Source organism: Plantactinospora sp. KLBMP9567 (assembly GCF_033446045.1).
Lineage (GTDB): Bacteria > Actinomycetota > Actinomycetes > Mycobacteriales > Micromonosporaceae > Plantactinospora.
In genome coordinates this window covers 1-115343 of record NZ_JAWQRR010000037.1, presented here as the reverse complement: position 1 = coordinate 115343, position 115343 = coordinate 1, and the positions used below count along the sequence as shown (strand labels likewise).

At 71.6% G+C, this 115343-nt stretch carries 95 protein-coding genes, 2 tRNA genes, 4 pseudogenes and 1 riboswitch (1 of these 102 running past the window's edge); of the genes and pseudogenes, 33 read left to right on the top strand and 68 right to left on the bottom strand.

Annotation, left to right across the window (positions count from 1 at the left end; genetic code table 11):
- Both R6Y94_RS27070 and R6Y94_RS27065 read left to right on the top strand, forming a co-directional pair.
- Window positions 1-524: the 3' portion of an aminotransferase class I/II-fold pyridoxal phosphate-dependent enzyme gene (locus R6Y94_RS27070; RefSeq protein ID WP_318398670.1), read on the top strand. The gene continues 199 nt to the left of window position 1, outside the view; only the last 524 of its 723 coding nucleotides appear in the window; its start codon lies beyond the left edge, outside the window; the stop codon is at window positions 522-524.
- Window positions 525-540: 16 nt separating this feature from the next.
- Window positions 541-1503 carry an LnmK family bifunctional acyltransferase/decarboxylase gene (locus tag R6Y94_RS27065; RefSeq protein ID WP_318398669.1) on the top strand — a complete coding sequence of 321 codons (963 nt, stop codon included), beginning with the start codon at window positions 541-543 and terminating at the stop codon, window positions 1501-1503.
- A gap of 76 nt (window positions 1504-1579) precedes the next feature.
- Here the strand turns inward: R6Y94_RS27065 and R6Y94_RS27060 are convergent.
- The 7 genes and pseudogenes from R6Y94_RS27060 to R6Y94_RS27030 all read right to left on the bottom strand — a co-directional run.
- Window positions 1580-1759: pseudogene (locus R6Y94_RS27060) on the bottom strand (IS5/IS1182 family transposase); the annotation flags it as partial.
- Window positions 1759-2091, bottom strand: a pseudogene (locus R6Y94_RS27055) (transposase); the annotation flags it as partial. The pseudogenes R6Y94_RS27060 and R6Y94_RS27055, both read right to left, overlap by 1 nt.
- A gap of 338 nt (window positions 2092-2429) precedes the next feature.
- Window positions 2430-3635, bottom strand: coding sequence for an ABC transporter family substrate-binding protein (locus tag R6Y94_RS27050; RefSeq protein ID WP_412102897.1), 1206 nt, complete (start codon window positions 3633-3635; stop codon window positions 2430-2432).
- 37 nt (window positions 3636-3672) lie between these two features.
- A tRNA-Ile gene (locus tag R6Y94_RS27045) sits at window positions 3673-3746 on the bottom strand.
- Between the two features lie 276 nt (window positions 3747-4022).
- Window positions 4023-5507 carry an FAD-dependent oxidoreductase gene (locus R6Y94_RS27040; protein WP_412102893.1) on the bottom strand — a complete coding sequence of 495 codons (1485 nt, stop codon included), beginning with the start codon at window positions 5505-5507 and terminating at the stop codon, window positions 4023-4025.
- Window positions 5504-7645, bottom strand: coding sequence for an MMPL family transporter (locus R6Y94_RS27035; protein WP_318398667.1), 2142 nt, complete (start codon window positions 7643-7645; stop codon window positions 5504-5506). The genes R6Y94_RS27040 and R6Y94_RS27035 overlap by 4 nt, the downstream gene beginning before the upstream one ends.
- 287 nt (window positions 7646-7932) lie before the next feature.
- Window positions 7933-8005, bottom strand: a tRNA-Asn gene (locus R6Y94_RS27030).
- A gap of 260 nt (window positions 8006-8265) precedes the next feature.
- Between R6Y94_RS27030 and R6Y94_RS27025 the strand changes: the two genes are divergently transcribed.
- Entirely contained in the window at window positions 8266-8664 is a 399-nt protein-coding gene (locus tag R6Y94_RS27025) for a hypothetical protein (protein WP_318398666.1), read from the top strand.
- A 145-nt stretch (window positions 8665-8809) separates the two neighbouring features.
- On the opposite strand, the gene R6Y94_RS27020 is transcribed toward R6Y94_RS27025, so the two are convergent.
- The 25 genes from R6Y94_RS27020 to R6Y94_RS26890 form a co-directional block, all read right to left on the bottom strand.
- Window positions 8810-9817 carry a sugar phosphate isomerase/epimerase family protein gene (locus R6Y94_RS27020; RefSeq protein ID WP_203860124.1) on the bottom strand — a complete coding sequence of 336 codons (1008 nt, stop codon included), beginning with the start codon at window positions 9815-9817 and terminating at the stop codon, window positions 8810-8812.
- A gap of 518 nt (window positions 9818-10335) precedes the next feature.
- Window positions 10336-12513, bottom strand: a complete 2178-nt coding sequence (locus R6Y94_RS27015) for a ThuA domain-containing protein (RefSeq protein ID WP_318398665.1) — start codon at window positions 12511-12513, stop codon at window positions 10336-10338.
- 68 nt (window positions 12514-12581) lie between these two features.
- Window positions 12582-15476, bottom strand: coding sequence for a PQQ-dependent sugar dehydrogenase (locus tag R6Y94_RS27010; protein ID WP_318398664.1), 2895 nt, complete (start codon window positions 15474-15476; stop codon window positions 12582-12584).
- Window positions 15477-15935: 459 nt separating this feature from the next.
- On the bottom strand, window positions 15936-16202 hold the full coding sequence (locus tag R6Y94_RS27005) for a hypothetical protein (protein ID WP_318398663.1): 267 nt from the start codon (window positions 16200-16202) through the stop codon (window positions 15936-15938).
- 8 nt (window positions 16203-16210) lie between these two features.
- A complete protein-coding gene (locus R6Y94_RS27000) occupies window positions 16211-20491 on the bottom strand; it encodes a hypothetical protein (RefSeq protein WP_318398662.1) in 4281 nt (1426 codons plus the stop codon).
- 524 nt (window positions 20492-21015) lie between these two features.
- Entirely contained in the window at window positions 21016-22083 is a 1068-nt protein-coding gene (locus R6Y94_RS26995; protein ID WP_318398661.1) for a polyprenyl synthetase family protein, read from the bottom strand.
- Entirely contained in the window at window positions 22080-23564 is a 1485-nt protein-coding gene (locus R6Y94_RS26990; RefSeq protein ID WP_318398660.1) for an alkaline phosphatase family protein, read from the bottom strand. The genes R6Y94_RS26995 and R6Y94_RS26990 overlap by 4 nt, the downstream gene beginning before the upstream one ends.
- Entirely contained in the window at window positions 23557-24798 is a 1242-nt protein-coding gene (gene eboE, locus R6Y94_RS26985) for a metabolite traffic protein EboE (RefSeq protein WP_318398659.1), read from the bottom strand. The genes R6Y94_RS26990 and eboE overlap by 8 nt, the downstream gene beginning before the upstream one ends.
- Complete coding sequence (locus R6Y94_RS26980; RefSeq protein ID WP_318398658.1) at window positions 24798-25700, bottom strand: TatD family hydrolase; 903 nt, start codon at window positions 25698-25700, stop codon at window positions 24798-24800. Before R6Y94_RS26980 ends, eboE begins: the two co-directional genes overlap by 1 nt.
- Complete coding sequence (locus R6Y94_RS26975; protein ID WP_318398657.1) at window positions 25700-26365, bottom strand: EboA domain-containing protein; 666 nt, start codon at window positions 26363-26365, stop codon at window positions 25700-25702. The genes R6Y94_RS26980 and R6Y94_RS26975 overlap by 1 nt, the downstream gene beginning before the upstream one ends.
- Before the next feature lie 81 nt (window positions 26366-26446).
- A complete protein-coding gene (locus tag R6Y94_RS26970; protein ID WP_318398656.1) occupies window positions 26447-27358 on the bottom strand; it encodes a sugar phosphate isomerase/epimerase family protein in 912 nt (303 codons plus the stop codon).
- Between the two features lie 134 nt (window positions 27359-27492).
- Window positions 27493-28380 carry an SCO3242 family prenyltransferase gene (locus tag R6Y94_RS26965; protein ID WP_318398655.1) on the bottom strand — a complete coding sequence of 296 codons (888 nt, stop codon included), beginning with the start codon at window positions 28378-28380 and terminating at the stop codon, window positions 27493-27495.
- On the bottom strand, window positions 28364-29533 hold the full coding sequence (locus tag R6Y94_RS26960) for an inositol-3-phosphate synthase (RefSeq protein WP_318398654.1): 1170 nt from the start codon (window positions 29531-29533) through the stop codon (window positions 28364-28366). Before R6Y94_RS26960 ends, R6Y94_RS26965 begins: the two co-directional genes overlap by 17 nt.
- 875 nt (window positions 29534-30408) lie before the next feature.
- Window positions 30409-31584 (bottom strand): Gfo/Idh/MocA family protein, encoded by a 1176-nt coding sequence (locus R6Y94_RS26955; RefSeq protein WP_412102896.1) that lies wholly within the window; start codon window positions 31582-31584, stop codon window positions 30409-30411.
- A gap of 54 nt (window positions 31585-31638) precedes the next feature.
- Window positions 31639-32721, bottom strand: coding sequence for a substrate-binding domain-containing protein (locus tag R6Y94_RS26950; RefSeq protein ID WP_318398652.1), 1083 nt, complete (start codon window positions 32719-32721; stop codon window positions 31639-31641).
- Between the two features lie 108 nt (window positions 32722-32829).
- The gene (locus R6Y94_RS26945; protein WP_318398651.1) at window positions 32830-33960 is read right to left on the bottom strand and encodes an ABC transporter permease; all 1131 of its coding nucleotides are present in this window, start codon (window positions 33958-33960) and stop codon (window positions 32830-32832) included.
- Window positions 33957-35618, bottom strand: coding sequence for a sugar ABC transporter ATP-binding protein (locus R6Y94_RS26940; protein ID WP_318398650.1), 1662 nt, complete (start codon window positions 35616-35618; stop codon window positions 33957-33959). Before R6Y94_RS26940 ends, R6Y94_RS26945 begins: the two co-directional genes overlap by 4 nt.
- Window positions 35619-35691: 73 nt before the next feature.
- On the bottom strand, window positions 35692-36870 hold the full coding sequence (locus tag R6Y94_RS26935) for an ROK family transcriptional regulator (RefSeq protein WP_318398649.1): 1179 nt from the start codon (window positions 36868-36870) through the stop codon (window positions 35692-35694).
- 180 nt (window positions 36871-37050) lie between these two features.
- Complete coding sequence (locus tag R6Y94_RS26930; RefSeq protein WP_318398648.1) at window positions 37051-37788, bottom strand: YihY/virulence factor BrkB family protein; 738 nt, start codon at window positions 37786-37788, stop codon at window positions 37051-37053.
- Window positions 37789-37929: 141 nt separating this feature from the next.
- Window positions 37930-38739: an ABC transporter permease gene (locus tag R6Y94_RS26925; RefSeq protein WP_318398647.1), complete on the bottom strand. Its 810-nt coding sequence runs from the start codon at window positions 38737-38739 to the stop codon at window positions 37930-37932.
- Between the two features lie 58 nt (window positions 38740-38797).
- Window positions 38798-39601 carry an ABC transporter permease gene (locus tag R6Y94_RS26920; RefSeq protein ID WP_412102895.1) on the bottom strand — a complete coding sequence of 268 codons (804 nt, stop codon included), beginning with the start codon at window positions 39599-39601 and terminating at the stop codon, window positions 38798-38800.
- Window positions 39602-39611: 10 nt separating this feature from the next.
- Entirely contained in the window at window positions 39612-40544 is a 933-nt protein-coding gene (locus R6Y94_RS26915; RefSeq protein ID WP_318398645.1) for an ABC transporter ATP-binding protein, read from the bottom strand.
- Window positions 40545-40755: 211 nt separating this feature from the next.
- Window positions 40756-41292 carry a hypothetical protein gene (locus R6Y94_RS26910; RefSeq protein ID WP_318398644.1) on the bottom strand — a complete coding sequence of 179 codons (537 nt, stop codon included), beginning with the start codon at window positions 41290-41292 and terminating at the stop codon, window positions 40756-40758.
- Window positions 41293-41295: 3 nt separating this feature from the next.
- On the bottom strand, window positions 41296-44160 hold the full coding sequence (dnaG, locus tag R6Y94_RS26905) for a DNA primase (protein ID WP_412102892.1): 2865 nt from the start codon (window positions 44158-44160) through the stop codon (window positions 41296-41298).
- Between the two features lie 79 nt (window positions 44161-44239).
- Window positions 44240-45079, bottom strand: a complete 840-nt coding sequence (locus R6Y94_RS26890; RefSeq protein ID WP_318398643.1) for a siderophore-interacting protein — start codon at window positions 45077-45079, stop codon at window positions 44240-44242.
- 155 nt (window positions 45080-45234) lie between these two features.
- Here R6Y94_RS26890 and R6Y94_RS26885 point away from each other — a divergent pair, with 155 nt between their 5' ends.
- Both R6Y94_RS26885 and R6Y94_RS26880 read left to right on the top strand, forming a co-directional pair.
- Entirely contained in the window at window positions 45235-45459 is a 225-nt protein-coding gene (locus R6Y94_RS26885) for a potassium transporter TrkA (protein WP_107263243.1), read from the top strand.
- 134 nt (window positions 45460-45593) lie between these two features.
- On the top strand, window positions 45594-47081 hold the full coding sequence (locus tag R6Y94_RS26880; protein WP_318398642.1) for a cation:proton antiporter: 1488 nt from the start codon (window positions 45594-45596) through the stop codon (window positions 47079-47081).
- Between the two features lie 34 nt (window positions 47082-47115).
- Here R6Y94_RS26880 and R6Y94_RS26875 read toward each other — a convergent pair whose 3' ends face one another.
- The 3 genes from R6Y94_RS26875 to R6Y94_RS26865 all read right to left on the bottom strand — a co-directional run bounded on the left by R6Y94_RS26875 (window position 47116) and on the right by R6Y94_RS26865 (window position 50035).
- Entirely contained in the window at window positions 47116-48723 is a 1608-nt protein-coding gene (locus tag R6Y94_RS26875; protein ID WP_318398641.1) for an MFS transporter, read from the bottom strand.
- 9 nt (window positions 48724-48732) lie between these two features.
- Window positions 48733-49428: an SDR family oxidoreductase gene (locus R6Y94_RS26870; protein WP_318398640.1), complete on the bottom strand. Its 696-nt coding sequence runs from the start codon at window positions 49426-49428 to the stop codon at window positions 48733-48735.
- A 136-nt stretch (window positions 49429-49564) separates the two neighbouring features.
- Window positions 49565-50035 carry a MarR family winged helix-turn-helix transcriptional regulator gene (locus R6Y94_RS26865; protein ID WP_318398639.1) on the bottom strand — a complete coding sequence of 157 codons (471 nt, stop codon included), beginning with the start codon at window positions 50033-50035 and terminating at the stop codon, window positions 49565-49567.
- 108 nt (window positions 50036-50143) lie between these two features.
- On the opposite strand from R6Y94_RS26865, the gene R6Y94_RS26860 reads away from it, so the two are divergent.
- The 7 genes and pseudogenes from R6Y94_RS26860 to R6Y94_RS45315 all read left to right on the top strand — a co-directional run bounded on the left by R6Y94_RS26860 (window position 50144) and on the right by R6Y94_RS45315 (window position 55693).
- Window positions 50144-50656, top strand: a complete 513-nt coding sequence (locus R6Y94_RS26860; RefSeq protein WP_318398638.1) for an NmrA family NAD(P)-binding protein — start codon at window positions 50144-50146, stop codon at window positions 50654-50656.
- The gene (locus tag R6Y94_RS26855) at window positions 50632-51033 is read left to right on the top strand and encodes an NmrA family NAD(P)-binding protein (RefSeq protein ID WP_318398637.1); all 402 of its coding nucleotides are present in this window, start codon (window positions 50632-50634) and stop codon (window positions 51031-51033) included. Before R6Y94_RS26860 ends, R6Y94_RS26855 begins: the two co-directional genes overlap by 25 nt.
- A 146-nt stretch (window positions 51034-51179) precedes the next feature.
- A complete protein-coding gene (locus tag R6Y94_RS26850; protein ID WP_318398636.1) occupies window positions 51180-52706 on the top strand; it encodes an alkaline phosphatase D family protein in 1527 nt (508 codons plus the stop codon).
- 14 nt (window positions 52707-52720) lie between these two features.
- Window positions 52721-54136 (top strand): hypothetical protein, encoded by a 1416-nt coding sequence (locus R6Y94_RS26845; RefSeq protein ID WP_318398635.1) that lies wholly within the window; start codon window positions 52721-52723, stop codon window positions 54134-54136.
- 455 nt (window positions 54137-54591) lie between these two features.
- A pseudogene (locus R6Y94_RS26840) lies at window positions 54592-55008 on the top strand (DUF5753 domain-containing protein); the annotation flags it as partial.
- Window positions 54926-55213 (top strand): DUF397 domain-containing protein, encoded by a 288-nt coding sequence (locus tag R6Y94_RS26835; RefSeq protein WP_412102891.1) that lies wholly within the window; start codon window positions 54926-54928, stop codon window positions 55211-55213. The pseudogene R6Y94_RS26840 and the gene R6Y94_RS26835, both read left to right, overlap by 83 nt.
- 144 nt (window positions 55214-55357) lie before the next feature.
- Window positions 55358-55693: a translation initiation factor IF-2 N-terminal domain-containing protein gene (locus tag R6Y94_RS45315; protein WP_412102890.1), complete on the top strand. Its 336-nt coding sequence runs from the start codon at window positions 55358-55360 to the stop codon at window positions 55691-55693.
- A 249-nt stretch (window positions 55694-55942) separates the two neighbouring features.
- On the opposite strand, the gene R6Y94_RS26830 is transcribed toward R6Y94_RS45315, so the two are convergent.
- Window positions 55943-57181, bottom strand: a complete 1239-nt coding sequence (locus R6Y94_RS26830; RefSeq protein ID WP_412102889.1) for a deoxyguanosinetriphosphate triphosphohydrolase — start codon at window positions 57179-57181, stop codon at window positions 55943-55945.
- A 34-nt stretch (window positions 57182-57215) separates the two neighbouring features.
- Window positions 57216-57569, bottom strand: coding sequence for a VOC family protein (locus tag R6Y94_RS26825; RefSeq protein ID WP_318398634.1), 354 nt, complete (start codon window positions 57567-57569; stop codon window positions 57216-57218).
- Window positions 57570-58063: 494 nt separating this feature from the next.
- Here R6Y94_RS26825 and R6Y94_RS26820 point away from each other — a divergent pair, with 494 nt between their 5' ends.
- Window positions 58064-58570, top strand: a complete 507-nt coding sequence (locus tag R6Y94_RS26820; protein WP_318398633.1) for a roadblock/LC7 domain-containing protein — start codon at window positions 58064-58066, stop codon at window positions 58568-58570.
- A 51-nt stretch (window positions 58571-58621) separates the two neighbouring features.
- Here the strand turns inward: R6Y94_RS26820 and R6Y94_RS26815 are convergent, their stop codons facing one another.
- Window positions 58622-59041, bottom strand: coding sequence for a helix-turn-helix domain-containing protein (locus R6Y94_RS26815; RefSeq protein ID WP_318398632.1), 420 nt, complete (start codon window positions 59039-59041; stop codon window positions 58622-58624).
- A gap of 118 nt (window positions 59042-59159) precedes the next feature.
- Here R6Y94_RS26815 and R6Y94_RS26810 point away from each other — a divergent pair, with 118 nt between their 5' ends.
- Window positions 59160-59804 carry an NADPH-dependent F420 reductase gene (locus R6Y94_RS26810; protein WP_318398631.1) on the top strand — a complete coding sequence of 215 codons (645 nt, stop codon included), beginning with the start codon at window positions 59160-59162 and terminating at the stop codon, window positions 59802-59804.
- A 225-nt stretch (window positions 59805-60029) separates the two neighbouring features.
- Here the strand turns inward: R6Y94_RS26810 and ppdK are convergent, their stop codons facing one another.
- The gene (gene ppdK, locus R6Y94_RS26805; RefSeq protein WP_318398630.1) at window positions 60030-62765 is read right to left on the bottom strand and encodes a pyruvate, phosphate dikinase; all 2736 of its coding nucleotides are present in this window, start codon (window positions 62763-62765) and stop codon (window positions 60030-60032) included.
- 387 nt (window positions 62766-63152) lie between these two features.
- Here ppdK and R6Y94_RS26800 point away from each other — a divergent pair, with 387 nt between their 5' ends.
- The gene (locus tag R6Y94_RS26800; protein ID WP_318398629.1) at window positions 63153-64850 is read left to right on the top strand and encodes a beta-N-acetylhexosaminidase; all 1698 of its coding nucleotides are present in this window, start codon (window positions 63153-63155) and stop codon (window positions 64848-64850) included.
- Window positions 64851-64936: 86 nt separating this feature from the next.
- Here the strand turns inward: R6Y94_RS26800 and dusB are convergent, their stop codons facing one another.
- The 4 genes from dusB to R6Y94_RS26780 all read right to left on the bottom strand — a co-directional run bounded on the left by dusB (window position 64937) and on the right by R6Y94_RS26780 (window position 68935).
- Window positions 64937-66127 carry a tRNA dihydrouridine synthase DusB gene (gene dusB / locus R6Y94_RS26795; protein ID WP_318398628.1) on the bottom strand — a complete coding sequence of 397 codons (1191 nt, stop codon included), beginning with the start codon at window positions 66125-66127 and terminating at the stop codon, window positions 64937-64939.
- 55 nt (window positions 66128-66182) lie between these two features.
- Window positions 66183-67562 carry a glycine--tRNA ligase gene (locus R6Y94_RS26790; protein WP_318398627.1) on the bottom strand — a complete coding sequence of 460 codons (1380 nt, stop codon included), beginning with the start codon at window positions 67560-67562 and terminating at the stop codon, window positions 66183-66185.
- A gap of 206 nt (window positions 67563-67768) precedes the next feature.
- Window positions 67769-68245, bottom strand: a complete 477-nt coding sequence (locus tag R6Y94_RS26785) for a hypothetical protein (RefSeq protein ID WP_318398709.1) — start codon at window positions 68243-68245, stop codon at window positions 67769-67771.
- A gap of 348 nt (window positions 68246-68593) precedes the next feature.
- Window positions 68594-68935 carry an antibiotic biosynthesis monooxygenase family protein gene (locus R6Y94_RS26780; RefSeq protein ID WP_318398626.1) on the bottom strand — a complete coding sequence of 114 codons (342 nt, stop codon included), beginning with the start codon at window positions 68933-68935 and terminating at the stop codon, window positions 68594-68596.
- On the opposite strand from R6Y94_RS26780, the gene R6Y94_RS26775 reads away from it, so the two are divergent.
- On the top strand, window positions 68870-69289 hold the full coding sequence (locus R6Y94_RS26775) for a DUF6703 family protein (RefSeq protein WP_318398625.1): 420 nt from the start codon (window positions 68870-68872) through the stop codon (window positions 69287-69289). The genes R6Y94_RS26780 and R6Y94_RS26775 overlap by 66 nt on opposite strands.
- 106 nt (window positions 69290-69395) lie before the next feature.
- A complete protein-coding gene (locus tag R6Y94_RS26770) occupies window positions 69396-70394 on the top strand; it encodes a metal ABC transporter substrate-binding protein (protein WP_318398624.1) in 999 nt (332 codons plus the stop codon).
- Here the strand turns inward: R6Y94_RS26770 and R6Y94_RS26765 are convergent.
- Entirely contained in the window at window positions 70391-71587 is a 1197-nt protein-coding gene (locus R6Y94_RS26765) for a transposase (RefSeq protein ID WP_318398623.1), read from the bottom strand. The two genes, R6Y94_RS26770 and R6Y94_RS26765, sit on opposite strands and share 4 nt — an antisense overlap.
- A 122-nt stretch (window positions 71588-71709) precedes the next feature.
- Here R6Y94_RS26765 and R6Y94_RS26760 point away from each other — a divergent pair, with 122 nt between their 5' ends.
- The 5 genes and pseudogenes from R6Y94_RS26760 to R6Y94_RS26740 all read left to right on the top strand — a co-directional run bounded on the left by R6Y94_RS26760 (window position 71710) and on the right by R6Y94_RS26740 (window position 74842).
- Complete coding sequence (locus R6Y94_RS26760; protein WP_318398622.1) at window positions 71710-72477, top strand: metal ABC transporter ATP-binding protein; 768 nt, start codon at window positions 71710-71712, stop codon at window positions 72475-72477.
- Window positions 72474-73340 (top strand): annotated as a pseudogene (locus R6Y94_RS26755) (metal ABC transporter permease); the annotation flags it as partial. The gene R6Y94_RS26760 and the pseudogene R6Y94_RS26755, both read left to right, overlap by 4 nt.
- A 115-nt stretch (window positions 73341-73455) precedes the next feature.
- A complete protein-coding gene (locus R6Y94_RS26750) occupies window positions 73456-73755 on the top strand; it encodes a metalloregulator ArsR/SmtB family transcription factor (protein ID WP_318398621.1) in 300 nt (99 codons plus the stop codon).
- A 44-nt stretch (window positions 73756-73799) separates the two neighbouring features.
- A complete protein-coding gene (locus tag R6Y94_RS26745; protein ID WP_318398620.1) occupies window positions 73800-74207 on the top strand; it encodes a Fur family transcriptional regulator in 408 nt (135 codons plus the stop codon).
- A 20-nt stretch (window positions 74208-74227) separates the two neighbouring features.
- The gene (locus R6Y94_RS26740; protein ID WP_318398619.1) at window positions 74228-74842 is read left to right on the top strand and encodes a hypothetical protein; all 615 of its coding nucleotides are present in this window, start codon (window positions 74228-74230) and stop codon (window positions 74840-74842) included.
- Between the two features lie 40 nt (window positions 74843-74882).
- Here the strand turns inward: R6Y94_RS26740 and R6Y94_RS26735 are convergent, their stop codons facing one another.
- Window positions 74883-75407 carry an SMI1/KNR4 family protein gene (locus R6Y94_RS26735; protein ID WP_318398618.1) on the bottom strand — a complete coding sequence of 175 codons (525 nt, stop codon included), beginning with the start codon at window positions 75405-75407 and terminating at the stop codon, window positions 74883-74885.
- A gap of 34 nt (window positions 75408-75441) precedes the next feature.
- On the bottom strand, window positions 75442-81897 hold the full coding sequence (locus R6Y94_RS26730; RefSeq protein WP_318398617.1) for a DNA/RNA non-specific endonuclease: 6456 nt from the start codon (window positions 81895-81897) through the stop codon (window positions 75442-75444).
- A gap of 321 nt (window positions 81898-82218) precedes the next feature.
- Between R6Y94_RS26730 and R6Y94_RS26725 the strand changes: the two genes are divergently transcribed.
- A complete protein-coding gene (locus R6Y94_RS26725) occupies window positions 82219-83187 on the top strand; it encodes an aldo/keto reductase (RefSeq protein ID WP_318398616.1) in 969 nt (322 codons plus the stop codon).
- 45 nt (window positions 83188-83232) lie between these two features.
- Here the strand turns inward: R6Y94_RS26725 and R6Y94_RS26720 are convergent, their stop codons facing one another.
- A complete protein-coding gene (locus tag R6Y94_RS26720; protein ID WP_318398615.1) occupies window positions 83233-85218 on the bottom strand; it encodes an acyl-CoA dehydrogenase family protein in 1986 nt (661 codons plus the stop codon).
- A 509-nt stretch (window positions 85219-85727) separates the two neighbouring features.
- Between R6Y94_RS26720 and R6Y94_RS26715 the strand changes: the two genes are divergently transcribed.
- Together R6Y94_RS26715 and R6Y94_RS26710 are read left to right on the top strand one after the other, a co-directional pair.
- Window positions 85728-86111: a helix-turn-helix transcriptional regulator gene (locus R6Y94_RS26715; protein WP_318398614.1), complete on the top strand. Its 384-nt coding sequence runs from the start codon at window positions 85728-85730 to the stop codon at window positions 86109-86111.
- An 87-nt stretch (window positions 86112-86198) separates the two neighbouring features.
- Window positions 86199-86387, top strand: a complete 189-nt coding sequence (locus R6Y94_RS26710; protein ID WP_318398613.1) for a DUF397 domain-containing protein — start codon at window positions 86199-86201, stop codon at window positions 86385-86387.
- Between the two features lie 485 nt (window positions 86388-86872).
- Here R6Y94_RS26710 and R6Y94_RS26705 read toward each other — a convergent pair whose 3' ends face one another.
- Window positions 86873-87976, bottom strand: a complete 1104-nt coding sequence (locus R6Y94_RS26705; protein WP_318398612.1) for an aldo/keto reductase — start codon at window positions 87974-87976, stop codon at window positions 86873-86875.
- A 99-nt stretch (window positions 87977-88075) separates the two neighbouring features.
- Between R6Y94_RS26705 and R6Y94_RS26700 the strand changes: the two genes are divergently transcribed.
- Together R6Y94_RS26700 and R6Y94_RS26695 are read left to right on the top strand one after the other, a co-directional pair.
- A complete protein-coding gene (locus tag R6Y94_RS26700) occupies window positions 88076-88687 on the top strand; it encodes a TetR/AcrR family transcriptional regulator (protein ID WP_318398611.1) in 612 nt (203 codons plus the stop codon).
- A gap of 90 nt (window positions 88688-88777) precedes the next feature.
- The gene (locus R6Y94_RS26695; protein ID WP_318398610.1) at window positions 88778-89311 is read left to right on the top strand and encodes a hypothetical protein; all 534 of its coding nucleotides are present in this window, start codon (window positions 88778-88780) and stop codon (window positions 89309-89311) included.
- Between the two features lie 39 nt (window positions 89312-89350).
- On the opposite strand, the gene R6Y94_RS26690 is transcribed toward R6Y94_RS26695, so the two are convergent.
- From R6Y94_RS26690 to R6Y94_RS26660, 7 genes are all read right to left on the bottom strand, one after another.
- Complete coding sequence (locus R6Y94_RS26690) at window positions 89351-90271, bottom strand: serine hydrolase (protein ID WP_318398609.1); 921 nt, start codon at window positions 90269-90271, stop codon at window positions 89351-89353.
- Window positions 90264-90953, bottom strand: coding sequence for a hypothetical protein (locus tag R6Y94_RS26685; protein WP_318398608.1), 690 nt, complete (start codon window positions 90951-90953; stop codon window positions 90264-90266). The genes R6Y94_RS26690 and R6Y94_RS26685 overlap by 8 nt, the downstream gene beginning before the upstream one ends.
- A gap of 144 nt (window positions 90954-91097) precedes the next feature.
- Window positions 91098-93014, bottom strand: a complete 1917-nt coding sequence (locus R6Y94_RS26680; RefSeq protein ID WP_318398607.1) for an EAL domain-containing protein — start codon at window positions 93012-93014, stop codon at window positions 91098-91100.
- Window positions 93011-93592, bottom strand: coding sequence for a sigma-70 family RNA polymerase sigma factor (locus R6Y94_RS26675; RefSeq protein WP_318398606.1), 582 nt, complete (start codon window positions 93590-93592; stop codon window positions 93011-93013). Before R6Y94_RS26675 ends, R6Y94_RS26680 begins: the two co-directional genes overlap by 4 nt.
- A gap of 22 nt (window positions 93593-93614) precedes the next feature.
- Window positions 93615-93896, bottom strand: a complete 282-nt coding sequence (locus R6Y94_RS26670) for a hypothetical protein (RefSeq protein ID WP_318398605.1) — start codon at window positions 93894-93896, stop codon at window positions 93615-93617.
- Window positions 93897-94121: 225 nt separating this feature from the next.
- Complete coding sequence (locus R6Y94_RS26665; RefSeq protein ID WP_318398604.1) at window positions 94122-94628, bottom strand: DUF6328 family protein; 507 nt, start codon at window positions 94626-94628, stop codon at window positions 94122-94124.
- A 143-nt stretch (window positions 94629-94771) separates the two neighbouring features.
- A complete protein-coding gene (locus R6Y94_RS26660; RefSeq protein WP_318398708.1) occupies window positions 94772-95521 on the bottom strand; it encodes an SIS domain-containing protein in 750 nt (249 codons plus the stop codon).
- A gap of 131 nt (window positions 95522-95652) precedes the next feature.
- Window positions 95653-95760, top strand: a riboswitch (TPP riboswitch).
- Between the two features lie 76 nt (window positions 95761-95836).
- Here R6Y94_RS26660 and R6Y94_RS26655 point away from each other — a divergent pair.
- The 3 genes from R6Y94_RS26655 (at window position 95837) to R6Y94_RS26645 (ending at window position 98829) form a co-directional block, all read left to right on the top strand.
- Window positions 95837-96427: an ECF transporter S component gene (locus tag R6Y94_RS26655; RefSeq protein ID WP_318398603.1), complete on the top strand. Its 591-nt coding sequence runs from the start codon at window positions 95837-95839 to the stop codon at window positions 96425-96427.
- Between the two features lie 99 nt (window positions 96428-96526).
- On the top strand, window positions 96527-98032 hold the full coding sequence (locus R6Y94_RS26650) for an ABC transporter ATP-binding protein (protein WP_318398602.1): 1506 nt from the start codon (window positions 96527-96529) through the stop codon (window positions 98030-98032).
- Entirely contained in the window at window positions 98029-98829 is an 801-nt protein-coding gene (locus R6Y94_RS26645) for an energy-coupling factor transporter transmembrane component T (protein ID WP_318398601.1), read from the top strand. The genes R6Y94_RS26650 and R6Y94_RS26645 overlap by 4 nt, the downstream gene beginning before the upstream one ends.
- A 67-nt stretch (window positions 98830-98896) precedes the next feature.
- Here the strand turns inward: R6Y94_RS26645 and R6Y94_RS26640 are convergent, their stop codons facing one another.
- Window positions 98897-100894, bottom strand: a complete 1998-nt coding sequence (locus R6Y94_RS26640; RefSeq protein WP_318398600.1) for a serine/threonine protein kinase — start codon at window positions 100892-100894, stop codon at window positions 98897-98899.
- A 241-nt stretch (window positions 100895-101135) separates the two neighbouring features.
- Between R6Y94_RS26640 and R6Y94_RS26635 the strand changes: the two genes are divergently transcribed.
- Together R6Y94_RS26635 and R6Y94_RS26630 are read left to right on the top strand one after the other, a co-directional pair.
- A complete protein-coding gene (locus tag R6Y94_RS26635; RefSeq protein ID WP_318398599.1) occupies window positions 101136-102872 on the top strand; it encodes a PHP domain-containing protein in 1737 nt (578 codons plus the stop codon).
- On the top strand, window positions 102869-103432 hold the full coding sequence (locus R6Y94_RS26630) for a hypothetical protein (protein ID WP_318398598.1): 564 nt from the start codon (window positions 102869-102871) through the stop codon (window positions 103430-103432). The genes R6Y94_RS26635 and R6Y94_RS26630 overlap by 4 nt, the downstream gene beginning before the upstream one ends.
- Before the next feature lie 179 nt (window positions 103433-103611).
- Here R6Y94_RS26630 and R6Y94_RS26625 read toward each other — a convergent pair whose 3' ends face one another.
- The 3 genes from R6Y94_RS26625 to recO all read right to left on the bottom strand — a co-directional run bounded on the left by R6Y94_RS26625 (window position 103612) and on the right by recO (window position 105820).
- Window positions 103612-103866 (bottom strand): hypothetical protein, encoded by a 255-nt coding sequence (locus R6Y94_RS26625; RefSeq protein WP_318398597.1) that lies wholly within the window; start codon window positions 103864-103866, stop codon window positions 103612-103614.
- A gap of 293 nt (window positions 103867-104159) precedes the next feature.
- On the bottom strand, window positions 104160-104972 hold the full coding sequence (locus R6Y94_RS26620; RefSeq protein WP_318398596.1) for an isoprenyl transferase: 813 nt from the start codon (window positions 104970-104972) through the stop codon (window positions 104160-104162).
- Window positions 104973-104980: 8 nt separating this feature from the next.
- Window positions 104981-105820 (bottom strand): DNA repair protein RecO, encoded by an 840-nt coding sequence (recO, locus tag R6Y94_RS26615; protein ID WP_318398595.1) that lies wholly within the window; start codon window positions 105818-105820, stop codon window positions 104981-104983.
- Window positions 105821-105995: 175 nt separating this feature from the next.
- Here recO and R6Y94_RS26610 point away from each other — a divergent pair, with 175 nt between their 5' ends.
- Window positions 105996-106781: a DUF4097 family beta strand repeat-containing protein gene (locus R6Y94_RS26610; protein ID WP_318398594.1), complete on the top strand. Its 786-nt coding sequence runs from the start codon at window positions 105996-105998 to the stop codon at window positions 106779-106781.
- Here the strand turns inward: R6Y94_RS26610 and R6Y94_RS26605 are convergent.
- From R6Y94_RS26605 to R6Y94_RS26565, 9 genes are all read right to left on the bottom strand, one after another.
- Entirely contained in the window at window positions 106762-107892 is a 1131-nt protein-coding gene (locus R6Y94_RS26605; RefSeq protein WP_318398593.1) for an acyltransferase, read from the bottom strand. The two genes, R6Y94_RS26610 and R6Y94_RS26605, sit on opposite strands and share 20 nt — an antisense overlap.
- A 147-nt stretch (window positions 107893-108039) precedes the next feature.
- Window positions 108040-108696, bottom strand: a complete 657-nt coding sequence (locus R6Y94_RS26600; RefSeq protein ID WP_318398592.1) for an MOSC domain-containing protein — start codon at window positions 108694-108696, stop codon at window positions 108040-108042.
- 72 nt (window positions 108697-108768) lie between these two features.
- Window positions 108769-109608, bottom strand: coding sequence for an NAD(P)-dependent oxidoreductase (locus tag R6Y94_RS26595; RefSeq protein WP_318398591.1), 840 nt, complete (start codon window positions 109606-109608; stop codon window positions 108769-108771).
- Window positions 109609-109673: 65 nt separating this feature from the next.
- A complete protein-coding gene (gene era, locus R6Y94_RS26590) occupies window positions 109674-110630 on the bottom strand; it encodes a GTPase Era (RefSeq protein WP_318398590.1) in 957 nt (318 codons plus the stop codon).
- On the bottom strand, window positions 110627-111022 hold the full coding sequence (locus R6Y94_RS26585) for a cytidine deaminase (RefSeq protein WP_318398589.1): 396 nt from the start codon (window positions 111020-111022) through the stop codon (window positions 110627-110629). Before R6Y94_RS26585 ends, era begins: the two co-directional genes overlap by 4 nt.
- A complete protein-coding gene (locus R6Y94_RS26580; protein ID WP_318398588.1) occupies window positions 111015-112442 on the bottom strand; it encodes a hemolysin family protein in 1428 nt (475 codons plus the stop codon). Before R6Y94_RS26580 ends, R6Y94_RS26585 begins: the two co-directional genes overlap by 8 nt.
- Complete coding sequence (gene ybeY / locus R6Y94_RS26575) at window positions 112442-112909, bottom strand: rRNA maturation RNase YbeY (RefSeq protein WP_101367540.1); 468 nt, start codon at window positions 112907-112909, stop codon at window positions 112442-112444. Before ybeY ends, R6Y94_RS26580 begins: the two co-directional genes overlap by 1 nt.
- A gap of 53 nt (window positions 112910-112962) precedes the next feature.
- Entirely contained in the window at window positions 112963-114024 is a 1062-nt protein-coding gene (locus R6Y94_RS26570) for a PhoH family protein (RefSeq protein WP_318398587.1), read from the bottom strand.
- A gap of 417 nt (window positions 114025-114441) precedes the next feature.
- The coding region (locus tag R6Y94_RS26565; protein ID WP_412102888.1) for a serine hydrolase at window positions 114442-115343 on the bottom strand (902 nt) is incomplete at its 5' end.

The following is a 115343-nucleotide window of genomic DNA, read 5'->3' as shown; positions in this document are numbered from 1 at the left end:
CGGCCGGGGCCGGCTGCCTAGAGCTGTGCGACCGTTACCCGAACCTGGTGGTCCTGCGTACCTTCTCTAAGGCCTACGGGTTGGCGAATCTTCGAGTCGGTTATCTCATCGGCTCCGCCGACACCGTGGCATCGGTGCGCGACGTGTGCCTGCCGTACGCCGTGAGCGGCGTCGCCCAGCGCGCGGCACTCGCCGCCCTCGACCTCAAGGACGTGCTCCTGGCTCGGGTCGAAGAAACGATCGCCGAACGTACGCGGGTCCGGGCCGCCCTGGTTGTCGAGGGCTGGGCGGTCCCCGACAGCCAGGGCAACTTCGTGTGGCTCAGCCTCGGCGAGGATGCGGTCCCGTTCGGCCGGTGGTGCGCGCGGGCGGGCATCGAGCTGCGGGTTTTCGACGGCGAGGGCGTCCGAGTGTCGATCGGTTCGGAATCGGACAACGACGCGTTTCTCGCGGCGGCTCACGAGTGGTGCGTCCGGATTGCCGCAGCTTCCATCACCGGCGCGACAGGGCGCGGTGCGGCCTGACAGGAATGGTGAAGCTTTGTCAGAGAACAAGACGACTCAATCCGTCTTCTTGGCCGGCGGCTACGCCCTGTCCCGGCGGGTGACCGTGTCCCCGGGGATGTGCAGCGGTGGCTCACTGATCTTCGGGCGGATCGGCGACTGGACGTGGGAATCGGTGGCCGCGACATGCCGTACCAACGTGCACTCGGCCCGCACCGCGGGTGGTCGGCCGGCCTACCTGTCCTTCTATTACTACCGAGTGCGTGGCGGAAAGGTCGTCCACCCGCACGGCCTAACCTTCGGGGACGAGCTCGAGGTGACCTCGCAGGTCTTCCAGTTCGGCAGCTCCTCGGCCCTGACGCTGCATCGGCTCGCGCCCGCCGGTCTCGGCCTGAATAACACCTTCCTCGACCCGGCGGAGGTCTACGAGACACCGCATCCGGACTGCATGTACGCGGAGAACCTCAACCGGTGGGTCGCGCGCAGCCTCCCGGATAGCAATCGAGGCCTCACCGAGACCGCGCCTCCCGACTTCGACTTCGTCGATCTGCCGCGGTTACCCAACCAGTTTTCGCCGCGTACCCCTGTTGGCCGCGCGCGCGAGGCCGGCAGCTTCTGCTTCCCGCCGCCGCCGGGATTCACTATTGCCGGGGACGAGCTCACCTTCGAGTATCCACTGGATGTCGCCCGGGACATCAACGGCGCGGGGCTGATTTACTTCGCTTCCTATTTCTCGATCTTCGACACGGCGCTTATGCGCCTGTGGCATACGCTCAACCGTAGCGAGCGGCTGTTCCTCCAGCGGCGGGTAATCGACCAGAAGATGGGCTACTTCGGCAACGCCGACCTGGGCTCGCTATTCACCATCACCATCCGCAGATGGCACAACAGGGCCTACCCGACTTCGGAGATCGCTGACATGGCGCTCCGCGACGCGGCCACCGGCCGACTACTCGCAGTCACAGCCATCGAAATCGAACCGCCGGCGGAATGCCCCTAACGACCTCGTGCACGGTTACTAGTCCTTGAGCATCGATAATCGCTGTTCCGACCATGACTGGTACAACGAGCCTTATTCATCCTCGATAGGTCGGGTTCTCGACGTGGCGCAGGACCAGGATGGCCTGCACGATCGTGGTCGTCCGGGACGGGCCGCAGCGCAGCTTGGTCAGGACTTTCCGGGTCTTGAGGGTGGCGACGGCGCGTTCGCCGCGGGCGCGGATGCGGGCGTGGGCCTTGTTCACGGCCTTCTGCCGGTGGTCAGGCCTTTCGCCGACAGTGAGATCACCATGTCCTCGACCCCGGACAACCTACGTTGAAGTTTACGCACGATCTGCGGCTCGAACGTACCGTCCCGGTCCCGTGGCACCGCGACGTCGACCGGACCGACCTCGGTCAGCACAGTCTTGCCCCGGACACCGTTACGGGAATTCCCGCCGTTCTTACCGGCCGGGTCGCCCTTGTCGTAGCCGAGGTGATCGGTGATCTCGCCTTCGAGCGCTGACTCGAGGACCCGCTTGGTCAGCTGCTGTAGCAGCCCGCCCTCGCCCGTCAACTGCAACCCCGCCGTGCGGGCCTGCTCCACCAACCGGGCGACGAGTTCGGCGTCGACCCCGTCCCACCTCCGGCCGGACCGGTTTCCGCTTCGCCACCAGGCCAGTATCAGCCCCGGCGGTCACGACATCCGTCATCAGGTGCTTCTCCTTGATCAGGAGTTACACCGTTCGTTCCCAGTGTCACTCTTGATCAGTCCGGCCCAGGTCGGGCCGGCCTGATGGACAGGTTTCTCCGGCGGGTGAGACCGCGCCGCGCGGACGCGCGCCCACTGGCCCCATCGGTGCAGCGGTTGGGGCGGGCCCGTGGGCGGGCGGGTCCGGCCTGGCCGGCCCGCGTCCTGACACGTTGCCGTCGCGGCGTCAGCCGGGCTCAGGCCAGCCAGCCGATGTCCTCGTATACCCTGCTCGCGTAGGCAAAGGCGCCGAAGTTGACCAGACCCTTGCGGACCGCCCACAAGTCGGGCCGCTGATAGAGCGGGATGTTGGGCAGGATCTGCCACAGCTTGCCGTCGATCTCATTGGCGATCCGCGCGGCGGCGGCCGGGTCGAGTTCGGAGTTCGCGCTGCGGAACAGGGCGTCAATCTCCTCGGATCCGATCCGCGCGTAGTTCTGCTGGACGTCGAGCTGACCGTCGCCGCGCCGGGTCGGGTTGGCGAAAATCGACTCGTTGATGCTGATCGGGAACGGCCGGCCGCCCCAGGTGAAAACCGCTATGTCGAAGTTGCCCGGCGTGACCTGTTTGCTGAAGAATTCGCCTGCGGGAACGGGGCGCACGGTGACGGCGACGCCCACCTGCCCCAGCATCGTCTTGATCAGGTCGGTCTCCGTCTTGCTCTCGGCGATGCCCGACGATATGACGACGTCAATGGTGAGGGGGCGGCCGTCCTTGGTCCGGGTGCCGCCGGAGAGCCGCCAGCCCGCCTCGTCGAGCAGGGCTCGGGCCTGGTCGGGCCGGTAGGCACCGGCCGGTCCGGCGTTGTCCTCGTACCGGCTGTGGTTGGGCATGTAGATGCGGTTGTTGAGCACCTGCGGGGTGAGGTTCAGCGGCCCCAGCAGTGCCTCCGCGATCGTCTTCCGGTCGATCGCCAGCGCCAGCGCCTGGCGAACCCGGACATCGGCCAGGTGCGGCCGGGAACCGTTGATGGTGACGTGCCGGTAGAACGGCGCCCCGGCGCGCTTGACGTCTACCTTGCCGGCCATCTGCTGGGCGCGACCGTACAGGTTGACGTTCGCGGCGATCTCGAAGAAGTCGGCTTCGCCGTTGTCGACCGCGTCGGCGGTGGCGTTGGCATCGATGCCCTGGTAGACGATCCGGTCGAGCTTCGCTCGGTTACCCCACCACAGGGGGGCACGCTCGAGGGTCACCGTCCGCGCGGTCTCGTCCAGCGCCGCGAACCGGAACGGCCCGGCGGTCGGTCCCGGCACCCGGCCCACCCAGCCGTTGTTGAACGTATCTGGGTCGGAGGTGGTTGACCGCGGGTACAGCGGGGTGAAGACGGCGCGCCAGTCCGTGTAGCGCCGGGCGTACGTCACCACCACCTCACGGTCGCCGGCCCCGCGGGTGACGCTCTCGATGTCCTTGTATCACCGGTTCGCACAATGGTGCGGTCGGTGGGGCGGGCGGGACTCGAACCCGCGACCGAGGGATTATGAGTCCCCTGCTCTAACCTGCTGAGCTACCGCCCCGAAACGGGCGCCGGGATAGTAACCCGGCACGACGTCAGCCGACCACCGACATGCGGCGCCCCACCAGTGAAGATCGAGTTGACCATGCCCGGCCCACCGGATCGCTCGCCGGTTCGGCACCGCCCCGGCGGTTCCGGCACGGCGAGGATACCAACCGGCATCGACATCCCGGTGACGCCGAGCGGTCGGCCGGCTCCGGCACCCACGTGACCCGGGTCGGGGCGGAGGCATCCGCGCCGGAGTCGAGCTCCGGCCCGCACCCGGACGCATGCGAGGTCAACCGCCCAGGTACCGGTTGATCGCACCGGCCGCCCGCCACCCGCTGGCCAGCGCCCCCTGCACGGACGGGCTCCCCCGGTGGTCCCCGGCCACGAAGATCCCCTCCCCCGGCGCCACCGGCTTCCGGAGCCGTCCCTGCGGAGCTGGCGCGGCCGGCAGCGCCTCCGGCACCGAAACGGTGGTCAGATGCTCCCAGTCGTCGACCGGACGGCCGTAGAGCCGGGCCAGTTCGGCCCGGACCACCGGCTCCGGCGGTACCATCGGCCCGGCCACCGAGGTCGCCACCAGGTGCCGCCCGGCCGGGGCGTACGTCGGCGCGGCGCGACTGACCACCACCGTGTTCGCCACCAGCTCCCGCCGGTCCCCGTCGAGCAGCAGGATCGGCTCGTCCAGCGGCGGCTCGGCGGTCGAGTGGTAGTAGGTGGTCAGGGTGTTCATGCGCACCCGGCCCAGCGGCGGCAGCAGGGCGGTCGCGGTGGCCGGGTCGGTGGCGACGAGTACGGCCCGGCAGCGGACCACTCCGGCCGAGGTGCGGACCAGCCCGGTCCGCAGCGACGTGGCGGAGACGCCGAGCGCGATCAGCGACTCCGGCAGCGGGGCGGCCACCGCCTCCGGCAGAGCCCCGATGCCGGCCGCCGGCAGTCCGATCCGGCCCCGGGCGAAGGACCGGACGATCATCGCGAAGACGTGGCTGGACGTGGTCAGCTCCCGCTCGCCGAAGACCCCGGAGAGGAACGGCCGGAGGAGTTCCTCGACGATCCGGTCGGAGAGCCCGGCCCGGCGCAGCGCCGCTCCGGTGCTGGTTTCCGGTGCCGCCAGCAGCCGGTCCACCGGAAGACTCGCACATCGGGCCGCCAGCGCGGCCAGCCGGAGCCGGTCGCTGGCCCGCCCCACACTGCTGATCCGGCGTACGTCCGCCAGCCGCCCGTCGACGACCCGGTCGACGTCCTCACCCGTCGGGGCCTCCCCTGGCCGCCCGATCCCGGCAGAGCTGTTCCTGGACCCGCCGAGCCCGACGGAGGTGCTGCCGGACCGGCCGCCGAGCCCGACGGAGGTGCTCCCGGACCGGCCGCCGAGCCCGACGGAGGCGCTCGCGAGCCGACCAACTCCGGCGGCGTCGGCGAGTCCGGTCAGCACGGTCCGGGCCGCGCCGAGCGGGTCCCGCAGCGGATGCACCATCCGGTGCAGGGTCTCGCCCCGGCGCACCAGTACGCCCTGGGTGAAGTAGCCGAGCCCCAGCGAGGTCAGGTCCACCAGAGCCGACAGCCGCGGATAGCCGGTGTTCACCACCTGGAAGCCGCGGTCGATCAGGTAGCCGTCCACCGCGTCAGTGCCGACCCGGCCACCGAGCCGCTCGGCGGCCTCGACCAGCAGCCAGGGTGTGCCGGCGCGGTGCAGCCGGCGGGCGGCGGCCAGCCCGGCCAGCCCGCCACCGACGACCACCACGTCGGTCTGCGCCGGCAGCCCGGACCCGGCGCTCACTCCGCCTCCGGATGGTTGGGGATCCGGGACAGCCGGGACGGCCACCAGACCGCCGGCCCGATGTCATAGGTCAGCGCCGGCACCAGCAGCGAGCGTACGACGACGGTGTCCAGCAGGACGCCGAGCGCGACCGCCAGCCCCAGCTCGATCAGGACCACCAGCGGCAGTACGGCCAGCGCCGAGAAGGTCGCCGCCAGCACGAACCCGGCCGAGGTGATCACCCCGCCGGTGACCACCAGCCCGCGCAGCACCCCGGACCGGGTGCCCCGGCGCACGGACTCCTCGCGTACCCGGCTCATCAGGAAGATGTTGTAGTCGATGCCGAGCGCCACCAGGAAGACGAACGCGAACAGCGGAAACGACGCGTCGATGCCAGGGAAGCCGAAGGCGTATTGGAAGAGGAACGCGCAGAGCCCGAGAGTGGCCAGAAACGACAGCACCACGGTCAGGATCAGCAGGATCGGCGCGAGCAGGGCCCGGAGCAGCAGGGCCAGGATCACCGCGATCACCCCGAGCACCACCGGGATGATCACGTTCCGGTCCCGGTTGGAGGCGTCGGTGGTGTCCACGCTGATCGCGGTGCGCCCGCCGACCACCGCATCCGCCTCCGGCACCGCGTGTACGGCGACGCGCAGCTCGCGGACCGTCTGCTCCGCCTCGGCGCTGTCGGCCGGCGCCATCAGGGTGGCCTGGAGCTGGACGCGGCCGTCCACCACCTTCGGCGGGCCAGCGGACGCGCCCGGGGCAGCGGACGCGCCCGGGGCAGCGTCCGAACCGGTCGCGTTGGGATCGGCCTCCGGGACGGTACGCACCTCGACCACCCCGGGCACGGAGCGGGCCGCCGCGGTCACCCGGTCGGCCGCGCCGGCCAGGGTGAAGATGGTGACAGGGCTGCCCAACCCGCCGGGATAGTGCCGGTCGATCACCTCCTGGGCGATCACCGAGTCGGTCCGGTTGGTGAACAGCTCGCTCTGGCTGAGCCGGGTGGGACCGAGCTGGGTCAGGCCGAAGCCGAGCGCGATCAGGGCCAGGGTGGTCAGTACCCAGACCAGCCGGGCCCGGCGGGCGACGAAGTGCGCGACCGGTTTCCACAGCCGGCCGACCGAGGCGGCGTGCTCGACGTACGGCGACCGGGGCCAGAACGCCCACCGCCCGCCGAGCAGCAGTAGCGCGGGCAGGAAGGTCAGCATCACCACCAGGGTGGCGCCGATGCCGACCGCCGCGACCGGCCCGAGGGCCTGGTTGGAGCTGAGGCTGGAGAGCAGCAGGCAGAGCAGTCCGGCGATGACCGTACCGCCGGAGGCGAAGATGGCCGGGGCGGCACCCCGCCAGGCGGCACGCATCGCCGCGACGGTGTCGTGGTGCCGGCACAGCTCCTCGCGGTAGCGGGCGATCAGCAGCAGGGCGTAGTCGGTGCCGGCCCCGAAGACCAGCACGGTGAGGATGCCCTGGGCCTGCCCGTTCAGCGTGATCACGTCGCTGCGGGCCAGGAAGTAGACCGCCAGGGCGGCGAGCGCGTACGACAGGCCGGCGGCCAGCAGCGGAATGATCCAGAGCACCGGGCTGCGGTAGACCACCAGCAGGATGACGAGTACCACGGCGAGGGTGACCAGCAGCAACGGCCCGTCGATCGACGAGAAGACCTCGGTCAAATCGCCGAGCAGCCCTGCCGGGCCGCCGACCACCACGACCTCGCCGGCGTCGCCGTGCTCGGCGATCCGGCGCAGTTCACTGACCACCTCGCGGGTCCGGTCGCCCTCGGCGTTGTCCACCGGCACGATCACCTGGAGCGCCTTGCCGTCGGCGCTGGGTATCGGCGGGGGCAGCGGCGGCACCACTCCCGGTACGGTGGCGAACCGGGCCGCGTCGGCGCTCACCCGCTGCCGGTCGGCGTCGGTGACACCACTGTCCCGGGTGTAGACGACCAGCGCCGGAATGGTCTGCCGCTCGACGAATCCGGCGGCGAGCCGCTCCCCTCGGGTGGCCTCGGCGTCCGCCGGCAGGAATGCCGCGTTGTCGTTCGTGGCGACCTCGCTGAGCCTGCCCGGGTAGCGCGTCGACAGCGCACCCACCGCCAGCCAGCCGACCGCGAGCAAGGCGGCGAGCAGCATGGCGGTACGGCGCCGCGATCCAGCCATCTCCCACCCATCCGTTCCGTGCCACGCCCGCACTGCCCGGCCCACCGACCACCACGCCGCCAGGCCACCGCAGCGCCCGGCCCACCGCACTGCCCGACCGCCACGCCGCCAGGCCACCGCAGCGCCCGGCGTACCCCACTGCCAGCCCGGTCATCGCGCCGCCGGTGCGGGGTGCCGGGCAGCACGACGAGCGACCGCCGCCGTGCGCTGACCGGTGCCGGAGGCCGGACGGGCCCCAGATATGACGATGCCCGTCGGCGGGGCCGACGGGCGGGATGTTGGGAAAGCTCCCCCGTTTGGACTCGAACCAAAAACCTGCCGGTTAACAGCCGGCTGCTCTGCCAATTGAGCTACGGGGGATCGCGTTGTCCGGCACTGGATCTCTCCAGCGCCGTGCGACGGGACAAGAGTACAGGACGGGTGGGGGTAGGGGGCTACCGGGTTGTCGCCGGACGCGGTCCGGAACAGATATCTGGACAAAACGACACGGGGGCCACAACCAGGCATGACATCGGTGGAGGATGGGTACGGACCTGGGGACAGACGACGCAGGCGCGACACGGTCGCCCACCGGGGATACCGAGGGCGCTGACCGCGTCAGAACACGGAGAGGAGCCGTCATGCGCGGAAAGCTGTGGTTCGTCGGCGGGCTGGCTGTGGGCTTCGTCCTGGGCGCCCGCGCGGGCCGGGAGAGGTACGAAGAGCTGGTTCTCAAGGGCCGCAAGGTCCTTGACCACCCGACGGTGCAGGAGGCGGCCGGGGTGGCTCAGGCCCAGGCTTCCCGGCTGTACACGGAGGGCAAGGACCGACTCAGCCACACCCGGCTGGCCGAGAAGCTCGCCGTGGGCAACGGCAGCTCGTCCGAGTCGGGCACCGGCGACAGCGGTCGCGCGGACGCGACCGTCGGATCGGGTACGGCGTCCGGATCGGGTACGACGAAGTCCGGATCGGGTACGAAGTCCTCGGCGGCCGCCCCCGCCTCCCGGGCGGCGTCGGGAGCGAACGGCACCAGTTTCTGAGCAGGCACCACCTGTTTCGAGCAGGTAGTCAACCGCGTGCACGGCGCGGGGCCGACCCGGGATCGGGCCGACCTCGCGCCGTTCGCCGTGCCCGGACCGGTCGGCTACCCGCCGATCGGTCCCGGGCCGCCAGCGCCGTGGCGCCTCACTCCTTGCTGCTGAACGCGGCGTCGAAGGCCGCGCTCGGGGCGTCGAAGGCGAGCCGGCGGACGAACTGCAACGCCTCGGGCGCACCGACCAGCCGGTCCATCCCGGCGTCCTCCCACTCGATCGAGATCGGACCGTCGTAGCCGATCGCGTTCAGCGCCCGGAACGAGTCCTCCCACGGCACGTCGCCGTGCCCGGTGGAGACGAAGTCCCAGCCCCGGCGCAGGTCTGCCCAGGGCAGATGGGACGCGAGCCGGCCCCGCCGCCCGTCCCCGGTACGCACCTTCGCGTCCTTGCAGTCGACGTGGTAGATCCGGTCGGCGAAGTCGAAGATGAAGTTCACCGGGTCGAGTTCCTGCCAGACGAAGTGCGACGGGTCCCAGTTCAGCCCGAACGCCGGCCGGTGCCCGATCGCCTCCAGGGTCCGCCGGGTGGTCCAGTAGTCGTACGCGATCTCGCTCGGGTGCACCTCGTGGGCGAAGCGCACGCCCACCTCGTCGAAGACGTCGAGGATCGGGTTCCACCGGTCGGCGAAGTCCTGGTAACCCCGCTCGATCATCGACGGCGGGACCGGCGGGAACATCGCCAGGGTGTGCCAGATCGACGAGCCGGTGAACCCGACGACGGTCTTGACACCGAGCTTCGCCGCCGCCCGGGCGGTGTCCTTGATCTCCTCGGCGGCCCGCTGCCGGACCCCCTCCGGCTCCCCGTCGCCCCAGATCCGGGCCGGCAGGATGTCCTGGTGGCGCTCGTCGATCGGGTGGTCGCAGACCGCCTGCCCGACCAGGTGGTTGGAGATCGTCCAGACCTTGAGGTTGTACTTGGCCAGCGTCTCCCGCTTGCGGTCGACGTACGAGTCGTCGGCGAGCGCCTTGTCGACCTCGAAGTGATCACCCCAACAGGCGATCTCCAGCCCGTCGTAGCCCCACTCCGAGGCGAGCCGGCACACCTCCTCGAACGGTAGGTCGGCCCACTGGCCGGTGAAGAGCGTGATGGGTCGCGCCATGGTCTTTCTCCCTGTTGATCACACGCGGGATTCGCGACTGCGCCGGGAACGGCGCCGGTGGACCGGGGCGAGGGTGACCGTCCGGAACGGTGGCGGGAACTCCCCCGGCGGTGTGGTCGGCAGCACGGAACCGCACCTGGGCCGGGCGGGTTGCGCCTCCCACCCGGTCACCGGCCAGCGCCGGGGATCGCCACGACCACTCTAGGCCGTGCCGGCCGGACCAAGGAAGCCCCGACCCGGCGACCGGGGCCGTCCGGGCCGGGCAGGGCCGAGCCCGAACCGACAAAGCCCGAGCGACCAGAGCCCGAGCCGACAAAGTCCCGAGCGACCAGAGGCCGAGCGTGACAGAGGCCGAGCGTGACAGAGGCCGAGCCGCCGCGCGGGCGGACAGAGCCCGGCGGGCGGACAGAGCCCCGCCTCCCGGACCGGAGGAGTCCGGGAGGACGGGGCGAGACGGCGGGCGGCGGGGTCGCGCTGGGCGGGTGGTGGGGATGCGCGCCGCCCGCTACCCGCTCATCTCAGGGCAACGTCCACTTCTGGTTGGCGGCGCCGGCGATGCAGTCCCACAGGTGTACGTCCTGGCCGTCGGCCGAACTGTTGTTCGACACGTCCAGGCACTTGCCGGAGCCCGGGTTGCGCAGGGTTCCGTCGGACTGGGCGGCCCAGTTCTGTGCCCCGGTGGAGTTGCAGGTCCAGAGCTGGATCTTGGTGCCGTTCGCCGTACCCGAGCCGGAGATGTCGAGGCACTTGCCCAGGGCCCGCAGGGTCTGCCCGTTCCTCGTCCAGGTCTGCCGGGCCGAGCCGGCGACGCAGGTGTTGATCTGTGCCTGCGTACCGTCGGCGGTGCCGCCACCGTCGATCTCCAGGCACTTGCCGGCCAGCCCGACCACCGGCCCGGTTCCGGTGCCGCCGGTGGTCGACCTGACCAGGGTGAACTCGTCGACGTCGTACAGCCCGGTGCCGGAGCCGGCGACGGTGAGGTAGAGGTTCTGGGTGCCGGTCGGCACCCCGGACAGCGCAGTGCTCACCTCGGCGTAGCTCTCCCAGCCGCCGGTGTTGGAGATCGTCGCGGTGCCGTGCACCGGGCCGGTCTGCGAACCGGTCCGGACCTGGAGGGTGCCGCCGGCACCGCCGGAGACGACCCGGGCCCGCAGCGAGGTGACACCGGTCAGGTTCTGCCCGTTGTACGCCGCCCAGTCACCCGGGTCCAGGTACCCGATCGTCGACCCGCCGTTGGCGCCGGCCTTGCCGACCACCTGCACCCCGCTCTGCGCGCTGAACGCCTCGGCCTGGACCGTGGTGTTGGTGCCCGGGTCCGGATCCGGGCCGGGGCCGCCGCCGAGTTCCTTGATCCGGATGTTCCGGAACGAGACGTCGTCGCCGGTGCCGTGGTTCTGGATGCCGATGTGCCCGGCCAGCGACCGTACCGGGTTGGTGTTGGTGAAGTCGTTGATCAGCACACCGTTGAGGTAGATCCGCAGCCGCTCCCCCTCGACCAGCAGCTCGTAGCTGTTCCACTCGCCCGGCGGGTTGAGTGCGGCGTCCCGGGCCGCGATGTCCGCGGACTTGAAGGTGTAGACCGCGCCGGTGGTCCGGTCGGCCGCGTCGGTGGCGTCGATCTGGATCTCGTAGCCGTTGTCCACCGCCGACCACGGGTCGGACGACGGCGGGAAGCCGATGAAGATCCCGGAGTTGTCGTCGCCGGCCATCCGCCAGTCCAGCTTCAGGGAGTACGAGGTGAACTGCTTGGCGCTGTACCAGTACAGCCCCATGCCGCCGACGGAGCTCAGCGTGGCGTCGGAGTTGGTGAAGCTGCCCGGTCCGGCCTGGGACCAGCCGGTGGTGGAGCCGTTGTAGAGGGTGGTGTAGCCGGACTCGGGCCGACAGTCGGCCTTGGTCCGGCCGGCGGCGTACCGGATGCCGCCGAGCAGGTGCGCCCGGAACGCCGGCTCGGCGTACGACGCCTGGGTGTGCCCGCCGCCGGTGTAGAAGGAGCGGCCGCCCTCGTACGTCTTGCACCAGGCGTGCGGGTGGTCCGCCCCCATCCCGCCGCCGGAGTACGACGACTCGTCCAGGGTCGCCAGCACCCGGGCCGTGGAGCGGGCGTTGGTGCGGTAGTTGTACCACTCGTCGGTGCGGGTCCAGGTCTGCGGCAGGTGGGCCGTTGCCGCGTGCCCCCGGTCCACCGCCTTGACGTTGGCCTGCTGGATCGCCGGGTGCGACGCGAAGTACGCCCCGACCAGGTTGCCGTAGAACGGCCAGTCGTACTCGGTGTCGGCCGCGGCGTGCACCCCGACGTAACCCTTGCCGCTGCGGATGTACGACTCGAAGGCGCTCTGCTGGCTGGCGTTGAGGGTGTCGCCGGTGGTGTTCAGGAAGACCACCACCTCGTACTGGGCAAGGTTGGCGGTGGTGAACTGGGCGGCGTCCTCGGTGGCGGTCACGGTGAAGCTGTTGGCCGCGCCGAGTTCCCGGATCGCCTGCGTGCCGGCGGCGATCGAGTCGTGCCGGAACCCGGCGGTCTTGGAGAAGACCAGCACGTCGTAGGGGGCGTCGGCGGCGCTGGCCGGGCCGGCCGGCACGGTGGTGCAGGCCAGCACCGCGAGCGTGGTGGTGGCGATGGCGAGGCTGGGACGGATCGTCTTCGGGTTTCTGCCGCGGAACAGTCGCGTCTTTCTGCTGCGGAACAGTCGCATCGTCGCTCTCCTTCGAGGGCGGTGGGGAGGGGCGCCCGCCGTGCGGGGCGGGCGCCCGTCCGGCTACGTCAGGGCAGGGTCCACTTCTGGTTGGCGGCGCCGGCTATGCAGTCCCAGAGGTGCACGTTCTGCCCGTCTGCGGAGCTGTTGTTGGAGACGTCCAGGCACTTGCCCGAACCAGGGTTGCGCAGCGAGCCGTCGGCCTGCGGGGTCCAGTTCTGGGCGGCGGTGGCGTTGCAGGTCCAGAGCTGGATCTTGGTGCCGTTCGCGGTACCGGCGCCGGAAATATCCAGACACTTGCCCAGGGTACGCAGCGTCTGGCCGTTTCTCGTCCAGGTCTGGTGCGCCGATCCGGTGCAGGTCCAGATCTGCGCCTGGCTGCCGTCGGCGGTACCGCCGGCCTCGATCTCCAGGCACTTCCCGGCCAGCCCGACGATCGGGCCGGTGCCGCCGCCCCCACCCGAGCTGCCGGTGTTGATGGTGAAGGCGTCGACATCGTAGAGGGCACCGGTGCCGGAACCGGCGAAGGTCACGTAGAGCGTGGTGGTGCCGGCCGGCGGGTTGCTGATCGTGCCGGTGACGGTGGTGAAGGTGTCCCAGCCGCCGGTGACCGGCACGGTGGCGCTGCCCAGTACGGTGCCGGTGGCCGAGCCGGCCCGGAGCGCGATGGTGCCGCCGGCACCGGCCGACGAGACCCGGGCGCTGAACGAGGTGGCATTGGCGAGCCGGTACGGCTGGAACGCGATCCAGTCCCCGTTGTTGATGTCGCCGACGGTCTGGCCGCCCTCGGCCGCGGTCTTGGCGAACTTGTTCACCCCGGACGAGTTGTTGTAGTGCTCGGCCTGCCGGTGCTTCGGCACCAGCACGTGCTGGGTGTGCGTGGTCAGCCCGCCCCGGTCGGTGTACTCGGCGTCGAAGATCGGGAAGATGTTCGCCGCGTCGTCGTGTTCACCGTCGACCGGGATGGTGATGGTGCCGGAGCAACCGGTGGCCGAGGTGATCAGGTGCCCGTGGCTGTCGTGCCCGAGCACATAGTTCATCTTGGCCCGGGAGCAGTCGATGGTGCCGTCCTCCGGGTCGGTGATGCTGATCGAGAAGGGCACCGTGTCACCGAAGGCGACGAGTTGCCCGCTGGCCGGGGCGGTGATGGTCACCGTCGGCGCGGTGTTGCCGACCCCGATGGTGACGCTGGCGGTGCCGGTGGCGCCGACCGGATCGCGTACGGTCAGCGTCGCCGTGTACGTGCCGTTCGCGGTGTAGGTCTTCGTCGGGTTCGCCGCCGTCGACGTGCTGCCGTCGCCGAACGCCCAGGAGTAGCTCAGCGCTCCGCCGTCGGGGTCGGAGGAGCCGGCCGAGGAGAAGTTGACGGTCAGCGGTGCGATCCCGGAGGTCGGGTTGGCGCTGGCCACCGCGATCGGGGCCCGGTTGCCGCCGCCGACGTAGTCGAACCGGTAGAGCGCCGAGTTGGCGTCCCCGTTGAAGTAGCCGGTGCCGTAGTCGAGCACGTAGTACGAGCCGTCCGGCCCGAACGCCGAGTCCATCACCTGCTTGCCGACCCACGGAAAGGTGTCGATGGTGCCGGGCGAGCCGTCGGCGTTGACGTGGATCGGCTTGATCCAGCCCCGGCCGAACTCGGTGGCGAAGAACTGGCCGTCGAAGGAGGCCGGGAACTTGGTGGTCGACGGGTTCGACGCGCTGTAGCGGTAGACCGGGCCGCCCATCGGCGACTCTGAGCCGCCGCCGAACTCCGGCGGGGTGCCGGCGTCACCGGCGTACCGGATCCAGGCCGGGCGGGCCGCCGGCAGGGTGCCCTGGCCGGTGTTCCGGAACGAGTTGTTGGTCGGGCCGCCGGTGCAGTTGTACTTCGTCCCGCCCGGCCCGTCCGGGAAGGTCCACTCGTTGTACGTCTCGGTGCTGGTGTTCGTCCCGGTGCAGTACGGCCAGCCGTAGTTGCCGGGCGAGGTGATCCGGTTGAACTCGACCTGCCCGCTCGGGCCCCGGCTGGCGTTGGTGGAGCCGGCGTCCGGGCCGTAGTCGCCGACGTAGACGTGCCCGGTGGCCTTGTCCACGCTCATCCGGAACGGGTTGCGGAAGCCCATCGCGTAGATCTCGGGCCGGGTGTTCGCGGTGCCCGGCGCAAAGAGGTTCCCGCTCGGGATCGAGTACGTCCCGTTGGCGTTCACCTTGATCCGCAGGATCTTGCCCCGCAGGTCGTTGGTGTTGCCGGCCGAGCGCTGCGCGTCGTACGCCGGGTAGCGGTTGGTCCGCTCGTCGATCGGCGCGTAGCCGGCGGACTCGAACGGGTTGGTGTCGTCCCCTGTGGAGAGATAGAGGTTGCCGGCGGCGTCGAAGTCGATGTCGCCGCCGACGTGGCAACACATCCCCCGGTCCGCCGGCACGTCGAGCACGGTCACCTGGCTGGACGTGTTAAGGGTGAAGTCGGCGTTCAGGGTGAACCGGGAGAGCCGGTTGACCCCGGCGAACGGCGCGAACTGCGCGGCCGTGCCGGTGGCCGGTGCGTCACCGGCCGGGGTGGACAGCGGCGGGGCGTAGTAGAGGTAGATCTGCCGGTTGGTGGCGAAGCCGGGGTCGACGCCGACGCCCTGCAACCCCTCCTCGTCGTGGGTGTAGACCGGCAGCGTGCCGAGTACCGCCGTGTTGCCGGCCGCGTCGGTGCGGCGCAGCGTGCCGTTGCGGGCGGTGTGCAGCACCGAGCGGTCCGGCAGCACCGCGATGGTCATCGGCTCGCCCACCTCGGCGACGCCGCGGGCCAGGGTCACCTGCTGGAAGTCGGCGGCGTTGATCGGGTGCGCCACGGCGGGGGCGGCCGGGGCGAGTACCGCCGGGAGGGTGGTCGCGGCCAGCAGCAGCGCCGCGCCGGAGGCCCGCCGCCGCCGTCTCGAAGGGGCTCGACCGGCCCGGAGGGGATGGCGGGGCGGATGTGGATGGTCGGTGGAAGACATGGTCGTGCACTCCCGTCCTGAACAGTTGCGTACAGGCAGGGCGCTCGCCGTCGCGCCAGATGCCGTCGGGTGGATCTCCGCCCGGGGGCCGCCGTTCCCGCCAAGCCGCGACCGTGTACCGCCATGGGCACGCCGGTACGCCGATCGCTGTCGTGGGCTAACCGCGCCGTCGGTTACCTCGACGTAACAACTCTGAGCTGTGCTCGACACAGTAATTTCTATGTGTTGATGTGTCTATACCTTCTGCCACGCCAACATGAACTTTTGTCGTCACGGCGAAAAGGTGCGCCCTCGGTGATCGTCCGGACACGGTCAGCTCCACTATGGATCGACGGCCGGGCGCACGGTCTGGCACCGCTGTCCGGGCCGCCACCGGACCTCCGCCGCCAGGGTGGCGAGCACCGCGGCGGCTTCGGCGGAGACCGGCGCCTCCGAGTATCGATCGATCTCAATGGCGACTCAAGCCGGTGGCTTTCCACCTCCCCTGTACAGCTCGGCGGCGGCCATGACAAGCCGAACGATGGCGATCGCAAGCCCCGCGCTGAAGACGACAAGCCACAGCTGCGGCGTGCCGGGCAACCACGCGATCAGTGCGAGTGTCACCAGCAGGTGAGCCGTCATCACGCCGAGCCGGAGCCGAGCCGGCCGCAGCGGCAGGAGCGCCACTGCGGCCGACGTCGCCGCCGCCGGCAGCAGTATGACCAGATATACCGCCAGAGCAGCCATTCTTCAGCTTAACTACTGTGTGATGGATCGGTGGGATAGTTCCTGCCTACACAGAGATGCGCGCTTGCCGGGTTGTACCCGGCATCCTGCGGCGGGATGCTGGTAGGGCTCATTCCCCACGGGTTCCCAGACCGTCCGGTGTCGGTGTCGCAGTCGCCGAACGGATGCTCGTCGGCCGTGCCAGGCACGTTGCTGAAACGGTCGAAGAAGCCGGTCGCCGCATTGCTCGCGTCGTTCTTCGCGGCTCCGGTCTGCGTCATTGCTCGGCCGTTGCGGTAGAGGTACTGGTCGGGCATCCAGCTGCTGAGCAGGATGTGGCGGCTGTTGACCTGGCGAATCGTTCCGTCCGCACACGTCTCGAAGCCGAGTTCCTGCCAGATGGGCGGAGCCTGGCCGAACATGCTGGCGTTGAGGCCGGGGATGGCCCCACGGTCGAAGAACATCTCCCGTAGGTTCTCCGCCAGCTCCGCGATCGGCCGGGCCACCAGGACGCTGTCCTCCAACCGGTCAACCCAGGCCTGGAAAGCCTCCGACGGACCGTCAACCCCCAGCATGGGCCGATAACCGATGGACCCGCCGGTAACGACCCGGGACAGCACACAGACCGCGTTGACCTCGGTCTCGGCGCCAGCGCTGTTACGCAACTTCGGCGCGATGCCGGCGTACGCGTAGGCCCGGCCGGGCAGGACACCGGTGGACACCGGATCAACACTGGTATAGGCACCGTTGTGGGCGTTCAGGTCACGAACTCGATAGCCCAGGTCGGGCGGCGCGATGCCGTAGCTGGCTTGAACGGCACCGAACAGCTCCCGAACGAATTGCGGCAGATGCGTGTTGCCGGTTCGATGCTCGTATTCGGCCCACTCACTGCCCGGAACAACCTGCCCGCTGCTGTCGGCGACGAATGCTACGGTCGCCTTGGTTTTGATCTTGAAACGATCGTCGTCGTCGAAGTGGCTAGGGCGGTTGGCGCCGGTGGGCCGATCGGTGTACGGCTGGGCGAACCCGATCCACCGACCGATGCTCGCGCCGTCCGGATGGTTCACGGGGTCCCAACCAGCGGTGGAAACCTGTTGCTGCCAGTTCTGGGCGAAGGTTTTGATCGCGGGCTGAAGGCAGTTGCCGGTGCCCGGCGCGGTGCAGGCGGGCAGGCCCAGCAGGTCGCCCGTGCGCTCCATTCCCCAGTCGTACAGTGACCTCGGGTTCTTGAGCGGCCCGGCCATCCAGCTTCCCGGCCAGTTCGTGGTGATGTCCTGATCCTCGTCGAAGACCGCGACGGCCTCCACCGTGTCTTCCCGGTACGTGCCGCTGATCGGCACGAACGCCATCGCGTCGAACGCCACGTCCTGACTGCCGTCGCCATCCGGGGTGACCGAGGTCAGGGTCACCTGGGGTACGCCGTTGAACATGAACGCGCCGAGGGAGACCCACCGGTTACTGGTGCCGGGCTGTTTGATCACCCTGACCCGGTCGCCGTTGGCGGTCTTGACCACGTAGCGGGCGAACTTGGTGTGTGCGCCGTGGTCGGGTAGGGCGACCAGGATCCGCATCGGACCATTTCGCGCGCTGTTCAGCTTCCAGGTCGCGTTGACCTCCAGCCGGCCACCCAGATCCGCGGCGGTTCTGGTGTGGGTGAACCAGAAGTGGCCGCCGAAACCACCGCCGATCTGGTGGGTGTCGATCTTGCCGGGGTACTGGCCGCTGCCGTCGGATTTGAAGGTGAACTGGAAGGTGCCCGCGTTCGTCCACGGCCGGCCACAGTTCGGCCGGACCGAGGGCGTGCCGTCCGGTACGTCGTCCACAATCTGGGCGTTGCTCGGCAGTCCGTCGAGGACGCATCGGGGCGAGTAGGCGGTGCCATCCTCCTGGTAGGCGTAGCCCGGGTCGAATCGGAGCAGTTCGTTGCCACAGGAGTAGGAGCAGTCGGTTTTCCAGGTGCTCGATTGGTGGTACCAACAGCGCAGGTCGAACCGTCCGGCGGAGTCCTTGTGCCCGCATGGCCCGGCTGGTTCACCGACGACGTCTGGCGCGTTCGGGAGGTACCGTTCGTCGGGGTCGCACTGGTTCGTCGAATCGCAGAACTGCGCCACGGGCGGCTTCACCAACGCCCTGTTCAGCCGGCCGATCGTGTCGCCGCCGTTCCACCACGCGGCGCGGTATCCCGACACCAGGGTGTCGGGGGCTTCCAGCACCTCCACCGGATGCCCGGCCCAGCCCATCACCTTCTCCGGGTACGGCCAGTCCTGGGGGTGTGCCGCATCCTGATAGGTGGTCTCGAGGAAAGGATTCCGGTTGGCCGGGTACCTGGGGTTGACGGGGTTGTTCGCCCAACCCACGCCCCAGGGCGAGCCGTTGCCGGCATCAGGGTAGAACCCCGAATTGTACGCCCAGACCGCGTAGAACCAATTCTCGATCTTCGAGGAGTCGCCGTTATTGATCATCATCCCGGCAGCGCGGGTCTGGTTCCACTTGCTGACGAGGATGTCCAGTCCGGCCGCGATGTTGACGGCGAAGTCCAACGCTATCGCGCGTTGGATATGGTACGGATGCGCCTGCTCGCCGGGCTTTTCCCGACCGGCCAGGCGCATCCCGTCGGTCACCTGCATGACCCCGTATCCGCAGTCGGCGTCGGCCCAGTTGATCGTCCAGTCGTCCGCCTCGGTGTCGTTGTAGATGTCGACTCCGAAGTAGTTGCCGATCAGCGGATTCGCCGTCACGCCGGGCACCGCGAAGCGGGCGGCCTGCCACAGGTTCGACTCCTGGGCCGCGATCCCCAGCAGCACCTGCGCGGGTACCCAGCCTCCACCGGTCAAGCCCCGCCAGGGAAACAACCCCTGCGGGGTGTACGCCGCCATGTTCAGGTTCTTCCAGTTCGCCGGGCGCTGTACGTGGAGCGCGTTACGTACGGCCTGGTCGACGGCCCACTCCACCTGGCGTGGCTTGGGCTGCATCACCTGGTTCGCCGGATCGTTGCGCGGCACGGAGCAGTAGCGGTCACTGAGGTCGGCGGGGCTGTGGGGATCTCCAGCCAGAGCGCGGGCGCCCGCCCGATCCCGGGTCCGTACCGCCGGGCTGAGCTGCCGACCGGCGTTCGCACCCTGTGCGCCTCGGGAACCCTCGTCCGGAGTGGTCGAGAACTCGACCGACCGGCGGGTGGCCAGTACGGTGGCGGCGATCGTGACCTGCTCGGCGGCGATGGTGTCCGGGGACGCGGTGCGTGGATCGGGCTGCGCCCGGAGCACCGAGGTGATGGCTAGCCGGCCCTGTGTGGACACCTGGCTCCCCTTGGGGACGTCCAGCAGCGACACGCTCGCCGGCGCCGGGCCGCGTCGGGCCGCAGGTGCCGCACCGGTCACGAAGACCCTGCCGCCTCGGCTGGACGTGACGTCCAGGCTGTTGAGCGGACCGGCCGCGAGCGTGCTGACCGACGCGGCCCGTCCCCTGCCCGCCGTGGGCAGCGCGGCGCGCCGGACACTGGCCTGGTCGCTGGCGTTACGTTCCATGAAGACCACGCCGCCGTCCCGGTCCGCGGCGAGTTTGAACGGTACGCCGCTGGTCGGCGCGAGCACTCGGCGGACGCCCTTGCCGTCGACGCGTACCAGCGCACCGTTGTCCGCGGCGACGATGCCCTGTGCGGTGGGAACGGGCGAGGTCAGTTGGCCGGGAACGGTCACCCTGGCCCGCACCACTGCCGAGCGGGTGTCGACCCGGATCAGTCGGGTACGCCCCAGGTCTTCGTCGCCGCCCTGGGTCAGTACGGCCTCCTCCGTTGCACCGCAGCCAGGGTTGAAGTAGGCGATGCTGGACTGCACCGGAAGTTTGACGGTCTCACCGTTGCGCATGTCGATGACCGCCGTGAAGCCACCCCGGTCGAACAGCTCCGTCTCGTTGGTGAAAGTCCGTGGGGCATACACCACGACCATCTTGCGGCCCGAGTTCGTCACGCAGGCATTGCCGATCCAGGAATCGGCTTCGAGCCCGGGTTCGGAGAGGGTGGCCAACGTCCGCCACCGGTAACCGTCGGATTCATCGGCGGTCAGGACGTGAAAGCCGTCAGCGTCTCCGGCGGTGGTCCACGCCAGGTCCGCGGACTGCTCCCAGCCTGGTCCGAGGAGCTCAGCCCGCCGCTCCGAGGGGATCTCGTCCGTGCCCCTCGGTACGGGCCGCTGTGCGGGTAGGTCGGCGTCGGGTTTGGGCTGCGCCCGAGCGGTGGCGGTGGGCGCCAGCACCACGGCGAGCGCCGCGGCGACGGCCCAGATACCGCGGCGTCCAGAACGACGGGTGCTCATGCGCCATTCCCTGCGGAGAAATTCCTTGCCGAGAAACGGTGTGTGGTCGTGTGTATGCGGTCGTCCCTGGTACTCAACGGCTGCCTCTCCGTCGTCGGATCGGGGCAGTATCGAGCGACCGATCATCGCGCCATCCTCAAAGGCCCATTGCCGCGACATCAGCCCGACCTATGTCCAGCTAGGCGGTACGCCGGCTACGCCTCGTCGCACACCCGGGTCAAAAGGCCAACTCGCAGGCCTTCGGCAACCACAACACCGCTACCGTGCCCCGGATCCAGTACAGCGACCAGCGGTTCCACGCATGCCGGGGCTCCGGCCCCACCGAGCCGACCACCTGACAATGCGGTCCCTGGGTGAACTGACCGGAACCTCGTCGGTTTCCCCGAGGGGTTCGGCCCCTTGACGATGTGGTGGCCCGAGTCCGTCATGTTGAGCGGGCTCGGGCCACTCGGCCGCAACAGGTTTCCCTCGGCACCGATACGGCGCCGATGCCCGGCCGATCCTGTGCCGGTTGGGCGGCTCCGCTATCCGTGCCGTTGCACGGCCTCGGCCGCCAGGGTGGTGAGCACCGTGGCCGCCTCGGCGGAGACCGGTGCCTCGGCCAGCGCTGCCAGCGCGGCGTCGGTGCGTACCTTGATCATCTGCTCGATCCGGTCCAGCGCGCCGGTCGCCACGATGATCGACCGCAGCTCGGCCGCACCGTCCGGATCCAGCTCCGGGTTGCCGAAGAGCGCCTTCAACCGCTGCGCCTGGGCCCGGTCGGCACTCCCCCGGGCCAGCGCCATCATCACCGTCGGCTTGCCCTCGCGCAGGTCATCCAGAATGGACTTGCCGGTCAGCGCCGGGTCGCCGAAGACCCCGAGCACGTCGTCACGGAGCTGGAACGCGTCGCCCAGCGGGTCGCCGAACGCCGCCAGCGCGCCGAGCAGCTCCGGCGAGCCGGCCGCCAGCGCGGCACCGATCTGCAACGGCCGAGTCACCGTGTAGCGGGCCGCCTTCATCCGCACCACCGTCAACGCGCTCGCCACCGACCCGTCCCCCACCCCGGAGACCAGGTCGAGATACTGGCCCGCGATCACCTCGGTACGCATGGTCGCGAAGACGCCGTACCCCTGGTGCACCTCCTCCGGGGTCAGCCCCGACTCGTGGAAGAGCTGGTCCGCCCAGGCCGCGCAGAGGTCACCGCAGAGCAGGGCGGTGCTGCGCCCGTACGAGGCCGGATCGCCGCGCCAGGCGGATCGGGCGTGCAGGTCGGCAAAGAGCCGGTGCACCGAGGGCTCGCCCCGGCGCCGGTCGCTGCCGTCCATGATGTCGTCGTGGATCAGCGCAAAGGCGTGGAACAGCTCCAGCGCGGCGGCGGCGGCCACGATCGGGGTACCGTCCGCACCCCCGGCGGCCCGCCAGCCCCAGTAGCAGAAGAGCGGGCGCAGCCGCTTGCCGCCGGCCAGCACGAACCGGTGCAGGGTGGTGAAGACGCCCCGGGGCGCACCGTCCGGCCAGTCCGGGTCCTGGCGGTCGAGGAAGGCGACGAGCTGGGCGTCGAAGCGCTTCCGAAGCTCGCCCAGATCCACCTCCGGCACGGTCGCCGTCATGGCCGCCCTCCCCCGGCAGCGGCGGCGGAATCCGCACCGCCAGCACTGCCAGCGGCGGGAGCGGCACTGCCAGCAGCGGAATCCGCACCACCAGCGGCGGGAGCGGTGCCGGCGAGGCGGAGCAGCAGGCTCTTGACCTCGGTGGCCTGGTAGCGGTCCCGGGCCGCCGACCGGTCCGAGCAGATCAGCACCGGGGCGTCCGCCGGATCGGCGGGCAGCCGGCCGTGCGAGCCGCGTACCGCCCGCGCGCCCGCGTCCAGCCCCACCACGCTCATCAGGTAGCGCATCCCGAGCTTCTTCCGGGCCAGCGCCACCGCCGCCCGGCGCTTCGCCGCACCCGGCGCGGCCGGGTCGAAGAAGAGCTCCGCCGGGTCGTACCCGGGTTTGCGGTGGATCTCCACCAACCGGGCGAAGTCCGGGGCCCGGGCGTCGTCCAGCCAGTAGTAGTAGCTGAACCAGGCGTCCTGCTCGGCGACCAGTACCAGCTCGCCGGCCCGCTCGTGGTCCAGCCCGTGCCCGGCCTTGCCTGCGGAGTCCAGCACCTCGGCGACCCCGGGTAGCCCGGCGCAGAGCTTCGCCACCGCCGGCACGTCGGCCGGATCCCTCACGTAGACGTGCGCGACCTGGTGGTCGGCGACCGCGAACGCCCGGGACGTCCACGGGTCGAGGTATTCCATCCCGTCCTGGGTGTAGACCCGGAGCAGCCCTTCGGTGCGGAGCAGCCGGTTCACGTCCACCGGCCGACTCACCTCGGTGATGCCGTACTCCGATAGCACCACCACGGTGGCGTTCCGGGCGGCGGCCGCGTCCAGCAGCGGGCCGAGCACCGAGTCGAGTTCGGCCGCGGCGGCCGCCGCCTGCGGGGACGACGGGCCGAAGCGTTGCAGGTCGTAGTCGAGGTGCGGGACGTACACCAGGGTCAGGTCGGGATTCTTCTCGGCCATGATCTGCTCGGCGGCCCGGCAGATCCACCGCGACGACGGCAGCCCTGCCCCCGGCCCCCAGTACGTGAAGAGCGGAAACCCGCCCAGCTTTCCGGTCAGCTCGTCGTGCAGCTCCGGCGGGTCGGTGTAGCAGTCCGGCTCCTTGCGCCCGTCGGCGTAGTAGATCGGCCGGGGCGTCACCGTCCAGTTCACGTCGGCGCCCATCGCGTACCACCAGCAGACGTTCGCCACGGTGTAGTCCGGGCGCTCCCGGCGGGCCGCCTGCCAGACTTTCTCCCCACCCATCAGCGCGTGGTGCTGGCGCCAGAGGAAGACCTCGCCCAGGTCGCGGAAATACCAGCCGTTGCCGACGATGCCGTGCTCGGCCGGCAGCGCCCCGGTGAGCAGCGTCGCCTGTGCCGAGCAGGTCACCGCCGGCAGCACGGTACCGAGTTCGGCCCGGCAGCCGGCGTCGGCCAGGGCGCGCAGCCGGGGCATGTGGGCGAGCAGCCGGGGCGTCAGCCCGACCACGTCGACAACCACCAGTGGACTAGCCATCATGCCTCCTCGGCGCGGATGCGGGGGCGGCCGGGGCCCCGTAGGTCCCGGGCACGTCACCGGAAACCTCGGTCAGCCCGAGCGCGACCAGTTCGTCGCGGGCGAAGGCCAGCTCGGCGGCGATCCCGCCGGCCAGCTCCGCGTCCGATCCCGGGCGCTGCGCGACCGGCAGCACCCCCCAGGTGTACGTCTCGACGTCCAGGTGGTCGCAGCCGGCGACCGGCCCGGCGAACAGCTCCCGCAGCGCGTCCCGGAGCACACCGACGGTGGACTCCAGCGGCGCGGCGGGTACGGCGTGCAGCGGTACGTGGTAGTGCACCCGCCACGGGCCGGGCAGGTTGGCGTCCAGCGCCGCGTCCAGGTCGTCGGCGGCATGCGCCGGGTCGGCCGGATCGGCGGCCCGCCCGCACTGCTGCGCGCGGGTCTGGTGCAGGAAGCGCGGTTCGACGTACCCGCGCAGGGTGTCGGCGGCGGCGACCGGGTCGGCGGCGGCCAGCGCCGCCGAGACCTGCACCTTCACCACCGGCAACCCGGCGGCGCGCAGCCGGCCCAGCGCCTGCGCCGGCTCCTCCCAGGCGCAGGCGAGGTGGGCCAGGTCGAGGCAGATGCCGAGCCGGTCGGTGTCCACCCGGGACAGTGCGGCGACCGCCTGACCCGTCGACTCGACCACGCAGCCCGGCTCCGGCTCGAAGCCGACCCGCACCGCCCGGCCGGTACGCCAGGCGATCTGGGTCAGCCCGCCGGCCAGCTCGTCCAGCACCCGGGCCGCCCGGTCGGCCTGGCGCTGCTCCCAGGGCTCGCGCCAGGCCAGCGGCAGGGTGGAGACCGAGCCCCGCACGGCGTCGTCGGGGAGCAGGTCGACCAGTACGGTGGCCAGGTTCAGGGTGTAGACCAGCCGCTCCCGGGTGGTCCAGTCCGGGTGGTAGACGGCCTGCTTCACCACCGGCGCGTGGAAGGACTGGTAGGGGAACCCGTTCAGGGTCACCACCTCCAGCCCACGCGCCACCAGCTCGGCGCGGAGTTGCCGCCGGGTCTGCGGGTCGGCGGCCAGCCCGGCGGCCACCGGCGCGGCCAGCCAGAGCCCCAACCCGAGTACGTCGGCGGCCAGCCGTTCCCGGATCGGCACCGCGTACGTGTCGAGCTGCCCCAGCACCCCGGCCAGGTCCTCGGCCGGATGCACGTTGGTGCAGTAGCTCAGGTGCACCAGTTGCCCGTCGGCGTGCCGCAGCCGCATCAGCTACCGCCCCGCAGGATCGAGTTCCCCTCGAAGGTGACGGGTGCCCTGTCGGCCGGCCCACCGGCATCGGCCTCGGCCGGCCCGTCGGCGTCGGCCGGCCCGTCCGCGTCGAGTTCCAGCCGGCCGGACTGGCCGTAGAACTCCACCGGGTTGCGCCAGAGCACCCGGTCGACGTCGTCGGCGTCGAACCCGGCGGCCAGCATCGCCTCCCCGGTGGCCCGGGTCAGCAGCGGGTCCGACCGGCCCCAGTCGGCGGCCGAGTTGACCAGCATCCGCTCGGTGCCGTACTTGCGCAGCAGCTCGACCATCCGCGGCGGCGACATCTTGGTCTCCGGATAGATGGAGAAGCCGAGCCAGCAGCCGGTGTCCCGGACCAGCGGCACGGTCACCTCGTTGAGGTGGTCGATCACCACCCGGCCGGGGTCGAGCCCGGACTCGGCGACCACCGCCAGGCTGCGTTCGGTGCCCCGGGCCTTGTCCCGGTGCGGGGTGTGCACCAGCGCCGGCAGTTCGTACTCGACCGCCAGGGCGAGCTGGGTGGCGAAGACCTCGTCCTCCTCCGGCGTCATCGAGTCGTAGCCGACCTCGCCGACCGCCACCACGCCGTCCTTGTCCAGATAGCGGGGCAGCAGGTCGAGCACCTCCCGGCAGCGCGGGTCGTTGGCCTCCTTCGGGTTCAGTGCGATGGTGGCGTGGTGCCGGATGCCGAACTGGCTGGCCCGGAACGGCTCCCAGCCGACGAGCGCGTCGAAGTAGTCGACGAAGGAGGCCGCGCTGGTCCGGGGCTGACCGAGCCAGAACGCCGGCTCCACCAGGGCGCGTACCCCGGCCTCGGCCATCCGCTCGTAGTCGTCGGTGGTCCGGGAAGTCATGTGGATGTGCGGGTCGAAGATCCTCATCACGCCTCCTCCGCGCCCGGCGCGGTCGGGGTCCCCGACCGGTCGAGCGCGCTCAGTCGATCCAGCAACGCGGTCGCGTCGGCCGGCATGTCCCGGCCGGCCGCCCGGCGCTCCTGGGCGAAACCGGCCAGCATGGTGGCCAGCTCGGCGTCGGCCCGCCGGTCGAGCCCGTGCACGGCGACCAGCGGGATCCCGGTGAAGACGCACTTGAGTACCGCCTGCCGCCAGGCGGCCTGGTCGAGCCGGTCCGCGTACGGGCCGAGGGCGGCGGCGACCAGCCGGGTGTCGTTGGTGCGGATCGCGTCGTGCAGCAGCGGGACTCCGGCGTCGCCGACCGGCAGCAGCGGCAGCGCCCGGAGCACCGCCCGCTTCTCGGCCGCGTCGCCGTACCGGTAGCGGGTCTCGACCTGACCGGGCAGCTCGGTCGGGGGCAGCGCGGCCAGCAGCAGCACCCGGGCCGCGTCGTCGGCGGTCCAGTCCGGCAGGTCGGGCAGGGGTGCCCGGCCACACCTGCGGCCGGCCGCCGCGAAGAGCCGGCCGATCGCGGCCGGTTCGGCCCCGACCCGGCGTAACGCCTCGGCCAGCCAGTCCCGGTCGGGCGGCCGCCCGTCGGGTACGGCCAGCAGCGCCGCCCGCAGTCGTTCCAGTTCCGGTTCCGGTTCCATCCGGTCCTCCCCAGTCTTTCCGGTGTGGATGGTGGTCGCGGTCCCCCCGGTGGTGGTACGTCGTTCAGTCCGGTGTGCCGGTCACCGCCCCGCCTCCGGCACGGCGCCGGTCCGTGCCTCGGTGAGCCCGGCCTCGGTGGCGGCGGTGCGGAGGAAGTCGATCGAGTGCGCCGCCACCGAGGGGGCCGCGTGCGAGTGCCGGGGCAGCTCGACGGCGACCAGCCCGGCGTAACCGGCCTCGGCCAGCGCCCGCAGTACGGGCGGAAAGTCGATTTCGCCGGTGCCGAACTCGAGGTGCTCGTGCACGTCCCGGCGCATGTCGTCGATCTGCACGTTGACCAGGTGCGGAGCCACCTGTGCGACGCAGTCGGGCACCGGCTGCGGCTCCAGGCACCGGCAGTGCCCGATGTCGAGGGTGATGCCGAAGCCCGGTGGGGCACCCAGGGCGTCCCGCAGCCGCCACCAGTCGGCGATCCCGGCCACCAGCATGCCCGGCTCCGGCTCGAACCCGAGTGGCATCCCGGCGGCGCCGGCGACCTCGACCAGTTCGGCACAGCCGGCGACCAGCCGGTCCCAGGCGGTTGCCGGGTCGACGCCGGCGGGTCGTACGCCGGACCAGAAGGAGACCGCCTCGGCGCCCAGGTCGGCCCCGATCGCGACGGCCCGGCGGAGGAACTCGACCCGCAGCGCGTTGTCGTCGTGCAGCAGCGTCGGCGCGTGCTTGTGCCAGGGGTCCAGCAGGTAGCGTGCCCCGGTCTCGACCACCACCCCGAGGCCGTGCGCGGCGAGGCTCCGGCCGACGGTCGCCACCCGGGCGGCGAGCTCCGGGCCGAACGGGTCCAGGTGGTCGTGGTCGAGCGTCAGCGCCACGCCCTGGTAGCCGAGGTCGGCGATCACCCGCAGCGCGTCGTCCAGCCGGTGGTTGGCGAAGCCGTTGGTCCCGTACCCGAACCGCAGCCCTGGCAGGACGGAGCCGGCAGCGGCGGCGCTCACGTCGGCGACACCAGTCGGGCGAGCCGGCGCCCGCTGGCCCGGTGCGGCGGCATCTCCTGCGGCGCTCACGTCGGCGACACCAGTCGGGCGAGCCGGCGCCCGCTGGCCCGGTGCGGCGGCATCTCCTGCGGCGCTCACGTCGGCGACACCAGTCGGGCGAGCCGGCGCCCGATCGGGGCGGCGGCGGCCACCGCGACGCCGAGCAGCGCCGCGCCGGCCCGGGCGACCAGCGCGCCCTGTAGGGCGGGCAGGCCGGTGATGCCGGCGCCGACCGCGGCCCGGACCCGGGACGCCTGCGGGTCGGCCGCCACCCGGGCCTGCGCGGTGCCGTACTGGAGGCTGTACCAGCCGGCGAGGGCGGCCGGGACGAGGGTCTGCCAGCCGGGGCGGCGGGCCGGCTCGGCGGTGTCGCCGGCCCGGCGCCGGGCGACCGCGGCGGCGGCCACCGCGGCGGTACCGGCCAGGGTCGCCGCCGGCAGCGCCCGGGTCGCCCCGGAGACCTCCCGCCGGGAGAGTTCGGTGACCGTGTACGTGTGCGCGGCCACCGTCAGCGCGGCCGGCACCGCCCGGACCACCCGGCCCCCGCTGGCGCCGAGCAGCACGTCCAGCCCCCGGCAGGCGGCCATCACCGCCGGCCCGGCCGGAGTGTTCTTGGCCCGCAGGTCGTACGCCCAGACCGCGCCGGCCAGCGGCACCGCCACGGCCAGTGCCCGACGGCCGCCGGCCAGCCCGGCGAGCCCGATCCCGGCGGCGGTGAGCCCGGCCGAGACGCCGAGGGCGAGTCCCGGCGACACCCGTCCACTCGGGATCGGCCGCTCCGGCCGCTCCCGCGCGTCGAGTTCGCGGTCCGCCCAGTCGTTGGCGGCCATCCCGGCCCAGTAGAGCAGCACCGACGCCCCGGCCAGCCCCGGTACCCGACGGTCCAGCGCGTCGGCGGCGGCCGCCCCGGCCACCACGTCCCCGGGTACGGAGAGCGCGGCCGGCGCCCGGACCAGTTCGGCCAGGTCACGCAGTGACGGCATCCGCGCCTCCCGAGGTCGGCTCGGCGTCCAGCTCGCGGACGAAGGCGCGCAGCGTGGCCCACTGCTCGGCGAGGGCATGCGGTACCTCGCCGAGCGGATCCTTGAAGAAGAACGCCAGCTCGGTCAGCGGGCCGGTCCGGCCGGCCCGGTGCGCGGCGGCGGTCAGCCGGGCCAGGTCCAGCACCAGCGGTGCGGCCAGCGAGGAGTCGCACCCGTGCCAGGTGAACTCCATCCGCATCGGGGTGCCGAGGAAGCCGGAGAAGGTGACGAGGTCCCAGGCGGTCTTGAAGTCGCCGATGTCGTCGACGTACTCGATCCGGGTGTTGCCCTGCGGGACGTAGCCCAGGGTCTCGCCGAGTACCCGCTGCTTGCTGGCGGACTTGGCCGCGTTCGCCGCCGGCTCGGCCAGGTTGGCGCCGTCGCCGCCGCCGAGCAGGTTGGTGCCGGACCAGCTCCGTACCCGCAGGTGCCGCATGGCGAACATCGGCGCGAGTACCGACTTCACCAGCGTCTCACCGGTCTTGCCGTCGTGCCCGGCGTACGGCAGGCCGGCCCGCTGCGCGAGTTCGGCCAGCGCGGGCAGCCGGGCACCGGTGGACGGCGTGAAGTCCACATAGGAGCAGCCGGCGGTGAAGGCGGCGTAGGCGTACGCGGAGCTGGCCGGCAGTGGGCTGCCCCCGGCGAGCGCGGCGTCCAGTTCGGCGAGCCCGGCGTACGCCGGGTGCGGGTCGGGGGCCGGCTCGGTGGAGGAGACGTTGACCACCACCACCCGGTCCAGCCGGTGCCGTTCGCGGAATCCGGTCAGGTCGGCGGCGATCGCCTCGACCACGGCCGCCTGCGGGCCACCGGTCGGCGCCGGGCGCAGCTCGGCCTCGACCGTGCCGAGCTCCTCGGCCAGCGCCGCCACCAGCCGGGCCGGCAGCACGCCCGCCTCGGCCAGCGCCTCGGCCTTCTTCACCAACGGGGTGGTGGCGATGTCGTGCCCACCGAAGACCAGGTCGGCCAGGGCCGGCAGGGCGGGGGTACGCAGGGCCGGCAGCTCGGTCACGCAGCCCGTCGGCTCGGCGAGCCCGGCCCGCAGGGCCAACGCCCCGACCGTGCTGGTCACCGCGACCGAACCTCGCCCGCCAACCAGCCAGACACCCGTACGCATCAGTGCTCCTCCCTCCGGTGCCGGCACGGCCCTGGGCCGACCGGGGGTGTACGACGAAACCAGGCCATATGCCTGATCGACCCGCCGAGTCCGCCTATCGGGACATCTTGCCTCTCAGCCGAGAAAAGCGCCCCGCCCGCCCGACCGTCGCGGTGGAACATCCCGTGCGGCAGCGCCGGAGTCGGCGGCAACGACACTGCTCGGGTCCGTGACCGTGCGGGCGGACGGGGCTTGGTAGGCAGGGCCGGTCGGCGTCGCGGTCCTGCCTCCCCCGATCCAGGGCGACCGGGCGGCGGGGGTTGCCGGCTCCGGTCGCGGTTCCCTGTGGAGTTGTGCGCCGCCGGCCGCTGAACCTTTGTCCCCCGGAGCCCCGCGGCGCGCTCACGCACCGCGTCGGACCTTGCGGTCCGCCGCACCGCGCGGGGAGGTGGTGAAGGTTCACTGTGCAGGGCCGGGGCGAAGTCGTCGGGCGATCCGGTCCGGGTCGGGTGGCCCGGACCTGGTCGCGGTTTCGGGTCCGGTCCGGGACGTCGGACCGGGGTGGTACCACCGGTTGGGGGTCAGCCGGCGCGGTTCCGGCGTCCGGTGCGGCCGGGGAATCCCGGTCCGGCCGCACCGGACGGCCGTGTCACCTGTCGCACGACCCGGCCGGAGCGGGCTCCGCCGTGCGCGTGCGCACTCCTTCCGGATCGACCTCCGTCCGGTCGCGGGGCGCAACCGCGACCGGACCCTCGCCGGCCGTTCCGGAAAGCTTCTCGGGTCGGGTTGACCGGCCCGAGCCCGGGCCGGGCCACCCGACGGGTGGGCAACTACCTCCGGCGGTGCCGGCTGCACGCCGGGGCGGCGGGCAGCCGGGGTACGCCGGTGTGCACGGGTTACGCGGTGACCGGGGCGGGCACCGGTTCCACCGCGGTCCAGGACGAGCCCAGCTCCGCCGAGCGCGCCACCGCGTCCAGCACGAGCTGGACCTGGAGCGCGTCGGTGAACGACGGAGTCGGGTCCGATCCGGTGGCGATCGCCGCGAGGAAGTCCCGCAGTTCGTGCGTGAACGAGTGCTCGTACCCGATGATGTGCCCCGGCGGCCACCACGCCGCCATGTACGGGTGGTCGCCCTCGGTCACCAGGATCCGCCGGAAGCCCTGCTCGACCCCCGGCTCGGAGGCGTCGTAGAACTCCAGCTCGTTGAGGCGTTCGAGGTCGAACGCCACCGAGCCGAGCGAGCCGTTGATCTCGACTCGCAGCGCGTTGCGCCGGCCGGTGGCGAACCGGGTCGCCTCGTAGGTGGCGAGCCCCCCGCCGTCGAGCCGGGCCACGAAGACCGCCGCGTCGTCGACGGTGACCTGGCCCATGGCGGCTCCGGCACCGTCGGCCGAGGCGGCCAGCCCGCTTGACTCGGCCGGCAGCGGCCGCTCCTTGACGAAGGTTTCGGTGATCGCGCTGACCCCGGTGATCCGCTGACCGGTGACGAACTGGGTCAGGTCGATGATGTGCGCCCCGATGTCGCCGAGCGCACCGGACCCGGCCTTGTCCTTCTGCAGCCGCCAGACGAGCGGGAACTGCGGGTCGGTGATCCAGTCCTGCAGGTAGACCGCGCGGACGTGCCGGATCACGCCGAGCCGGCCGGAGGCGACCAGCTCCCGCATCAGGCTGACCGCGGGGACGCGGCGGTAGTTGAACCCGCACATCACCCGTACGCCCACCGTCTGGGCCTTGGCCGCCGCGGCGACCATGGCCCGAGCCTCCTCGACCGTGTTGGCCAGCGGCTTTTCGCACAGTACGTGCTTGCCCGCCTCCAGGGCCGCGATGGTGATCTCGGCGTGGCTGTCGCCGGGCGTACAGACGTCGACGATGTCGATGTCGTCCCGGGCGATCATCTCGCGCCAGTCGGTGGTGTGGCCCTCCCAGCCGAGCCGGCCGGCCGCGTCGGCGACCTTGGACTCGTCCCGGCCGCAGATCAGGGCCATCCGGGCACGTACCGGCAGGTCGAAGACGCGGTTCACGGTCCGCCACGCCTGCGAGTGCGCGGCGCCCATGAACGCGTAGCCGACCATGCCGACCCGCAGTTCTTTCTCATTCGTGGACAAGGTGGGTCTCCCCCCGGTGTGTCAGAACCCGAGCTTGCCGTACTGGCTCGCGTTCTCTTTCGTGATCGTCTCGGAGGCCAAGGTGATCTCCTTCGGCACCTGCAGCTCGACCAGGTCGGACATGCCCTTGCCCTGGCCGATGAGCCGGGCCAGCGAGATCGCCGACGAGGCCATCGACGGGCTGTAGGTGACGGTTGCCTTCAGGACGCTGTTGTCGGCCGCGATCGCGTCGATGGCGGCCTTGGAGCCGGCGCCGCCGACCATGATGAACTCGGAGCGGTTGGCCTGCTTGATCGCGGCCAGTACCCCGATGCCCTGGTCGTCGTCGTGGTTCCACAGCGCGTCCATCTTGGGCAACGCCTGGAGGAGCTGCGAGGCTTCGCTCTGGCCGGTGTCGGCGGTGAACTGGGCGGAGCGCCGGTTGGTCACCTTGAAGCCGTAGACGGCGAGTTCGGCGGCGAAGCCGGCGGACCGCTCCTGGGTCAGCTCCAGCGCGTCGATGCCGGCGATCTCGCCGATGATCGGGTTGGCGATCCCCTTGGCCTTCATCTGCTCGCCGATGTAGCGGCCCGCCGCCACGCCCATACCGTAGTTGTCGCCCTTGATCTGGAGCCGGTACGCCAGCGCGTCCGGGAACGCCCGGTCCAGGTTGACCACCGGGATGCCGGCCTTCATCGCCTCCAGCCCGGACGCGTTCAGCTCCTTGCCGTCGTGCGGCAGCATGACGATGACGTTCGGCTTCTGCGAGATCAGCGTGGAGAGCGCGGCCCGCTGGGCGGCGGCGTCGGCACCGGCGGCCACCGTCTTGAACTCCACGTCCGAGAAGACCTTCGCCTGCGCCTCGGCGTTCTTGGTGATGGCGGCGAGCCAGCCGTGGTCGGCGGCCGGGGCGGAGAAGCCGATGACGACCCGCTGGCCCGGCGCGCTGTTCGGGTTGGCCGCGTTGTCCGCCTCCTTGACCTGCTCGTTCCCGCCGGAACCGGAGCCGGTGTCGTTGCTGGTGCAGGCGGTGAGCAGGGCGCCGGCGCCCACCGCCGCCCCGCCGAGCAGCAGCCGGCGGCGGGACAGGTCGCGCACCGGCCGGAGCGGATCGTGCTGGGTCATGACGACCTCCTGGTTATTTCGACTTCGGGTGGGGTGAGGTGGGTGGGGTCCGCCGGCCGGTGGCCGGTCGGCCACCGGCGGCGGGTGCCACCGGATTGCTGCGGTGCGTCAGTTCGTCGAGGTGAGCTTGTTTCTGCCGAGGAGCTGGGTGACCGACTTGAACCGGAACTGCTGGACCAGCACGGCGGCGACGATGATGCCGCCCTTGACCATGTTCTGCGCCTCGGTGGAGAGGCCGTTGATCGCGAACAGGTTGGTGATGGTGGCGAAGATGATCACACCGAGCAGGGAGCCGATGATCGTGCCCCGGCCGCCGCTGAGCAGCGTGCCACCGATGATCGCCGCGGCGATCGCGTCGAGTTCGTAGAGGTTCGCCATCGCCGCCTGTGCGGAGTTGGCCTGCGCGGTGAGCATGATCGCGGCGATTCCGCAGCAGAGGCCGGAGAGCGCGTAGAGCAGCATGCTGTGCCGGCGTACGTTGATGCCGGCCAGCCGGGCCGCCTCCGGGTTGCCGCCGACCGCGACCGTACGCCGGCCGAAGGTGGTGCGGTTGAGCAGTACCCAGCCGGCCGCCACCACCGCGGCGAGGATGTAGACCAGCACCGGGATGCCCAGGAAGTCGGTACTCGCGATGCCGTTGATGGTCGCGTTGTTGGAGACCTGGGTCTGCTTGTCGGAGATCTCGGCGGCGAGACCCCGGGCGGCGACCAGCATGGCCAGGGTGGCGATGAACGGCACCAGCCGGCCGTACGAGATCAGGAAGCCGTTGACCAGCCCGACGCAGACCGCCACCACGATCGCGGTGAAGATCATCCCCCCGGCGCCATAGCTCTGGGTCGCCACCGTGGTGCTCCAGACCCCGGCCAGCGCCACGATCGCGCCGACCGAGAGGTCGATACCACCGCCGATGATCACGAAGGTCATGCCCACCGTCACCACGCCGACCACCGAGGCCAGGGTGAGGATCGAGAAGATGTTCGCCCGCACCCAGGACGGGTCGCCGTACAGGTCGGGGCGGGTGACGATGCCGATGATGATCAGCACCACCAGTACCCCGACCAGGCCCAGGTTGCGCCGGAACGTCTCACCCGCGTCGCCGCTCCACCGGCCGTTTCCGTTCGCGGGCGCACCGGCACCCTGGTGCGCCGGCGCTCCGGCCGGCGCCGGCGACACCGGCGACGGCCGGTCGACGGGCGGCGCCGCCCCCGCCGGCGCGGCGGTCTCGGTACGTTCGGTCACGCTGGCGCCCCCTCCATCAGCGACCCCGCCATCACGAGGTCGAGCACGGTGTCTTCGTCGAGTTCTCCGGCCGGGGCCTCGTGCACCACCCGGCCCTCCCGCATCACCAGGACGCGGTCGGCCAGGCCGAGCACCTCCGGCACCTCGCTGGAGACCAGCAGTACGCCCACTCCCCGGCCGGCCAGCGCCCGGATCACCTGGTAGAGCTCGGCCCGGGCACCGACATCGACGCCCCGGGTCGGCTCGTCCAGCAGCAGCAGTTTCGTGTCGCCGAGCAGCCAGCGGCCGACCACGACCTTCTGCTGGTTGCCGCCGGAGAGCGTCCGGACCGGTCGCCGGACGTCCCGGGGCCGCAGCTCCAGCCGGTCGGCGACCTCGTTCGCCTCGGCCCGCTCCCGCCGCGCGTCCGTGAAGCCCAGCCTGGCCCAGCGGGTGAAGGTGGCCAGCGTGACGTTGCGGTAGATCGGCTCGCCGAGCAGCAGCGCCTGGCTCTTGCGCTCCTCCGGGGCCATCCCCATCCCGGCCCGGACGGCGGCGCCGACACTGCCCGGCCGGACCGGCCGGCCGGCCATCGAGACCGTGCCGGAGGTGGCCCGGCGGGCGCCGAAGATGGTCTCCAGCAGTTCGGAGCGGCCCGAACCGACCAGTCCGGCGATGCCGACGATCTCACCGGCCCGCACGGTCAGCGAGACGTCGGCGAACTCGCCCTCCCGGCCGAGTTCCCGCACCTCGAGCAGCTTCTCCGCGACCGGCCCGGCGGCCGGGCGGTCCGGGAAGACGTACTCGATGGTCCGGCCGGTCATCCGGCTGACCAGGTCGCGGGTCGGGGTGGACCGGGCCGGCAGGTTCGCCGCGGTGGTCCGGCCGTCCTTGAGTACGGTGACCCGGTCGCCGATCTCGCGGATCTCCTCCAGCCGGTGCGAGATGTAGATGACCGCGATGCCCTGCGCGGTCAGCTCCCGGATGATCCGGAACAGGTTGCCGACCTCGTCGTGCGCCAGTACCGCGCTCGGCTCGTCCATAATGATCAGTCGTGCCTCGTGCGAGAGTGCCCGGGCCATGCTGACGATCTGCTTGCCGGCGGACGGCAGCGAGCGGACCATCCGGCGGGGCGGGATCTCCGGGTGCCCGAGCCGGGCCAGGATCTCCCGGGTCTGCCGGGCCATGTAGCCGCGCCGGACGAAGCCGAGCTGGCGGGGCTCGTGCCCGAGAAAGGCGTTCTCGGCCACCGACAGGTCCTCGACCAGGTCGAGTTCCTGGTAGATGGTGGCGATGCCGGCCTTCATCGCGGCCTGCGGGTTGCCGAACGAGACCGGCTCGCCGAGCCACTCCACCTGCCCGGAGTCGGGCTGGTGCGCGCCGGAGAGCACCTTGATCAGCGTCGACTTGCCGGCACCGTTCTGGCCGAGCAGGCAGTGCACCTCGCCGGCCCGTACCTCCAGTTGCACCCCGTCCAGGGCGCGTACCCCGGGGAAGGTCTTCACCACGTCGGTGAGCCGGAGGACGACCTCGCCGGGCACCGTGTCGGCGGGCGGGGTCACCAGCGGCGGCGGGTCGCCGACCGGGCCGGTCCCGTTCGGGCTCTCCACGCTGGCCGGGGCGCTCTCGTCGGCGCCGGTCCGCTCGTCACGACCGGACCGCTCGTCCTGTTCGGTCATGCCGCCTCCTCGCTGCGCTCGTCGCCGTCATGACCTGGTCGACCGAGCCGGCCGAGGCCCTCGCTCCGCCCGGTCATGACGCCTCCGCGAACGCGACGTCGGTGGCGAGCACGGCGGCGCCGGTGACGCCGGCCCGGGGACCGAGTTCGGAGAGCACCACCGGCAGGTTGCCGGTGGCCAGCGGCAGCGAGCGCCGGTAGACCACGCTGCGGATCTCGGCCAGCAGGATGTGGCCGAGCTGGGCCAGCCCGCCGCCGATGACGATCATCGACGGGTTGGCGAAGCTGACCAGGCCGGCCAGTACCCCTCCGACCCGCCGGCCACCGTCGCGGATCAGCCGGATGCAGGTCACGTCCCCCTCGATGGCGCCCTCGGCGACGTCGAGCGCGGTGACCGTACCGGTGGCGGCGAGCCGCTCGGCCAGCGCCGGTGACGCGCCGCTGCGGGCCGCCACGGTGGCCTCCTTGGCCAGCGCGGCGCCGCTGAACAGCGCCTCCAGGCAGCCGACGTTGCCGCACGAGCACATCGGGCCGTGTGAGTCGACCTGGATGTGCCCGATGTCCCCGGCGCAGCCGTCGGTGCCCCGGTAGACCTCGCCGGAGAGGTAGATGCCGCAGCCGATGCCGGTGCCGATCTTGACGAACAGGAAGTCGTCGACCGAGTGCGCCACCCCGCCGTGCCGCTCGCCGATCGCCATGATGTTGACGTCGTTGTCCACCACCGCCGGGCAGCCGTGCTCGCGGGTCAGCAACTCGCGGACGGGGAAGCGGTCCCAGCCGGGCATGATCGGCGGCGAGACCGGTACGCCGTCCCGGAAGCTCACCGGCCCCGGTACGCCGATGCCGACGGCGTGCAGCCGCTCGTACGCCCCGTCGACCTTCGCCTTGTGTAGCAGTTCGTGCACCCGTTGCAGTATCACCTTGGGGCCGGAGCGGATGTCGGTGGTCTCGGCGTACGCGGCGACGGGTTCGAGCCGGCCGTTGACCACCTCGACGTCGATCGAGCTGGCGCCCAGGTCGACGGCGGCGAACCGCAGGTCGGGGCTGAGTTCGACCAGCGTGGAGCGGCGCCCGCCCCGGGAGGCGGCGAGTCCGGCCTCCGCCACGTAACCGAGGCTGACCAGCCGCTCCAGCTCGGCGAGCAGGCGCGGCCGAGGAATCTGCAGCCGGTCCGCCAGTTCGGCCCGGGACACCGCACCCTCGTCGCGCAACAGCCTCAGCAGCCGCAGATGCAGCGCTTCCGGGGTGCGCACAGGGACTCACCTCCGTCAGGCATCCGTTCACGTCGACGCAACGCCAGCGCGTTGTGTTCGACACAGTAGGAGCCTTCCGGAGGGGATGTCTAGAGCTTCATCCAAAATGACGCTAACTTTTGTCCTGATGGACGAAAGTTAGTTGTTGATCAAGGAAAGGACGGAGGAGGTCCCGGGTCCTCAATCGCGATCCCGTTTCCTGAGTTTGCGGTCGTCGCGGAGCGAGACGTACGGCTCCCGGTCCGCCGGCCCACCCATCCGGATCGTCCGCTCCCGCTCCAGCTCCGCGCTCAACTCCGCGCCGAGCAGGATGGCCACGTCCGAGAGCCAGACGAGGAAGACGATCACTCCGGCCAGCGACCCGTACGTCCGGTTGTACGAGGCGAAGAAGCTGACGTAGAGCGCGAAGCCGGCGGAGACGACGGCCCAGAGCAGCACGGCGAAGATGCCACCGGGACTGATCCACCGGAACCGCTGACGCGCGTTCGGCGCCGCCCAGTAGAGCACCGTGAAGATCAGGCTGACCAGCAGCACCAGTACCGGCCACTTGCCGATGTCCCACGCCGTCACTCCGGCCTCGCCGACCCCCAGCCGCCGGCCGACCTGGGCGGAGAGCCGCCCGCTGAACACCAGGAGCACCAGGATCCCGGTGAGCAGGATGTCCCGCGCGGACGGCGCGGGCACGACGTCCCGGATCACGTTCTGCACCCCGCGCACCGCCGCGTCGCCGAGCAGCCCCAGCACCGCCACCAGCACCAGCAGGGCCGGGAAGAGCGACAGCACCCCGTAGTAGGTCAGCGCCGCCGCCCAGTCCGTGACGTTGTCCGCCTGCGCCTCCCGCAGGGTCCGGCGCAGCACCTCGGCCCAGGCGCTGCGGGGCAGCCGGCCCGGCGACGTGGACATCTGTTTGCCAGTCATGCCGCCCTCCTCGCCACGGCGCCGCCGGACGACGCATTCCAGCCGGCGCTACCGGCCAACTACTTAAAGTAGCCATCCGAGACGGCTGCGTCGGTCCAACGGCCAGGGCCGGGCCGGCGAACTCCCCGGGCACGTCCGGCCTCACTTGCAGAGCAGCCGGCCCATCCGGCGGCCGGCGACGACCAGGCCGAGCGCGGTCAGCGCGAGCAGGTAGACGACGTCGAGGAGTTCGCCCCAGCCGCCGCCCTGCACGGTGATGCCCCGGACCAGGTGCACCGCGCGGTAGAGCGGCGTCACCTCGATCACCCAGCGCAGCACCGAGGGGTACGCCTCGGCCGGCACGAACGTCCCGGAGAAGAGGAAGAGGGCGAACTGGGCCGAGCCCATCAGGTCGAAGTCCTGCCAACTGCGCATGAAGGTGGAGAGCGCCATGCCCAGCGCGCCGAACGCGAATCCGACCAGTACGGCGGCCGGAAAGGCGATCAGCGCGCGTATGCCGCTGGTCAGGTCCAGCCCCACCATCACGGCCAGGAACGCCGCCGAGTAGAGAGTGCCCCGCAGCATCGCCCAGCCCAGTTCGCCGAGGGCGATCTCGAACGGCTGCACCGGGGTGGCGAGGATCCCGTCGTACAGCTTCATGTACTTCATCTTCCCGAAGAAATTGAACGTCGTTTCGGCCAGCGCCCCGCTCATCGCCGAGGCGGCCAGCATCGCCGGCGCGACGAAGGCCGCGTACGACACCACTGTGCCGGCGGGCAGCGTCAGGTCGCCGACCAGCTCCCCCACCCCGACGCCGATGGAGAGCAGATAGAGCAACGGCTCGAAGAAGCCCGAGATCAGCACCACCCAGTACGCGGACTTCAACGCCGCGACGTTGCGCTCGGCCACCGAGGCCGCGCGGCGGGGTGCGCCCTCGAAACTGATCAGCCGAGGCAGGACGATGCTGACCACGGAACCCTCTCTCTTCTGGTCGGATCGGGCGGGAACGCGGGCCGGCCGGCGGCGCGGCTCAGACCACCAGCCGGCGGCGGAACGCCGAGTGCGCCAGCCACCAGCCGACGGCGGCCCAGGCGGCGAGGTAGAGCAGGTGACCGGGGACCGACCAGGCCGGCGCGACGCCGAGGGTGGCGGCCCGACACAGGTCCACCCCGTGCCAGAGCGGTGACGCGTACGCCAGCCAGCGCAGCACCACCGGCAGCGACTCGACCGGGAAGAACACTCCGGCGAAGAGGGTCATCGGGATCACCGCGAACCGGAACAGCAGCGCCAGATAGCTGTCGCTGCGCACCGAGGAGCTGTAGGCGAAGACCGGCGCGGCCACCGCCGCCCCGATCAGCGCCACCAGCGGCAGCGTGGCCAGCGCCCACGGCGAGTGCAGCGCGCCGAACGCCGCCGCCACGAGCAGGAACGCGAGGCTGCTGGTGAGCACCCGGAACAGTACGAAGCCGAGCTGCCCGCCGAGGATGTCGGCGACCCGCAGCGGCGTCGCCGCCTGTGCGAAGTAGATCTTGATCCACTCGAAGTTGCCGAGCACCGGCCAGGTCGACTCGCCGATCGCGACCTGGAGCGCGGTCGAGGCGATCAACCCCGGCACGAGGAAGTCCAGGTATGGCACCCCGGCCACCGGGGCGTCGACGTACGCCCCGACGCCCACCCCGAAGCCGACCATGGTGAGCAGCGGCAGCAGGAACGACGAGAAGACGCCGGCCCGCCAGGTGCGGCGGTAGGCGACGAGGTTGTATTCGAGCACGGCCAGCGCGGGGAACCGCCCGACCAGTCCGGACCGGGAGTGGGTGGCCGCCGTGCCTTCCAGAAGCGCCATCTCAGTCCACCAGCGTCCGGCCGGTGAGATGCAGGAAGACGTCCTCCAGGCTGCTGCGCCGGACCAGCACGCTGGCCGGGGTCAGCGCCCGGGCGTGCACCTCGGCCACCGCACTGTCGCCGTCGGTGACGTAGAGCAGGATCCGGTCCGGCAGCACCTCGATCCGCTCGGCGAGCCCGTCCAGCTTGCCCGCGAAGGACTCCTGGGTCTCACCGGCGAAGCGCAGCTCGACCACCTCGCGGGTCGAGTAGCGCTCGATCAGCGCGCGCGGCGAGCCCTCGGCGACGATCCGGCCGCCGTCCATCACCACCAGCCGGTCGCAGAGCTGCTCGGCCTCGTCCATGTAGTGGGTGGTCAGCACCAGCGTGACCCCCTGCTGCTTGAGCCGGAAAAGCCGCTCCCAGACCAGGTGCCGGGCCTGCGGGTCCAGCCCGGTGGTCGGCTCGTCGAGCAACACGATGTCGGGCTCGTTGACCAGCGCGCGGGCGATGGTCAACCGCCGCTTCATGCCGCCGGAGAGCGGCTCCACCTTGCTGCCCGCCCGCTCGGTGAGCTGCACGAAGTCGAGCAGCTCGGCGGCGCGCTCCCGGGCCACCCGGCGCGGGATGCCGAAGTAGCGCGCATAGGTGGTCAGGTTTTCCCGGACGGTCAGCTCGGGGTCGAGGTTGTCCAACTGCGGGCAGACGCCGAGTCGGGCCCGGATCGCCGGCCCGTCCCGCCGGGGATCCATCCCCATGATCTGCAACTCGCCCCCGGTCGGCGGCGAGACACAGCCGACCATCCGCATGGTCGAGCTCTTGCCGGCGCCGTTGGGCCCGAGGAAACCGAACGCCTCCCCCGCCCGCACGTCGACGTCGATCCCATCGACGGCGGTGAAATCCCCGAACCGCTTGACCAGCCCTCGCGCCTGGATGAGAACCCCGTCCTTAGCCACGGGCTCGACCATAACCGCCGGGTCCGACACGTCCTACCGAGTTTCCGCCTCGGCACCGCCCAGGTCAGCCCGGCCACCAGCCCGGGCCCGCCCCGGCTCGGATCACCGACGACAGCCGGCCGCTCGACAGCCAGCCCGCTCGACAACCAACCCGCTCCACGGCCAGCCCGCTCCACGGCCGGTCCGGCGATGGCCGGGACGGGCGGGCGGCTCAGAGGTCCGGGTCGGTACCGGACCGGGCCGCCGCCACCAGCCGGTCGGTCTCGGCCAGCACGGCGGGGTCGTCGACCGGCGTACCGGGGTCGTAGCGGACCGTCCAGGTCAGGCCGTCGACGCCGCGCACCTGCCGGGCGGCGATCCGCAGACCTCCGTCGGGCAGCCGGTGGTGTGCCGTGTACGCCACCGACCGGGTCACCCGGGCCCGCACCTGGTGCGGCACGTCACCCGGATCGAGCAGCAGGTACGTGCGTACCGTCCCGTCGGCCACCACCCGGTAGTCGGCCCGCTCCTCGACCAGCTCGGCCGGGGTGACCGCCAGGTCCCGACCCGACCAGACCGCCTTGTGCACATCGTGCCAGCCCAGCCGGGCGGCCTCGGCCGGCAGCCAGAGCCCGCGGTCGGTGACCACCACGATCTCCTCGCCGTCGGCCACCCGGGCCCAGTCGAGCACCCGCTCGCCGGGCTCCAGCCGGGGACGCTGGTCGGCCGGCAGCTTCCGCCCGCGACGGAACAGGTTGAACGCCTCCACCGGCTACAGCCCCCCCATCGCCTGCTCACGCAGGGCTCGCGCGTGCTGCTCCAGGGAGAGCAGCTCCCCGAAGAGCGCGAAGTACTCGTCCTTGTTGGCGGTCGGATTGACCCGCTGCACCTTCGACTTCAGGTCCCGGATCCGGCTGGTCACCGAGCCCCACTCCAGCCGGGCCAGGGTGATCGAGACGTACCGGGGATCGGGCTCGGTGTCGAGTCGCAGCGGCTCCACTGCCAGCTCGCCGACCAGCGCGGCCGCGGCCAGGTCGCCGCAGGCGTCCCGGACCCGCTCGATCCAGACCGCGCCGGTGGCCGCCGCCGCCGCGCCGCCGGCCGCCCCGATCGCCGCCCGCACCGCCCGGTGTACGGGATGCAGGTAGACCTCCGCCGCGAGCGCGTCGAACATCGGGCCGGCCAGCACCGGCACCTGGAGGGCGAGCTTGAGCGCCTCCCGCTCGACCAGCGACTGCGGGTTGTCCAAGACCGGCTCGACCACCGGCCGCTGCGACGGGGGCGGCCCGGCGCCGTTGCCCCGGCGCGACTGCCCGGTCCCCTGCTGCGCGGCGGCGTTCAGTACCGCCCGCTGCACCGGCTCGATCTCCATGCCGAGGTCGCCGGCCAGCTTGCGGACGTACTCCGGGCGCTTCTCCCGGTCCTTGAGCTTGGCCACCAGCGGCGCCGCCCGGCGCATCGCCTCCACCCGGCCGTCGACGGTGTCCAGGTCGTACCGGTTGAGTACCTGGCGCAGCGCGAAGTCGACCAGCGGCTCGCGGCGGGCGACCAGGTCGCGCACCGCCAGGTCGCCCTTTGCCAGCCGCAGCTCGCAGGGGTCCATGTTGTCCGGGCTGATCGCGATGAAGGTACGCCCGACGAACCGCTGGTCGTCCTCGAAGGCCCGCAGCGCCGCCTTCTGCCCGGCGGCGTCGCCGTCGAAGGTGAAGATGATCTCGCCCGCCACCGCGTCGGTGTCCATCAGCAGCCGGCGGAGCACCGAGATGTGGTCCACGCCGAACGCCGTGCCGCAGGTTGCCACCGCGGTCGGTACCCCGGCCAGGTGGCACGCCATCACGTCGGTGTAGCCCTCGACGATCACCGCCCGCCCCTGCCGGGCGATCTCCCGTTTCGCCTGGGAGATGCCGTAGAGCACGTGCGACTTCTTGTAGATCGGCGTCTCGGGGGTGTTCAGGTATTTCGGGCCGTCGTCGTCGGCGAAGAGCTTGCGGGCGCCGAAACCGATCACGTCGCCGGTCAGGTCCTTGATCGGCCACAACAGCCGGCGCCGGAACCGGTCGATCAGCGAGCCGGAGCGCGCCTCCCGGGCCAGCCCGGCGGTGACCAGTTCCTGGCCGGTGAAGCCCTTCTGCCGCAGGTGCTTGGTGAGCAGGTCCCAGGCGTCCGGTGCGAAGCCGCAGCCGTACGTCTGGGCCGCCGTACGGTCGAAGCCGCGCTGGGCCAGGAACTCCCGGGCCGGCCGGGCCCCGGCGGTGCCGAGCTGACCGGCGTAGAACTCGGCGGCGGCGGCGTGCGCGGCGACCAGGCGCTGCTTCTGCCCCTGCTGCGGCCGGACCGGCGCGGGCCCGGCCTCGATGTAGCGCAGTTGGATGTTGGCCCGGTCGGCGAGGCGTTCGACGGACTCGACGAAGGTCAGGTGCTCGGCGTCCATCAGGAACTTGATGGCGTCGCCGCCGGCCCCACACCCGTGACAGTTGCCGGTGAGAATGTTGTCTTCCAGCACGAACGCATGGGTGCCCTCGACCACCGGGCAGAAGACCTCCTCTACCTCGCCGTGGTCCTCGACCCGCTCGACGGTCCAGCCCCGGCGCTCGTACGCCTTGCGATGGGCGAGGAACCGCTCCCGGTGGGCGGAGATCAGGAAGAAGTCCTCCGGCAGGTCCGAACCCATCAGCGTCAGCCGGTACACCGGCCCGGTGTAGCCCAGCTCGCCGTTCGGCCGGAGGTAGTCCTTGAAGCCGGTGCGGATGTACTCCCGGATCCCGTAGCTGCCAACGCCGATCCGGGTGCAGAGGTCGCGGACGAACTCCAGGTGTGTGCGTGAGGTCGAGTTGAGCGAGATGCAGCCGTCGGCGGCGACGTCCCCGTCCGCCGCGAAGTAGCCGGCCAGCCAGCCGAAGAGGTAGGACAGCGACTCGTCGAGCGGTGGCAGCTCCGTCTTGAAGTACGCCGGCAGGCCGGTCACCGTCAACCCGTTGTCCCGCTGGTAGGTGTGGCTGAGCGGGAACCACTTGAGCAGTTCCGCGTCCTTGCCGCCGTAGAGCAGGGCCACACTGCCGCCGTTGAGTAGAGTCCCGTCGCCGAAGACGACGCCCCGGGCGATCCCGTACGGGGACGGGCGCAGTTCGTGGCCACCGTCACGGGTGGTCAGCGACCGTGGGTAGATGTAGGCCAGCCGGTCACCTGTCCGCAACTGTTCCGTCACCCGCTCCAGGTGCCGCTTGCGGTCTCGCCCCGCCCGGACGAACCAGCGGTGGTTCGCCGTCGCCCGGATCACCTTTTTCTGCCCGTTTCGGCTCAGGTGCACCCGCAGGACGGGCTGCTCGCCGAACGAGTGAAAGGGCGCCTCGACCCACCGCCCCCCGGTGGTCAGCACCGAGTGGCTGCCACCGGCCAGGTCCCTGATCTCCCGTACGCCGGACCGGGTCAGCACCCGAGTGTCGCCGCCAAAACAGAAGTAAACATTTCGGGCGGGGGCCACGGTGAACGACGGAGTCTTCTCGTCGTGGAACGGGCAGAGTCCCTTGAGGTTGCCGCCGCCGGCCGACTTGAGCGTGACGGTCTCGGAGATGATGTCGGCGATCGAGGTGCGCTCCCGTACCAGCGCGATGTCCTCGTCGCGGATCCGCCCGGCCACCGCCTCACCCCCTCCGGCCTACATCCTGCCCTGCCGGGCGGACCTGACCGGCGAAGGGGGTGGCGGTGCGAGGCGCGGTTCAGCCGACCGTTGCCGATTCCTCGGCCTCGACCTGCCGGTTCCAGTCCGGCTTGGCGGAGCGCCAGCTCTCGTCGTCGTCGCCGCGCCGCCAGTAGCCGGAGATGGAGAGCAGGTCCTTCGGCACCCGGAGTTCGCCGCGAAGCATCGGGCGCAGCTCGCGGACGAAGTACGCCTCACCGTGCACGAAGGCGTGCACCTCGCCGGGCGGGAAGGTGGCCGCGCGTACCGCCTCGACCAGGGCTTCACCGACGACCCGGCCGGCACGGTGCACCCAGACGATCTGGGCTTCCGCCTCGGTGGCGAGGTGCTGTTCCTCGGCCGGGCCGTCGACCTCGACGAATACCCGGGCCGGGACGCCCTGCGGCAGCCGCTCCAGCGCGGCACCGATCGCCGGCAGAGCGCTCTCGTCGCCGACCAGCAGGTGCCAGTCGGCCGCCGGGTCCGGGGCGTACCCGCCGCCGGGCCCCCGGAACATCACCCGGTCCCCGGGCCGGGCGCCGGCGGCCCACGGGCCGGCCAGCCCCTCGTCGCCGTGGTAGACGAAGTCCAGGGTCAGCTCCCGGGCCGCCGCGTCCCAGGCGCGCACGGTGTAGGTGCGCAGCCGGGGCCACTGGTCGCGGGGCAGCTCGCGCTTGACCAGGTCGAGGTCGAGCGGCACCGGATAGTCGACCCCGGCCGACGGAAAGATCAACTTCACGTAGTGGTCGGTGTAGGTGTCGGCCGTGAACCCGGCCAGCCCGTCCCCGCCGAGCACCACGCGGATCATGTGCGGCGTGAGCCATGCCGTGCGGAGTACGGTGGCGTACCTGATCCCGGTCCCGTTCGAACTTTCCGCCATTAGTTTAGGCTAGCCTAAGTCACCGAACTCCGGGTGCCCGGGGCCGCCGATCCGCCGATCGGGGACGTAGGCTGGCGGCACGGATCACCCCCTGACCGGCCGGTCGCCGACCATCGGCCCGCCCGCGGGGGCGGCCACTCGTCTGGGGAGAGGTCATGGGGCAGGGCGTACACGTGCAGGAGCTGCCGGGCATCGGCAAGCGGTACGACATCGATCTTGGGCACGGCGGTACCCGCGTCTCGGTGGTGGTACGCCGGGACGGCACCCGCGACCTCTACGTCTTCACCTCCCGCTCCGACGAGCCCACCGCGGTCGTCGAACTCTCCGAGGAGCAGTCCCGCAAGGTCGGCGCCGTACTCGGCGGGACCTTCTTCGCCTGACGTCCTCCGGCCGACCTCCATCCGCCCTTCACCTGATGCCGCCCGGCTGACCTCCGCCCGCCCTTCGCCTGACGCCCTTCGCCTGACGTCACCGGGTTCCCCGCCCGACACGACGCCACCCGATTGGAGACCCCATGCACGCCGATCTGATCGGGTTCGGCGCGATCGTGCTGGTCGCCGGCCTGCTGGCCCGGGCGGGCCGCCGGGTCGGCCTGCCCAGCGTGCCGTTCTTCATGCTGACCGGAATCCTGCTCGGGCCGGCCACCCCCGGCCCGGTGCTGGTCGAGCATCCCGAGGACCTGGCCCTGCTCGCCGCCATCGGCCTGGTGCTGCTGCTGTTCAACCTCGGGGTCGAGTTCCCGGTGCGGCAGGTGTTCGGCAGCGGAAAGCGGCTCTTCATCGCCGCCGGCTGCTCGATCGGACTGAACGTCGGGGTCGGGCTCGCGCTCGGCTTCACCCTCGGCTGGGGCACCCCCGAGGCCTTCGTGATCGCCGGGGCGCTCGGCATCTCGTCCTCGGCGATCGCCACCAAGCTGCTCATCGAGCTGCGCCGGCTGGCCAACGCCGAGACGCCGATCATCCTCGGCATCATCGTGATCGAGGACCTCTTCCTCGCCTTCTACCTGGCCCTGCTCTCCCCGATCCTGGCCGGCGCCTCCTCCCCGGGCGAGATCGCCCTGCACATCGGGATGAGCTTCGGCTACCTGCTGCTGCTGGTCGCGGTGGCGAGGTGGGGCTCCCGGGCGGTCGGCTGGCTGATCGGCAGTCACGAGGACGAACTGCTCGCCATCGGGATGGTCGGGCTGGTGGTGCTGGTCGCCGGGCTGTCGGCCGAGGTCGGCGTCTCCGACGCGATCGGCGCGCTCATGATCGGCCTCGTCGTCGCCCGGACCGCCGTACGGGAACGGGTGGAGCGACTGGTCCTGCCGCTGCGGGACGTCTTCGCCGCCGTCTTCTTCGTCGCCTTCGGGTTGAGCATCGACGTCGGGGCGTTCGGCTCGGTGGCCGTACCGGTGGCGATCGCGGTCGCGGTGACGATCGTGGTGAACGTCAGCGCCGGCCTGATCACCGGCTCGCTCTTCGGGTTCAACCAGCGCGGCGCGGCCAACGTCGGGCTGACCGTGCTGGGCCGGGGCGAGTTCTCGCTGATCCTGGCCACCCTGGCGCTGGGCGCCGGGCTCGACGACCGGATCGGACCGTTCGTCGCGCTGTACGTCCTGATCCTCGCGGTACTCAGCCCGATGTTCGCGGCGCAGTCCCGGTACCTGGCCCGGGTCATCCCGGACCAGCTCCTCCGGTCCCGCTGGCGCTACGTCCGCGAGGAGACCATGAGCACGGCCTGCACCCACCTGGACCGGATCCAGATCACCGAGACCGACGGGGAGATCTGCCGGGAGTGCGCCGACGCCGGTGAGGACTGGGTGCACCTGCGGATGTGCCTGACCTGCGGCGCGGTCGGCTGCTGCGACGACTCGCCGGGCCGGCACGCGACCGCGCACTTCTCCGAGACCGGGCACCCGCTGATCCGCTCGATCGAGCCACGCGAGGACTGGCAGTACTGCTACGTCGACGGCGCGCTGGTCCGCGAGCCGATCGGCCCCCGGGAACCGGTCGAGTCCTGACCCACCCCCGCCGCCGGCTCGGCGGGAGAACGCGTCAGGGGTTGGCCTCGGCCGGCAGCAGGTGACTCACCTGCGGTACCCCCTCGGCGTGTGCCAGCGCCCGCAGCTCGGCGGCCTGGTCTGCCTTGGTCAGCCGGCCGCCGTGCTGGCGCAGGTGCTCGTCCCAGGAGGGCAGCTCGTAGACCTCCACGAAGAGGTCCGCCGACTCGCCCTCCCGGAACAGGCCCCAGCGCGACGCACCGGTACGCTGCCGGGCCGCCCGGACCTCCTCCATCGCGGCAACGAACCGCTCCCGCTGCTCCTCCCGGACCGTGTACGTCAGCACCACCATCACCGGCCCGACGCTCGGGTCCGGCTCGTGCACCAGCTCGAGGTCGGGCCAGTGCGTCGCGGGGTCCCGCTCCACGGCGCGCAGGTCCGGCAGCGGCCACATCTTCACGGTCAGCGCGCCGAGGACCATCAGCAGCCCGGCGGCGACGTACGCGAGGACCAGGCTCGCCGCGTCGGCGACGATGCCCCAGGCGAGGGCGCCGACAGCTTGTCCACCGGCGAACACCACCTGGTAGACGGCGAGGCCGCGGGCGCGTACCCAGCCGGGGAGGAAGAGCTGGATCTCGGCGTTTACGTTGGAGAGCACCGTCACCCAGGCCAGACCGGCCGGCACCAGCGCGACCAGCACGACCGCCTCCATCGGAACCAGCGCCACCACCAGCATGGCCGCCCCGTAGATCAGCCCGGCGGCCAGCAGGAAGAGGTTCGGCGAGAGCTTCGCCCGGACCCAGGGCAGCACCAGCCCGCCGGCCACCGCCCCGACGCCGAGCGCGGCCAGCAGTACACCGTACCCGCCGGCGCCGAGCCCGAGCCGCTGGTTGGCGATCAGCGGCAGCAGCGCCCAGAGCGCGCTACCGGGTACCAGGAAGAGCAGCGCCCGGAGCAGCAGCCGCTGCACGATCGGCGAGTGCCGGACGTACCGGCCGCCGGCCCGGAGCGCCGCGGTGAACCGTTCCGGCACCTCGACCGAGCGGGAATTCCCGGCCTGCCAGCGGATCAGGGTGAGCGCGAAGAAGAGGAAGGCCAGCGTGTTGAGGGCAAAGACCAGCGGTACGCCGGTCCGGGCGATCAGCAGGCCGGCGACCGCCGGGCCGACCGAACGGGCCACGTTCACGCTGATCGAGCCGAGCCCGGAGGCGGACTGCAACAGGTTGCGCGGCACCAGGTCGGGGATGACCGCGGCCCAGGCCGGCAGGGTGAGCGCCTGCCCGACGCCGAAGGCGAAGGTGAGGGTGAGCAGCAGCGCCGGTGGCATCCGCCCGGTCGCGGTGAGCAGGGTCAGTGCCACCCCCACCGCGACGATGAAGAACTGCACGGCGATCAGCAGCCGCCGCCGGTCGAGGGTGTCGGCCAGGGCACCGGCCGGCAGTGCGAGCAGCAGGATCGGCAGGGTACTGGCGGTCTGCACCAGGGAGACCAGGGTGGAGGCGTTCCGTTCGTCGATCAGCAGCCACTGGGCGCCGACGGTCTGCATCCAGGTGCCGATGTTGGCGACCAGCATCGCCACCCAGAGGCTGCGGTAGGTCGCCACCCGCAGTGGCGCCCACGCCGAGGGTGGTGGCTCGGCGGACGCCGGCCCGGCGCTGACCATCGCCCCGGGTTACCAACGTCCGTCGGCGCGGAGCACCCTCTGCCCCGAGACGTACAGGTCGTCGGCGCCGAGCAGCAGCAGCCGGACGACCTCGGTCGCCACCTGCTCGGGCTTTGCGAAGATCGTGTCGAGGAAGTCTGCGCCGACCCGTTCCTGGAGCTTGGTGGGCATCGGGCCGGGATGGATCTCCATCACCTTGATGCTGTTCGTGCCCTGCGCCTCGGCCAGCGACTCGACCAGGCTGGTGCCGAAGCTCTTCGTGGCCCGATAGAGCGGGATGCCGGGACGGGGCACGTCGGTGGCGAGCGCGCTGACGTAGACGATGTTGCCGTACCCCTGTTCGCGCATCCGGAGCAGCGCCTCGTGCATCAGGTACGCCGTACCCAGCACGTTCACCTCGATCGCCCGGCGGATCACCTCCGGGGAGAGTTCCTCCAGCTTTCCGCCGGCCCACATCGCCGCGCAGTGTGCCAGTCCGTCGATCGAGCCGTACCGGGCGACGACCTCCGCCAGGGCGTCCCGGACCTGCTCGCTCCGGGACATGTCGCAGACGATGCCGTCGCAACCCAGTTCGTCACGGCTCCGGGACACCTCGTCGGAGACGTTGCCGAGGATCACGACCCGGTGGTCGGCGGCGAGGATCCGGGCGACCTCTTTGCCGAGCCCGCTGGTGCCGCCGTCCACCACGAATGTCCTGGCATCCATGCCCACTCCAGTTACTCGTCGACGACGCGGTCCTATCAAGGAGCGTTCCACCTGCGGCGCGGGCGTGCGGCCATGATCGGGTAATCGGCGGCGATCTCCGCCCCGGAACCGGGCTCGGCAGGGATCGCCCGGCTGGTCAGCAGGGATCGCCCGGCTGGTCGAGCTTGGCGGAGTCGAGGAACGCGGTCAGCAGGCGGGCGAGTTGCCGCCGCTGGGGGCCGCCCAGCCCGCCGAAGATGCGGTCGCTGATCTCGGCCTGAAGTGCGCCGAGCCGCTCCGCCTGGGCCGTGCCCGCCTCCGTGAGCCGCAGCCGGAAGGCGCGCCGGTCGGCCGGGTCGACGACCCGTACCGCCAGTCCCTCGGACTCCAGCGCGTCGGTGATCGGGGTGAGCGCGCGGGCGGTGACCCCGAGCTGCGCGGCGAGGTCGCCCATCCGGCTGCTCGGGGCGGCGACCAGGGCGAGCAGCAGCCGGACCCGGGCGGCCGAGAGACGCGACTCGGCGAACTGGGCCTGCCCGAGCCGGGAGAAGGTACGCCAGGCGCTGCCGAGCAACTGCCCGAGGCGTACGGCATCGTCGTCGGCCGGCGGTTCGGCTCGGCTTGACATCGGTGTCCCTTCCGGAAACACTTCCCGCAGTAATAGTGAACTAGGAAATCATCACCTCGTTCACTATTACCGTACCCGGAGATCTCCCCGGGACGGCGGAGCGCAGCCGTGGCCACCAGCCCCACCCCCGACGACGACCGACGGATCATCCTGGTCACCGGCGCGACCGGCAACCAGGGCGGCGCGGTGGTCGACGCGCTGCTCGACGACGGCGGCTGGGCGGTCCGCGCCCTGACCCGCGATCCCGCCGGAGCGCGTGCCCGAGCCCTCGCGGCCCGCGGCGTCGACGTCCGCGCCGGTAACCTGGCCGACGCCGGCTCGCTGCGCCCCGCGCTGGCCGGCGTGCACGGCGTGTTCGGGGTGCAGAACTCGCGCACCGCCGGCCCGGAGGGCGAGGTCCGGCAGGGCCGGACCCTGATCGACGCGGCGGTCGCGGCCGGCGTGCGGCACCTGGTCCAGACCTCGGTGGGCGGGGTCGATCGGGTACGCGGCATCCCGCACTTCGACACCAAGTGGCGGATCGAACAGCACCTCCGGGACACCTCGCTGGACTGGACCATCCTTCGGCCGACCACCTTCTCACCGAGGTCTTCACGATGCGCGGCGCCAGCATCGGGCTGAGCGTGATGCTGGCCGCGCTCGGCTCCGACAAGCCGCTGCAGATGGTCGCCGTACCCGACATCGGGGTCTTCGCCCGACTGGCCTTCACCCATCCCGAGGCGTACGTGGGCCGGGCCGTCGAACTCGCCGGTGACGAGCTGACCGTGCCACGGATCGCCGAGACGCTGCGCGGTTCCGGTCGCCGGGTCCGGCTGACCCGGCCACCGAAGGCCCTGCTCCGGCTGATGGGGCCGGAGGCCCGGATGCTGTTCTGGTTCGGCGAATCCGGCTACGCGGCCGACATCACGGCGCTCCGTCGGGAGCACCCGCGCCTGCTGACCCTCCGGCAGTGGCTCGACCTGCCGGGCCGGCGTGCCGCAGCGCGCCGGGTCGGCTGATGGCAGTTCCGGCCGCCGGCCGGACCGAAGACCCCACCGAGCGGGGCTGGCGGGCATCCGCCCGGCTCGATGCGACAGCCCGCTGTCATCTGGGGTTTCGCGACGGTGCTTGCCCCGTTAATCCGGGGGTCCCAAGGTTACCGGCCATGAGGAAGATCAATCGCCGCATCTTCGTCCTAGCTGGACTCGGTGCCGCCGGTACGGCGGCGTTACCGCTGCGGAATGCCCTTGCCGCCAGCCCGTACCCGTTCAAGCTGGGCGTCGCCTCCGGCGAACCGGCACCGGACAGCGTCGTGCTGTGGACCCGGCTCGCCCCGTCGCCGCTGAACGCCGACGGCCAGGGCGGAATGGCCAACGCGGATGTCACCGTCGAGTGGCAGGTGTCGACCGACGAGCGGTTCGGCTCGCTGGTCGCCGCCGGCTCGGTCGCCGCCCGGTACGCCGACGCGCACTCCGTACACGTGGTCGCCGGCGGCCTCGCCCCGGACGCCGACTACTTCTACCGGTTCCGGGCCCAGGGGCACATCTCACCGGTGGGACGTACCCGGACCGCGCCGGCGGCCGGCAGCTTCGGCCGGGACCTGGTGATGACCTTCGCCTCGTGCGCGCACTACGAGTCCGGCTACTACACGGCGTACCGGCGGATGGCCGAGGACAACCCGGGGCTGGTGCTGCACCTCGGCGACTACCTCTACGAGGACGCCACCACCACCGGCTCGGTACGCGAACACGCCGGCGCCGAGATCGTCTCGCTGGCCGACTACCGGCGCCGGTACGCCCAGTACAAGTCCGACCCGGATCTCCAGGCGGCACACGCGGCCGCGCCGTGGCTTCTGGTGCCGGACGACCACGAGGTGGAGAACAACTACGCCGGCACGGTGCGGGAGAACAACACCCCGGCGCTGACCGCCGCACAGTGGACCGCCCGGCGTACCGCCGCGTACCGGGCGTACTACGAAAACCTGCCGCTGCGGCCCAGCTCCGCCCCGTCCGGCAACAGCATCGCGCTGTACCGGCGGATCAGGTGGGGACGGTTGGCCACCTTCCACATGCTCGACACCCGGCAGTACCGGGACGACCAGGTGTGCGGGGACGGCCGCAAGGTCTGCGCCGACGCCGACCTGCCCGGCCGTACCCTGACCGGCGCCGCCCAGGAGGCGTGGCTGCTCGACGGCCTCGGCCAGCACCTCGGCACCTGGGACATCATGGGTCAGCAGGTCTTCTTCGCCCGGCAACTCGACGCGGCCGGCGCCGCCAACATGGACTCCTGGGACGGCTACCGCGCCTCCCGGTCCCGCATCCAGCAGGGCTGGACCCAGCGTGGCGTACGCAACCCGCTGGTGCTCACCGGCGACGTGCACCAGGCGTGGGCCAACAACCTCAAGGCGGACTACGCCAACCCGGGGTCGGCGACGATCGGCACCGAACTGGTCTGTACCTCGATCTCGTCCGGCGGCAACGGCTCCGCCGACACGGCGATCCCGAACGGCAGCGTCAACCCGCACATCAGGTTCTTCTCCAACCGGCGCGGCTACGTCCGTACCGCTATCGGCCGGACCCAGATCCGGGCCGACTTCCGGGCGGTGACCAGCGTCACCGAGCACGGTGCTCCGGTCTCCACCGCCGGTTCGTTCGTCATCGCCGATGGCCGTCCCGGCCTCCAGGCCGGCTGAGAGGAAGTGCCCCGTTGACCCCTGTCACCGCACTGCTCGTCACGTCCCTGCTGGCCGTACCGACACCGGTCGGCCGCACACCCGCCGCCAGCCCCACGCCCGCCGCCACTCCGACCGCCGCCGCCAGCCCCACGCCCGCCGCCACTCCGACCGCCGCCGCCAGCCCCACGCCCGCCGTCGGGCCGACGGCTCGGCGTCCGGTGGGTGGTTCCGCGGCACCGACCGCCGGCGGCGTGGCCGTCGCGGCCGCACCGGTCACCTGGACCACGGCCAACAGCACTGCCACCGGCGACCAGGACGTACCGGCCATCGCTGCCAACCGCAACGGCCGGGTCGCCGTGGTCTGGGAGGACGACCGCGACACGACCACGCCGGAGGACGACGTCCACTCCGAGATCTACCTGCGGGTGTTCAACAACGGCACCCCGGTCTACGAGCTGAAGCTCTCCGCCGGGGGCACCTCCGGGACGAACTGGAAGCACGTCACCCCGGACGTCGGCATCGACGACCGGGGCAACGTGGTGGTCGTCTGGGCGGACGACCCGGACGGCAACGGCTTCTACAACGTGCCGTACCGGGTGGTCTCGCCCACCGGCAGCGTGCTGGCCTCGGGCCGGGCCAACGCCTCCGCCGACGGCCAGCAGCTCTATCCGAAGGTGGCGGTCGACCCGGACGGCGCACCGAACAGCACCACGGCGGTCGGCTTCAGCGTGGTCTGGGAGGACGTCCAGGGCACCGCACCGGCGACCGTCCGGCTCGCCGGCTACACCAACAACATCACCAAGGCGTACGAGGTGCAGGCCAGCCAGTCGACCGGCGAGCACCACCGCCCGGACGTGGCGGTCTCCGCCTCCGGTGACGCGCTGGTGGTCTGGGACGAGGACGGGGACGCGAACGGGTCGTACAACGTCGGCCTGGCCCGGTTCGCCCGGTCGAACGGCGCGGTGAACCTGTCCCGCCGGGTGGCCAACTCGGCCACCGGCGGCCAGCAACGCCGTCCCGCGATCGCGGCCAACTTCACCGGCCAGTTCGCCGTCGCCTGGGAATCCGACCACACCGGCACCGCCGGGGTGTGGCTGCGCTCGTTCAGCAGCGCGGCGGCGGCCCGGCACAACGACGTCGAGGTCTCCACCGCCACCGTTGCGGTCGCGCCGAGGGTCGGCCTCGACGACCAGGCCAACGTGGTGGTCGGCTGGACGGTGGCGACCGCCGCGCAGGACGTCGCGGCCCGGGGCGCCAACCCGGACGGTAGCTTCACCGGCCGGTTGCCCGGTCAGGTGCTCGGGCAGACCACGACCGGTCGGCAGGAACAGATCGCGCTCACCTCGTCGCCCTGGGGCGAGATCAGCGTCTGCTATACCGACGACAACGACGGCAACTCCTTCGACCAGATCATCCTCGGCGTGGACGGCTCCAACTCCGACTGGTAACCCGGCCCCTGGAGCCGGTCGCCGGTCAACTCGCACCCGTACGGTGCGGATCGGTTAGCGGCCGGCTCCGGGTTCCGGCGTTCATCGTGGCCGTCGGCAGACCAACTGCTGCCGCTCCGGGTCATCGCAAGGGTCGATCAAAATCAGCTCGGGGCTGGCTGGGCAAACGAATACAGTCAGAGTGCACGGTCCACGTGCGAAATCGATTCGCAAGCCCATCGCCGGGTGGACAGACCACGACGTGATCGTGGAAGGCCAGGCCACCTCACCGATCGTCCCGTCGTCGTTCTCGGCGCAGCGGTCGCTACCAGCAGTTTCCCGACGACCTCGCCGCTGTGCTGCGCGCCTGCGGCATCCAGCAGCCGGCCATCGACCGGCTGGCCTCTCTCGCCAGCCGCGCCGACTCCCGATCCTGGTGACCACCGTGGGCCAAACGTCGTACCCGGACGTATGTCGGCCTCGAAGGTCTCGCTGACGGCGCGTGCGTCTTCGAGTCCATGGCGATCCCCGGCCTGTTGCAGACCGAGGCGTATGCCAAGGCGCCGATCCTAGTTACCGGATTCGTCCGGCCTGACCACGCCGGACGGTTCGTCTCGTTCCGGCATGCGCGGGCGCGGCGGCTAACCGACGAGGAGGAGCCGCTGAACCTGCATGCGGTGATCGGCGAGGCAGCGCTACGGCTGCGCGTCAACGGCGACGAAACCCGTCGAGCCCAGATCGCCCACCTGATCACCATGTCCGAACTCCCGAACGTCACCGTCCAGGTTCTCCGTCCCGGGGACGGAGCAGGTGCGATCGGCAAGTTCGTGGTGCACGAAAGTCACGTCCAGCCCATCGCCTACTCCGAACTGCCTGTGTCCACCCCGATCTGAGCACTGCCGCTGGTTCAAGAGCAGCCACAGCGCCCATAACGGCGACTGTGTCGAGTGCGCAATCCTGCCGACCCACGTCGCCGTACGCGACAGTAAGGATCGAGGAGGCTCGACACTGGTCATCCCTTCGGCCCAGTGGACCGCCTTCCTGACCGCCGCCGTCACCACCGAATTCTCGGCGCCTCGGCCAAACGCGCCAAGCTAGGCCGGGACGGACAACGGCAATCGCAGTATCGATACTCCGTTGCTCTCCGGGTAGGAGTGCCACAAGACGTTCGGCCGATGCAACGCGCCGATTCGGCAGCTACCTTCTGGCGTACACGGGTACGTGTGAGATGAGGTAGCCCACATGATCAGTGGTCGGCCCCTTGGCTCCCCGAACGCACCTGGACACGACGGAGGCCGAGGCTTGAAGGTCCGAGTCTACGAATTGGCTAGAGAGCTCGGCGTATCTTCCAGCTCCATTCTACGTGAGCTTGCAGAGCTAGGAGAGTTCAGCAGGAGCGCCTCGAGCAGCGTGGAACAATCCATCGCCACCCGAGTTCGTGAAGCCTTTGGTCGACCCGAAGGGCTGACCAAAGACTTCACGACCAACGCGCGCCAGTCGAGTTGGAGATCCGGAGCGGTTCGCCCATCGAAACACCCCGATACAATTCATAGTTTCGCAGCTTCGAGACCCAATTGAATGGTTATCCCTTGGTGAATTATTAGAGGTCGTACGATCGACTAAATTCGGCGGGCTCTACTTCGATGAGATGGCCTGGCGCAGATTCGCACAGGGATGTCCTCCCAATACGGAACAGGCTCTCGCATATGAGACTACTGAAGAAGGGCGACAAAGAGATCGTTACGATGTGGGTCGCACGAATTAGAGGCAAATTTGGAAATAACTCGTCAATTCAGCTGTAGTACAGGGTCATCCATCGGTAATAAATTACTTGGTCATAAGCCTCTGGTGCCAGGCGACCGCCGCCGGGTCGGTCAGCGAGGCGACCTGGTCCACCACCACCCGGAGCCGGGTGGCGTCGTCCAGGGCCGCCTTCCACAGCGGCGCGAAGACCGGGTCGAGCGCGTCCGGTGCCCGGGTCAGCAGCGCCGTCACCAGTTCGGTCAGGATCTCCCGCTGCCGCTCGTACCAGTCCTGCGCGCCGGGGCGACGCATCACGTAGCGCAGCGCCATCCCCTTCAGCAGCGCGCACTCGGCGCGGATCCGCCGGGGGACGACCAGTTCGGCGGCGTACCGGCGCAGCGGGCCGGTGCCGTGGCGCGCCTCGGTGGCCTCGACCGCCGCCGCGACGAAGCGCCCGGTCAGCACGCTGGTGCTCGCCTTCAACGCGGCCAGTGCCCGGTGACTGCCGTCGTAGTCGCAGAGCGGGCCGAGCACCGGGTCGGCGAGCAGCCCGGCCAGCACCTCGGCCAGGTCGTCCGCTGACTCGGTCGAGTACCGCCCGGCGACGTCGGCGCAGAGCGCGGCCCGCTCGTCGGCGTCGGCCCGCAGCTGTGCCAGCCGGAGTCGGAGGTAGCCGCCGTGGATGCCGTCCTCGACGTCGTGCACCGAGTACGCCACGTCGTCCGCCCAGTCCATCACCTGCGCCTCCAGGCAGCGGACGTCGCCGTCCGGGGCGCCCCGGCGCAGCCAGCCGAACGTGTCGGCGTCGTCGGCGTACACCCCGAACTTCTGCTGGCCCGGCCGGCGGGGCCAGGGATATTTGCAGGTGGCGTCGAGGGCGGCCCGGGTCAGGTTGAGCCCGGCGGAGGCGCCGTCCGGGCCGTACACCTTGGCTTCCAGCCGGGTCAGCACCCGCAGCGTCTGCGCGTTGCCCTCGAAGCCGCCGCAGTCGGCGGCGAGCACGTCGAGCGCGGCCTCGCCGTTGTGCCCGAACGGCGGGTGCCCGAGGTCGTGCGCGAGCCCGGCCACGTCCACGATGTCCGGGTCGCAGCCGAGCCGGCCGCCCATCTCGCGGGCGATCTGGGCGACCTCCAGCGAGTGGGTCAGCCGGGTACGGAGGAAGTCGTCGGTGCCGGCGGTGTGCACCTGGGTCTTCGCGGCCAGCCGCCGGAACGCCGCCGAGTGCAGCACCCGGGCCCGGTCCCGCTGGTACGGGCTCCGCCCGTAGCCGCTGTCCTTCGCCGGCTCGGCCACCCGGCGCTCCGCGTCAGGCTGGCTGATCACGCCACCGATCTTCACCCGGCCGACCCCGGCCCCGTCAACCCCGCTGGGCGAGTACGCAGAACTCGTTGCCCTCCGGGTCGGCCAGCACCGTCCAGGTGTCGTCCGGCGACTGCCCGACGTCGACGTGCCGGGCCCCCATGTTGACCAGCCGCTCGACTTCGGCCTCCTGGTCGGTCGGGCGGAGGTCGATGTGTAGCCGGTTCTTCGTCTCCTTGCCCTCCGGCACCGGTACGAAGACCAGGCCGGGCAGCGTGTCGGGGGTGCGACGGATCTCCACCTCGTCCGGCAGCTCGGCGACGATCTGGTAGCCGAGCGCCTCGGCCCACCAGCGCGCGAGCCGGGCCGGATCGGCGGAATCGACCACCAGGTTTTCCCACACGCTGCCCATGGGCCACACCTCCGTCACGAGGGAAACGAAGTTCGCGTGTCGATCAGGTTACGCCGGGGTTCCCGACTCGGGTGCACCAACGAACGCCCGACACACCAGGCGGTTGACCTGCCCCTCCGCACGCAACCGCCAAACAGCCGAGAGTTGCCGGACGATCGCTGATGGTCATGGGACGGCATCGCGACCTCGCTCGGTGTAGCGTGCCGGAGTCGGAAGGTTACCGGGCGGGGAACCACCGACCCCGGCGGCGGTCGGCGAGCAGCGGGCGGCGCTCCACCGGGGGCGGCAGCCCGACCGCGGCGGCACGGACCGCGCCGGACGGCGACCTGGCGGCGCCGCCGGAGAGTAGCCGGCGACGTCGAGCGGCAACGAACCCATAGGGCAACGAACCCCATAGACGGAAAGCGACGCCGAGCGGCAACGAAGCCACCGACGGAAGCGACGGCACCGAGCAAAGTCCAGCGGCACGGACCAACGCCAAGGAGAAGTCACCAGTGAACACTGATGCCGCCCTGCTGGCCGAACTACACCGGCTGCGCCGCGCGGTGCCGGAGATATCGGGTGCCGTACTGGCCGCCGTGGACGGGTTGCTGGTCGTCAGCGACCTGCCCGGCGTCGACCCGCACCACATCGCCGCCCTCTCCGCGGCGGGGCTCGGGATCGGTGGCCGCTTCGCCAACCTCGTCGGGCACGGGCCGCTGCGGGAGTCCGTGGTCCGGGGCGCCGAAGGCTGCGTGGTCGTCTACCCGGCCGGTGAGGACGCGATCCTGACCACCGTGGTGCACCCGGAGACCGACCTGGTCCGGCTGCATGCCGAGGCCCGCCCGACCGCCCAGCGGCTCGGCGCGCTCTGGGACGCCGTCCGGCAACCGACGGTGGCGACCGCGATCCCGCCGGCCACCGACCCGGACGCGCCGCTGGCCACCCGTACTCCGATGGCCGCCCTTCCCGCCGGCCTCTGGTCCTCCTCCAGGGACCGGCGCTCCCCCGGCCGGCAGTGACAGGCCGGCGCCCGGGACAGCGTCACAACCCGGCCGGCGCCCGGGACAGCGTCACAACCCGGCCGGCGAGCCGAGCGGCCGGTCGCCGTAGCGGCTGCGGGCCAGGTCGATGTCGGCGGCGTGCCGGTCCGCCCACTCGGTGACGGCCGACAACACCGGCAGCAGGCTCCGCCCCAGCTCCGTGAGCCGGTAGCCGACCCGTACCGGGACCGCCGGCTCGACGGTCCGGGCGACCAGACCGTCGCGTTCCAGTCCACGCAGGGTCTGGGTGAGCATCTTCTGGCTCGCTCCCGCGACCGCCCGGGCCAGCTCGGCGGAGCGCCGGGGACCGGCGGCGAGTTCCTTCAGCACCAGGGCGACCCACTTGTCGCCGAGCACGGCGATCACCCGCTGGGTCGGGCAGGCGGCCAGCCGCTCCCGGTGGTCGGCCCGGTCCCGCGCCCTGCGCTGCGCGGCGGTCTGGGTGGTCATCGGCTACCTCCGCGTACCTTGGGCACCTTGAGGTGCGTACTCCCAGGTCCTGCCCGCCGAACCTAGCTTTGGCCGGGGCGGTGCGACCAGCCGCCGCCGACGGGAGGGAGCGGTACGGATGGGCACGATCGGAATTCTCGGCTCCGGCAACGTGGGCCGGGCACTGACGACCCGGCTGCACGGGACCGGTCATCGGGTCCTGGTGGGGGTACGCGACCCGGGCCGCGAGCTGTCCTGGGCCGACGGCCGCTCCGACGGACCACGCCGGACCGGGCTGGCGGAGGCGGCCTCGGCCGGGATCGTGGTGAACGCGCTACCGGGCGCGGTGTCGGTACCGGTGCTGCGCGGGCTGCGCCCGGCCCTCGCCGGTGCGGTACTGCTCGACGTCGCCAACGCGGTCGAGCAGGGGCCGGACGGCATCGCCACCGCGCTGCGCTATCCGGGTAGCAGCCTGGCGGTGGAGATCCAGCGTGCGCTGCCGGAGACCCGGGTGGTCAAGACGCTGAACACGGTCGGCCCGGCCGAGCTGATGGCGGACCCGACCAGTCTGTCGACGCCGTTGTCCGCGTTCCTCTCCGGTGACGACCCGGCGGCGAAAGCGGTCGCCGCCGATCTCCTCGGCTGGCTGGGGTGGCCGGCGGAGTGGATCGTCGACCTGGGCCTGCTGTCGACGGCCTGGTGGCCGGAGAGCTTCGTGCTGATGGTCCGGCCGCTGGTGGCGGCGTTGGGGCCGGTGCCCTTCGGCCTGGCGATCGCCCGCTGACCATCGGCCTGGCGATCCCCCGCTGACCGTGACCGGCCGTGGGGCCCCGGCCCCGGGGGGGGGGGGGGGGGGGCCCCCCCCCCCCCCGGCCCCCCCCCCCCCCGCCGGGGGGCGGGGCGACCCCCCGCGCCCGGGGCCCGGCCGGCGGCCGGGTCCGGGGGGGTGAGCGGCGTTGGTCACCACCGGTACCGGGCCGACAGCCTGCAGAGAGGTTGTGCGGGGGTCTCAGCGGCTGTCGGAGCCGGTGGACTCGATTACCGCGCGGCCGGCCTCCAGCCGGGCCACCGGCACCCGGAACGGCGAGCAGGAGACATAGTCCAGTCCCACGTCGTGGAAGAAGTGCACCGAGTCCGGGTCGCCGCCGTGCTCGCCGCAGACCCCGAGCTTGAGCCCGGGCCGGGCCGCCCGGCCCTCCTCGGTGGCGATCCGGATCAGCCGGCCGACCCCGTCGGCGTCGATCGACTCGAACGGCGAGATGCCGAAGATGCCCAGCTCCAGATAGCGCCAGAAGAAGGCGCCCTCCACGTCGTCCCGGGAGAAGCCCCAGCCCATCTGGGTGAGGTCGTTGGTACCGAAGGAGAAGAACTCGGCGGCCTCGGCGATCTGCCCGGCGGTCAGTGCCGCCCGGGGTACCTCGATCATGGTGCCGATCAGCACCTCGACGGCCTGCTCCCGGGTCACCTCCGCGATGATCTTCTCGGCCTCGGCGCGTACCGTCTCCAGTTCCTGGACCGCGCCGACCAGCGGCACCATGATCTCCGGCTTCGGGCTGCCGCCGGCCTTGGCGCACTCCACCGCCGCTTCGACGATCGCCCGGACCTGCATGGCGAACAGCCCCGGGATGACCAGCCCGAGCCGGACCCCGCGCAGGCCCAGCATCGGGTTCTGCTCGTGCATCCGGCGTACCGCGCTGAGCAGGGCCTCGTCCCGGGCCGCGTCCTCGCCACGCTCGTGCGCGACCGCGACGTGCACGGCCAGCTCCTCCAGCGAGGGCAGGAACTCGTGCAGCGGCGGGTCGATCAGCCGGACGGTGACCGGCTGGCCGTCCATCGCCCGGAAGACCTCTCCGAAGTCGGCCCGCTGCAACGGCAGCAGCTCGGCCAGCGCCGCCTGCCGCTCGTCGTCGGTCCGGGCCAGGATCAGCCGCTCGACCAGCGTGCGCCGGTCACCGAGGAACATGTGCTCGGTCCGGCACAGGCCGATCCCCTCGGCCCCGAACCGCCGGGCCCGGGCCGCGTCCTCGCCGGTGTCGGCGTTCGCCCGGACGCCCAGCCGCCGCTGCGCGTCGGCGTGCGTCATGATTCGGTGTACGGCGGCCACCAGCGGATCGTCCGTGGTCCGGCCGTCCACGCTGCCCTCGAAGTAGCGCACCACCTCGGAGGGCCAGACCGGCACCTCGCCGAGGTAGATCCTGCCGGTGGTGCCGTCGATCGAGACCACGTCCCCCTCGGCGACCGTCTGGCCGTCCACGGTGAACTTCCGCGCCCGGACGTCGACGTCGAGGGCGTCGGCGCCGCAGACGCAGGTCTTGCCCATTCCCCGGGCGACCACGGCGGCGTGGCTGGTCTTGCCCCCGCGCGAGGTGAGGATGCCGCGCGAGGCGATCATGCCGGGCAGGTCGTCCGGGTTGGTCTCCCGGCGGACCAGGATCACGTCCTCGCCGGCCTCGGCCAGCTCGACCGCCCGCCGCCCCTCGAAGACCACCTTGCCGACGGCGGCGCCCGGCGAGGCGCCGATGCCCCGGGCCAGCGGCGTCGGGTCGGCGTCGAGCTTGAACCGGGGGAACATCAGTTGGGCGAGCTGGGCGCCGTTGACCCGGTGCAGCGCCTCGTCCAGGTCGATCAGGCCCTCGTCGACGAGTTGGGCGGCGATCACGAACGCGGCGGCGGCGGTGCGCTTGCCGACCCGGGTCTGCAACATCCACAGCTTGCCGCGCTCGATGGTGAACTCGATGTCGCAGAGGTCGCGGTAGTGCCCCTCCAGCCGGGCCATGATCGCCAGCAGTTCGTCGTACGCCGGCTTGTTCAGTTCTTCGAGCTGTTGCAGCGGTACGGTGTTCCGGATTCCGGCCACCACGTCCTCGCCCTGGGCGTTGGCCAGGTAGTCGCCGTAGATGCCCTGCGCGCCGCTGGCCGGGTCGCGGGTGAACGCCACCCCGGTGCCGGAGTCCGGCCCGATGTTGCCGAAGACCATCGCCACGACGTTGACCGCGGTGCCGAGGTCGGCCGGGATCCGCTCCTGCCGGCGGTAGAGCACGGCCCGCTCGGCGTTCCACGACTCGAAAACCGCGTTGACGGCGAGTTCGAGCTGCTCCCGGGGTCGTTGCGGGAACTCCCGCCCGGTGTGCTTACGGAAGATCGTCTTGTACGCGTCCACCAGCGCCCGCAGGTCGTCCGCGTCGAGGTCGAGGTCGTTCTCGGTACCCTTGGCGCGCTTGGCGTCGTCGAGGGCGTGCGCGAAGTCCTCGCCCGGCACGTCGCAGACCGTCTTGCCGAACATCTGGATGAGCCGGCGGTAGGAGTCCCAGGCGAACCGCTCGCCGTCGGCGGAGCCGGCCTGGTCGGCCATGCCGCCGGCCTGGCGGGCGAGTCCTTCGACACTCGCGTCGTTGAGCCCGACGTTCAGCACCGTCTCCATCATCCCGGGCATGGAGAACTTGGCGCCGGAGCGGACCGAGACCAGCAGTGGATCGGCCGGGTCGCCCAGCCGCTTGCCCATCCCGGCTTCCAGCGCGGACAGGTGGGCGTCGATCTCGTCGCCCAGCCCGGCGGGCTGGTTCCCGGTGCTCAGGTACGCCTTGCAGGCCTCGGTGCTGATGGTGAACCCGGGAGGAACCGGCAGCCCGAGGTTGGTCATCTCGGCCAGGTTCGCGCCCTTGCCACCGAGCAGGTCCTTGAGGTCCTTGTTGCCCTCGGTGAAGTCGTAAACGTACTTGTGTCCCGCCGTCTGCTGCGCTGTCAACGGACCCTCCCACGTGCGCCGTTCGACACTGAACGAAGGTTTAGCCGCTCTCTACGTACCCAGGGGACGGTTGCCCGTACCAGCGGGAAACCGCCGGCTGCTGGTGGGCGAAGGCTAAGCGACCGACAGGCAGGTTGGGACCGTTCGGTGACAATCCGCACAGTTGCGAAGGCTGTACGTGTTCGCGAGGTTGCATGGGAACGATCCCATGAGCAAGATCAGTCAGCGGAAGAAATCGGGGCCACCTGGGCGTTGGGCTGGATCGACCAGGTGCGGAGGAAGGCTCGTACCACAGGGTGACCAACCCTTGACACCTGGCCATTTCGAACGTACGTTTCATGAGATTTGCCCGGAAATCACCTGCGGCTCCCCCCGGAGAGATCTGCCGTGCGACCTACCGCCTTCCAGTCCCGGTCCCCCCTCGCGACCACCGACGACGCCCTACCCCGGCTGACCGACGTGCTGCCCGCCCCGGCCCGGGTCGAGCCGGCCGCCAGGGTCGAGTTCATCCTGACCCCCGGCACGACCATCCGGACCACCCCCAGCCCCGAGGCGAGCGCGGTCGGCCGGCACCTCGCCGAGCTGCTGCGCCGCCCCACCGGCTATCCGCTGCCAGTGGTCGCCGCCGGCCAGACCGAGGTGCCGGGAGGGATCTCCCTGCTGCTGACCGGCGACGAGACGTCATCGGGCCGGGCCGGGAAGGCGGCGGCCGGCAGCGGTTCGGCCGAGAGCTACCGGCTGGAGATCACCGCCTCCGGCGTGGTGGTCCGGGCCCGCACCGCGGCCGGGCTCTTCTACGGGGTGCAGACGCTGCGGCAGTTGCTGCCCCCGAAGATCGAGTCCGCCCGGCGGCAGCCCGGTCCGTGGGCGATTCCCGGCGGCGTAATCGACGACCATCCCCGGTTCGGCTACCGGGGCGCGATGCTCGACGTGGCCCGGCACTTCTTCGCCGTACCGCACGTGCTGCGCTTCATCGACCACCTGGCCCGGTACAAGCTCAACCACCTGCACCTGCACCTCACCGACGACCAGGGCTGGCGGATCGCCGTCGACTCCTGGCCCCGGCTGGCCAGCGTCGGCGGGTCCACCGAGGTGGACGGCGGCCCCGGCGGCTACTACACCAAGGAGCAGTACGCCGAGATCGTCGCGTACGCGGCCGCCCGGCACATCACCGTGGTGCCCGAGATCGACCTGCCCGGGCACACCAACGCGGCACTGAACGCCTACGGCGAACTCGCCCCGGACGGCGTCGCACCGCCGGAGTACACCGGCACCGACGTCGGGTTCAGCGCGGTCGCCGTCGACAACGAGCGGACGTACCAGTTCGTCGACGACGTGCTCGGCGAGATCGCCGCGCTCACCCCGGGCCGCTACCTGCACGTCGGCGGCGACGAGGCGTTCACCCTCGACCGGGCCGACTACACCCGGTTCATGAACCGGGTCCAGCGGATAGTCACCGGGCACGGCAAGCGGGTGCTCGGCTGGCACCAGCTCGCCGTCGCCGAGCACAGCCCCGGGCGGCTAATCCAATACTGGGGCACCTCGACCGAGGACCCGGTGGTGGCCGCCGCGGTCCGGGACGGCGCGAAGCTGCTGCTCTCCCCCGGCAACCGCAGCTACCTCGACATGAAGTACTCGGCGGCGACTCCGCTGGGCAAGGACTGGGCCGGGCTGGTCGAGGTCCGCGCGGCGTACGACTGGGATCCCGGCGACTATCTGGCCGGGGTGCCGGCCGACGCGGTGCTCGGGGTGGAGGCGCCGCTCTGGACGGAGACGATCCGGACGGTCGGCGACATCGAGTTCATGACCTTCCCCCGGCTGCCGGCCATCGCCGAGCTGGGCTGGTCACCGGCGCAGGCCCGGGACTGGGTGGACTTCCGGCTGCGGCTGGCCGGTCAGGGCGTGCGCTGGAGCACCGCCGGGATCACCTTCCACCGCTCGCCGGAGGTGCCGTGGACGGGTGCCCCGGTCGTACCCGAGCCCCGGTCCGCGGGATCGACGGCGGGCGCCGCCGGCGGGTCGGCCGACCCGGCGTCCGGGAGCGGCCCGCCGCCCGCCGACGACCAGCCGGTACCGATCGCCTAACCGGGCCGTGGCCGCGCCCAACCGCCGAAGCCGGCGCGACCCAACCGCCGAAGCCGGCGGGGCTCAACCGCCGGAGTCGGCGGGGCTCAACCGCCGGAGTCGGCGAGTTCGGCGCCGGCCGGCACCTCGGCGCTGTCCCGGTCGGCCAGCCAGCCGTCAGGCAGGAAGACCTTGCCGGGCGAATTGGTCCGGCCCCGGGGCTGGCCGAGCGTGTCCAGCGGGAACGGCTCGGCCGGGTCGAGCTTGCCGAGCAGGTCGTCGAGTTCGGCCAGGCCGCTCACCATCGCCATGGCCCGGCGCAGCTCGCCGCCGACCGGGAAACCCTTGAGATACCAGGCGACGTGCTTACGGAAGTCGACACAGCCGTCCCGCTCGGCGGTGTCCGGCCGGTCGCCGCCGGCGAACCAGTCGACCAGCAGTTCGGCATGCCGGCGCATGGTCGCGGCGACCTCGCCGAGGACCGGCAGCCGGCGTACGGGGCGGCCGTCGAAAGCCGCCGCCAGATCCGCGAAGAGCCAGGGCCGGCCGAGGCAGCCGCGACCGACCACCACACCGTCCGCCCCGGTGTGCGCCACCATCCGGAGCGCGTCGTCGGCCTCCCAGATGTCGCCGTTACCCAGCACCGCCACGTCCAGCGCCTGCTTCAGCGTGCCGATCGCGTCCCAGTCCGCCGTACCGGAATACCGCTGCGCGGCCGTACGCCCGTGCAGGGCGACCGCCGCCACCCCGGCCTCCTGGGCGGCGAGCCCCGCCTCCACGTACGTCAGGTGGTCGTCGTCGATGCCCTTGCGCATCTTGACCGTCACCGGCACGCCGGCCGGGGCGGCTGCCTCGACCGCCGCCCGGACGATCCGGGCGAAGAGCCGGCGGCGCCACGGCAGCGCCGCCCCACCGCCCTTGCGGGTGACCTTCGGCACCGGGCAGCCGAAGTTGAGGTCGACGTGGTCGGCCAGATCCTCCTCGACCACCATCCGGACCGCCGCCGCGGTCACCTCCGGGTCGATCCCGTAGAGCTGGAGGCTGCGCGGGCGCTCGTCCCCGCCGAACGCGACCATCCGGAGCGTCTTCGGGTTCCGCTCGACCAGTGCCCGGGTGGTGACCATCTCGCACACGTAGAGGCCGCCGCCCTGTTCCCGGCAGAGGCGCCGGAAGGCGACATTCGTGATCCCGGCCATCGGGGCGAGCACGACCGGCGGCCACACCGGGTGCCCGCCCAGGTGCAGCGGGCGGGCAGCGGCCGGTGGCGCCAGGTCGGTCGGGGTCACGCGTTCGAGCATGGCACGTCCGTCCGGACTTCCGCGATCAGGCGTGGCGGCCGGACGGACGTCGCCGTCAGCAGCCGGGCAGGCGCTCGACGAGGTACCGCTCCACCTGGTCGATGGAGATCCGCTCCTGGGACATGCTGTCCCGCTCACGAACCGTCACGGCGTTGTCGTCCAGGGTCTCGAAGTCGACGGTGACGCAGAACGGGGTGCCGATCTCGTCCTGCCGGCGGTAGCGGCGGCCGATCGCCTGCGAGTCGTCGAACTCGACCACCCAGCGCTTGCGGAGCGCGGCGGCCAGGTCCTTCGCCTTCGGGGAGAGCGAGGGGTTGCGGGAGAGCGGCAGCACGGCCACCTTCACCGGGGAGAGCCGCGGGTCGAAGCGGAGCACGGTCCGCTTGTCGACGCTGCCCTTGGTGTTCGGCGCCTCGTCCTCGTCGTACGCCTCCAGCAGGAAGGCGAGCACCGCCCGGGTCAGCCCGGCGGCCGGCTCGATCACGTACGGCACCCAGCGCTGCTGCTTCTCCTGGTCGAAGTACGACAGGTCGACACCGGAGTGCTTGCTGTGCGTGGAGAGGTCGAAGTCGGTGCGGTTGGCGATGCCCTCCAGCTCGGAGAACTCGGTGCCACCGAACCGGAAGCGGTATTCGATGTCCACGGTCCGCTTCGAGTAGTGCGAGAGCTTCTCCTGCGGGTGCTCGTAGAACCGCAGGTTCTCCTCGGAGAGGCCAAGGTCGATATACCAGTTCCAGCGCTCCCGCAGCCAGTACTCGTGCCATTCCTCGTCGGTGCCCGGCTCGACGAAGAACTCCATCTCCATCTGCTCGAACTCGCGGGTCCGGAAGATGAAGTTGCCCGGGGTGATCTCGTTGCGGAACGACTTGCCGACCTGGGCGATGCCGAACGGCGGCTTCTTCCGGGCCGAGGCGGCCACGTTGTTGTAGTTGACGAAGATGCCCTGTGCGGTCTCCGGCCGGAGGTAGTGCAGGCCCTCCTCGCTCTCCACCGGGCCGAGGTAGGTCTTCATCAGGCCGTTGAACATCCGAGGCTCGGTGAAGGTGCCCTTGTTGCCGCAGTTCGGGCAGTTCAGCTCGGCCAGCGAGGCCGGCGGGTGGCCGTGCTTCTCCGCGTACGCCTCTTCGAGGTGGTCGGCCCGGAACCGCTTGTGGCAGGACTGGCACTCGGTCAGCGGGTCGACGAAGGCGTCCAGGTGACCGGAGGCGGCCCAGACGTCCCGGGCGAGGATCACCGCCGAGTCGAGGCCGACGATGTCGTCCCGCTGCTGCACCATGGTCCGCCACCACTGGCGCCGGACGTTCTCCTTCAGCTCGACGCCGAGCGGGCCGTAATCCCAGGCCGACCGGGTGCCCCCGTAGATCTCGCTGGAGGGGAAGACGAAGCCTCGACGCTTCGCGAGACTGACGACGGCGTCGATACGGTCGGCTGGCATGGTTACCTCCTACACCGGCTGGCGGCCGGCGGGGACATCTTCGGGGCGGTCAACGGGGACAACGGACAGGGACGGCGGACAGGGACGGCACTCGGACCTGGATCGGGCGGTGCTCCGCACAACGGTACGGTCACCTGCCTCCCGAGCCCAGCAGATTACTCCACCTCGGCGGCCGTACCGCTGCCGCCCGGCGGGCCGTCCATGGATCACCTGATGTCGCAGACCCGCAATCCGCCGGTGGTCTGGTCCTGGTCCAGCAGAGCCTCGAGATTGTCCTGCCCCCCGCTGGCGTAGGTCACGTCCACCGGCACGCTCAACTCGCTGGTCAGCGACACGTCGCCGATCCGGAACGAGGCGATCTCCGGCTCGGCACCGACCCGGCGCTCGAACTCGGCCGGCGACTCCCGCTGCTGGGCGGATTCGCAGAGCAGGTCGTACGCCTTGCCGAAGTCCCCGTCCTCGACCGCGTCGAAGTAGTCGGTGACCACTGTCCTGGCCTGCTCGTTCAACGCCTGGGAGCCGGAGATCAGCAGGCCGACCAGCGCCGCTCCGCCACCGCCGCAGAAGAGTACGACGGCGAGGGCGGCCACCCCGAGCCCGAGCCACAACCGCGCACCACGTCCCTCGCTGGGCGGTGCGGCGAACACCGGCTCGACTCCGGGTCCCGGTGGCGGCGCCGGCACGCTCGGCGGCACCGGACCGAACCCGGCAGGAGTTGTCCCGTACCCGGCAGGAGTTGTCCCGTACCCGGCCGGAGGCGTCCCGTAGCCGCCCGGCTGGGTCCCGTACCCCGCCGGAGGAGGCGGCCCGTAGCCGGCGGCGGGCGGCCCGTAGCCGGCGGCGGGCGGCCCGTAGCCGGCGGAAGGGACCGGCGGGCCCGGTTGCCCGTACCCGGGCGGCGGTGGCGGGCCGGGCGGCGGCACGGGTCCACCGGGTGGGGCCGGATCGTCAGCCCGGACGGACTCGGGTGGGGACGACGGCCCGCCGGGCGGTCCGGGAACGGTCATGGGAAAAGGGTAGTGCCCGGGTCATCACCGGCCGGAGTCAGCAGCCCGGTCACTCGGGGTGACTTCGACCTGACCGTCCGGTTCCGCGCTGGCCAGCGTCTCGTACGCGGACGGCTCGTCGAGCGACTCGGCGAGCAACGGGGTGGCGTTGACCTTGACATCGAAGGCGCCGAGGGCCCGCCGGTAGGTACCGACCGACTCCCACTCGGTGACCAGGCACCAGTGCCGGGGGTCGTCGAGGGCCCGCAACAGTTCGCCCCGGCGGTATCCCGGTCGGGCGGCGAGGGCGGCCAGCGCGGCGTGGGCCCGTTCCGTGAAGGTTCCGGCGGTCTCCTCCGCCACCACGAACCGGTTCGTCACCAGCACGTACGCCTCCTGCCGTCGGCCGGTCCGGCGAGCCGGGGTGTCGCTGGCAACAGCTCACCGGCCGGAGCATCGAGATCTCGTAGAGTCTGTGGAATGCAGCGTACGCAGAGCGTTCTGCTGACCCGCCTGGCCCGGGTCAACCCCACGGGCGCGTTCCTCGCCGCCCTGGTGCTGGTGCTGGTCGGCCTCTTCGCGCCGGGGATCGTCGGTGGCGCACTGCTGCTGGCGCTCGCCGCCGGGCTGGCCGCGCTGCTGGTGACCACCTGGCCGGTGCAGAGCCCGCCGACCCGGATCCTCCGGCTGGTGATCCTGACCCTGCTGGTCGGCGCGGCATTGATGAAGATCCTCGGATGACCGACCTCCTCCCGACATCCCCAGACCCCCGGCCCAGCGCATGAAGCGGTTTCATGCAAGCATGCATTTTTGACAATCATTCTCATTGTCGCGGAGAGTGGATGGCATGGTGATCCGCTCCGCCCTCCGTACCGTCGCCCTCGCCGCCACCGGCCTGCTCGCACTGGCCGGCGCCGCCGCCTGTGCTGACGACGGCAGCGGCGCCGACCCCGACCGGGTCGACGTCGTCGCCGCCTTCTATCCCCTCCAGTTCGTCACCGAGCGGGTCGGTGGGGACGCCGTCCGGGTGACCAACCTGGCCAAGCCCGGCGCCGAGCCGCACGACCTGGAACTCAACCCCGGCCAGGTGGGCCAGGTCACCGACGCGGAACTGGTCGTCTACCTCGCCGGCTTCCAGCCGAGCGTGGACGAGGCGGTGCAGCAGCAGGCCGGCGACCGGGCCTTCGACGTCGCCACGGTGCAGCCGCTGCTGGCCGCGACCGCCGGCGGGCACGAGCACGAGGGCGAGGGGGAGCACGAGGGCGAGGGCGCGGACCACGCGGCCGAGGAGCCGGGTGCCGAGGAGGAGCACACGGAGGGGGCGAACGGCAAGGACCCGCACGTCTGGCTGGACCCGACCCGGCTGGCCGGGATCGCCGACAAGCTCGCCGAGCGGCTGGGCGCGGTCGACCCGGACCGGGCCGCCGACTACACCGCCCGGGCGAAGGCGCTCCGCACCGAACTGGAAGCTCTCGATTCCGAGTACGCCCAGGGCCTGAAGACCTGCCAACGGCGGGAACTGGTGACCAGCCACACCGCGTTCGCCTACCTCGCCGAGCGCTACCAACTGGAGCAGATCGGCATCTCCGGGCTGACCCCGGAGGACGAGCCGGCCCCGCAGCGGCTGGCCGAGGTGGCCGCCGAGGCCCGGGAGCACAAGACCACCACGATCTTCTTCGAGACCCTGGTCAGCCCGAAGGTCGCCGAGACGATCGCCCGGGAGGTCGGGGCGAAGACCGCCGTACTCGACCCGATCGAGGGCCTGCAACCCGGCAGTACCGGGGACTACCTTTCGGTCATGCGCAACAACCTCGGGGCCTTGAAGACCGCACTGGGATGCTCTTAACGCTTCCCCATGGCTGGAAGCCGGGGGATTTCTGACTCAGACCGCACGAGAGCACCGCCCCGGGAGGAGGTGATCGCATGTCTCACGTCGTCGGCACCAGCACGGCCACGTTCTGCCGTGGCGAGGATCGTCCTCGCGGCGTTCCGGTCTCGGCAGGCGGTGTGTCCGCAGGTGTCGCACCGGAAGACTCTGACACCCGGCCCGAGGCGGTGCTTGGCTCTCGTACCGCACTGCGAGCAGGTCATCGTGGTGTGGGCGGGCGGCACCAGCACCACCTTCCGGCCCGCCCGCATGCCACGCTCGACCAGTTCCCGCTTCGCCGCCCCGATCGCCGCATCAGCGGCCTGACGGGCCATCCGGGACTTCGCCAGGAATGTCGGTTGGAAGTCCTCGACGGCGATGGTGGCGTGGTTGTCGACGACCTTCTTCGCCCAGACACGGGCGTCGTGGGTGTTCTGCCGGGCCGCCTTCTTCGCGATCTTCGCCGCCTGCGGCTTGGCGCGCAGGTAGCCGTTCGACGGCGGGGCACCCTTCGATCGCCGGCGGCGGGCCATCCGGCGCTGGAGTTTGGCCAGTTCGGCGGAGCACCGTTTCCGGTGGCCGAGGTACGGCAGGTCGTAGGCAGCATCGGTCGTCGTCGCCACACCCCAGCCGACACCGATCGCCCCCTCAGCAACGGGCGCGGGCGCGGTCTCGCGGCGCACGACGAAGGAGGCGTACCAGTACCCGAGACAGTCCTGGTAGACCCGGACACTGCTCGGATCGGACGGCAGCTCACGGGACCAGACGACCGGAATGGTGACACCGCCGGGCAGCCGCAGCCGACGGTCCCGGATCGAGAACCCCCGCGTGGTGTATTCCAGGCTCGGCAGGGCGTCCTTACGCCGCTTCGGCCTCGGCCGACCCCGTCCCTTCACCCTGAAGGAGTGCTGAAGGGCGAGAGCGTAGGTACGCAGCGTCTGCTGCTGCGCGACCTGGGACCCGTCCCGCAACCACGACGAGCGGGCCCGCGCCTCGGTCAACAACTTCGACAACCTGCCGAAGGTCGGCCTACACCCGGACCGCTGCTGGTGGACGGCCTCGTTCCACAACCAGCGACAACGCCCCCACTCGGCCGACAGCGCCGCCTCCGCAGCCGCGCCGGGACGCAACCGGAAGGTGTACCGCACCGTCTCGCCCACACCCAGCAGCATCTCAGCCGCATCCGACACTTTCGCCACAGCAGAGGAGTCGACGCCATGCCGACAACCACCACCACGCCTGACCGCCCTCTCCTGCTCATGGCTGAAGCCAGGGGCTTCTCAGGCGGCTCTTGATGACAGAACCTGTCGTCACCGTGGAGCACGGGGTGGTCGCCTACGACGACCGCCCCGTGCTCCGCGGCGTTTCGCTGCGGATCGGCCCCGGCGAGGTGGTCGCCGTGCTCGGCGCCAACGGCTCCGGCAAGTCGACCCTGATCCGGTCGATCCTCGGCCTGGTGCCGCTGGCCGCCGGTGCGGTCACCCTGTTCGGCACCCCGCAGCGCCGGTTCCGGCAGTGGTCCCGGATCGGGTACGTGCCGCAGCGGATGGGCGCGGGCAGCGGCGTACCGGCCACCGTGGCCGAGGTGGTCGCCTCCGGCCGGCTGGCCCGGCGGGGCGTGTTCCGGCCGCCGGGGCGGGCCGACCGGGTGGCGGTGACCGAGGCGCTGGCGGCGGTCGGGCTCGCCGACCGGGCCGGCGACCCGGTGGCCACCCTCTCCGGCGGCCAGCAGCAGCGCACCCTGATCGCCCGGGCGCTGGCCGGCGGGCCGGAACTGCTGGTCCTCGACGAGCCGACCGCCGGGGTCGACTCGGCCAGCCAGGACGCCTTCGCCGAGGCGCTGCGCGGGTTCGTCGCCGGCGGCGGGACGGTGCTGCTGGTCGCGCACGAACTCGGGCCCCTGGCCGGGGTGATCACCCGGGCGGTGGTCGTACACGAGGGAACGATCGCGCACGACGGGGCGGTGCCGGAGCCGGCCGGGCACCACGCGGCGCCCGGACACGAGCACGTCCACCCGCACGCGCCGGAGGAGTCGACAGGGATGTGGGGCAGTCGGCCGTGAGCCTTTTCCAGTACGACTTCATGATCAGGGCCCTGGTCGGGGCACTGGTGATCGGGCTGACCGCCCCGGCGCTCGGCATCTATCTGGTGCAGCGCCGGATGTCGCTGATCGGCGACGGGGTCGGGCACGTCGCGCTGACCGGGGTCGGGGTCGGGCTGCTGCTCAACCAGTCCCCGGTGCTGACGGCGGTGATCGTGGCGGCGGTCGCCGCGGTCGCCATCGAACTGATCCGGGAACGCGGCCGGACATCCGGCGACGTCGCCCTGGCGATGCTCTTCTACGGCGGTATCGCCGGTGGCGTGCTGCTGGTCGGGCTTTCCGGCAGCCGGAGCAACGCCAACCTGATGGCGTACCTCTTCGGCTCGCTGACCACGACGTCGCCGCAGGATCTGGTGGTGATCGTGGCCCTCGCGGCGGTGGTCCTGGTGACCATGGTCGCACTGCGCCCGGCGCTCTTCGCGATCTGCCACGACGAGGAGTACGCCCGGGTCTCCGGGCTGCCGGTCCGGGCGCTGAACATACTGCTCGCGGTGACCACGGCGGTGACCGTGACCATCGCGATGCGGGCGGTCGGGCTGCTGCTGATCAGTGCCCTGATGGTGGTGCCGGTGGCCACCGCGCAGCTCTTCACCCGGGGCTTCCTCGGCACCATGCTCGCCGCGATGGGGCTGGGACTGCTGGCCTCCGGCTCCGGGGTGTGGCTGGCCGGCACCGCCAACACCGCGCTCGGAGCCACCATCGTGATCCTGGCGATCGGGCTGTTCCTGGTGGTGTCGGTGGGGGTGGCGGTACGCCGGGCGCTGGCCCGACGGCGCGCCGTACCCGGGCCGGAGCCACAGGTCGAGCCCTGCGACGTGGTACTCGACGCCGCCCGGCGGACCGCCCCGGACGCGACCCCACCGGTAGGGCCGGCGCCGGTTGACCTTGGAACCGCGCACCGAACGGCGGTACGCCGTTAACAACGGTTACCGTTACAGGGTGACGAGCACAAACGCCTACGAGGCCTATACGGGCGCCGGTGAGCTGCTACGAGCGCTCGCCGCACCGATCCGGCTCGCCATCGTCAGCGAACTCGCGCACGGCGAACGGTGCGTGCACGAGCTGGTGGAAACCCTCGGCGCACCGCAGCCGCTCGTCTCCCAACACCTGCGGGTGCTCCGGGGAGCCGGGGTGGTACGCGGCTCGCGACGCGGTCGGGAAATCGCCTATACCTTGGTCGATGAGCACATCGCGCATATCGTGGCGGACGCGGTGAGCCATTCGGGGGAAGCCACCTGACGGGGATGTCCGGGAGGCACCTGACACGACGCGAGGAGGGCGAGATGGCAGCGGCGGACAGCGGCGCGGCGGTACGCAACACCCGACAGCGCAGCGCGGTCAGCGCACTGCTCGGCGAGGTCGAGGGCTTCCACAGCGCCCAGGACCTGCACGCGATGCTGCGCAGCCGGGGCGAGCGGGTCGGGCTGACCACCGTCTACCGCACGCTGCAAGGGCTCGCCGACGCGGGCGAGATCGACGTGATGCGCCCGCCGGGCGGCGAGCACCTCTACCGGCGGTGCAGCGAGGGGCACCACCACCACCTGGTCTGCCGGGCCTGCGGCCGTACGGTCGAGGTGGAGGGGCCGGCCGTGGAGAGCTGGGCCGACCGGGTCGCCAACAAGCACGGGTTCAAAGACGTCAGCCACACCCTGGAGATCTTCGGCACCTGCCCGGAGTGCGCGGGTCGCTGACGTACGCCACTCTGACCGGCATGAAGTTCTATGCCGATCGGATTCCGACCGCCGCCCGTCAACTCCTCACCGATCTGCTCGTCGTCGCCTGGATCTATCTCTGGATCCGGGCCGCCATGTGGTTGCACGACCTGGTGCAGAAGCTCGCCGTACCCGGACAGAAGCTGGAGGGGGCCGGCGGTGGACTCGCCGACAACCTGGCCGACGCCGGTGGCAAGCTCGGCCGGGTGCCGGTGGTGGGTGACGAGCTGACCTCTCCGTTCGAGAAGGCCGCCGGGGCGGCCCGGGCGATGGCGGACGCCGGGCGTGACCAGCAGGAGTTGGTCGGGGAGTTGGCGTTGGCGTTGTCGCTGACCCTGCTGGTGTTTCCGCTCGGGGTGGTGCTGCTGGGCTGGCTGCCGCTGCGGGTCCGCTGGATGCGGCGGGCCGGTGCGGCCCGGGCGTTGCGGTCCGCGCCGGCCGGGCGGGACCTGTTGGCGTTGCGGGCGCTGGCCAACCAGCCGATCCGGCGACTGACCCGGATCGACCCGGACGTGGCGCAGGCGTGGCGCCGGGGTGACGCCGATGCGGTCGAGGCGCTGGCCGCGCTGGAGTTGCGGGCGCTCGGGCTGCGGACCGGTTCGGTACGCCGCTGACCCCGGTACGGCCGGTGGGCGGTCGGCCGGCAGCGGCAAATCACCTCCCGAACACGTGGAACTTCGGTCGCCTGCTGGGAAAATCCCGAGGGAAAACGTCCATCCGCACCCGTTTCGAAAGGATCGCGGCCAGCCAGGCGACGATTCCCCCGTCGAACGTGTCCCACTTCGGCCCACGGCCCTCGTTGAGGGCGATCGTCCACTTGTTCGGCTCGTTGGAGGGGCGCAGCACCCAGTACGCTGTGTCGCCGTTGTCCGACCTGGCGACCGCGAGCAGTTCGTCGTTCTCGTACGGGATGGCGTGGCCGCGCTCGCGCAGGTAATCCATTGCCCAGTTCGTCCGCTCTCGCTGGTGTTCCAGGTCAAGCACCTGCTGAGGGTAACCAGGCTGGAAGACCCGGAGGAAGTCATCGAACGAGCCCGGTCCGTAGGTCTCGACCAGCCACTTGTAGTCATCCGGCAAGCGCAGGCCCAGCCGATCCTCTACTCCGGGCCAGTCGACATCTGCCCCGGTTCGCCCCGTCTGCGCCGGTGCAACTCGCCGCAACTCATCGAACACCGTCATGAAAACCCCCACCCGGTCCTGGCCACCAATCCGGTCATTCGAACCCGAACACGCCGGCCGGGTTCGGAATTTCGGCGTTGAGCCTGAAGCCCTTGCTACCGACGGCCTCCAACTTGATCGCGATTGGTACGAGCTCGTCGCCATGGTAGACGGCGCTGGCTGTGTACTGAACCGTCTCACCCGCCTTGACCGCGTCGTAAACCTGCTGTTCGAGGTCTCGCATGATCGGGCTGTTGACCGGATCCTGGGTGATCGTGACCAAGTTCGACTTGCGGTATCCGGAGCCACCCAGCATCCGAGCGAGCAGATGACCGCGGGCGATGTTGTGCTCGTCTCCCGGGCTCGCCCAGCCCGGCGGCTTGATCCGCCGGGATGCCGCCGACCCCTTGTCCAGGATGCCCCCGTGGATCGAAGCGGACACACTGGTCGGTCGGCCCCGGCCGTCCAGGGCGCCATACCGGACGCTTCCACCATGGGCGTACTTGTCACCGCAGTTGTGGACGAGGACAGAGGTATTCCCAGTGGAGACGTAGTACGTGTGGACGTCGTCAACCGTGAGGTCGTAGGTCGTTTGTGCCGCGTGGAACTTCCGGAGCGCGCCGACCTGCACGTACGTACCGGCCGCCGTACGCAGCAGCTCACCGGGCCGCAGATCGGCCGCGTTGACCCAGCGCCCCTGATCGACGGACCAGAAGCGGTGGTGGTCGGTCGAGGTGATCTTCGTCCCACCCTCGTCCGCATCCAGAGTAAGTTCGACGTACTCCTTGTCGTTGTCGGTACGGATCGCATGCGTGACCTGGCGTGACTCGGTGCGGCCGGTTTCGGGGTCGGTGGCCAGCACGGCGTCACCGGGTTCGACGTCCTCGATCGGCTTGCTCGGGCCGTCCGCAAGCATCACCAGGGTTCCCGCGACGAAACTGTTGCGCTTGCAGGTGGTGCTTCGCTTGGTAGCCGCCTTCGCCTTGGCGGCCAGGGCCTTGGCTCGTTCTGCCGCTCGGGCCGCCGCCTCCCGGGCAGCCCGTTCGGCCGCTGCCTTCGCCGCGGCTGCCTTCGCCGCAGCCTCTCTGGCTGCCTTCGCCGCGGCCGCCTTCGCCGCCTCGGCCGCCCGTTCGGCGTTCCGGAGAATGGCCCGGGCCCAGTCGAGTTCCTTGAAGAAGGTGACGACGGCCTTGCCAGCCCGGAAGATCGCCTCGGCGATCTTCTTCGCCTTGAAGATCTTGCCCCAGGGCAGCGCCCCGATGATCATCGAGGCGCAGGCGCCCAGGTCGCCCTTGAGGCAGTTCAGGATGTCGTTGATCCCGAGGAACTCCATCAGGATCTGGCCGCCGGCCTCCAGCACCACGTCCAGCACGCTCTTGCTCTGGATCTGGTTCGCCCTGGCCACATCCTCCGGGTTCACCTGCGGGGTGTCGCCGGCCGGTGCCGGCTCCGGGGTCGCCCCCGTCGGATCGGTGTACGTCGTCGGGTTGTTCTCCGCGTACGTGTACGGCGACACCGCCGCCCCACCCATCGGCATCGGATCGATGGAGGTGAACCGCCCGGTACCCGGGTTGTAGTTGCGGGCCCGCAGGTAGTAGTTGCCGTTGCCGGTGGTCGAGTCCTGGTACGCCCCGGTGTACTGCAACGGATTCTCCGGCGCACCCGCCTGGGTCTCCGCCCCGTCGCCACTGACCCCCAGCGTCGGTCCGGCGCGCGGGTTGCCGAACGGGTCGTAGTCGTAGCCGGTCTCCGGGGTACCGGTCGGGGTGAGCATGTTCGCCACCCCGCCCAGCCAGTCGTGGGTGTACGGGTGCGCCCCGCTCGCCTGGTCCAGCAGCGCCAGCGGCTCGTCGTCCGGCCCGTACGTGAAGCCGCGCTTCTCCGTCGGCTGCCCGGCGGCATCCGTCACGGTGTCCAGGGCGATCTGCGGCAGGGTGCCGGCCACGTCCCAGGACCAGCGCTGGGTGGTCTGCTCCGGCTTGCCCGGGTCGGTGGTCGCGGTCAGCCGCAGCCCGTCGGCGCCGTACCCGAAGACCGCCTCCCGGCCGGCGACCTTCGCCTTGGCCAGCGTGTTGTCGAGGTGGTACTCGAACCGGTCGGTGCCGGCCCGGGTCTGGTTGCCGTCGACGTCGTAGCCGTACTCGGTGGTGGTGACGTGCCGGGGCTCCCGGACGACCTGCTTGGTGAGCTGGTTGGCGTCGTCGTAGGAGTAGCTGGTGGTGTCGTCGCCGGCCGTGCCGCTGCGCTTCTGGCTGAGCCGGTTGCCCATCAGGTCGTAGCGGTAGTCGATCCGCCCGGTCGGCCGGCTCTTGTGGTCGCAGGAGGTGGCGGCGTAGCAGGCCGAGGTGAGCCGGTCCGCCTTGTCGTAGGCGTACGCCACCGACTCGGAGACGCCGCCCCGGGTGGTGACCACCCGGCTCGGGTTGCCGACCTCGTCGAGAGTGAGCTGGAACGCGGAGACCGGATCCTGCGGCAGCGCCACCGGAGTGACCGGGTCCGACGGCTTCGACGCCTCCCCCGCGCCGTCCCGGTCATGCGCCGTGACGGTGAAGGTGTACGCCGTCCCGGCGTCCAATCCGTGCACCACCGCGCTGGTCGCGGTCGCGCCGACCGTCGTCGTCCTGCCACCCGGCGCGGCGGTCACGGTGTAGCCGGCGACGTCGTCGTCCCTCGGCGGCTTCCAGGAGACCACCGCCAGGCCGGCACCCGGCTGTGCGGTCACCCCGGTCGGCGGGTCGGGGCGGTCACCGAAGGCGAGCAGTCCGGCGTCCGGCAGCTCGACCTGCGGCGCCTCGGATGCCCGTTCGGTGCCGATGCCGGTCAGCCGGCCGGCATCGTCGTACTTTCGCCGCTCGATCAGCCCGGTCGCGGCCGGCAGCCAGGTGACCTCCCTCCGGCCGGCCTTGTCGTAGTCGAAGGTCCACTTCGCCGGGGTGGCGCCGATCGACCCGCCCTCGGCGGTCAGCGTCTTCATCTGGCTGTCCGCGTCGTACGTCGTGGAGATCTTCGTGCCGTCCGGGTACTCCCGCAGCTTGATGTTGCCGCGTACGTCGTACTCGTACCTGAACCGCTCCTCCAGGCCCGCCTCGACCCGGGTGACCAGCTCGATCTGGTCCTCGTCGTCGTACTTGACGGTCCGGTGGCCAGCCGGGTCGACGTACGAGGTGATCCGGTCCTTGGCGTCGTACTCCCAGCGGTATTCCGGGCCCTCGGTGCCGAGGTTGCGCTTCTCCCGCCGGTTGACGATGTCGTAGGTGTCGACGACGGTCCGCTTGGCCCGCTCGGCCGGCTTCAGCCGCTCGTGGTCCCAGCGGGTCAGCGTCGAGACGCGGTTGCCCTCGACGTCGTAGCCGTACTCGGTGACCCGGCCCAGCGGGTCGGTGGACTTGGTCAGCCGGCCACCGTCGTCGTACGACAGCCAGGTGCGCTTGCCGTTCGGGTCGCGTACCGAGGCGACCAGGCCGTCATCGAAGTAGTCGTAGACGGTGGCGTACCGGGTCGGGTCGTTCCGGTCGTACGCGGCGTCCGGCGTCCGCACGCTCCGGGGCAGGTTGTCGTCCCGGTAGGTGTAGTGCGTGGTGCGCTTCTTCGCGTCGGTGACCGAGGTCAGCCGGTTGTTCGCGTCGTAGGAGTAGCTGGTGACGTGGTCGAGCGGGTCGATGGTCCGCTTCGGGTTGCCGGCGAGGTCGTACTCGTAGTGGGTGGTGAACCGCTCCTTGTCGGCATCCGGCAGGTTGCCCCGGGGCTCGGTGGAGCTGGCCACCATCCCGTCGTCGTCGTAGACGAAGCTGGTGATGCCGCCGGTCGCCCGGATCGTCTCGGTCTTGTTGCCCGCCTCGTCGTACTTGTACTCGACGACGCCCTGCTCAGGATCCCGGATGTGGGTCTGCTGGCCGTTGTCGTCGTACTGCATCACGGTCTTGCGCTTCAGGTTGTCACTGACTTCTGCGACATTGCCGACGTTGTCCCGCTTGAAGGTCGACGTCTTGTTGTGCTCGTCCACCTTGGACGTGGTGCGGTCCAGCTCGTCCACGCCGATGTCGCGCTTGACGGTGATCCCGCCCGGGTACGGGCGCTCCATCCGCAGCGGGTTGTCGTTGGCGTCGTAGAAGTAGGTGGTGGTGAAGTCCGCCGGGTTGGCGCCGGGCAGGTTGCCACGCGGCGAGGTGACCTTGTGCAGCAACCCCTTGGCGTTGTAGGCGTACGTCGTCACCGGGTCCGGCTGGTCGTCCAGCTCCAGCCGGGCTGAGGCCCGCCGCCCCGCGTCGGTGTAGGTGTAGGACATCGTCCGGCGCGGGTCCTTGACGGTCTTGAGCAGCCCGTTGTCGAAGTACCTGTATTCGGTGCGGGCACCCATCGGGGTCGTCTGGGACTGCGTCCGGCCGAGGTCGTCATAGCTGGTCCGCCACGGGTTGTCCTTGCCCGGCTCGTGCACCTCGGTGGTCCGGTCCTGGGCGTCGAACTCGTAGCGGGTGGTGTAGTCGCGCCGGTCCGCGTGCGGCACGGTGCCGCGCGGGTCGGTGACGGCGATCTGCCGGCCGGTCCGGTCGTACTTGAACTCGACCCGGCGACCCATCGGCGAGACGACCGCCTTCGGCAGGCCGCTGTTCCGGTCGCCGGCCGGCAGGTACTCGTACCGGGTCACCTTCTTGCGCTGGTCGGTCCGGGCGATCAACAGCCCCCGCTCGTCGTACTCGTAGCTGATGCTGTTCTTCTTCGCGTCGGTGCTCTTGACCAGCTCGTCGAACTGGTTGTATTCGTCCTCCCAGACCTTGCCGTTGGCGTCGGTGTGCTTTCTCGGGTTGTTCCGGTCGTCGTACTCGGTCTCCTCGTGGAAGCCGAGCGACTGCGGCGCGTCCTGCCGGATCGGGTTGCCCCGGTCGTCGAACCTCGCCTCGTGCTGACTGTGCTTGCCGTTGACCACCAGGCCCCGGTTGAGCGCCTCGTCGTAGCGGTGGTGCACGGTGTCGCCGTTGCCGCGCTGGGTGTGGATCAGCACGTTGCCCCGGTAGCCGTCGTAGACCTGCACGCCGTCGGCGTCGGTGGTGATCGACTCGTTCACCCGCTCACCCGGCCGCCACTCGAAGGTGGTCGGCTTGCCGAGCGCGTCGAGCTGCCGGTTCACCCGGCTGTTCGCGTCGTACTCGGTGGTGACCTCGACAACCCTGTCCGGGTTGGTGACGGTGGTCAGCAGGCCGTTGGGGGCGTAGCCGTACTTCCAGAGCTTGCCCCGGGCGTCCAGGCGCGCGGTGAGCAGTTGGCCGGTGTAGAAGAACTTGACCTTCCGGTGGTCGGGCAGGCTGATCTCCCGGATCAGGCTGCCCTCCAGTGCCACCTTCGCCACCCGCCCGGAGGCGTCGGTGACGGTGATGGCGTTCTCGGCGTACGCCAGCCGCACGCCCATGCCGCGTGGGTTGAGGATGGAGGTCAGCCGCCCCTGCGCGTCGAAGCCGTACGCGAGGTTTCGCGGGGTGGTCAGCGTCCAACCGTCCCCGGCCTTACCCAGGTTGGACCGCACCCCGGGCGGCCGCCGGTAGCTCTCCCCGTCCAGCCGGTACGTCGCCTCGGCGCCGTCCTCGGCCCGGACGATCGCCCCACCCTCCGTCGCGCTCACCGTCATGCCGTACGACCAGGCCCAGCCGGCGCCGAACGGCCCGGTGCCGTTCGCCGACGAGTAGGTGCGGGAGGAGGCGAACGGCACCCCGAAGGACGCCATCGCCAGGTCCTGCTCGGCCTGGATGAAGGCGCCGGTCGCGGTGTTCACGCCGTTGGCCCGGATCGCCTGGCCGGCACTGGTCAGCGCGAGCGCGTTGCCGCAGCCGCAGCCGGCCGCCTGGCCGGGCGGGATCGCCGGCGGCTCGATGGTGCTCCGGGGCCGCGCCTCGGAGGGCTCGGAGACGATCTCGCGCCCGTCGTCCAGGATCGCCGTGACGGTGACCTGGTATGTCCGGCTCGCGTCCAGCAACCAGCCGTGCTCCCTGCCGAACGACCGGCAGTAGTCGCGCTGGCCGGAGCAGCTCGACCGGGCGATCTCGTCCCGGGAGAGCGTGGTCGAGGCCTGCTCGGTCTGCGTCTCCTTGTCGTAGGCGGTGACCCGCCAGGTCGACCAGGCGGGCGCATCGGCGTCGTCGACGTTGAAATACAGGCTCAGCGAGGTGTCGCCGAGCAGGTAGCCGGGCAGGACCAGCACGTCGGTGAAGACGCGGTCCTCGGCCGCGACCCGGGCACCGGTACGCCGGTCCCAGCCGGCCCGGGAGAGCGGCCGGGGCGCGCCGTCGGCAGTTACCTCCGGGGGGACCACGGGTGGACGCTTGTCCGGCGGGAAGGCGGTGTCCGGCCGTACGCCCTCCGGCATCGGCCGGTCGACCGGGCCCTGGCCGGACGGGGGTGCGGGGACCTGGGCCGCCTCCGCCCAACTGCCCCTGGCCGGCGGCGCCAGCGTGACGATCAGGGTCAGCGCGCAGGCGCCCACCAACCAACGGGTACGGCTGAGTACGGTACGACTGGACACGGTCGGGCCCTCCCCCGTGGACGGACATGTCTCGCAATGCCAGCGTTTCCGCAGCCGATAATAGAGGTCGATCAATTACTGCCGTCGGTCGACTTTGCGACAGAAACTCCCATCGGAGATCGATTTCTGAATACGCAGGAATTGTCGATCTCGATAACCGGCCGACAATTCCGATCGCCCGCTGCCGCCATTCGTCCACTTTCGACAGCGCAACCGCTGGCCAACACCGATCCGGGCGGTCACAATGTGCGGGCGGGCGACATGATCGTCCGCCGGTGCGGCCGGACGGCGCGCCGTCGAGGCCGCCAGTCAGGGATTTTCGTGTACGGAAAACAGCAATCGCCGGACGGCTTCCCGCGCCGACCGCTGGGCCGCACCGGGTTGCGCGTCACCCCGGTCTGCATCGGCGGCGGCCCGCTGGGCAGCATGCCGGGCCTCTTCGGGTACGACGTCAGCGCGGAACGCGGCACCGAGACCGCGCTCGCCGCGCTGACCGGCCCGTTCAACTTCCTGGACACCGCCGCCGGCTACAGCGACGGGGAGAGCGAGCGGCGGGTCGGTGCCGCGCTGCGCCGGATCGGCGGGGTGCCGGAGGGCTTCGTGCTGGCCACAAAGGTCGACCGGGATTTCACCACCGGCGACTTCTCAGGAGACCAGACGCGCCGCTCCGCCGAGGACAGCCTGGAACGACTCGGCCTGGACCGGCTGCCGCTGGTCTACCTGCACGACCCCGAGCACATCAGCTTCTCCGCCGGCATGGCGCCGGGCGGCCCGGTCGAGGTACTGCTCGAATTGCAGCGCGAGGGGGTGATCGAGCACCTCGGAGTGGCCGGCGGCCCGGTGGAGCTGATGGCGCAATACCTGCGTACCGGGCACTTCGCGGCGCTGATCACGCACAACCGCTGGACCCTGGTGGACCGCTCGGCCGGTGACCTGATCGACGAGGCGGTCTCGCTCGGCGTCGGCGTGGTCAACGCCGCCCCCTTCGGCAGCGGCATCCTGGCCAAGGGCCCGGCCCAGTTCACCAAGTACGCCTACCGGCAGGCCGACGCCGCGACGCTGGACCGGATCCGGGCGATGGAGGCGGCGTGCGCGGAGTACGGCGTACCGCTCGCGGCGGCGGCGCTCCAGTTCTCGCTGCGCGACCCCCGGATCACCTCCACCATCGTCGGAGTGTCCCGCCCGGAGCGGATCGCCGAGACCGCCCGACTCGCCGCCTGGCAGATCCCCGACGAGCTGTGGGAGACCCTCGCCCCGCTCACCGCGCCGAAGGAGTCCTGGCTGTACTGACGGGGCGGGTCGCCCGGGGTGGCCAGCGCCACCCCGGGCGCACACTCACGCGCCGTCCGGCTTCGGAATCCGGCGTCGCACGTCGTCGACCGTCGACGGGCCGGGTTGCCAGGGGGCGACCCAGGGCAGGTCGGCCGGCGGGGTGACCACACCCCCTTCCAGGAACGCGTACCGGCCGGCGAGGATTCGCTTCGCCGCCGCCGTGTCGACCGAGTCGGTGTTCTCCCAGAGCGCCCGGAACAGTGCCGCGATCCGCACCCGGGCCTGCCGGCAGAACAGGTCGGCCAGTTCCACGCCCTCGGGCCGGGTCTCCCGTTCGGCGTTCGCCCGTACGCAGACCGCCGACATCGCGAACAGTTCGGCCCCGATGTCCACGATCCGGCCGAGGAACCCCTGTTTGTGCTCCAGTTTCCCCTGCCAGCGGGACATCGCCAGGAACGTCGACCGGGCCAGTTTGCGGGACGACCGCTCGACGTACCGCAGGTGACCGGCAAGGGGGCCGTACTCGGCGTACCCGCCGGGGTTCTGGCCGCGACCGACCGCGAGGGTCGGCAGCCACCTGGCGTAGAACGCACCCGCCCTGGCCCCGGCCCGGACCTTCCGGCCCAGTTCGGCGTCGGGATCGATGATGTCGCCGGCCACCGAGAGGTGGGCGTCGACCGCTTCCCGGGCGATCAGCAGGTGCATGATCTCGGTCGACCCCTCGAAGATCCGGTTGATCCGCAGATCGCGGAGGATCTGCTCGACGGCGGCCGGGCGCTCGCCCCGGGCGGTCAGCGAATCGGCCGTCTCGTAGCCGCGCCCGCCCCGGATCTGCACCAGTTCGTCGGCGATCTTCCAGGCCATCTCGCTGGCGTAGAGCTTGACCAGGGCAGCCTCGATCCGGATGTCGTTCGTGTCGTCGTCGGCGAGCAGGCAGCAGAGGTCGAGCATCGTCTCCATGCCGTAGGTGGTGGCGGCGATGAAGGCGAGCTTGCTCGCCACCGCCTCGTGCCCGCCGACCGGCCGGCCCCACTGCACCCGCTCGGCGGCCCACTCCCGGGCAACGTTCAGCGACCACTTGCCGGCGCCGACGCACATCGCCGGCAGCGAGAGCCGGCCGGTGTTCAGAGTGGTCAGTGCGATCTTCAGGCCGCGTCCCTCGCCGCCGATGACGTTCTCGGCGGGTACGAAGACGTCGGAGAACCGGGTCAGGCTGTTCTCCAGGCCGCGCAGCCCGAGGAAGGCGTTGCGGCGTTCGACGGTGATCCCGGCCGAGTCCGCCTCGACGACGAACGCGGTGATCCCGCCGCGCCGCCCCTCGGCCTTCGGCACCCTGGCCATCACCACCAGCAGGCTCGCCACCGTCCCGTTGGTGGCCCACAGCTTGACGCCGTTGAGCCGGTAACCGGTGCCGTCGGAGGTCGGCTCGGCGGTGGTGGCCAGCCGGGCCGGGTCGGAGCCGACGTCCGGCTCGGTCAGCAGGAACGCCGACACCTCGCCGGCGGCCAGCCGGGGCAGGAAGCGCTGCTTCTGCTCGTCGGTGCCGAAGAGCTTGAGCGGCTGCGGCACCCCGATCGACTGGTGCGCCGAGAGCAGCGCGCCGATCGCCGGGCTGGCCGAGCCGGCCAGGGTCAACGCCCGGCAGTAGTGCAGGTTGCTCAGGCCGAGGCCGCCGTACTTCTGGTCGATCTTCATTCCGAAGGTGCCGAGCCGGGCGAGCCCGGCGAACACCTCGTCGGGGATCCGGGCGTCCCGATCGATCGCCGCACCGTCCACCTCGGACCGGACGTAGGTGTCGAGCCGGTCGAGGAACTCCTGTGCCTGGGCGGCACGTTCGGGATCGGGCTGCGGCCACGGGTCGATCAGGTCCAGCCGGAGCCGGCCGAGGAAGAGTTCCTTGCCGAAGCTCGGCTTGCCCCACTCCGTCTCCCGGGCGGCCTCGGCGACCTGCCGGGCCTCCCGCTCGGAGACCTGCCCGGCCTCCTTCGGCAGCGGCCCGACTCCGTCCGACCCGCCCGCCGCCGGCCTGTTCCGCTCTGTCGTGGTCACGGCAACCCCCTCGATCGAGTACGGCGGTGCGGAGGGTGACCACGCTCAGCGCGTTCCGTTGGAGCGGGCGACCTCCTGCACGTCCTGCGGCCGATTACACCGCCAACGCTACCCGGTTTAGTTACCCGTCGGTAGCACAAATTATGTGGATGCCGGCATCCGTACTGCCGCCGGGTAACCCGCCCCGCCGCCCGTCGGGGATGACCGTGCGGTGGTGAGACCGCATCCGCGCTGCCGCGGGCCAACCCGCCACCCGTCGGGATAACCGTGCGGTGGTGAGACTGTCGAGCTGCCCCGCTTGTGCACCCACGCCTCCGGCCGAGTTCGTCACCCGCACACCTACCCGGCTCGCCGTCTTCGCGGCCCAATTCCAGAGACCTCCGGATCTCGCCACAGGTGCTATCAGCAACCATCACTGTCCGGTCAGGAGCCACTACGGTGCGCCCAGGAATCAGCCAAGGTAGCTACCGGCGCTCGCGGAGTGGGGCGCCGGGGCGGCGAGGGGGATCATGGACGAACAGGATGGCCAGGACCGCAGCGACGATCAGCCCGCCGCGCGGCCGGTCGAGGCACCGCTGATCGAGTTCATCCGGGCACAACTCCGCCGGATTCGGGTCACCGCCGGCCTGTCCCAGGACCAGTTCGGCAGGCGGATCAACTTCTCCGGTTCCCTGGTGAGCGCGGTGGAGACCGGCACCCGCCCGCTGGACTTCCGCTACCTGGCCCTGGCGGACCGCGAACTCGACACCGGCGGCCTCTCCGTGGAGCTGCTTCGGGTTGCCACCAGGGACAACCAGCCGTTCGTGCTGGCCGCGCTGGAGGGGAACGGCTGGCTCGGCTATCTGGAACAACCTGCTCCGTGGTCAGATCGTCACGCTGCCGGACGAGATTGATAGCCTGCAAGAGGCGTGGGAATGCGTCCGCAGCGAGGCGTTGCCGCGCCAGCACTCCCTCGACCTGCTCAAGGAAGCGGCGAAGACATGGACCTGAGTAACGCCGAATGGCGCACCTCCACCCGCTCCTCCAACGGCGGCAACACCTGCGTCGAGGTGGCCGACAACCTCCCCGACGCCGTACACGTCCGGGACAGCAAGGACCGCCGGGGCCCCGTCATCACCTTCACCCCCGACGCCTGGCGCACCTTCGTCCACACCGTCAGCACCCACTGACCCGCGCGACGGCGCCGCACCCGCGCCGACCTGGACACCAGATGCGCTACGACCGTGCCGTAACGCCTCCGGTGTCCAGGTGACCACAGCGGACCGGACGGACGACGGGCACCGGCCGTCACCAACCGCCGGGCCGACAGCCGCCGCCGACGGCCGGGCCAGCGGCCTCCATAAGCCACAGCCAGCGGCTCCAACAGCCACGGATCACCGGCCTCCAACAGCCACGGGCCGGCGACCTCCAACAGCCACGGGCCGGCGGGATACCGGCGGCGAAGCGGGCGGCGCGCCGGGTGGGCGCACAAACGGGGCAGCTCGACAGTCTGCGCCACGGATAACTGCCACCCCAGCGCCACGCGTGTCTGCCACCAGCGCCACTGGCACCCTGCCGCCAGCGCCACAGGCACCCTGCCGCCAGCGCCACTGGCACCCTGCCGCCAGCCGAGCCGGCACTACACTCACCCGCCCCGATCAGCGACGACGCGGCGTCAGCCGACGGGCTGGGCGGCGCCGTTCCACACCGGCGGGGCGTAGCCAGCCGGCTTGTCGCCGATGCCGAGCCCGGGACTGACGATCCAGGACTGGTATTCCGGGGTGAACATCGGATACGGCCCGGCCAGCGGTGCCGCGCCGGCCTGGTCGAGCCGGTGGCGTGCCTCGGCCGGGATCTCGAAGTCGAGTGCGGCCAGGTTGCCGGCCAACTGCTCCGGGCTGCTCGCCCCGATGATCGCCGACCCGACGCCGGGTTGGGTGGCCACCCAGTTGATCGCCACCTGCGCCATGCTCCGACCCAGTTCGGCCGCCACGCCCGCCAGCACCTCGATGACCTGCCACTCCCGCTCGCCGATCGGCCGCTGGTGCCCGCCCGGCGCGCCGAGCCGACCCTCGCCGGCCACGCCGTCCCCGATACGCCGGTACTTGCCGGTGAGCAGCCCGCCGCCGATCGGGCTCCAGGCGGTGAGTCCCAGCCCCAGCGACTGGGCCATCGGCACGTACTCCGGCTCGATTTCCCGGGCGATCAGCGAGTACGGCAACTGGAGGCTGATCATCGGGTTCAGCGAGTGCGACTCGGCGAGGCTCTGTGCGCGGGCGGCGTACCAGGCGGGGACGTCGGAGAGGCCGGCGTACCGGATCTTGCCGGCGCGCACCAGGTCGTCGAAGGTACGCACGACCTCCTCGACCGGCGTGATCCGGTCCCAGGTGTGCAGCAGGTACAGATCGAGGTAGTCGGTGTCGAGCCGGCGCAGCGTCGCCTCCAGGGCCCGGACGATGTGCTTGCGGCCGTTGCCGCTGGCGTTCGGGTCGGCCGGGTCGACGGTGTTGGTGAACTTGCTGGTCAGCACGACCTTGTCCCGCACTCCGGCGGACCCGATCAACTTGCCGAGGATGCGCTCGCTCTCCCCCGCCGTATAGAAGTCCGCAGTGTCGACGAAGTTGCCGCCGGCCTCCAGATAGCCCCGGAGGATCGGCTCGGCCTCCGCCTCGGTCTTGCCGTACGCGGCGTGGAAGCCGGAGGTGCCGAAGTTCATCGTGCCCAGCGCCAGCCGGCTCACCCGCAGCCCGGACCGGCCGAGCAGGTAGTAGTCGTTCATGTGCACAACCCTGCGTGGAAAAAATTGGACCGGCAAGTCCAAAGAATGAGCGCTGGCTGCGGATATAGTGGACCAGACAGTCCAGAGGATCGGATGGACATGAATCGGACGTTAACTCAGAAAGGGACCCTCACCCGGCAACGCATCATCGAAGGGGCGGCGGCGGAGATCCGGGAGCATGGCGTCGCCGCGACCACGCTCGACGACGTACGGGCCCGGACCGGCACCAGCAAGAGCCAGCTCTTCCACTACTTCCCGGACGGCAAGGACGAGTTGCTGTTGGCCGTCGCCCGCTACGAGGCCGACCGGGTACTCACCGACCAGCAGCCGCAGCTCGGTGACCTCACCTCCTGGCCGGCGTGGCGGGCGTGGCGGGACCGGGTGGTGGTCCGCTATCTCGGCCAGGGGATGGACTGCCCGCTCAACGGCCTCGTCGCGCACCTCGGCCGCAGCACCCCCGGTGCCCGGGCCGTGGTCACCGAACTCCTCCGCGCCTGGCAGGCGGAGATCAGCGCGGGAATCCGGCACATGCAGGAGATCGGCGAGGTCGATCCCGGCCTCGACGCCGAACAGACGTCCGCCGCCCTGCTCGCCGGCATCCAGGGCGGTGTGCTGGTGATGCTGGCGACCGGCCGGATCACGCACCTGGAGGCCGCGCTCGACGTGGGCATCGGCAACCTCCGGTCGAGCCGGCGAGCCGACCCGGCCTGACACCGACGACCGGCCCGACCGTCCACATTGCCATCGTGTGATACCAGTAGACGGATACCGAACCCGGCGAACGATGGTGGTGAGGGCGGCATGACGTACCGGTCTGGAATCCGGCTCCGGCCGGCAGTGCTGGCAATGGTCGGCGTACTTCTCCTGGCGACCGGATGCTCCGGCGGTGACACCGACGACACCCCCGCACCCGCGACCACCTCGGCGGCCCCGGCGACCTCGGCGCCGACGTCGGGTGCGGCCACCACACCGGGCGGGAAGGCGGCGGCGCTGAAGTTCGGCCTGCCGAAGTACCCGGAGGCGCTGGTCGACGCGAACGGCCGGACGCTCTACACCTTCAGCGGTGACCGCCACGGCAACGTCACCTGCCTGGATGCCTGCGCGGAGGAGTGGCCACCGCTGCTCACCGTGGGCGAGCCCACGTTCGCCGACGACCCGTCGGAGCGGGGCGGTAGGCAGGGACTCGGCAACGGCACCTGGCAGGCGACGTACTCCTCCTGGCCGCTGTACTACTACTCCGGTGACACCGCACCGGGACAGGCGAACGGACTGGGCAAGCAGTCCTTCGGCGGCAAGTTCACCATCATCCTGCGCAACGGCAACCGGGTCGGTTAGCGAAACCCGCACAGCTCCGCGTCACGGCCGTCGCGGGGATCAGTGTGCCGGCGCACCGGTCGGCGGGATCGCACGCAGCTCGGTCAGCGCGTACTTCGCGGCATTCTCCACGGCCGCGATCCCCTTCTGCCGGGTCGAATGGTGGTCGGATAGTACGGCGATCAGCCAGTCCCGGCCCGGCTCGACGATTCGGCCGATGCTGTTCGCCAGCCACAGCCCGTTGTCGGCGTCGACCGTGGTCCAGCCGTTCTTGACGTAGCTGGCGGTGCTGGGCCGACCGGCGGCGGCGGTGATCCCCCAGTCCTGCTCCTTGTCCACCTGGGCCATCAGCCCGAGCAGGAAGTCCCGGCTGCCGTCGCTGAGCGGACCGGCCGGGTCGATTACCGCGGTCAGCAGCCGGAGCTGGTCGGCCGCCGTGGTCGTGGTCATCCCCCAACTCGAGTTGGGCGTGGTCTGGCGCAGTCCGAGAGTCCGGTTCGCGGCGGTCAGTCCGGACCGGTAGCCGATCGAGGCGTAGAGGCTGCTCGCCGCAGCGTTGTCGCTGACCACGATCATCGCGCGGGCCAGTTGCCGCTCGTTCGCGCTGAGCTTGCGCCCCTGGTCCTGGCGACGCAGCAGCAGCGCGGCCAGGATGTCGACCTTGACGATGCTGGCGGTCTGGTACCGCCGGGCGCCGGCGGTGACCGCCAGGCCGGTGCTCCGGTCCCGCACTGCCAGGGTGACCCGGCCGCCGACTCCGCGCAGGTACCGCTCGATCCGGGTACGGGCCAGCGCCGGGTGGTCCGGGGTCGGGCTGGGCGTCGGTCGGGCCGGGCTGGCCGCCGCCCCCGGCTGCGCGCCGGCATCCGGCGAACCCGCCCACCGGTACGCCAGCCCGGTGCCGGCCGCACCCGCGCCGAGCAGTGCGGCGGCGGTGGCGGCGAGCAGCTCCCGGCGCCTCGGCCCGCGCCGGCTAGTCAAGGAGGTCCGCCAACTTCTTCACCACCGCGTACGCGGTAGCCCGGTCCAGCGGACCCGGAACGTTCAGCGTCGAGAGCCGGTTGTCGCGGCGTACCACCACCAGCAGCGTGGACCGGGCGGGTGCTCCGGGAGAGTCGATCCGCCCCTGCACCACCAGCCCGTCGGCGGGTGGGAGCGAAATGTCGAGCGGCGTGAACGAGATGCTGGCGCCGTAGGCGTCGTACCGGGAGCAGGTCGTGACGACCCGGCGTACGTCGTCGAGGGCCCGCACCGCCCAGCCCGGCTCGTACGCCTCGACGACCTGCGTCGCAACCAGCTCGGACGGCTCGTGCCGGTAGCGGCGCTGCACGGCGCCGGTCCGGTGCCGCTGGGCGGGGTAGTCCCCCTCCCGATACGCCGGGCAGTCGGCCTGGAGCCACGGCCACGGCGGCTGCTCCGGCGGGTGCGGACTCTGCCGCCATCCCGTGCCCAACCCGCTGGGCTGGAGCAGGGCCAGGTCGAGTGTCACCGGTCGGTCCGCCGGACCGCTCGCAGTCAGTTGGGCCTCCTGGCCGACCGGGGGCCGGCGTGCCGGATCGGCACCGCAGCCGGCGGTGAGGCCGGCGACCGCCAGCACGACCAGCAGGACGGCTGTCGCGGCCAGCGGCTCCCGCCCGCCCGGACCGCTCCGGATCCGTGGCACGGTCGGCCTGTCGACCGCCGGTAGCGACCTTGCTCGGGCTTCCACGCCCCTTAACGACGGCCACCGCCCCCGGGACGTTGCATGGACCGCCGGTCGGCCCGGTGCCGGACTCCCCCGCACCGAGCCGGCCGACGGTCCGTCCGGCTATCCGGTGGCGGCCCGTAGCTCCCGCTCCGGATCGACCTCCGGCTCGGCCGGCGCCACCGGCGTACGCGCCGGGCTGGCCACCGGCTTGGGCTTGCCGACCAGGTACCCCTGGGCGAAGTCCACCCCGTAGTCGCGGAGCAGATTCATGGTGGCCTCGTCCTCCACGTGCTCGGCAGCGGTCCGGATCCCCAACGCGCGGCACATCTCGACGATCGACCGCACGATGCCCCGGTTCGCCACCGAGTGCTCGATGCCGGCGATGAACTCGCCACCCACCTTCACCAGGTCCACCGGGAAGTAGGTGAGGAAGGCGAACGGAACGTGCCCGGACCCGAAGTCGTCGAGGGCGAGCTGACAGCCGAGCTGGCGGATCCCGTACGCGAAGTTGTGCGCCTCGGTCAGGTTACCGATCCGCGCCGTCTCGGTGATCTCGAAGGTGATCTGGCCGGGATCGACGTCGTACTGCTGGAGCCGCTGCTGCACCCGCTCCAGCAGGTGCGGGTCGCCGAGCGAACGCCCGGAGAGGTTCACCTGGTAGTGCGAGGTACGCGGGCCGCGGGCGATCAGCTCGATGGTCCGGTCGATCACCCACCGGTCGATCGGCAGGATCTCGTCCAGCCGCTCCGCATCGCCGAGCAGGGTCGAGGCGGAGTACGCCTGCCCGCCGTCGTTGACCACCCGGAGCAGGATCTCCTGCCGGGTGATCTGGTTGAGCCGCAGGTCGAGGATCGGCTGGGTGTAGAGGGTGAACCGGTTCTCCGCCACCGTGGCCCGGACCCGGCTACGGCACAGCTCCCGGCGCTCGTCCTCGGCCGCCGGCTGGTCCAGGGCGACCCGGGCGACGCCGGTGGCCCGGGCCCGGCGCCAAGCCGTCTCCGCGTCCACGATCAGGTCGACGCCGCGGCTGCCGTCCCGCCCCTGGTAGCGGACCAGGCCGCCCCAGGCGTCGACCAGTCGGGTCCGGCCCAGCACGAAGGACTGGGACCGGATGCCGTCGATGATGGCCTCGGCGAGCGCGGTGGCCGAACTCAGCGTGGTCCGCTGCATCAGTACCCCGAACTCGTTCGGACCGGTCAGCCCGCAGACGTCGGAGCGGCGGGCGACCCGGCGGACGACCTGGGCGACCGCCGCCGCCAGCCGCTCCTGCTCGTCGGCACCGCCGGGCTCGCCCTCGACGCCGGGGTCCGGGGCGACCGCCGGGCCGACCGGCTCGACGGCCACCACCAGCAGCACACCCGGCCCGCCCCGCTGGGCGGTGTCGATTTCGTCGGCGAACCTGGCCCGGTGGAAGAGCCCGGTGACCGGGTCCCGGCCGGCCAGTTCCGCCTGCACCGTCTCGCGTCGGCGGGCCAGTCGGGCCTGCTCCTGGCGGGCGAGTTCGAGTTCGGTGATGTCCCGGGCGGTGGCGATGATGCCGTACGGCCGGTTCTCCCCGTCGACGACGTATTCCAGGTGGCAGTGCACGTACCGGGTGACCCGGTCCGGACGGATCACCCGGCAGGTCGTCTCCCGGACGGTCCGGTCCCGCCACACCGACTCGACCACCCGGCGCACCTCGTCGACGTCGTCGGGGTGGACCAACCGGGCCAGCGCCGCGACCGAGTGCCGGAGGGTGCCGGGCGGGTGGCCGAGGATCAGGGCCATCTCGTCCGACCAGGTCAGCTCTCCGCTGGCCCGGATCCAGGTCACGGTGCCGAGCTTGGCCAACTGGGCCGCCCGGGTGATCCGGGCCGCCTCGTCGGTGTCGGCGGTCAGCGGGTCGCGTACCTCGATGTCGCCGGTCAGGTCGCGGCCCTCGGAGAGCGCCCGCTGGTATTCCTGCTGCACCCGACGGGTGGCCCGGCGTGCCCGGGCCCGTTCCAGCTCGCTGTACGTCCGGTCCGAGGCCAAGGACAGGATGTCGTCCAGGTTCATCCCCGGTCCCTCCCGGACGGCGTCTCGAAGCCCGCCTGCTGGGCGAGTTCCTTCAACCGGCCCCGAGCCTCCTGCCGGTATGTCCGCACCGTGTTGTACGCGATGCCGAGGATGGCCGCGATCTCGTGGTCGGACCAGCCGTCCAGCGCCAGTACGAAGACCTCGGCCTGGCGGGGCGGCAGCCTCGGCAACCAGCCACGCAGCAGTTCCCGGGCCTCCGCCGGGTCGGCCGGTTCGGCGAGCCGCTCCGGCGGTACCTCCTCCAGACTGACCGTCACGTCCTGCCGGCGGCGCCGTTGCAGCACCAGCAGCTTGTACCGGGCGGTCTTGTACATCCAGGCCAGCGGCTTCTCGTAGTCCCGGATCTGCTCCCACTTGTCCCGGGCGGTGATGAACGCCTCCTGTACGGCGTCCTCGACCAGCCCCCGGTCCGCGCACTGGGCGAGCAGGAAGCGCTCGACCAGCACGAAGTTCCGCTGGCAGAACGCCTCGAAGCTCACCTCGGACTCGGCCTGACCCCGGTCCCCCAACCGGGCGGCCGACTCGGCCCGCACCACCGCGTTGTCCCCGCGCCTCATGCCGGCACTCCGCTTCGCTCGCTCATGCCGCCTCGCCCCCGTCTGTTCGACGCAGACCCCGCAGCTCCACGACCCGGTGCCCGTCGCGGTCCCGCTCGTCGATCCGTACGTCGGTGGAGCCGCCACCGGCCAGCCGGATCAGGCCCATGGTGCGGGCCCGGGTCCGCGCCGACCACTCCCGCTCCGCCTGTACCTGGCCGCGGTGCCGCAGAAAGCCCCGAACCAGCAGCCCCAACCCCCCGACCAGGCCCACCAGCACTGCCACCGAGCTCCCGGTCGACAGTCCCCCCAGAACCTCGCTCATCCTCGCCTCTCGCGGTCCGTAGTTGTCGTTCCGGGTATAACTCTCCGTCAAGGGCCTCGGTGTAGGGGGCGACCCGCCCGGACGAAGATGCCGATGATCAAAAAAGTGGCGACTAGCTGGTGCGTTTCCTCCGATCGGCCACAGTAGACGGGCCGATCGAATGATCATAGATACTGTCCAGTATGGATTACGCAAAGCGACATTCGACGGCCTGGCGGGATGTGTTCAGTCGACCGCGTCGGGGCGGGCGGCGACCGGCTCCTCGTCGTCCTCGTCGGCCTCGCCCCAGTTGCGGCGCAGGGACGGCAGCACGGCCCAGAAGGTCAGGAACCAGAGCCCGGTCAGCCCGCTGAGGACGAACGCCACCGCTCGGGGCAGCAGGAAGTCGGTGATCAGCAGCACCGAGCTGACCATCGAGACCAGCATGAAGGCCAGCCCGCCGGTCGCCATGCCGTGCGCGAAGCGGACCAGTTCCGGCTTGCGCCCCTGTCGAAAGAGCGCCCGGTGGAAGGCGACCGGCGAGATGATCAACGCGGTGGCGGCCGCCGCCGACAGCAGCGCGACGACGTAGGTGTCCTTCTGGAACGTGGTGGCTCGCGGGAAACCGCTGCTGAAGGGCAGGGTGAGCAGGAAGGCGAACAGGATCTGCACCCCGGTCTGCGCCACCCGCAGTTCCTGCAACAGGTCGGCGAAGTTGCGCTGCCAACGCTGCTTCTCCGTCTCGACGGCCACCTGGGCCACCTCCCGCTCCGGTCGAAGTTCGCAGCAGTGTGCCCGAACCGGCCGTAGGTGAAACGCAAGGAAGCCTCGACAGCGGACGCGGCGGCGGTACCGACGGCAAACCGGACGGCGCCGGAGATCTGAGGTACCCGGGGTCAGCCGCCCCGGCGGATCCGGCCGGCGTACCGGGCTTCGAGGGTGTTGTTGTGCTCGTCGCTGTCCGGAATGTTCGCCGAGAGGTAGACCGGGGCCGTCTCCCCCGCCTCGACCAGCCGACGGACCACCTCCACCACGACCTGCTGGGCGAGGAGTGCGGCGGTGATCGACGACACCGCGCCGACCGCACCGCCACCGGGCAGCGGCAGCGTCGCGTCGCCGTACGGGGCGCCGTTGTCGAGCACCACGTCGGCGAGATCACTCAACTTGCGTCCGGAGGGATGCCGGGACGCAACCCGGGCCGAGTGCTGATGCGAGGTGATCGCGATCAGCCCGTGGCCGTGCTCCTTCACCAGCGACGCGAACTCGACGACGGTGCCGTTCACCCCGGAGTTCGAGGCGATCACGAAGACGTCCCGGGGGTCGATCGGGGTCAGCTCGTAGAGCCGGCGGGCCACGGTCGGGTCCCGTTCCAGGGTGGGGCCGAGGATGTCGACCGGCTCGCCACCGCGCAACACCAGGTCGCGCAGCGCGATCCGGTTCGTCGGGACCAGTCCGCCGGCCCGGCCGGCGATCTCCATGGCCAGCGCCTCGGAGTGGCCGGTGCCGAACGCCTGCACCACGCCACCCGCCCGGAGCGCGTCGGTGACCAGGTCGGCCGCCCGGCGTACGCCGTTCCGGGCGGCGTACGCCACCCGGCCGATCGTCTCGGTGACCACGTCGAGATAGCCCTCGGGGCTGAGTGTCACGCCGGAACGTCCCTTCGAGATGTTGATCTGGGCCATCCACCCTATCCCGTGACATCGTGGGCACCACCACATCCACCGGCTCCACCGCTGTCGGCACAGCGGCTTCCGGTGTACCGTCTGCGCAACAACAGCACATCCGACAGGGGAGCGCACAGCGCTGAGAGTGCGGGTGACACACCCGCAGACCCTCGAACCTGATCTGGGTAATGCCAGCGCAGGGAGTTCGGTCGAGTCTCCAGCCGCGCCGCAGTCCGGGCCGTCCCGGGTTGCGGCGTGCGTCTTGCCTGGTTCGCCACGCGACTGGGAGGCACGCTCATGAGTCCGTCCACCACCACCAGATGGCGCACCGTCGACATCGTTGTCGCCTCGGTCATCGCGGTCGCGTTCGGGGTCATCTTCTGGGCCTGGAACCTGGTGTGGAGCGCCACCGAGGGCGCGTTCACGTTCTTCCCGCCGGCCCAGGCCGTCATCTACGGCATCTGGCTGGTGCCCGGGGTACTCGGCGGCCTGGTGATCCGCAAGCCGGGTGCGGCACTGTACTGCGAGTTCCTCGCCGCCTTCGTATCGGTGTTGCTGGGCAGCCAGTGGGGCACCGTCGCGATCCTGCAGGGGCTCGCCCAGGGCGTCGGCGCGGAGGCGGCGTTCCTCGCCGTCGGATACCGCTCGTTCCGGCTGCCGGTGGCGGTCACTTCCGGTCTGCTGGCCGGGCTCGCCGCCGCGATCTTCGACCAGATCCGCTACTACTCCGAGTACGACTTCGACTCGTTCCGGCTGCCGGTTTTCCTGTTCACCGTGCTCAGCTCGGCGGTGCTGGCCGGTGCCGGCGGCTGGGCGCTCACCCGGGCACTGGCCCAGACCGGAGCGCTGGACCGGTTCCCGGCCGGCCGCGAGCGTACCGCCGTGTGAGCGGCGCGGTGGTGCCGTCATGAGTGAGCGGAGCGAGCGAATCAGCCAGCTCAGTGCGGATGAGCCTCATGACGGCACGGAGCGCAGCGGAGTGCCGTCATGAGTGAGGTACGGCTGCGCGGCTTCGGCTGGCGGCACGCCGGCCGCCGGGCCTGGGCGGTCCGCGACCTCGACCTGCAGATCGGACACGGCGAGCGGGTACTCCTGCTCGGCGCCTCCGGTGCCGGCAAGAGCACGCTGCTGGCGGCGCTGGCCGGGCTGCTCGCCGAGGACTCCGGCGAACAGGAGGGCACCGTCGAGATCGACGGGCTCGACCCGCGCAAGGCCCGGGAGCGGGTCGGCATCGTCTTCCAGGACCCGCAGACCCAACTCGTAATGGCCCGGGCCGGCGACGACATGGCGTTCGGCCTGGAGAACCGGGGCGTTCCGGCGGAGGAGATCTGGCCCCGGGTCACCGAGGCACTGGCCCGGGTCGGCTTCCCGTACGGGCTGGACCGGTCCACCGCCGCGCTCTCCGGCGGCGAGCAGCAGCGGCTCGCCCTGGCCGGGGTACTGGCGCTGCGGCCCGGACTGCTGCTGCTCGACGAGCCGACCGCCAACCTGGATCCGGTCGGGGCGACCCTGGTCCGGGACGCGGTCCGGACGGCGGTCGACGACGACACCACACTGATCCTGGTCGAGCACCGGGTGTCGGAGGCGCTGCCGCTGGTCGACCGGGTGGTGGTACTCGAACCGGGTGCCGGGGTGCGGGCCGACGGCCGCCCGGCGGAGGTCTTCGCGGCGCACGGCCCGGCGCTGGCCGCCGCCGGGGTCTGGGTGCCGGGGCCGCCGCCGGCACCGCGCCAGGCCGCGACCGGCCCCGGCGACCTGTTGCTCACCGCCGACCGGCTCGGCCTGCCGCCCCGGCTGGCAGGCACCGACCTGCGGGTACGTGCCGGCGAGGCGCTCGCCGTGCTCGGTCCCAACGGTGCCGGCAAGTCCACCCTGGCGCTGCTGCTCGGCGGGCTGCTCCGGCCCGGCACCGGCCGGCTGTCGGCTTCCCCGGCACTGGCCGGCCGGCACGCCGGCACCGCGCCGCACCGGTGGCGGGCGCCGGTGCTGGCCGGCCGGATCGGCTCGGTCTTCCAGGACCCGGAGCATCAGTTCGTCCGCAGCACGGTCTTCGAGGAGCTGGCGCTCGGGCCGCGCCGGACCGGCCAGTCCGAGGCGGTGGTCCGGTCGGTGGTGGAGGAGCTGCTGGTCCGGCTCCGGCTGGACCGGCTGGCGGCGGCCAACCCGTACACCCTCTCCGGTGGCCAGGCACGGCGGCTGAGCGTGGCGACGGCGCTGGCCACCGCCCCCCGGCTGCTGGTGCTGGACGAGCCGACCTTCGGCCAGGACCGGCGCACCTGGCTTGAACTGGTCGACCTGCTCGCCGGGCTGCGGGACGGCGGGCACGGCATCGTCACCGTCACCCACGACGCCGACTTCGTTGCCGCGCTGGCCGACCGGACGATCCGGCTCGGCGGCGAAGCGCCGGGACCGGGCGGCACCGGGTCGGCGGGCCAGGCTGGCGGAGCAGCGGCGGATCGGGCCGGGACCGGATCGGCGGGGCGGGCCGGGTGATCCCGTACCAGCCGATCGCCGCCCCCGACGCACCGCTGGCCCGGCGCAACCCGGTGGCGAAGGTCGCCGCCGCGCTGGTCGTCTCGGTCGCGCTGATCGCCACGGTGGACCCGGTGGCCCCGGCGGTGGCGATCGGGTTCGAGCTCGCCGTGGTGCCGCTCTTCGGCCTCCGGTACGCGGCACTGGCCCGGCGGGCCTGGCCACTGCTACTCAGCGCGCTGGGCATCCTCTGCACCCTGGTGCTCTTCGCCGCCGAGCGGACCGGCAGCCTGCTGTGGCAGGCCGGGCCGGTGGAGGTCACCAGCGGAGTACTGGTCACCGCGCTCGGCATGGCGCTCCGGGTGATCGCGGTGGCGCTGCCCGGGGTACTGGTCTTCGCCACCACCGACCCCACCGACCTGACCGACGCGCTGGTACAGAACGTCAAGGCACCGCCCCGGTTCGCCATCGGGGCGCTGGCCGCGTTCCGGCTGGTGCCGCTGCTCGCGCTGGAGTGGCGGATGTTGAGCCTGGCCCGACGGGCCCGGGGCATCGACGCCGGACGGAATCCGCTGACCCGGCTGCGGCTGTTCGGCTCGACCGCATTCGCCCTGCTGGTCGGGGCGATCCGCCGGGGTACCCGGCTGGCCACCGCGATGGACGCCCGGGGCTTCGACTCGGGCTCGCCGCGCACGTCGGCGCGCCGGCAGCGGTTCACCGGTGCCGACGCCGCCCTGGTCGTCGGGGCGGCGACGCTGGCGGGCGGAGCGCTCGCGGTCAGCGTCGTGCTCGGCACCTTCCGCCCACTGGTCGGCTGAGCCGGTCGGCGGTCGGACGGCTCGGACGGCTCGGTGCCGGTCCGCTCTGCCGGGCGGCTGGTGCGAGTCAGTCCAGGGTGGCGATCTCGACGTTTCCGAAGGTGACCCGGTAGGACAGCTCCGGGCCCTGGTCGGCGGCGGGATCGGAGAAGATGCCCAGCACCACCCGGCCGGCCACCGGAGCAGTGTCCTGGGTCGTGCCGATCTGCCGGCCGTCCTGATAGAAGCGTAGGTCCGCACCATCGGCGACCACACCGACCCGGATCCGGCCGTCCGGCCGCCGATCCGGCGGGTACGGGAAGTCGCCGGCCTCGCTCGCCGTCTCGGACCCGTGCCGCATCAGGTGGTACCCGTCGGCGCAGACCCGCAGCACGTAACCGCCCTGCGCGTCGGTAAACCGGAACCAGATCCCGGCGCAACTGCTCGGCTCGACCAGGGTCACGTCGACGTCGACCCGTACGTCGGTCCAGGTCTCCTGCGGCCCCGGGCACCGGTACGGGCCGTCGCTGCGCTTCGACACCACCAGTCCGCCGTCGAACTCGCACCCGACCCGGTGCCGCTCGTCCGTCCTCGGCAACCACCGGCCCGACCCGGTCAGCGGGTCGGCCACCACCACCCGGCCGGGCGGAGGCGTCCCGGCGGACGGGCCGGCGCCGGTCGGGGTGGAACCGGAAGGCGCGGTCGGCCCGCCGATCGTGGCGCCCGGTCCCGCGTTGGCCAGCGGGCCCGGTGGCGGTTGGCTGGCCGCTCCCCGATCCCCGCCCGGCGGCAACATCCCGCTGGCGTAACCGACGGTGACCGCCGCGCCGAGCAGTCCGACCAGCGCGAACAGCGCGCTGGCGAGGATGCCCCACCGGCTGCCTCCCCGGCGGCCCGGCGGGCCGGGCAGCGCCGGCGTGTCGGGCACCACCGGCGGGTCGGACAGCGCCGGACGGACCGCTCCGGCCGGTACCCCCGGCGGGGCAGCGGCCGTCTGGGCCGAGCCGGCGGTGACGGGTCGCGAGCCCCGCCCGACCAGATTGCCGGCGGACCGGTCCGGGATCGCTGACGGACCCGCCGTCGTGCCGGGCGGGCTCGCCGTCGTGCCGGTGACCGTTCCGGCGGCCGGACCTGCGGCCAGCGCGGTCTCGGCCAGCGGGCGCTGGTCGGTGGCGGCCTGGGCCCGCTCGACCGCGGCCAGCAGGTCAGGTTGCCCGACCAGCGTCCCGGCGACCTGGCCGCTCCGGCCCGGCCCACCGGCCAGCAGCCGGTCCAGCAGGTCACGGATGGCCGGCCGGCGGTGCGGCTCCTTGGCCAGCGCCAGTTCGACCAGTTCGCGCAGGGGTCCGGTCAACCCGTCGAGATCGGGTTCCTCGGTCATGATCCGTACTGCGGTGGCGGCCGGCGTCTCGGCCGCGAACGGGGTACGCCCGGTGCCGGCGTACGCCACCACGGCGCCCCAGGCGAAGACGTCCGCGGCCGGGGTGAGTACGCCCTTGGTCGCGGACTCGAACCGTTCCGGCGCCATGTACGCCACCGTGCCGATCACCTGGTCGGTCCGGGTGCCGGCGGCGGTGCCGTGCATCGCGCGGGCGATCCCGAAGTCGATCACCTTCGGGCTGCCCGGCGGCAGCAGCACGTTGCTGGGCTTGAGATCGCGGTGGATCACCCCGGCGCCGTGGATGGCGGTCAGCGCGGTCGCCATCCCGATCGCCAGCCCGTAGAGGTTGCCCGGGGTGAGCGGGCCGCGATCGGCGACCACGGTGGAGAGGCTGGGGCCGTCGACGTACTCGACGACCAGGTAGGGCGGATCGTGGTCGGGATCGGCGTCGAGCACCTCGGCGGTGCAGAACGGTGGCACCTGGCGGGCCCGCCTCACCTCGCCCCGGAAGCGGCGCCGGAACTCGGCGTCGTACGCCAGGTCCGGCCGGATCACCTTGACCGCGACCGTACGCCCGCCGGCCAGCCGCGCCAGGTAGACGGTGCCCATGCCGCCCTCGCCCAGCCGACCGACCAGCTCACAGGGGCCGAGTTGGCGTGGATCGGTGGGCCGGAGCGGTCGCACCCCGGCAGCCTCGCCCGTCATCCCGACCCTCCACCGCCCCGCGGACCAGCCACCCCCGTTGCCGGAAGTCGAGTAAGTATCACATCGGACCAGCTCCATCGGCAGGCCGGTCGGGAGTGACCCCGCCGGTCGATCCGGTCCACCGGTCGACCCATGTCCGCGTCAGCATGTTTGCACAGGTGCCCTGAACAGGTCATCTGTTGTTTCCCGAGCCGGGCGAGATTAGGCCACCTGCACTGACTCGAGAAGAGAGAGCGAGCTCATGGGCCACGGCCACCCGCACCACCACGACGAGCAGCACCACGGTCACGACCACGGCACCGGCGGTGAACTGCCCGCCGCCGTCAACCTGGGCGTACCGGACGAGGAACTGTCGCCCGCCGACCGCTCCCGGCGGGGTTTCCTGCGCAACGCGGGCCTGCTCGGCGCCGGTGCCGCCGCGACCGTACTGGCCACCCCCGAACTGGCCCACGCGCACGGCTCGGACGGCGACCACAGCGACCACGGCGGCCACGGCGACGACCGGGACCGGGACCGGCAGGGCGGCTTCCAGTGGCTCGCCGGTGACCACCACATCCACACCCAGTACAGCTCGGACGCCCAGTACCGGGTGATCGACCAGGCCCGGCACGCCCGGGCGTACGGGCTGGACTGGATGGTCGTCACCGACCACGGCAGCGTGGCACACGCGAAGATCGGCGTGGAGAAGGTCAACCCGGACATCGTCGCCGCCCGGAGCCGGCTCAAGGACCTGCTGATCTACCAGGGCCTGGAGTGGAACATCCCGGCCGCCGAGCACGCCACCGTCTTCGTCGCGCCGGGGCGCAACGAGGTGGCGGTGCTGAAGGAGTTCGAGAACGCCTTCGACGGCAGCGTGAAGGGCGCGGGCGACCCCACCCCGGCGAACGAGGCGCTGGCGATCGCCGGCATCAAGTTCCTCGGCGAGGCGGTCCGGCGCCGCCGGGTCGAGGGTGCGCTCTTCCTCGCCAACCACCCGGCCCGGCGCGGCATCGACTCGCCGCACGAGGTGCGGGGCTGGCGCGACGCCGATCCCACCGTGGCGATCGGGATGGAGGGTGCGCCCGGGCACCAGGCCGCCGGCCTGCCGAGGTTGACCGCCGGCCGGGCCCGGGGCTACTACGACAACAACCCGTCCGCCGCGTCGTTCCCCGGCTACCCGCTGGAGAGCTACCGCACCTGGGGCGGCTTCGACTGGATGACCGCCACCGTCGGCGGGCTCTGGGACAGCCTGCTCGCCGAGGGCAAGCCGTGGTGGATCAGCGCCAACTCCGACTCGCACGTCAACTACCTGGACACCTCGCAGCGCGGGCCGGGCGGGAACTTCGACGCCGACGGCCGCTACCCGGACCCGGTGTACGGGCCGCTGCTGACCGAGGCCGGTGACTACTGGCCGGGTCAGTACAGCCGGACGCATGTCGGTGCGACCTCGTTCAGCTACCGCGCGGTGATGGACGGGCTGCGCTCCGGCCGGGTGTGGGTGGACCACGGCGGCCTGATCAGCGGTCTCGACGTACGCGCCCGGGTGGCCGGGGACCGCCGGAAGGACTCCGGCACCCCGCTCGGCGGAACGCTTCGGGTCCGGCGCGGAACCCCGGTCGAGCTGACCATCGAAATCGACCTGGCGAACACGCCCAACTGGTCGCAGTTCGTGCCGGTACTGGCCCGGGTCGACGTGATCACGGGTCGGGTCACCGGCCCGGTCCGCGACCGCGACGCGTTCACCGCCCCGACCGCCAAGGTGGTGAAGTCGTACGAGGTCGGCAAGGGCACCGGACGGGTCTCGTTCAGCTACTCGTTCGGCCGGGTCGACGAGCCGTTCTACGTCCGGCTGCGCGGCACCGACGGCAGGCGCAGCGCGCCCGGCCTGATGGGTGCCGCCGTGGACCCGCACGGACCGGCGATCGACGTGGTCGGGGCCGCCGACCCGTGGCAGGACCTGTGGTTCTACGCCAACCCGATCTGGGTGCTGCCGAGTTGACCGGCCGGCACCCCGGTGTCACCCGGGCCGGCTCCGACGCGGGGTCCGGCCCGGTGCTCGGACTCAGCCTGGGGCACCGGACCGACCGGGAGGCCGAACACTGGCTGCGCGAGTACGTGCAGCCGCTCGGCCGGCCCGACCTGGTCGCCTGCACGCACCTGACGGCCACGCCGTACCCGCACGTCACGATCAGTGTGCGGTTGCCCGGTGCGGCGCTGCCGGAGCTGCCGGTCACCGCGCCGGAGCTGCGGGAGGCGGCCGGGCACGGCGCCGCCGGGCACCTCGCCCGGCGGTCCGGCCGGGCGGTGCGCTATCCCGGTGTCGAGCTGCTGGTCGGCACCCTCACGGTCGCCGAGCTGATCGAGGTGAGCGCCATCGAACGGGTGACCGTGCTCGGTGCCGGGGCGCCGGACCCGGACACTCCGGTCGAGACCCGGGACTTTGTCCGTCCACAGTGGTTGGACGGGCGGCTGACCCTGGTCACCACGCCGGTCGCGGGCAACCGGATCGGGCCCTTCGAGGTGCCCGACCCGACTCCCTGCTGCGCGGACCACCGGTAACCGCCGGCCACCCGCCACCCGGCAGGCGCAGCAGCCGGGCGGCCGGGAAGAGCGCCCGGAGATGCCGGACGCGATCCCCGGCCACCAGCCGGAGCCACCGGATGGCGGGCACGCGTGGGGTCGGCAGGCGCCGACCCCACGCGTACGGTGGCCCGGGAGCGGTCGACCCGCGGGCCGGCTCAGCTACGCCGGAAGGCGTACCGGCGGGACGACGCGGCGCCCCGACCGTGTCCGACCCCGCCCGGACCGCCGCCGTTGCGGACGATCGGACCGGCCTTCGGAGCCGCCGGTCGCTGGGGCGCCGAGGTGTCGTCATCCGGCAGCACGATCGGGGTACCGAGTTCAGTCGACTCGTCCTTCGGCCGGCCGGACCGGGCCGGGGAGCCGGATCCGGTGGAGCCGGTGGTCTTCCTGGACTTTCGTTTGGCAGGCATACGGTGTTCTCTCCTCCTGGTCGGCCGCTCCGCTTGCACGGCGGCAGCGGCGCGCGGGACGGGGATCCCGGGAGTCCGTTCGCGGAGGTGTCACCGAGAGGTGACTGGTCGCCGGAGAAGGCGGAACGGTACGGACGCCCGGAGCGCTCACGCCCGCGCCGCGCGGAACAGGCGGGCGGGTGGGCTCGGATGATGGGGCGTCAGTACCGCATGCCCTGGACCATAACCCGGACCGTGCCCCGGGCGCACCCGTTTTCCGGGTCGAAGTCAAGCCGGGTCCACCGGGCCGGCGGTCAGCCGTGCGCCGGCCCGGGTGCGACCGGGTTGGGCAGGGCGCCGCCGAACCGGCGGTCCCGCTGGGCGTACAGCTCGCAGGCGTACCAGAGATGGCGGCGGTCGAAGTCCGGCCAGAGGGTGTCCAGGTAGACCAGTTCGGCGTACGCGCTCTGCCAGAGCAGGAAGTTGGAGATGCGCTGTTCGCCGGAGGGGCGGAGGAACATGTCGACCGGCGGCACCTCGGGGTGGTAGAGGTACCGCGAGATCATCTTCTCGTTGACCTTGTCCGGGTGGACCTTGCCGGCCGCGACGTCCCGGGCGATCGCGGCGGCGGCATCGGCGATCTCGGCCTGCCCGCCGTAGTTGACGCAGAACTGGAGGGTCAGCGTCGAATTGCCCCGGGACATCTCCTCGGCCGTCTGCAACTCCGAGATCACGCTCTTCCAGAGCCGACCGGCCCGCCCGGACCAGACCACCCGGACACCGAGGTCCACCAACTGGTCCCGGCGGCGCCGGATGACCTCCCGGTTGAAGCCCATCAGGAAGCGCACCTCGTCCGGGGAGCGGCGCCAGTTCTCCGTCGAGAAGGCGTACGCCGAGAGATAGGGAACGCCCAGCTCGATCGCCCCCTCGATGGTGTCGAAGAGGGAGTACTCACCCTGCTCGTGCCCCTTGGTCCGGGGCAGTCCACGCTGCTTGGCCCACCGCCCGTTGCCGTCCATCACCACCGCCACGTGCTTGGGCAGCGCCTCCACCGGCAACGCCGGGGGCCGCGCCCCGGACGGATGCGGGGTCGGTGGCACCGGCTTCCGACGGGCTCGGTTGGTCATCGCTCGGATCACTGTGCTTCCTTCGCTACGTCCGCCGGGTCGGGGCGCGGGACGTGTCGCGCCCGTTCCGTACGCTCACCGGTCGAGCCCCTGTCGACCAGCGGCAACGAGCGTAACCCCCGCTCCAGATGCCATTGCAGGTGCGCCGCCACCAGCCCGCTGCACTCCCGGCGGTGCGGCGAGGAGGCGGCGTCCGCCGTCGGCCAGTCCCCGGAGACGAGCGCGGCCATCAGGTCGAGGGTGGCCGGCGCCGGGTGGGCGGCGCCGGGCGGTCGGCAGTCCGGGCAGACACACCCCCCGGCGGGTACGGAGAACGCGCCGTGCCGGCCCGGCGTACCGCAGACGGCGCAGGCGACCAGCGCCGGTGCCCAGCCGGCCAGCCCCATCCCGCGCAGCAGGTAGGCGTCCAGCACCAGGGTGCTGGCGTGCTCCCCGTCGGCGAGCGCACGCAGCCCGCCCAGGGTGAGCTGGAACAGCCGCAGCGACGGCTCCCGCTCGACCGGGGTGAGCCGCTCCGCCGTCTCGGCGATCGCACTCGCCGCCGTGTAGCGGGGATAGTCGGCGACGAACGCCTTGCCGTAGAGCTGGATCCCCTCCACCTGGCTGATCGAGTGCAGCGAGCTGCCCTGCTCCCCCTTCGGGTCGCCGGCGATCTGGAGGTCGACGTGGCCGAACGGCTCCAGCCGGGCACCGAACCGCGAGGTGGTCCGGCGTACCCCCCGGGCGACCGCCCGCAGCCGACCGTGCCGGCGGGTCAGCAGGGTGATGATCCGGTCGGACTCGCCGAGTTTCTGCACGCGCAACACCACCGCGTCGTCGCGGTAGAGCTGTCGGCGGTACCCGGGCACCCGCCCATTGTTGCCTGCCGGCGCATCCGGCCGGGCGCCCGGTCCGGGGCCGTCCAGGTCCGGGCGACCGGGTTTCCCGATCGGCGACCCTGAGACCGTTCTCAGGGTCGGCATCGGGGTGGGTCGGTGGCGGACCCGGATGTCCGGCGGGCCGCCGCGGCCATAGCCTTCGGCCATGCTCGTTTCCCGGACCACCGCCCTGACCGGTGGGCTCGCCCTGGTCGCCCTGATCGCCCTGGCCGGCTGCGACGGCCTCGCCGAACAGCGCCTCACCTACGACCGCACCGAGGACGTGAAGATCACCGAGATCGAGATATCCCCGGGCGCCGGAGACGTGGTGGTACGCACCGGAGCCGTGCAGAACGTCCGGATCGAACGGGTGGTGCAGTACCGCGGCCCCGAACCGAACGACGCCACCTACCGGATCGAGGGCACGAAGCTCATCCTGGACACCGACTGCGGCCGGCACTGCGGGGTGTCGTACGACGTCCTCGCCCCGGCCGGCGTCGCACTGCGCGGCGAGAACGGCTCCGGAAACGTCACCCTGACCGCGCTGACCGAGGTGGACCTCAAGGTCGGCTCCGGCGACATCTCGGTGACCGACGCCAGCGGCTCGGTACGCGTCGAGACCGGTTCCGGGGACGTCACCCTCAACCGGGTGCCCGGCACCGTCTCGGCGCGGGCCGGCTCGGGGTCGATCGAGGGACGCTCGCTGGGCGCCGGGAAGGTGACCGCGCAGACGGGTTCCGGCGACATCTCGCTGACCCTTGCCGCCGCCACCTCGGTCCAGGCCAGCGCGTCGAGCGGCTCGATCGACCTGACCGTCCCGGCCGGCGGCTACCGGGTGGCGGCGCACGCCGACTCGGGCGACACCGACGTACAGGTGCCGAACGACCCGGCCGCCACGTCCGTACTCGACATGCAGACCGGCAGCGGCACCATCACCGTCCGATCGAGCTGAGCCCGGCGGGCTCGCCGGCCGACGTACTCCGCGCGGGATCTCCCGGAACCGGCGGTGCGGCGACGCCGGCCGGCGGTCCGGCGGGGGGCGCGGCAACCCCGGCCGGCGCCCGGGCGGTACCGCCGGGCAGCAGGCGCGGCGGGCGCCGGGCAGCCAGGTCCTCGACCCAGCCGAAGAGCGCGACCGCGACCGCCACCAGCACGGCGACGGCGGCCAGCCGGGCCGCCAGGCCCAGCGCGGAGGAATGGGCCAGCCCCAGCCCGGAGAGCAGTTCGTTGAGGGCGATCACGAAGGGCATGTGCCAGAGATAGACGGTCAGCGCCCGGCTGTTCAGCACGGTCACCGCCCGGTCGAGCGGCGCCCAGCGGTCGACCCAGGCGACGGCCGAGGGCGCCAGCCCGAAGACCAGCAGCACGAAGGCGACGGACCAGAGCGCGTTGCCCAGCGGTACGTCGTTCAGGTCGTAGCCGCGTGCCCCCTGGTGGGTGAGAATCCAGCCGAGTCCGGCCGCGCCGACCGGTACCGCGACCGCCACCAGCAGCCGGCGGGGGATCCGCCGCAGCAGCCCGTCGTGTTGGGCGAAACCGAGCAGCCAGGCCCCGTAGTAGAGCCCGAAGTCGCGGAGCACTCCCGGCGCGTCCGGGTAGCCGAACTCGACGACCCCGAGCAGCAGGTACGGCGCGAGCAGCGTCGGCACCGGCCAGCGCCGGAACAGCCAGCGGGCCAGCGGCGAGACGAGAACGAACCAGAGGTAGTCGCGCAGATACCAGACCACGCTCAGCACCAACGCGCCCCAGGAGTTGGCCGGCGGATCGGCCAACGGCAGCAGCCAGAACACCAGCCGCCAGGACGGCGCCAGTCCGGTGAGCAGCATGGCGGGTACGAAGAGCAGCGCCACCACCCAGAGCGAGGGCAGGAGTCGGCGCAGCCGACGGCCGACGGCGGCCGTGCCCCAGCGGTCGAGGGAGTTGGCCATCAACGCCCCGGCCAGCGCGAACATCACCGACATGGCCGGGAACGCCAGGGTGAGGAAGGCCCAACCGGTGACGTGGTAGACGACGACACGGACGATGGCAAGACAGCGCAGTAGGTCGTAGTACCGGTTTCGCATCAGCCTGACTTGGTCGGCGGGGCAGGGGGCAGGTGCCTTCCTACCCCGCATCTCCGCCATTGCAACGGATTCCGGGAAGGTGGTGAGATGAACCTTCCGGAAATTGGCGGCGAATAGCCCGGACCACACCCGGGTACGGCTACCGGATCAAACGCCCAACCTCCGGCGTACCTGCTCCCGGAGCCCCTCCGGCGCCTCCTCGACGGCCAGCAGCCGGGGCAGCAGTTCCGGTTCGGACATCCAGGCCCGGAACCCCTCGGCGACGGTCACCCCGTGCTCCGGCCGGTGCAGCACCGTCACCTCGTCACCGGCCCGCACCTGACCCGGCCGCACCACCCGGAGGTACGCCCCCGGCCGGGCCGCCCGGGTGAACTGCTTCAGCCACTGCGGCACCCCCATCTTGAGCTGGAAGGTGGCGCACGGGATCCGGCCGAAGGTGGTCTGCAGCACCAGCTCCGCGCCGATCCGCCACTGCTCGCCGAGAACCGCCCCGTTCACGTCGAGCCCGACCGTGGTGAGGTTCTCCCCGAAGAGTCCACCGGGCAGCGGACGCCCCAGCTCCGCCTCCCACCAGTCGTAGTCCTCCCGGGCGTACGCGTACACCGCCTGGTCGTCGCCGCCGTGGTGCGCCACGTCGAAGATCTGGTCACCGACCAGGCCACTGCCCAGTCCGACGGTCTTCGGTCCGGGCGCCCGGACCAGCACGGGCCCGTCCACCGGCCGCTTGTTGATGCCGGTGGTCCCGACCGCCTTGGCGCTGTTCGGCTCGGGCACGGCCAGGTTGACCGAGAGGATTTTCCCCATGGATCCGCACCTTACCCAGTCCGGCGCTTCGACAGACACCGATTTCGCTCGCCGACCGGCCCCCGCCAGACCTCAGCGCCGTTCGCCCAGCGGGTAGCCGCAGAACTGGGCGCCGACCAGACCGGCGGTGGCGGCTTCGCCGTCGAGCGGGCGTGCCCGGTCGGCGTAGTGTTCGGCGTCGTCTTCGGGCTCGTACCCGATCTCCCGCCCCTCGGCCAGCGACCACCAGCGGCGACTGTTCCGGCTGATCCCCCAGAGCAGCCGAAAGCCGGTGGCGTCCGCCCGCAGGCAGGCGTCGACCAGCCGGGCGCAGTCGTCCGGGGAGATCCAGTTCTCCAGCCCGCTCATCCCGGGCGGTTCGGGGAAGCAGGCGCCGAGCCGCAGCGCGAAGACGGTGATGCCGAACCGGTCCGCGTAGAGGCTGCCGAGCGACTCGACGGCCGCCTTGGACCAGCCGTAGTAGGTGTCCGGGCGGGGCGGCACCGCCGCCGGCATCCCGTCCGGCCCGGTCGGTGCCGGTACGCCGGCCGGCTCCGGGCTGCTGCCGGCCCGGCGGTACCAGCCGGCCGCGTGGATCGACGAGGCCAGTACCACCCGGGGTACCCCCGCCGTGCGGACCGCCTCCAGGACGCTCATGGTGCCCGCCACGTTCACCCGGAGCAGTTCGGCGAAGGTGTCCTCGCCGGGGATCGCGGCCAGGTGCAGTACGGCGTCGACCCCGGAACAGGCCGCCGCCAGCGCCACCGGGTCGTGCAGGTCGGCGCGGACGATCTCCACCGGTTCGCCGGGCGCCGCCAGGGGCTGGTCGGCGACGTCGAGCAGCCGCAGGATCCGCTCCGGGCCTGCCAGCCGGGGCCGGAGCAGCCGCCCGACCCGCCCGGCCGACCCGGTGACCAGTAGCCGTGCCGGCATCCGCGCTCCCCTCCTCCCGGCCGATCGACGCTCAGCATCTCCGGGCCGATCGAGCGGCTTCGGGCTCAGAAGCCGAGCTTGCGGAGCTGCTTCGGATCCCGCTGCCAGTCCTTGGCGACCCGGACGTGCAGGTCGAGATAGACCCGGGTGCCAAGCAACTCCTCGATCTGCTGCCGGGCCCGTATGCCGACATCCTTGAGCCGGCTGGCGCGGGCCCCGATCACGATCGCCTTCTGGCTGGAGCGTTCCACGTAGACGTCGGCGTAGATCTTCATCAGCCGGTCCTCGGGGATCATCTCCTCGACCACCACCGCGATCGAGTGCGGCAGCTCGTCCCGGACCCCCTCCAGGGCCGCCTCCCGGATCAGCTCGGCGACCAGGATCTGCTCCGGCTCGTCGGTGAGCATGTCGTCGGGGTAGAGCTGCGGTGACGACGGCAGATAGCCGGTCATCACGTCGACCAGGGTCTCCACCTGGTGGCCGGAGACCGCGCTGACCGGTACCACCTCGGCGAAGTCGCCCAGCTCGCTGACCGCGAGCAACTGCTCGGCCAGCCGCCTCCGGTCCACCAGGTCGGTCTTGGTCACCACCGCCAGCACCGTGGCCTTCAGCTCGGCCAGCTCGCCGGTGATGAACCGGTCGCCCCGGCCGATCGGCTCGTCCGCCGGGATGCAGAGGCCGATCACGTCGACCTCGCTCCAGGTCTGCCGGACCAGGTCGTTGAGGCGCTCGCCGAGCAGGGTACGCGGCCGGTGCAGGCCCGGGGTGTCGACCAGGACCAGCTGCGAGTCGGGCCGGTGCAGTACGGCCCGGATCACGTGCCGGGTGGTCTGCGGCTTGTTGGAGGTGATCGCGATCTTCTGCCCGACGATCGCGTTGGTCAGCGTCGACTTGCCGGCGTTCGGCCGCCCGACGAAGCAGGCGAACCCGGCCCGGTAACCGGCCGGCTCGCGGGGCGACGACCGCTGGCCGGTCGACCGCTGCTGCCGGGTCGAGCGGTGGCCGGAGTCTGCTGCGGTCACTCCAGCACCGTGCCGAGCAGGGTGCCGTCCGGGGCGGCGACGTGGATCGGCGCGTCGGCGGCGAGGTCGCGGACGGCGGCGTGCCCGGCGCCGTCCAGCGTCGACGCCTCGGTCACCACCGCACCTGCCTCCAGCCGGGTGGCCCCGGCGGCGACCGCCGAGGCGACCGCGAGCTGCAACGCGGTGATGGTCAGCGACGGCAGTGAGACGCTGGCGGCGGCATACGTCCGGCCGTCCTGGTCGCGTACTGCCGCGCCCTCCACCGCACCGGCCCGGCCCCGGGCACCCCGGGCCAGGACCACCAGCTTGGTGTCCTCGGCGGTCAGCTCGACCGTCACCGACGGGGTGTGCCCGCCGATCGGGGCGGTCGGCACGGCGGACGGGTCAGGCATCGGCGGGTTGCCTCTCCTCGGCCCGGGAGTGCTGCTCCCGGGTGCTCTGTGCGCCCCGGACCTCGGGGTCGGTAACGATCTGCTCCGGCTCGTCGGCCGCGGTGAGCCGGCGGACCAGTACGGAGTCGATGTGGTTGCGCCGGCCGGTGGTGCCCTCGGCGATCAGCCGCAGCCCGCCCACGTCGGCCGAGGCGCCGGGCAGCGGCACCCGGCCGAGGGCCTGGGCGAGCAGTCCGCCCACCGTCTCCACCTCGTCGGTCGGCAGCTCGACGTCGAACAGCTCGCCGAGGTCTTCCACCGGCAGCCGGGCGGTGACCCGCACCTGGCCGTCGTCGAGGCGCTCGACCGGCGGGCGCTCGACGTCGTACTCGTCGGTGATCTCGCCGACGATCTCCTCCAGGATGTCCTCGATGGTGACCAGCCCGCCGGTGCCGCCGTACTCGTCGACGACGATCACCATGTGGGTGCGGGCCGCCTGCATCTCGGAGAGCAGGTCGTCGACCGGCTTCGACTCGGGCACGAAGGTGGCGGTGCGCATCACCTCGGCGACCGGCCGCCCGGCGGCGGCGGGGTCGTCGCCCTGGGTCTGCCGGATCACGTCCTTGAGATAGAGCACCCCGAGCACGTCGTCCACGCTGTCCCCGATCACCGGGATCCGGGAGAAGCCGGAGCGGAGGAAGAGCACCAGCGCCTGCGGCAGCTTCTTGTGCGCCTCGATCCAGACCATCTCGGTACGCGGCACCATCACCTCGCGGACGATGGTGTCCCCGAGCGCGAAGACGGAGTGGATCATCTGCCGTTCGCCGTGCTCCACGACGCCGCGCTGCTCGGCCAGGTCGACCAGCTCGCGCAGCTCGACCTGGGTGGCGAACGGGCCCTCCCGGAAGCCGCGCCCCGGGGTCACCGCGTTGCCGATCAGGATCAGCAGCGAGGCGAGCGGGTTCAGCACCCGGCCCAGCCAGCGGACCAGCGGCGCGGTGACCCGGCCGACGGTGTAGGCGTGCTGCCGGCCGATGGTGCGCGGCGCCACGCCGACCACCACGAAGCTGACCACGGTCATCGCGCCCGCGGTGACCAGGGCGGCGGTCCAGCCGGCGCCGAAGGTGTCCACCGCGACCAGCGCGACCAGGACGGTCGCGGTCAGTTCACAGAGCAGCCGCAGCAACAGCAGCAGGTTGATGTGCCGGACCGCGTCGGCGGCGACGACCTGGAGGGTACGCGCGCCGCGTACGCCGTCCCGGGCCAGCTCGCCGGCCTGGGCCGGGGAGACAGCACCGAGCGCGGCGTCGGCCATCGCGAAGATCCCGGCGAGCACCACCAGACCGGCGGCGAAGAACAGCAACTGGAGATCGGGCAGGCCGCCCGGGGTACTGGCGGACGACGCCAGCGACGCGGGCAGCGCGGCTAAATGGTCAGGCATCACTGGGTCCGGGTCGCGCGCCAGCTATCCAGGAGCCGCGCCTGTAGCGCGAACATCTCCCGTTCCTCCTCCGGTTCGGCGTGGTCGTAGCCGAGCAGGTGCAGTACGCCGTGCACGGTCAGCAGGTGCAGCTCGTCGGCGGCCGAGTGCCCGGCCGTGGCGGCCTGCTTGGCGGCGACCTCCGGGCAGAGCACGATGTCGCCGAGGAGTGCCGGCTCACCGCCGTTGACCTCGCCGGGCCCGTGGTCGACGCTGCCCTCGTCCATCGGGAAGGCGAGTACGTCGGTCGGGCCGTCGCCACCCATCCAGCGGTGGTTCAGCTCGGTCATGTAGTCGACGTCGACGAGCAGCACCGACAGCTCGGCGAGGGAGTTCACTCCCATCTCGTCGAGGGCGTGCCGGGCCACGGCGAGCACGGCGTCGGTGTCGACGGCGCTCCCCGACTCGTTGGCGATCTCGATGGACAACTGGTTCCCCTGATGGACTGTGGAAAGCTGTGGTGACTGCACTGTCGGACGGACTAGCGGCGCCGGCCGGCCCGGCCGCCGTGCGCGGTCCGCCCCGGTACGGCGTGCACGCCCTGGCCCTGCTGCTGGGACTCCCGCTCGGCGTCCCAGCGGGCGTACGCGTCCACGATGTCACTGACCAGCCGGTGCCGCACGACGTCGGAGCTGGAGAGTTGGGAGAAGTGCACGTCCTCCACGCCCTCCAGGATGTCCCGCACGGCGCGCAGGCCGCTGGTCGTCCCGCCGGGCAGGTCGACCTGGGTCACGTCACCGGTCACCACGATCTTGGAACCGAAGCCCAGCCGGGTGAGGAACATCTTCATCTGCTCGGGCGTGGTGTTCTGCGCCTCGTCCAGGATGATGAACGCGTCGTTGAGCGTCCGACCCCTCATGTATGCCAGCGGCGCGACCTCGATCGTCCCGGCGGCCATCAGCTTCGGGATGGAATCCGGGTCGAGCATGTCGTGCAGCGCGTCGTAGAGCGGCCGCAGGTAGGGGTCGATCTTCTCGTGCAGGGTGCCGGGCAGGAAGCCGAGCCGCTCGCCGGCCTCGACCGCCGGCCGGGTCAGGATGATTCGGTTCACCTGCTTGGCCTGGAGCGCCTGCACGGCCTTGGCCATCGCGAGGTAGGTCTTGCCGGTACCGGCCGGGCCGATCCCGAAGACGATGGTCTTCCCGTCGATCGCGTCGACGTACCGCTTCTGGCCCAGCGTCTTGGGCCGGATGGTCCGGCCGCGCCGGGACAGGATGTTGAGCGTCAGCACCTCGGCGGGGCGCTCGGTGCCGCCCTGCTCGATCATGCCGAGGGTACGCCGCACGGCGTCGGTGGTCAGTGTCTCGCCCTTCTCGATCAACTCGAGCAGCTCGGTGAAGAGCCGTTCAGCGAAGGCGTTGTCGGCAGGGGCACCGGTGAGGGTGATCTCGTTTCCCCGGACGTGCACGTCACTGGGGATCGACCGCTCGATCAGTCGCAGGATCTCGTCGCCCGCGCCGAGCAGGTTAACCATGATCTTGGGGTCAGGAACCGTGATCCTGGTCTGCACCCGGGCCTGCCCCGGGGATGGGGTACCGGTCATGGGTCGGGCCCGAGGCCCTGTGCCACCTGCTTCCGATCTCGGTGCCGCGGTGCCACCGGGAGCTTCCCGGCTGGTCGCGCGACGTGCGGACGTTGGAGTCATCGTATCCGTTCAACGCCGACGGCACGCTGCCCATTTCCGCCGCTCTCCGCCGACCTGGGCAGGTCGTCCCGCAATCGCTCCGCGCCCGCGTCCCGCCGACCCGACCCCGCCGCGTCGGACCGACCCGCGGCGTCCTCGCCGGCAGGGGCCGGTCAGCCGCCGACCTGGACATCCTGTGCGTAACCGGACGGCCGTGACGCCTCCCGGGAGTACAGGTCGCCGACCGGCTGCCTTCCGGGGGCGTCCCTCGGAACGCGACGACCGGGACCGTGCCGGACGGGTGGATGCGGCGAGCCCGGTAAGCGGGCGGGACCGTCAGCTCGCCCGGAAGTCGAAGCGGTCGAATGTCTCCTGGCGCCGGGTGAAACGGTAGGTGGCCCAGTGCATCCTGACCACCTCGCCCCGGTCGTCCCGGGTCAGCCGGAGCAGCTCGCCGACCTCCCGCCCGGAGACCGTACGCAGCACGTCCGGCCGGTCCGGCAACGGGGCGAAGATCGCCGGTGGCCTGCCTGCCGGGTCCGCCGCGCCCTGGGCCCGCAGGGCGCCGTCCCGCCACGAGAAGACGTACTCGAAACCCTCGCCCCACCAGCGACCGAGCAGCCCGCGGTAGGGCTCCGGAGCCGGCTCGCCCGGGGTCCACGGCGCGATGTCGGCGGGATCGTCCTGCGCCGAGGCGGCCAGGATCTGGTGCGCCAGCTCGTTCACCGCGACGCCGGTGCCGGAGGAGCCGAGCACCGCGCAGCCCATCGCCCCGGGGGTGCCGGGACCGCCCCGCCGGCCGTAGACGCTGGCCAGGAAGCCGGGCATGGCACCGTCGTGGCCGACGTGCACGATCCGCTCGGCGGCTCCCGAGGCGTCCCGCTGGGGCAGCAGGATCAGACCCAGCCCGAACCCGGCGGTCCAGAGCGACTCGTCGGTCACCGTCAACGGCCAGCGCATCTCGTCCAGGGTGCCCGGCCGGAGCACCGCGCCGGCCGGGTCCAGCGCCGCCGGGTCGGCCAGGAACGCCGCCCAGCGGGCCATGTCGGGTGCGGTGCTCCAGAGCTGGGCCGCCGGCCCGACCGCGCCCAGGTCGGTGTTCGGCTCCGGCCGGGCGTGGTCGGAGTAGGCGTCGACCAGGAAGCCGGTCGCGGGCCCCCCCCGCGGGGGGGGGGCCGGGGGGGGGGCCCCCCCCCGGCCCCCCCCCCCCGCCCCCCGCCCCCCCCCCCCCCCGCCCC

Bases quoted from the DNA above. Each gene is read 5' to 3' on its own strand.
- R6Y94_RS27005 (WP_318398663.1), bottom strand. From the start codon at position 16,202: ATGGCTGCTCTGGCGGTATATCTGGTCATACTGCTGCCGGCGGCGGCG.
- dusB (WP_318398628.1), bottom strand. From the start codon at position 66,127: ATGCTCGAACGCGTGACCCCGACCGACCTGGCGCCACCGGCCGCTGCC.
- R6Y94_RS26790 (WP_318398627.1), bottom strand. From the start codon at position 67,562: ATGCCAGCCGACCGTATCGACGCCGTCGTCAGTCTCGCGAAGCGTCGA.
- R6Y94_RS26655 (WP_318398603.1), top strand. From the start codon at position 95,837: ATGAGTCCGTCCACCACCACCAGATGGCGCACCGTCGACATCGTTGTC.
- R6Y94_RS26680 (WP_318398607.1), bottom strand. From the start codon at position 93,014: ATGAACCTGGACGACATCCTGTCCTTGGCCTCGGACCGGACGTACAGC.
- R6Y94_RS26955 (WP_412102896.1), bottom strand. From the start codon at position 31,584: ATGGTCGGCTACGCGTTCATGGGCGCCGCGCACTCGCAGGCGTGGCGG.
- R6Y94_RS27035 (WP_318398667.1), bottom strand. From the start codon at position 7,645: ATGGCTGGATCGCGGCGCCGTACCGCCATGCTGCTCGCCGCCTTGCTC.
- R6Y94_RS26675 (WP_318398606.1), bottom strand. From the start codon at position 93,592: ATGAGGCGCGGGGACAACGCGGTGGTGCGGGCCGAGTCGGCCGCCCGG.
- R6Y94_RS26980 (WP_318398658.1), bottom strand. From the start codon at position 25,700: ATGAGGATCTTCGACCCGCACATCCACATGACTTCCCGGACCACCGAC.
- R6Y94_RS26595 (WP_318398591.1), bottom strand. From the start codon at position 109,608: ATGCCGGCACGGCTACTGGTCACCGGGTCGGCCGGGCGGGTCGGGCGG.
- R6Y94_RS27025 (WP_318398666.1), top strand. From the start codon at position 8,266: ATGCGCGGAAAGCTGTGGTTCGTCGGCGGGCTGGCTGTGGGCTTCGTC.
- R6Y94_RS26855 (WP_318398637.1), top strand. From the start codon at position 50,632: ATGCGCGGCGCCAGCATCGGGCTGAGCGTGATGCTGGCCGCGCTCGGC.
- R6Y94_RS26965 (WP_318398655.1), bottom strand. From the start codon at position 28,380: ATGCCGTCACTGCGTGACCTGGCCGAACTGGTCCGGGCGCCGGCCGCG.
- R6Y94_RS26670 (WP_318398605.1), bottom strand. From the start codon at position 93,896: ATGAGCGAGGTTCTGGGGGGACTGTCGACCGGGAGCTCGGTGGCAGTG.
- R6Y94_RS45315 (WP_412102890.1), top strand. From the start codon at position 55,358: ATGATCAGTGGTCGGCCCCTTGGCTCCCCGAACGCACCTGGACACGAC.
- R6Y94_RS27020 (WP_203860124.1), bottom strand. From the start codon at position 9,817: ATGGCGCGACCCATCACGCTCTTCACCGGCCAGTGGGCCGACCTACCG.
- R6Y94_RS26885 (WP_107263243.1), top strand. From the start codon at position 45,235: ATGGGGCAGGGCGTACACGTGCAGGAGCTGCCGGGCATCGGCAAGCGG.
- R6Y94_RS26765 (WP_318398623.1), bottom strand. From the start codon at position 71,587: ATGCTGCTGGGTGTGGGCGAGACGGTGCGGTACACCTTCCGGTTGCGT.
- R6Y94_RS26700 (WP_318398611.1), top strand. From the start codon at position 88,076: ATGAATCGGACGTTAACTCAGAAAGGGACCCTCACCCGGCAACGCATC.
- R6Y94_RS26975 (WP_318398657.1), bottom strand. From the start codon at position 26,365: ATGGAACCGGAACCGGAACTGGAACGACTGCGGGCGGCGCTGCTGGCC.
- R6Y94_RS26990 (WP_318398660.1), bottom strand. From the start codon at position 23,564: ATGGCTAGTCCACTGGTGGTTGTCGACGTGGTCGGGCTGACGCCCCGG.
- R6Y94_RS26705 (WP_318398612.1), bottom strand. From the start codon at position 87,976: ATGAACGACTACTACCTGCTCGGCCGGTCCGGGCTGCGGGTGAGCCGG.
- R6Y94_RS26715 (WP_318398614.1), top strand. From the start codon at position 85,728: ATGGACGAACAGGATGGCCAGGACCGCAGCGACGATCAGCCCGCCGCG.
- R6Y94_RS26850 (WP_318398636.1), top strand. From the start codon at position 51,180: ATGAGGAAGATCAATCGCCGCATCTTCGTCCTAGCTGGACTCGGTGCC.
- R6Y94_RS26625 (WP_318398597.1), bottom strand. From the start codon at position 103,866: ATGCCTGCCAAACGAAAGTCCAGGAAGACCACCGGCTCCACCGGATCC.
- R6Y94_RS26815 (WP_318398632.1), bottom strand. From the start codon at position 59,041: ATGACCACCCAGACCGCCGCGCAGCGCAGGGCGCGGGACCGGGCCGAC.
- R6Y94_RS26610 (WP_318398594.1), top strand. From the start codon at position 105,996: ATGCTCGTTTCCCGGACCACCGCCCTGACCGGTGGGCTCGCCCTGGTC.
- R6Y94_RS26570 (WP_318398587.1), bottom strand. From the start codon at position 114,024: ATGACCGGTACCCCATCCCCGGGGCAGGCCCGGGTGCAGACCAGGATC.
- R6Y94_RS26960 (WP_318398654.1), bottom strand. From the start codon at position 29,533: ATGCGTACGGGTGTCTGGCTGGTTGGCGGGCGAGGTTCGGTCGCGGTG.
- R6Y94_RS26940 (WP_318398650.1), bottom strand. From the start codon at position 35,618: ATGACCGAACAGGACGAGCGGTCCGGTCGTGACGAGCGGACCGGCGCC.
- R6Y94_RS26745 (WP_318398620.1), top strand. From the start codon at position 73,800: ATGGCAGCGGCGGACAGCGGCGCGGCGGTACGCAACACCCGACAGCGC.
- R6Y94_RS26930 (WP_318398648.1), bottom strand. From the start codon at position 37,788: ATGACTGGCAAACAGATGTCCACGTCGCCGGGCCGGCTGCCCCGCAGC.
- R6Y94_RS26810 (WP_318398631.1), top strand. From the start codon at position 59,160: ATGGGCACGATCGGAATTCTCGGCTCCGGCAACGTGGGCCGGGCACTG.
- R6Y94_RS26890 (WP_318398643.1), bottom strand. From the start codon at position 45,079: ATGGCGGAAAGTTCGAACGGGACCGGGATCAGGTACGCCACCGTACTC.
- R6Y94_RS26580 (WP_318398588.1), bottom strand. From the start codon at position 112,442: ATGCCTGACCATTTAGCCGCGCTGCCCGCGTCGCTGGCGTCGTCCGCC.
- R6Y94_RS26620 (WP_318398596.1), bottom strand. From the start codon at position 104,972: ATGACCAACCGAGCCCGTCGGAAGCCGGTGCCACCGACCCCGCATCCG.
- R6Y94_RS26605 (WP_318398593.1), bottom strand. From the start codon at position 107,892: ATGCGAAACCGGTACTACGACCTACTGCGCTGTCTTGCCATCGTCCGT.
- R6Y94_RS26710 (WP_318398613.1), top strand. From the start codon at position 86,199: ATGGACCTGAGTAACGCCGAATGGCGCACCTCCACCCGCTCCTCCAAC.
- R6Y94_RS27015 (WP_318398665.1), bottom strand. From the start codon at position 12,513: ATGCGACTGTTCCGCAGCAGAAAGACGCGACTGTTCCGCGGCAGAAAC.
- R6Y94_RS26600 (WP_318398592.1), bottom strand. From the start codon at position 108,696: ATGGGGAAAATCCTCTCGGTCAACCTGGCCGTGCCCGAGCCGAACAGC.
- R6Y94_RS26740 (WP_318398619.1), top strand. From the start codon at position 74,228: ATGAAGTTCTATGCCGATCGGATTCCGACCGCCGCCCGTCAACTCCTC.
- R6Y94_RS26650 (WP_318398602.1), top strand. From the start codon at position 96,527: ATGAGTGAGGTACGGCTGCGCGGCTTCGGCTGGCGGCACGCCGGCCGC.
- R6Y94_RS26585 (WP_318398589.1), bottom strand. From the start codon at position 111,022: ATGCCTGACCCGTCCGCCGTGCCGACCGCCCCGATCGGCGGGCACACC.
- R6Y94_RS26635 (WP_318398599.1), top strand. From the start codon at position 101,136: ATGGGCCACGGCCACCCGCACCACCACGACGAGCAGCACCACGGTCAC.
- eboE (WP_318398659.1), bottom strand. From the start codon at position 24,798: ATGCGGCTGCGGCACGCCGACGGGCAACTGGTGCACCTGAGCTACTGC.
- R6Y94_RS26995 (WP_318398661.1), bottom strand. From the start codon at position 22,083: ATGACGGCGACCGTGCCGGAGGTGGATCTGGGCGAGCTTCGGAAGCGC.
- R6Y94_RS26640 (WP_318398600.1), bottom strand. From the start codon at position 100,894: ATGACGGGCGAGGCTGCCGGGGTGCGACCGCTCCGGCCCACCGATCCA.
- R6Y94_RS26760 (WP_318398622.1), top strand. From the start codon at position 71,710: ATGACAGAACCTGTCGTCACCGTGGAGCACGGGGTGGTCGCCTACGAC.
- R6Y94_RS26695 (WP_318398610.1), top strand. From the start codon at position 88,778: ATGACGTACCGGTCTGGAATCCGGCTCCGGCCGGCAGTGCTGGCAATG.
- R6Y94_RS26870 (WP_318398640.1), bottom strand. From the start codon at position 49,428: ATGGATGCCAGGACATTCGTGGTGGACGGCGGCACCAGCGGGCTCGGC.
- R6Y94_RS26770 (WP_318398624.1), top strand. From the start codon at position 69,396: ATGGTGATCCGCTCCGCCCTCCGTACCGTCGCCCTCGCCGCCACCGGC.
- R6Y94_RS26875 (WP_318398641.1), bottom strand. From the start codon at position 48,723: ATGGTCAGCGCCGGGCCGGCGTCCGCCGAGCCACCACCCTCGGCGTGG.
- R6Y94_RS26865 (WP_318398639.1), bottom strand. From the start codon at position 50,035: ATGTCAAGCCGAGCCGAACCGCCGGCCGACGACGATGCCGTACGCCTC.
- R6Y94_RS26880 (WP_318398642.1), top strand. From the start codon at position 45,594: ATGCACGCCGATCTGATCGGGTTCGGCGCGATCGTGCTGGTCGCCGGC.
- R6Y94_RS26950 (WP_318398652.1), bottom strand. From the start codon at position 32,721: ATGACCCAGCACGATCCGCTCCGGCCGGTGCGCGACCTGTCCCGCCGC.
- R6Y94_RS27010 (WP_318398664.1), bottom strand. From the start codon at position 15,476: ATGTCTTCCACCGACCATCCACATCCGCCCCGCCATCCCCTCCGGGCC.
- R6Y94_RS26825 (WP_318398634.1), bottom strand. From the start codon at position 57,569: ATGGGCAGCGTGTGGGAAAACCTGGTGGTCGATTCCGCCGATCCGGCC.
- R6Y94_RS27000 (WP_318398662.1), bottom strand. From the start codon at position 20,491: ATGAGCACCCGTCGTTCTGGACGCCGCGGTATCTGGGCCGTCGCCGCG.
- R6Y94_RS26735 (WP_318398618.1), bottom strand. From the start codon at position 75,407: ATGACGGTGTTCGATGAGTTGCGGCGAGTTGCACCGGCGCAGACGGGG.